Origin of the sequence: Leptolyngbya sp. NK1-12 (assembly GCF_032598965.1) — a bacterium.
Classification (GTDB): Bacteria; Cyanobacteriota; Cyanobacteriia; order Elainellales; family Elainellaceae; genus Elainella.
On sequence record NZ_CP053586.1, the window covers coordinates 4,017,433 to 4,132,775 of the forward strand.

General features: G+C 50.9%; 102 protein-coding genes and 3 tRNA genes (1 of these 105 running past the window's edge). 52 read left to right on the forward strand and 53 right to left on the reverse strand.

Features of this window, described 5'->3' with window-relative positions:
- From HJG54_RS17010 to HJG54_RS17035, 6 genes are all read right to left on the reverse strand, one after another.
- Nucleotides 1-303: the beginning of a glycosyltransferase family 4 protein gene (locus tag HJG54_RS17010; protein WP_316430170.1), read on the reverse strand. Its footprint begins 843 nt before the window's first position; 303 of the gene's 1,146 nt are visible here — the first part of the coding sequence; it begins with the start codon at nucleotides 301-303; its stop codon lies beyond the left edge, outside the window.
- Between the two features lie 5 nt (nucleotides 304-308).
- Nucleotides 309-1,274: a class I SAM-dependent methyltransferase gene (locus tag HJG54_RS17015; protein ID WP_316430171.1), complete on the reverse strand. Its 966-nt coding sequence runs from the start codon at nucleotides 1,272-1,274 to the stop codon at nucleotides 309-311.
- A 5-nt stretch (nucleotides 1,275-1,279) separates the two neighbouring features.
- Nucleotides 1,280-2,725, reverse strand: coding sequence for an oligosaccharide flippase family protein (locus HJG54_RS17020; RefSeq protein WP_316430173.1), 1,446 nt, complete (start codon nucleotides 2,723-2,725; stop codon nucleotides 1,280-1,282).
- 90 nt (nucleotides 2,726-2,815) lie between these two features.
- Nucleotides 2,816-3,835 carry a glycosyltransferase family 2 protein gene (locus HJG54_RS17025; RefSeq protein ID WP_316430174.1) on the reverse strand — a complete coding sequence of 340 codons (1,020 nt, stop codon included), beginning with the start codon at nucleotides 3,833-3,835 and terminating at the stop codon, nucleotides 2,816-2,818.
- Nucleotides 3,836-4,552: 717 nt separating this feature from the next.
- A complete protein-coding gene (locus HJG54_RS17030; RefSeq protein ID WP_316430176.1) occupies nucleotides 4,553-6,229 on the reverse strand; it encodes a choice-of-anchor Q domain-containing protein in 1,677 nt (558 codons plus the stop codon).
- Nucleotides 6,230-6,355: 126 nt separating this feature from the next.
- Nucleotides 6,356-7,147, reverse strand: a complete 792-nt coding sequence (locus HJG54_RS17035) for an alpha/beta hydrolase (protein ID WP_316430178.1) — start codon at nucleotides 7,145-7,147, stop codon at nucleotides 6,356-6,358.
- 480 nt (nucleotides 7,148-7,627) lie between these two features.
- Between HJG54_RS17035 and HJG54_RS17040 the strand changes: the two genes are divergently transcribed.
- The 5 genes from HJG54_RS17040 to HJG54_RS17060 all read left to right on the forward strand — a co-directional run bounded on the left by HJG54_RS17040 (nucleotide 7,628) and on the right by HJG54_RS17060 (nucleotide 16,697).
- Nucleotides 7,628-8,146, forward strand: a complete 519-nt coding sequence (locus tag HJG54_RS17040; protein WP_316430179.1) for a hypothetical protein — start codon at nucleotides 7,628-7,630, stop codon at nucleotides 8,144-8,146.
- A gap of 333 nt (nucleotides 8,147-8,479) precedes the next feature.
- Nucleotides 8,480-8,617, forward strand: a complete 138-nt coding sequence (locus HJG54_RS17045) for a photosystem II reaction center protein K (RefSeq protein ID WP_035996575.1) — start codon at nucleotides 8,480-8,482, stop codon at nucleotides 8,615-8,617.
- 460 nt (nucleotides 8,618-9,077) lie between these two features.
- The gene (locus HJG54_RS17050; protein WP_316430181.1) at nucleotides 9,078-15,200 is read left to right on the forward strand and encodes a HAMP domain-containing protein; all 6,123 of its coding nucleotides are present in this window, start codon (nucleotides 9,078-9,080) and stop codon (nucleotides 15,198-15,200) included.
- Between the two features lie 4 nt (nucleotides 15,201-15,204).
- Nucleotides 15,205-16,050 carry a CheR family methyltransferase gene (locus tag HJG54_RS17055; RefSeq protein WP_316430182.1) on the forward strand — a complete coding sequence of 282 codons (846 nt, stop codon included), beginning with the start codon at nucleotides 15,205-15,207 and terminating at the stop codon, nucleotides 16,048-16,050.
- Entirely contained in the window at nucleotides 16,050-16,697 is a 648-nt protein-coding gene (locus tag HJG54_RS17060; protein WP_316430183.1) for a chemotaxis protein CheB, read from the forward strand. Before HJG54_RS17055 ends, HJG54_RS17060 begins: the two co-directional genes overlap by 1 nt.
- A 196-nt stretch (nucleotides 16,698-16,893) precedes the next feature.
- On the opposite strand, the gene HJG54_RS17065 is transcribed toward HJG54_RS17060, so the two are convergent.
- From HJG54_RS17065 to HJG54_RS17115, 11 genes are all read right to left on the reverse strand, one after another.
- On the reverse strand, nucleotides 16,894-18,327 hold the full coding sequence (locus HJG54_RS17065) for a HAMP domain-containing sensor histidine kinase (protein WP_316430184.1): 1,434 nt from the start codon (nucleotides 18,325-18,327) through the stop codon (nucleotides 16,894-16,896).
- 20 nt (nucleotides 18,328-18,347) lie between these two features.
- Nucleotides 18,348-18,722, reverse strand: a complete 375-nt coding sequence (locus HJG54_RS17070; protein ID WP_036006295.1) for a response regulator transcription factor — start codon at nucleotides 18,720-18,722, stop codon at nucleotides 18,348-18,350.
- A gap of 115 nt (nucleotides 18,723-18,837) precedes the next feature.
- Entirely contained in the window at nucleotides 18,838-19,389 is a 552-nt protein-coding gene (locus HJG54_RS17075) for a glutathione S-transferase family protein (RefSeq protein WP_316430185.1), read from the reverse strand.
- Nucleotides 19,390-19,923: 534 nt separating this feature from the next.
- Entirely contained in the window at nucleotides 19,924-20,388 is a 465-nt protein-coding gene (locus HJG54_RS17080) for a hypothetical protein (protein WP_316430187.1), read from the reverse strand.
- 129 nt (nucleotides 20,389-20,517) lie between these two features.
- Nucleotides 20,518-21,726, reverse strand: a complete 1,209-nt coding sequence (locus HJG54_RS17085) for a glycosyltransferase family 1 protein (RefSeq protein ID WP_316430188.1) — start codon at nucleotides 21,724-21,726, stop codon at nucleotides 20,518-20,520.
- Entirely contained in the window at nucleotides 21,723-23,513 is a 1,791-nt protein-coding gene (locus tag HJG54_RS17090) for a sulfotransferase family 2 domain-containing protein (protein WP_316430190.1), read from the reverse strand. The genes HJG54_RS17085 and HJG54_RS17090 overlap by 4 nt, the downstream gene beginning before the upstream one ends.
- Nucleotides 23,514-23,663: 150 nt before the next feature.
- Nucleotides 23,664-24,443 carry an ABC transporter ATP-binding protein gene (locus HJG54_RS17095; RefSeq protein ID WP_316430191.1) on the reverse strand — a complete coding sequence of 260 codons (780 nt, stop codon included), beginning with the start codon at nucleotides 24,441-24,443 and terminating at the stop codon, nucleotides 23,664-23,666.
- The gene (locus tag HJG54_RS17100) at nucleotides 24,440-25,258 is read right to left on the reverse strand and encodes an ABC transporter permease (protein WP_051924714.1); all 819 of its coding nucleotides are present in this window, start codon (nucleotides 25,256-25,258) and stop codon (nucleotides 24,440-24,442) included. The genes HJG54_RS17095 and HJG54_RS17100 overlap by 4 nt, the downstream gene beginning before the upstream one ends.
- A 357-nt stretch (nucleotides 25,259-25,615) precedes the next feature.
- Nucleotides 25,616-25,768 carry a hypothetical protein gene (locus HJG54_RS17105; RefSeq protein WP_316430193.1) on the reverse strand — a complete coding sequence of 51 codons (153 nt, stop codon included), beginning with the start codon at nucleotides 25,766-25,768 and terminating at the stop codon, nucleotides 25,616-25,618.
- Nucleotides 25,769-26,445: 677 nt separating this feature from the next.
- On the reverse strand, nucleotides 26,446-27,012 hold the full coding sequence (locus tag HJG54_RS17110; protein WP_316430195.1) for a Uma2 family endonuclease: 567 nt from the start codon (nucleotides 27,010-27,012) through the stop codon (nucleotides 26,446-26,448).
- 86 nt (nucleotides 27,013-27,098) lie between these two features.
- Complete coding sequence (locus HJG54_RS17115) at nucleotides 27,099-27,629, reverse strand: hypothetical protein (RefSeq protein ID WP_316430196.1); 531 nt, start codon at nucleotides 27,627-27,629, stop codon at nucleotides 27,099-27,101.
- A gap of 615 nt (nucleotides 27,630-28,244) precedes the next feature.
- On the opposite strand from HJG54_RS17115, the gene HJG54_RS17120 reads away from it, so the two are divergent.
- The 9 genes from HJG54_RS17120 to HJG54_RS35490 all read left to right on the forward strand — a co-directional run bounded on the left by HJG54_RS17120 (nucleotide 28,245) and on the right by HJG54_RS35490 (nucleotide 38,849).
- On the forward strand, nucleotides 28,245-29,324 hold the full coding sequence (locus HJG54_RS17120; protein ID WP_316430199.1) for a glycosyltransferase family 2 protein: 1,080 nt from the start codon (nucleotides 28,245-28,247) through the stop codon (nucleotides 29,322-29,324).
- Nucleotides 29,325-29,510: 186 nt separating this feature from the next.
- Nucleotides 29,511-30,977 carry an NAD(P)/FAD-dependent oxidoreductase gene (locus HJG54_RS17125; protein ID WP_316430200.1) on the forward strand — a complete coding sequence of 489 codons (1,467 nt, stop codon included), beginning with the start codon at nucleotides 29,511-29,513 and terminating at the stop codon, nucleotides 30,975-30,977.
- 52 nt (nucleotides 30,978-31,029) lie between these two features.
- Entirely contained in the window at nucleotides 31,030-32,097 is a 1,068-nt protein-coding gene (locus tag HJG54_RS17130) for a glycosyltransferase family 2 protein (RefSeq protein ID WP_316430201.1), read from the forward strand.
- On the forward strand, nucleotides 32,075-33,310 hold the full coding sequence (locus HJG54_RS17135; RefSeq protein WP_316430202.1) for a glycosyltransferase family 4 protein: 1,236 nt from the start codon (nucleotides 32,075-32,077) through the stop codon (nucleotides 33,308-33,310). The genes HJG54_RS17130 and HJG54_RS17135 overlap by 23 nt, the downstream gene beginning before the upstream one ends.
- An 18-nt stretch (nucleotides 33,311-33,328) precedes the next feature.
- Nucleotides 33,329-34,795, forward strand: a complete 1,467-nt coding sequence (locus HJG54_RS17140; protein ID WP_316430203.1) for a lipopolysaccharide biosynthesis protein — start codon at nucleotides 33,329-33,331, stop codon at nucleotides 34,793-34,795.
- 44 nt (nucleotides 34,796-34,839) lie between these two features.
- Nucleotides 34,840-35,751: a glycosyltransferase family 2 protein gene (locus tag HJG54_RS17145; protein ID WP_316430205.1), complete on the forward strand. Its 912-nt coding sequence runs from the start codon at nucleotides 34,840-34,842 to the stop codon at nucleotides 35,749-35,751.
- 27 nt (nucleotides 35,752-35,778) lie between these two features.
- Nucleotides 35,779-37,470, forward strand: coding sequence for an LIC_10190 family membrane protein (locus tag HJG54_RS17150; protein ID WP_316430207.1), 1,692 nt, complete (start codon nucleotides 35,779-35,781; stop codon nucleotides 37,468-37,470).
- Nucleotides 37,471-37,903: 433 nt separating this feature from the next.
- The gene (locus HJG54_RS17155) at nucleotides 37,904-38,284 is read left to right on the forward strand and encodes a helix-turn-helix domain-containing protein (RefSeq protein ID WP_316430209.1); all 381 of its coding nucleotides are present in this window, start codon (nucleotides 37,904-37,906) and stop codon (nucleotides 38,282-38,284) included.
- Nucleotides 38,285-38,297: 13 nt separating this feature from the next.
- A complete protein-coding gene (locus HJG54_RS35490; protein WP_420717260.1) occupies nucleotides 38,298-38,849 on the forward strand; it encodes an IS630 family transposase in 552 nt (183 codons plus the stop codon).
- Here the strand turns inward: HJG54_RS35490 and HJG54_RS17160 are convergent.
- Nucleotides 38,785-39,108: a hypothetical protein gene (locus HJG54_RS17160; protein ID WP_316430210.1), complete on the reverse strand. Its 324-nt coding sequence runs from the start codon at nucleotides 39,106-39,108 to the stop codon at nucleotides 38,785-38,787. The genes HJG54_RS35490 and HJG54_RS17160 overlap by 65 nt on opposite strands.
- Before the next feature lie 169 nt (nucleotides 39,109-39,277).
- Between HJG54_RS17160 and HJG54_RS17165 the strand changes: the two genes are divergently transcribed.
- On the forward strand, nucleotides 39,278-39,835 hold the full coding sequence (locus HJG54_RS17165; protein WP_316430212.1) for a hypothetical protein: 558 nt from the start codon (nucleotides 39,278-39,280) through the stop codon (nucleotides 39,833-39,835).
- Nucleotides 39,836-40,050: 215 nt separating this feature from the next.
- Here the strand turns inward: HJG54_RS17165 and HJG54_RS17170 are convergent, their stop codons facing one another.
- From HJG54_RS17170 to HJG54_RS17180, 3 genes are all read right to left on the reverse strand, one after another.
- Nucleotides 40,051-40,266, reverse strand: a complete 216-nt coding sequence (locus HJG54_RS17170) for a hypothetical protein (RefSeq protein WP_316430213.1) — start codon at nucleotides 40,264-40,266, stop codon at nucleotides 40,051-40,053.
- A 2-nt stretch (nucleotides 40,267-40,268) separates the two neighbouring features.
- Nucleotides 40,269-40,634 (reverse strand): GIY-YIG nuclease family protein, encoded by a 366-nt coding sequence (locus HJG54_RS17175; protein WP_316430214.1) that lies wholly within the window; start codon nucleotides 40,632-40,634, stop codon nucleotides 40,269-40,271.
- 323 nt (nucleotides 40,635-40,957) lie between these two features.
- A tRNA-Ala gene (locus HJG54_RS17180) sits at nucleotides 40,958-41,030 on the reverse strand.
- Nucleotides 41,031-41,164: 134 nt separating this feature from the next.
- On the opposite strand from HJG54_RS17180, the gene HJG54_RS17185 reads away from it, so the two are divergent.
- Nucleotides 41,165-42,268 (forward strand): RuBisCO accumulation factor 1, encoded by a 1,104-nt coding sequence (locus HJG54_RS17185; protein WP_316430216.1) that lies wholly within the window; start codon nucleotides 41,165-41,167, stop codon nucleotides 42,266-42,268.
- A gap of 236 nt (nucleotides 42,269-42,504) precedes the next feature.
- On the opposite strand, the gene HJG54_RS17190 is transcribed toward HJG54_RS17185, so the two are convergent.
- Both HJG54_RS17190 and HJG54_RS17195 read right to left on the reverse strand, forming a co-directional pair.
- Nucleotides 42,505-43,398, reverse strand: a complete 894-nt coding sequence (locus HJG54_RS17190; RefSeq protein ID WP_316430218.1) for an SDR family NAD(P)-dependent oxidoreductase — start codon at nucleotides 43,396-43,398, stop codon at nucleotides 42,505-42,507.
- Nucleotides 43,399-43,555: 157 nt separating this feature from the next.
- On the reverse strand, nucleotides 43,556-44,443 hold the full coding sequence (locus tag HJG54_RS17195; protein ID WP_316430219.1) for a M23 family metallopeptidase: 888 nt from the start codon (nucleotides 44,441-44,443) through the stop codon (nucleotides 43,556-43,558).
- Between the two features lie 562 nt (nucleotides 44,444-45,005).
- Between HJG54_RS17195 and HJG54_RS17200 the strand changes: the two genes are divergently transcribed.
- Complete coding sequence (locus HJG54_RS17200; protein ID WP_316430220.1) at nucleotides 45,006-46,235, forward strand: HhoA/HhoB/HtrA family serine endopeptidase; 1,230 nt, start codon at nucleotides 45,006-45,008, stop codon at nucleotides 46,233-46,235.
- Between the two features lie 22 nt (nucleotides 46,236-46,257).
- Here the strand turns inward: HJG54_RS17200 and HJG54_RS17205 are convergent, their stop codons facing one another.
- Together HJG54_RS17205 and scpB are read right to left on the reverse strand one after the other, a co-directional pair.
- The gene (locus HJG54_RS17205; RefSeq protein ID WP_035996522.1) at nucleotides 46,258-46,632 is read right to left on the reverse strand and encodes a DUF760 domain-containing protein; all 375 of its coding nucleotides are present in this window, start codon (nucleotides 46,630-46,632) and stop codon (nucleotides 46,258-46,260) included.
- A 112-nt stretch (nucleotides 46,633-46,744) separates the two neighbouring features.
- Nucleotides 46,745-47,326: an SMC-Scp complex subunit ScpB gene (scpB, locus tag HJG54_RS17210; RefSeq protein WP_316430221.1), complete on the reverse strand. Its 582-nt coding sequence runs from the start codon at nucleotides 47,324-47,326 to the stop codon at nucleotides 46,745-46,747.
- Between the two features lie 349 nt (nucleotides 47,327-47,675).
- Between scpB and HJG54_RS17215 the strand changes: the two genes are divergently transcribed.
- From HJG54_RS17215 to dnaA, 4 genes are all read left to right on the forward strand, one after another.
- A complete protein-coding gene (locus HJG54_RS17215; RefSeq protein ID WP_035996516.1) occupies nucleotides 47,676-47,873 on the forward strand; it encodes a DUF2949 domain-containing protein in 198 nt (65 codons plus the stop codon).
- 324 nt (nucleotides 47,874-48,197) lie between these two features.
- Complete coding sequence (gene ftsH4, locus HJG54_RS17220) at nucleotides 48,198-50,078, forward strand: ATP-dependent zinc metalloprotease FtsH4 (RefSeq protein WP_316430223.1); 1,881 nt, start codon at nucleotides 48,198-48,200, stop codon at nucleotides 50,076-50,078.
- 201 nt (nucleotides 50,079-50,279) lie between these two features.
- Nucleotides 50,280-51,206: a ribonuclease HI gene (gene rnhA / locus HJG54_RS17225; RefSeq protein WP_316430224.1), complete on the forward strand. Its 927-nt coding sequence runs from the start codon at nucleotides 50,280-50,282 to the stop codon at nucleotides 51,204-51,206.
- A 445-nt stretch (nucleotides 51,207-51,651) separates the two neighbouring features.
- On the forward strand, nucleotides 51,652-53,046 hold the full coding sequence (gene dnaA / locus HJG54_RS17230) for a chromosomal replication initiator protein DnaA (RefSeq protein WP_316430225.1): 1,395 nt from the start codon (nucleotides 51,652-51,654) through the stop codon (nucleotides 53,044-53,046).
- 15 nt (nucleotides 53,047-53,061) lie between these two features.
- On the opposite strand, the gene HJG54_RS17235 is transcribed toward dnaA, so the two are convergent.
- Complete coding sequence (locus HJG54_RS17235; protein WP_316430226.1) at nucleotides 53,062-53,952, reverse strand: cyanophycinase; 891 nt, start codon at nucleotides 53,950-53,952, stop codon at nucleotides 53,062-53,064.
- A gap of 282 nt (nucleotides 53,953-54,234) precedes the next feature.
- Here HJG54_RS17235 and HJG54_RS17240 point away from each other — a divergent pair, with 282 nt between their 5' ends.
- The 3 genes from HJG54_RS17240 to HJG54_RS17250 all read left to right on the forward strand — a co-directional run bounded on the left by HJG54_RS17240 (nucleotide 54,235) and on the right by HJG54_RS17250 (nucleotide 57,193).
- Nucleotides 54,235-55,461: a DNA double-strand break repair nuclease NurA gene (locus HJG54_RS17240; protein ID WP_316430228.1), complete on the forward strand. Its 1,227-nt coding sequence runs from the start codon at nucleotides 54,235-54,237 to the stop codon at nucleotides 55,459-55,461.
- 105 nt (nucleotides 55,462-55,566) lie between these two features.
- Nucleotides 55,567-56,205, forward strand: a complete 639-nt coding sequence (locus HJG54_RS17245) for a DUF3318 domain-containing protein (protein ID WP_035996506.1) — start codon at nucleotides 55,567-55,569, stop codon at nucleotides 56,203-56,205.
- A gap of 13 nt (nucleotides 56,206-56,218) precedes the next feature.
- Nucleotides 56,219-57,193, forward strand: a complete 975-nt coding sequence (locus HJG54_RS17250; RefSeq protein ID WP_316430229.1) for an o-succinylbenzoate synthase — start codon at nucleotides 56,219-56,221, stop codon at nucleotides 57,191-57,193.
- A 16-nt stretch (nucleotides 57,194-57,209) separates the two neighbouring features.
- On the opposite strand, the gene HJG54_RS17255 is transcribed toward HJG54_RS17250, so the two are convergent.
- Nucleotides 57,210-57,473 (reverse strand): hypothetical protein, encoded by a 264-nt coding sequence (locus HJG54_RS17255; protein WP_316430230.1) that lies wholly within the window; start codon nucleotides 57,471-57,473, stop codon nucleotides 57,210-57,212.
- Between the two features lie 174 nt (nucleotides 57,474-57,647).
- On the reverse strand, nucleotides 57,648-59,516 hold the full coding sequence (locus tag HJG54_RS17260; RefSeq protein WP_316430232.1) for an AAA family ATPase: 1,869 nt from the start codon (nucleotides 59,514-59,516) through the stop codon (nucleotides 57,648-57,650).
- Between the two features lie 472 nt (nucleotides 59,517-59,988).
- On the opposite strand from HJG54_RS17260, the gene HJG54_RS17265 reads away from it, so the two are divergent.
- From HJG54_RS17265 to HJG54_RS17285, 5 genes are all read left to right on the forward strand, one after another.
- Nucleotides 59,989-61,293, forward strand: coding sequence for an N-acetylmuramoyl-L-alanine amidase family protein (locus HJG54_RS17265; RefSeq protein WP_316430234.1), 1,305 nt, complete (start codon nucleotides 59,989-59,991; stop codon nucleotides 61,291-61,293).
- Between the two features lie 65 nt (nucleotides 61,294-61,358).
- Entirely contained in the window at nucleotides 61,359-62,003 is a 645-nt protein-coding gene (locus HJG54_RS17270) for a L,D-transpeptidase (RefSeq protein WP_316430235.1), read from the forward strand.
- A gap of 542 nt (nucleotides 62,004-62,545) precedes the next feature.
- Nucleotides 62,546-63,139, forward strand: a complete 594-nt coding sequence (locus HJG54_RS17275; protein WP_316430236.1) for a helix-turn-helix transcriptional regulator — start codon at nucleotides 62,546-62,548, stop codon at nucleotides 63,137-63,139.
- A gap of 170 nt (nucleotides 63,140-63,309) precedes the next feature.
- Nucleotides 63,310-63,711, forward strand: a complete 402-nt coding sequence (locus tag HJG54_RS17280) for a hypothetical protein (RefSeq protein WP_316430237.1) — start codon at nucleotides 63,310-63,312, stop codon at nucleotides 63,709-63,711.
- A gap of 165 nt (nucleotides 63,712-63,876) precedes the next feature.
- Entirely contained in the window at nucleotides 63,877-65,775 is a 1,899-nt protein-coding gene (locus tag HJG54_RS17285) for a S9 family peptidase (RefSeq protein WP_316430238.1), read from the forward strand.
- A 13-nt stretch (nucleotides 65,776-65,788) separates the two neighbouring features.
- On the opposite strand, the gene HJG54_RS17290 is transcribed toward HJG54_RS17285, so the two are convergent.
- The 13 genes from HJG54_RS17290 to psbD form a co-directional block, all read right to left on the reverse strand.
- Nucleotides 65,789-66,778 carry a hypothetical protein gene (locus tag HJG54_RS17290; RefSeq protein WP_316430240.1) on the reverse strand — a complete coding sequence of 330 codons (990 nt, stop codon included), beginning with the start codon at nucleotides 66,776-66,778 and terminating at the stop codon, nucleotides 65,789-65,791.
- A gap of 217 nt (nucleotides 66,779-66,995) precedes the next feature.
- Nucleotides 66,996-67,292 (reverse strand): hypothetical protein, encoded by a 297-nt coding sequence (locus HJG54_RS17295; RefSeq protein ID WP_316430242.1) that lies wholly within the window; start codon nucleotides 67,290-67,292, stop codon nucleotides 66,996-66,998.
- Between the two features lie 282 nt (nucleotides 67,293-67,574).
- Complete coding sequence (proC, locus tag HJG54_RS17300) at nucleotides 67,575-68,372, reverse strand: pyrroline-5-carboxylate reductase (protein WP_316430243.1); 798 nt, start codon at nucleotides 68,370-68,372, stop codon at nucleotides 67,575-67,577.
- A gap of 89 nt (nucleotides 68,373-68,461) precedes the next feature.
- Complete coding sequence (locus HJG54_RS17305) at nucleotides 68,462-69,019, reverse strand: cell division protein SepF (protein WP_211621586.1); 558 nt, start codon at nucleotides 69,017-69,019, stop codon at nucleotides 68,462-68,464.
- Between the two features lie 1,361 nt (nucleotides 69,020-70,380).
- A complete protein-coding gene (locus HJG54_RS17310; protein ID WP_316430246.1) occupies nucleotides 70,381-71,055 on the reverse strand; it encodes a YggS family pyridoxal phosphate-dependent enzyme in 675 nt (224 codons plus the stop codon).
- A 21-nt stretch (nucleotides 71,056-71,076) separates the two neighbouring features.
- Nucleotides 71,077-71,346 (reverse strand): transcriptional coactivator PipX, encoded by a 270-nt coding sequence (gene pipX / locus HJG54_RS17315; RefSeq protein ID WP_035996468.1) that lies wholly within the window; start codon nucleotides 71,344-71,346, stop codon nucleotides 71,077-71,079.
- A 561-nt stretch (nucleotides 71,347-71,907) separates the two neighbouring features.
- Nucleotides 71,908-72,900 carry an energy-coupling factor transporter transmembrane component T family protein gene (locus HJG54_RS17320; RefSeq protein ID WP_316430247.1) on the reverse strand — a complete coding sequence of 331 codons (993 nt, stop codon included), beginning with the start codon at nucleotides 72,898-72,900 and terminating at the stop codon, nucleotides 71,908-71,910.
- Between the two features lie 127 nt (nucleotides 72,901-73,027).
- The gene (gene der / locus HJG54_RS17325) at nucleotides 73,028-74,389 is read right to left on the reverse strand and encodes a ribosome biogenesis GTPase Der (RefSeq protein WP_316430250.1); all 1,362 of its coding nucleotides are present in this window, start codon (nucleotides 74,387-74,389) and stop codon (nucleotides 73,028-73,030) included.
- A 158-nt stretch (nucleotides 74,390-74,547) separates the two neighbouring features.
- Nucleotides 74,548-75,258, reverse strand: coding sequence for a J domain-containing protein (locus HJG54_RS17330; protein ID WP_316430252.1), 711 nt, complete (start codon nucleotides 75,256-75,258; stop codon nucleotides 74,548-74,550).
- A gap of 65 nt (nucleotides 75,259-75,323) precedes the next feature.
- Nucleotides 75,324-76,286: a cysteine synthase A gene (gene cysK / locus HJG54_RS17335; RefSeq protein ID WP_211622090.1), complete on the reverse strand. Its 963-nt coding sequence runs from the start codon at nucleotides 76,284-76,286 to the stop codon at nucleotides 75,324-75,326.
- 18 nt (nucleotides 76,287-76,304) lie between these two features.
- A complete protein-coding gene (locus HJG54_RS17340; protein WP_316430254.1) occupies nucleotides 76,305-76,742 on the reverse strand; it encodes an RrF2 family transcriptional regulator in 438 nt (145 codons plus the stop codon).
- A gap of 152 nt (nucleotides 76,743-76,894) precedes the next feature.
- On the reverse strand, nucleotides 76,895-78,832 hold the full coding sequence (locus HJG54_RS17345) for an iron uptake porin (protein WP_316430256.1): 1,938 nt from the start codon (nucleotides 78,830-78,832) through the stop codon (nucleotides 76,895-76,897).
- Between the two features lie 684 nt (nucleotides 78,833-79,516).
- A complete protein-coding gene (gene psbD, locus HJG54_RS17350; RefSeq protein WP_211628055.1) occupies nucleotides 79,517-80,575 on the reverse strand; it encodes a photosystem II D2 protein (photosystem q(a) protein) in 1,059 nt (352 codons plus the stop codon).
- A gap of 266 nt (nucleotides 80,576-80,841) precedes the next feature.
- On the opposite strand from psbD, the gene HJG54_RS17355 reads away from it, so the two are divergent.
- The 6 genes from HJG54_RS17355 to HJG54_RS17380 all read left to right on the forward strand — a co-directional run bounded on the left by HJG54_RS17355 (nucleotide 80,842) and on the right by HJG54_RS17380 (nucleotide 86,402).
- On the forward strand, nucleotides 80,842-81,138 hold the full coding sequence (locus tag HJG54_RS17355) for a hypothetical protein (protein WP_316430259.1): 297 nt from the start codon (nucleotides 80,842-80,844) through the stop codon (nucleotides 81,136-81,138).
- Between the two features lie 49 nt (nucleotides 81,139-81,187).
- Nucleotides 81,188-81,856, forward strand: a complete 669-nt coding sequence (locus tag HJG54_RS17360) for an energy-coupling factor ABC transporter ATP-binding protein (RefSeq protein ID WP_316430260.1) — start codon at nucleotides 81,188-81,190, stop codon at nucleotides 81,854-81,856.
- A gap of 129 nt (nucleotides 81,857-81,985) precedes the next feature.
- Nucleotides 81,986-82,699, forward strand: coding sequence for an NYN domain-containing protein (locus HJG54_RS17365; protein ID WP_316430262.1), 714 nt, complete (start codon nucleotides 81,986-81,988; stop codon nucleotides 82,697-82,699).
- A gap of 69 nt (nucleotides 82,700-82,768) precedes the next feature.
- Nucleotides 82,769-82,840: transfer RNA gene (locus HJG54_RS17370), tRNA-Asn, on the forward strand.
- Between the two features lie 114 nt (nucleotides 82,841-82,954).
- Nucleotides 82,955-84,157 (forward strand): aminotransferase class V-fold PLP-dependent enzyme, encoded by a 1,203-nt coding sequence (locus tag HJG54_RS17375; protein WP_316430263.1) that lies wholly within the window; start codon nucleotides 82,955-82,957, stop codon nucleotides 84,155-84,157.
- A gap of 424 nt (nucleotides 84,158-84,581) precedes the next feature.
- Nucleotides 84,582-86,402 carry a glycosyltransferase family 39 protein gene (locus HJG54_RS17380; RefSeq protein WP_316430264.1) on the forward strand — a complete coding sequence of 607 codons (1,821 nt, stop codon included), beginning with the start codon at nucleotides 84,582-84,584 and terminating at the stop codon, nucleotides 86,400-86,402.
- Here HJG54_RS17380 and trxA read toward each other — a convergent pair.
- Nucleotides 86,358-86,675 carry a thioredoxin gene (gene trxA, locus HJG54_RS17385; RefSeq protein ID WP_035996444.1) on the reverse strand — a complete coding sequence of 106 codons (318 nt, stop codon included), beginning with the start codon at nucleotides 86,673-86,675 and terminating at the stop codon, nucleotides 86,358-86,360. The two genes, HJG54_RS17380 and trxA, sit on opposite strands and share 45 nt — an antisense overlap.
- A gap of 225 nt (nucleotides 86,676-86,900) precedes the next feature.
- Here trxA and fabG point away from each other — a divergent pair, with 225 nt between their 5' ends.
- The 7 genes from fabG to HJG54_RS17420 all read left to right on the forward strand — a co-directional run bounded on the left by fabG (nucleotide 86,901) and on the right by HJG54_RS17420 (nucleotide 93,678).
- The gene (gene fabG, locus HJG54_RS17390; RefSeq protein WP_316430266.1) at nucleotides 86,901-87,662 is read left to right on the forward strand and encodes a 3-oxoacyl-[acyl-carrier-protein] reductase; all 762 of its coding nucleotides are present in this window, start codon (nucleotides 86,901-86,903) and stop codon (nucleotides 87,660-87,662) included.
- Between the two features lie 202 nt (nucleotides 87,663-87,864).
- Nucleotides 87,865-88,401, forward strand: coding sequence for a GbsR/MarR family transcriptional regulator (locus tag HJG54_RS17395; protein ID WP_081914608.1), 537 nt, complete (start codon nucleotides 87,865-87,867; stop codon nucleotides 88,399-88,401).
- Between the two features lie 145 nt (nucleotides 88,402-88,546).
- Nucleotides 88,547-89,875 carry an efflux RND transporter periplasmic adaptor subunit gene (locus tag HJG54_RS17400; protein ID WP_316430268.1) on the forward strand — a complete coding sequence of 443 codons (1,329 nt, stop codon included), beginning with the start codon at nucleotides 88,547-88,549 and terminating at the stop codon, nucleotides 89,873-89,875.
- A gap of 8 nt (nucleotides 89,876-89,883) precedes the next feature.
- Nucleotides 89,884-91,101: an ABC transporter permease gene (locus tag HJG54_RS17405; RefSeq protein WP_316430269.1), complete on the forward strand. Its 1,218-nt coding sequence runs from the start codon at nucleotides 89,884-89,886 to the stop codon at nucleotides 91,099-91,101.
- A 271-nt stretch (nucleotides 91,102-91,372) separates the two neighbouring features.
- Nucleotides 91,373-92,089: an ABC transporter ATP-binding protein gene (locus tag HJG54_RS17410; protein WP_035996434.1), complete on the forward strand. Its 717-nt coding sequence runs from the start codon at nucleotides 91,373-91,375 to the stop codon at nucleotides 92,087-92,089.
- Nucleotides 92,090-92,123: 34 nt separating this feature from the next.
- Complete coding sequence (locus tag HJG54_RS17415; RefSeq protein WP_316430270.1) at nucleotides 92,124-92,804, forward strand: SAM-dependent methyltransferase; 681 nt, start codon at nucleotides 92,124-92,126, stop codon at nucleotides 92,802-92,804.
- Nucleotides 92,805-93,048: 244 nt separating this feature from the next.
- Nucleotides 93,049-93,678, forward strand: a complete 630-nt coding sequence (locus tag HJG54_RS17420; RefSeq protein WP_316430271.1) for a hypothetical protein — start codon at nucleotides 93,049-93,051, stop codon at nucleotides 93,676-93,678.
- 159 nt (nucleotides 93,679-93,837) lie between these two features.
- On the opposite strand, the gene gnd is transcribed toward HJG54_RS17420, so the two are convergent.
- Nucleotides 93,838-95,253 (reverse strand): decarboxylating NADP(+)-dependent phosphogluconate dehydrogenase, encoded by a 1,416-nt coding sequence (gene gnd, locus HJG54_RS17425; protein ID WP_316430272.1) that lies wholly within the window; start codon nucleotides 95,251-95,253, stop codon nucleotides 93,838-93,840.
- Nucleotides 95,254-95,796: 543 nt separating this feature from the next.
- Here gnd and HJG54_RS17430 point away from each other — a divergent pair.
- Nucleotides 95,797-96,165 (forward strand): hypothetical protein, encoded by a 369-nt coding sequence (locus HJG54_RS17430; RefSeq protein WP_316430274.1) that lies wholly within the window; start codon nucleotides 95,797-95,799, stop codon nucleotides 96,163-96,165.
- A 343-nt stretch (nucleotides 96,166-96,508) separates the two neighbouring features.
- On the opposite strand, the gene HJG54_RS17435 is transcribed toward HJG54_RS17430, so the two are convergent.
- A complete protein-coding gene (locus HJG54_RS17435) occupies nucleotides 96,509-96,880 on the reverse strand; it encodes a DUF1823 family protein (protein ID WP_316430276.1) in 372 nt (123 codons plus the stop codon).
- Nucleotides 96,881-97,447: 567 nt separating this feature from the next.
- On the opposite strand from HJG54_RS17435, the gene HJG54_RS17440 reads away from it, so the two are divergent.
- Nucleotides 97,448-98,839: an NAD-dependent succinate-semialdehyde dehydrogenase gene (locus HJG54_RS17440; RefSeq protein ID WP_316430277.1), complete on the forward strand. Its 1,392-nt coding sequence runs from the start codon at nucleotides 97,448-97,450 to the stop codon at nucleotides 98,837-98,839.
- A 180-nt stretch (nucleotides 98,840-99,019) separates the two neighbouring features.
- Complete coding sequence (locus HJG54_RS17445; RefSeq protein ID WP_316435643.1) at nucleotides 99,020-100,657, forward strand: acetolactate synthase large subunit; 1,638 nt, start codon at nucleotides 99,020-99,022, stop codon at nucleotides 100,655-100,657.
- A gap of 90 nt (nucleotides 100,658-100,747) precedes the next feature.
- Here HJG54_RS17445 and HJG54_RS17450 read toward each other — a convergent pair whose 3' ends face one another.
- From HJG54_RS17450 to clpS, 4 genes are all read right to left on the reverse strand, one after another.
- Nucleotides 100,748-101,332 (reverse strand): nucleotidyl transferase AbiEii/AbiGii toxin family protein, encoded by a 585-nt coding sequence (locus tag HJG54_RS17450; protein WP_316430278.1) that lies wholly within the window; start codon nucleotides 101,330-101,332, stop codon nucleotides 100,748-100,750.
- Nucleotides 101,333-101,373: 41 nt separating this feature from the next.
- Nucleotides 101,374-101,997 carry a DUF3611 family protein gene (locus HJG54_RS17455; RefSeq protein WP_316430279.1) on the reverse strand — a complete coding sequence of 208 codons (624 nt, stop codon included), beginning with the start codon at nucleotides 101,995-101,997 and terminating at the stop codon, nucleotides 101,374-101,376.
- A 171-nt stretch (nucleotides 101,998-102,168) separates the two neighbouring features.
- Nucleotides 102,169-103,038, reverse strand: a complete 870-nt coding sequence (locus tag HJG54_RS17460) for a type II CAAX endopeptidase family protein (RefSeq protein WP_316430280.1) — start codon at nucleotides 103,036-103,038, stop codon at nucleotides 102,169-102,171.
- Between the two features lie 84 nt (nucleotides 103,039-103,122).
- The gene (gene clpS / locus HJG54_RS17465; protein WP_035996409.1) at nucleotides 103,123-103,404 is read right to left on the reverse strand and encodes an ATP-dependent Clp protease adapter ClpS; all 282 of its coding nucleotides are present in this window, start codon (nucleotides 103,402-103,404) and stop codon (nucleotides 103,123-103,125) included.
- 372 nt (nucleotides 103,405-103,776) lie between these two features.
- Here clpS and HJG54_RS17470 point away from each other — a divergent pair, with 372 nt between their 5' ends.
- Nucleotides 103,777-105,933 (forward strand): calcium-binding protein, encoded by a 2,157-nt coding sequence (locus HJG54_RS17470; protein WP_316430281.1) that lies wholly within the window; start codon nucleotides 103,777-103,779, stop codon nucleotides 105,931-105,933.
- A 23-nt stretch (nucleotides 105,934-105,956) separates the two neighbouring features.
- On the opposite strand, the gene HJG54_RS17475 is transcribed toward HJG54_RS17470, so the two are convergent.
- Nucleotides 105,957-106,355, reverse strand: a complete 399-nt coding sequence (locus tag HJG54_RS17475; protein WP_316430282.1) for a VOC family protein — start codon at nucleotides 106,353-106,355, stop codon at nucleotides 105,957-105,959.
- Nucleotides 106,356-106,494: 139 nt separating this feature from the next.
- On the opposite strand from HJG54_RS17475, the gene HJG54_RS17480 reads away from it, so the two are divergent.
- From HJG54_RS17480 to crtA, 5 genes are all read left to right on the forward strand, one after another.
- Nucleotides 106,495-107,913, forward strand: coding sequence for a folate/biopterin family MFS transporter (locus HJG54_RS17480; protein ID WP_316430283.1), 1,419 nt, complete (start codon nucleotides 106,495-106,497; stop codon nucleotides 107,911-107,913).
- 131 nt (nucleotides 107,914-108,044) lie between these two features.
- Complete coding sequence (locus HJG54_RS17485; RefSeq protein WP_316430285.1) at nucleotides 108,045-109,568, forward strand: carotenoid oxygenase family protein; 1,524 nt, start codon at nucleotides 108,045-108,047, stop codon at nucleotides 109,566-109,568.
- 46 nt (nucleotides 109,569-109,614) lie between these two features.
- The gene (locus HJG54_RS17490) at nucleotides 109,615-110,559 is read left to right on the forward strand and encodes a cobalamin-binding protein (protein ID WP_316430287.1); all 945 of its coding nucleotides are present in this window, start codon (nucleotides 109,615-109,617) and stop codon (nucleotides 110,557-110,559) included.
- Between the two features lie 102 nt (nucleotides 110,560-110,661).
- Nucleotides 110,662-110,805: a chlorophyll a/b-binding protein gene (locus tag HJG54_RS17495; RefSeq protein ID WP_035996397.1), complete on the forward strand. Its 144-nt coding sequence runs from the start codon at nucleotides 110,662-110,664 to the stop codon at nucleotides 110,803-110,805.
- 981 nt (nucleotides 110,806-111,786) lie between these two features.
- Nucleotides 111,787-112,632 carry a cyanoexosortase A gene (gene crtA, locus HJG54_RS17500; RefSeq protein WP_316430289.1) on the forward strand — a complete coding sequence of 282 codons (846 nt, stop codon included), beginning with the start codon at nucleotides 111,787-111,789 and terminating at the stop codon, nucleotides 112,630-112,632.
- A gap of 42 nt (nucleotides 112,633-112,674) precedes the next feature.
- On the opposite strand, the gene HJG54_RS17505 is transcribed toward crtA, so the two are convergent.
- Nucleotides 112,675-113,205: a glycine-rich domain-containing protein gene (locus HJG54_RS17505; RefSeq protein WP_316430291.1), complete on the reverse strand. Its 531-nt coding sequence runs from the start codon at nucleotides 113,203-113,205 to the stop codon at nucleotides 112,675-112,677.
- A gap of 272 nt (nucleotides 113,206-113,477) precedes the next feature.
- Here HJG54_RS17505 and HJG54_RS17510 point away from each other — a divergent pair, with 272 nt between their 5' ends.
- Complete coding sequence (locus tag HJG54_RS17510; RefSeq protein ID WP_035996367.1) at nucleotides 113,478-113,861, forward strand: hypothetical protein; 384 nt, start codon at nucleotides 113,478-113,480, stop codon at nucleotides 113,859-113,861.
- A 160-nt stretch (nucleotides 113,862-114,021) separates the two neighbouring features.
- On the opposite strand, the gene HJG54_RS17515 is transcribed toward HJG54_RS17510, so the two are convergent.
- The 3 genes from HJG54_RS17515 to ribH all read right to left on the reverse strand — a co-directional run bounded on the left by HJG54_RS17515 (nucleotide 114,022) and on the right by ribH (nucleotide 115,317).
- Nucleotides 114,022-114,093 (reverse strand) — tRNA-Gly (locus HJG54_RS17515).
- An 85-nt stretch (nucleotides 114,094-114,178) separates the two neighbouring features.
- Nucleotides 114,179-114,709 (reverse strand): Uma2 family endonuclease, encoded by a 531-nt coding sequence (locus HJG54_RS17520; RefSeq protein WP_316430294.1) that lies wholly within the window; start codon nucleotides 114,707-114,709, stop codon nucleotides 114,179-114,181.
- A 32-nt stretch (nucleotides 114,710-114,741) separates the two neighbouring features.
- Nucleotides 114,742-115,317, reverse strand: a complete 576-nt coding sequence (gene ribH, locus HJG54_RS17525) for a 6,7-dimethyl-8-ribityllumazine synthase (protein WP_316430296.1) — start codon at nucleotides 115,315-115,317, stop codon at nucleotides 114,742-114,744.
- Between the last annotated feature and the right edge of the window lie 26 nt (nucleotides 115,318-115,343).

Below are 115,343 nucleotides of genomic sequence, written 5' to 3' on the forward strand. Positions count from 1 at the left end.
CAATTGACCAAACAGCAGCGATAGGTCATACCAAAAATTGTTGGTTTCCTGCACATGCAATACATCAGGCTGGAGGTCCTGCAGCACCTGTCTGAGCTGCCGCAGCACCAAGAGATTCCGTCCGTCCCGAATGCGAGGTTTCCAGAAGCCAACGGTTTTTATCTTGGCATTCAGGTGGCTGCGATGCAGAGCCGAAAGTTGCTCAGGGTGGATTAGAATTACCTCAGCGAATTCAGTCAAGGCATTGGCTAACTGAACTGTGTAATCTTCAAAGCAAAAATGTAATAAGGCAACTCTGAGCATGGGTCTTATTTCTGGGCAACCAGGAAGATGTTGTCTCGGAACAGTAAGAGCTGCTTCAGGAATTTGCTCAGCGATCGCTGCAGTTTGCGCTGGGGAACCAAGCCCAACACTGCCTCTGTCACTAACAGCAGCTGCAGATAAACCTCACCCACTTTGATCATCTGCGCTTCTTGATGCAGGTGCAGCTTAGCAAATAGCCGCCGAAACTTGAGGGGAATGGAGGCATAGACTTGGCGATAGCCAGCCGCCTGCAATTGCTTCAGTAATTCAGCATAGGTATACTCCTTCAAATGCATGCCCCTGGAGACGTCGTAGTTGAAAACGGAGGAAACATCGTGGGGACCCGTGTAACAGTGGGGCGTCGTGAAAATATAGCGGCCTTGCGGTTTGAGAATCTTGTAACAGCCTTTGAAATGGGCGTTGAGGTCATCTGGGTGGAGATGCTCAATCACCTGACTAGAGATCACCACATCGTAATGGCCATCCGGTTCAAATCGTTCTAAATGAACGCCATCGGATTGGCCCCATTGAATATTGGCAGCCGGATTGTTCAGATGCTTTTGCCCCCGTTCCCTGGTAATTTCGGTCCCTTTACAGTCAAAACCACAGCTGGCCAAATACTGAATCAACTGTCCCTGCCCTGACCCGATTTCATAAACAGTTTGAGGTGGTGCACCAATCGTTTTGGCCCAGGTTTCGTAGTCTTCTGTGGCATCGTTTTGACCTTGGCGAGCCCGATTCAGCCACTCCAGCTCTTGGTAGAGCCGCGTATAGGAATTTTCAAACACCTGCCAGCGGTTTTCTAGCGTTGAGTTGAGCAGTTCTTTGGTCAACTGTTTTTCTAATTCCCAATGGGCCAGCACCATCTGTTCGCTAATGTCAAAATTGTCTGTGATGCTGTAATTCTGCTTATACCGTTCGACTAATTGTTTTCCTCTTGGCTCCATGACAATCTCCGTCGCAAAAGTCATCTGATCTATGATTTCTGGTATTTTGTCAACAGTTTGGCTAACACTATGTTGGGTCCTCCCAGTAAATGGATGCCCATACCAATGATCAACAAACTATAGAGACCGGTGGCCATTGCCGCCTTCAATAAAACATCTTGCTCTAACTGCTGTAGTCCCATAAATACGAGCAACATAAATCCTCCTACGAACAGGGGACGCCGTATCACTGCCCATAAATTGACTTGGAATAGACGAACATGAACCGAATAGGCAAATTGACCCAAGCTGATCGAAGCGGTGATTATGGGTGTCAATGCTGCGCCAATCAGTTGATAGCGGGAAATGAGAACAATGCTGATTATTCCGCCAATCAAGGCATTAACAATGACTTCGCGCAGGTTGATTCGCTCCAGACCACCGGCCACCAACGCCTGACTCAAGGGCGAACACAGCGCAATCACAATCAATGAGATAGCCACCAAGCTCAGAGGAATGCTGGTATCGGCAAACTCACGATTTTGATAGACCAGGGCCAACAGCTCTTTACCGATAAAAAACAAGCCAATTACGTAGGGCACAGCAAGACACAGGGACACCTCCAACAGCTGCTCAACCGGACGCCGCAAGCCGTTTCCACCTGAACTTGCCGCCTTAGAAAGTCTTGGAAAAACGGCATTGAGGACTCCTTGATTGACAATGTCAAATGGCATCATAAATTGCAAAATACCGCCAAACAGCCCCACAAGTGCTTCGCTACCAAATACTGACAAGATCAAAAGCTGTCGCCGAGAGTTGAGCACATCAATCGCAAATAGCGCCAAAAATGTTCGGACTGAGCCTGTTGTCTGACGAATAAACCGCCAGTTAATTCGCCAATTTGGCTGCACCAGTCTCAGCACTAAAACCCACTCGATTAGTAGAATTAGAGTTTCTGAGAGCACAAAGATCAGAGCAATTTGGTTGATTTGAAACCCTAACTCCATCGCCCAAATAATGCTTCCAACTCGCAGGATGTAAATGGGAACAGTGCTGATAGCGATCAGATGCATCTTTTCCTGAGCCTGCATAATTGCTTCAGGAATATTGGAGAGCGAGAAGGGAATAATTGCTAGACCAATAATATAGCAAACTATCGATGTTTCATCACTATAGGGAAACAAAAAAATGGTTATGCATAATAGAATATAACCAATTAAACTGGCGACCAACTGTAAAAGGGTACCACTAACTAAGCAAATAGGAGCATCAGAGGGATTGCGCGAGAGTTCACGAATAAACAGCGTTCTGAACCCCTGAGCGATAATGCTCATGAAAATGAAATAGTAAGTGAATCCAATGAGATATTGCCCTAACGCTTGTGAACCAAGCGATCGAGCAATTGCTGCCGTAATGATGAAGCTAGTTACGCCTTGAGTGAGACGTCCGAGGATTACAGAAAAAGAGTTTCCAATCAGTTGGCGTTGCCCTGGCATATAATGCTGAGCCTGGATAGGCAGGTAGGTAGATAGAGTGGGTGCAGAATGAGATGGCAGTATAGCCAGCTGTGGAGGTATTAGTGATGGTCATGCTTGCATTTTCTGGCGACGTGGCAACATTTCAAATGCCGTCTCATTTTTGAAGACAAAATATTGGATTCTTCGTTCTAGAATGGCAGGCAGTTGATTTAGCAGGTGTGCAAAGCCAGTAGGATTTCTGACTAGAGCAGCCAAGGCTGCTAGCAGGCGACCTTGCTTGAGGGGTTGCACGATGCGGTAATAAGCTCGAATACGCTCAAAATTCGCTAGCTGTTGGGCTAAAGCGTCTACCAGTTCTGGAAATTGCTGGGTTACTTCTTGCTGCATAAAGTCAGCGGTTTTGCGGCAGCACTCATCTAACCAATAAATCCGATCACTCCTCACGGAAGACCCTAGACGAGAACGATAGAAATAGTATGGCTCCGGCACCAAAATAAAGTTTGCGCCATGCATAAAGCATTCCATATCGATCCAAAAATCATAGGCAGAAGTCAGAGTTTCGTCGTACTGGATGCTGTGCTGCAAGAGGAATTCTCGTTTAAATAGGGGCTTGGTTAACCCAAGATGCAGCCCTCGCTGGCCGTAGACATCCGTTTTGACGAAGAAGACAGGATCAATTCGACAGATGTGAGGGATTGTTTCACCGCTTTCGCTCAGCAGCGTACTCCAAGGAGCGGGTTCACCGTCACGAATCAGAAACAGGTCATCTACAATCACATCGGCATTTTGGGCATTAGCAACCTGGACTAACCGCTCTAATCGCTCTGGCGCATACCAATCGTCTGAATCTAAAACAGCAACCCACTTGCCCGATGTGGCTCGAATTGCCCGATTGCTGGAGGCTGTTGCTCCCATGTTCCTGGGATTGGTTATTACTGTCAGCCGCTCATCTTGAATGCGTTTAGCCACTTCAACAGTAGCATCTGTAGAGCAATCATCAACAACAATAACTTCGATGTTTTTAAGCGTCTGCGACAGTGCTGTTTTAATCGCCTTTTCAATATATGCTGCCGTATTGTAGGCAGTTATGATCACGGAAACTTCAGGTTGCACAAAAGTATTCCTCATCTAATTCTGATTATTTGATTGATTAGGCTGCACAAAGCTCACGCCAGATTCCGTATGAACCGGCATGGATCCAAAAACTGTACGAATCTGCTTTGACGCGCAGTACGGAATGCACTGACCGTAACAGAGTCAAACAGAAAACTTGTTGTAAACATCAGCCTCAGCGGAACACTCTCAACCGACTCAGCTCTGAAAGCAGGGACTCAATCACCAAGTTTGCATCAACAGTCCTCAAGTTCTCGTCCATCCAGCCTTGGCCTGATAGCAAATGCTAGAGCCGAAAGCCGGAAACTTGGCCGGAACGTAGAGCAAAACCCCAACCTGCCTCACAGCCGAGTGAAAGTGCAGCGTTGTGTAACACGTAATTTTTCTAACATGTCTCCTGTAACCCGATAGAGGTTCCTGCACGTGCTTCATGATAACTTTATATTAATTGGTTGCAAGTTAGCTAATCTCGGCTGTTATGTGAAGTTCTAATGAAGTAAATGGATACAGGGAGCAGATTGACTCCGTAAATCTGCGGGATAAGCAGTTAAAACCGTGAGTAAATTTACGGGCTACCTTAACTGACCATTTTTGTCTCCGATGCCGTTTGAGTTGAGGTTTGAGGCGAAGTTCAACTCTAGTGAAGCGAGTTCAGGGAACACAGTTCGAGCAACACAGTTCGAGCAACACTAGCTAGTTCAATCCCAGGCAACAGCTCTATCAGCGCCTGAGTCAGATAAAATCAGCCGTTGTGAACTGATTCGGACGAGTATTGAGAATTAGAACAAGGTCCGTTTGGCCAACTTGCAGCAGCGTGTTGCGTCCCTGAGTCCGCACAGTCAAATTACTAAAGCGCAGATCGCCTACGAGATCAATTTTGTCTAAACCGTCTCTAAAGTCTTGAATCACATCGCGTCCATCTCTACGCTTCAGGACAAATATGTCACGCCCTGTGCCGCCAATCAATTGGTCTTTGCCGCCATTGCCAATCAACCGATCATTGCCATTTCCACCAGAGAGCAGATCATTGCCGGAGCCGCCCTGCAGCAGATCATTGCCATCTAGTCCAATCAGCCGATCATCCCCTTCCAATCCGCTGAGGCGATCGTTCTGCGCTGTTCCCGTTAAACTATCAGTACCGCCTGTACCTTTCACTGTTGTTAAGGATGGACTTCCACCCATCGGTCTCTCAATTGCTCCAATATCAACACCATTTCCCTGCGGACGATTGATGCCATAGCGGTCTTTGGCAGCCGTTAGTCCACCTGCCTTATCTAGGGCAGGGCTGCCGCTTTGCAGAGAGAAATCACCAATCAAAGCATTAGCGAACAGCGGATCCTGACCTACGATGTTGTTGTTACCAAGGCTCGTGAAGGTAGTGCTGTTGAAAACTAAATTGTAGTCATAGACAATTTTGGTTGCATTACTAACAATGTTCGCCGGGCGTCCAGTTTTGGTATACATGATGTTGTTGAGAACCCGCACATCGCTGGCTTCAACTACAGTAATTTCTCCGTCTCTTATATCCGGATGCTGCGAGTTCTGAAATGCGGTGTTGTTGATGATATCAACATGATCGCTTTTGTACACATGAATGCCGCGTCCTCCGTTGCTAGACACCACATTGTTCTCGATTAGGGTTCTACCTGTATATGCCCCTCCCGGAACGCCGTTGTCTGAGTTACGACCTGTGTCTACAATGATTCCATTCCCATCGGTAATTTGTCCGACTTTGTACCAGGGCACAAGCTGCTGGTTGCCGTAAACGCTGTTACCTCGAATGATAATTTTGTAGCCAGTCGAGCTATCGGAATTCCAGCCGCCTACCGAGATGCCGCTGCTGCCGTAGGGCGAATACCAGGCATTGTTGTAAACCCTGTTGCCTTCAATCGTCACATAATCGGCACTGTTGGTGTAGAGTCCTGCTCCACCGAATTTGGAGATTTCGTTATTGCGAATAATGATATGATGCGGGTTCTTTCTAGGTCCCTGTCGTGAGGGCCGAATGCCGATGCCATTGCCCGATGTTGCTGGATTACCGAGATTGTTCTTTTGGGAAAGTGCGTATCCAAGTTTGATGTTGTCGTTGTTACCTTCTAGCTTCAGTCCGTCAATAACAATATAGGCTGCTCCCTGCACTTCAATCGCATTCCAGTTATTAGATTTTAGCTTAGGAACATGGCCCGGGTAAGCCCTGTATGTGATCCAAGCATTTGCTGTTCCTGAGTTTCTAATATTCAGAACACTATCAAAGGGATCTGCGTAGGTATACGTGCCATTCATTACATAGACTGTATCGCCGGGTTGAGTCAGATCAGCTGCTTTCTGTAGCGTTCGGAAGGGCGAATTTGAACTCAAACCCGTGCTATTATCGTTCCCTTGTCCTGAGACGTAATATGATTTAGGCATGATTATGGTATATCTCTACAACAGTTCTATCCATTCTTCATGCAACAGGAAACTGATCAGGAATTGTGGAGACAAGCTATGACACAAAACAGGCGATTTGAACTGCTCTAGCCTAATGGCAGGCACCTAATTTGTCAAATCTGGCGATGATACTTCCTCAACCTGATTGATGAAGTTCGTGATGATTGATGCTGCTTCTTTAGGATGCAACAAAACCCATTCGTGAAATCCTTCTGGTATCGTCACAAGTTTGGATTGCTGAATGCGTTCCAGGAGCTGATGGGCAACCATAATTGGCGTTGTCAAATCCTGCTCTGTCCATAAAATTAGGCAGGGGGCTTGAATCAAGGAGAGTAAGGTCTTTAAGTCTTTCTGAATAACGAGATTGAAAGAATGAAGCAGATGATGGGGGTTAAATAGAAGATTGTGGAGTAAGACCTGAGGAACGGTGATGAGTTGCAGCTTCAACTTACTAATTGAGAACTGCATCAGAATTTCAAGTATGCGTCGCACTAGCATTTCCCAGAGCGGATCAGCTGGCCTCACCGTGCTATTTGCCAAAACCAGGCTTCTAACTCTGTTAGGGGCAAGTGCTGCCATCATAATTGCAATGCCACCGCCCAACGAATGACCAATCACGTGAGCTTTCTCAATGTTCAGTGCGTCTAGCAGTAGCAACAGAGCCTTGGCATAACTCTGATAATCTTCTAGCGGCTGAGCGCTTTTCGAGTCGGCAGTTCCTGGCAAATCTGGTGCAATTAAAACATGGTGCTGAGCCAACTGATCCAAAATCTCTTGATAGGGTTCAGTTGAAACTCCCCAACCGTGAATAAACAGCAGCGGAGTTGAGTCAAGCCCGTTCCCTCCGTGCTTGTACGAAATCAGATAGTCGCCTAAGTTAATTTGCCTGGATACCAACAAATATGGTTAGCCTCGACTTGCAATCAATGCTGTGACCAAGCTAATTGCTTTTTCAATCTTTGTCCAGTACCGTAGGGTAGACTCCATGCTGTTCACAGACTTAATTGTCAGTAAGCTCAATCGTTATTCTAGTTGGCTGAATTCGCAGTTTAATTGCAATGAGCACTAGTACGGTTTGAGAATGCTAGAGTCAATTAGTAAATTCCTGCTCACGACTCAGTTTTGATTTCTTTTTTGATTTCTTTTTGGTGCAATCAATCACCTTATCCGACAGCTATTTCTTTCCTATTTTTTCCTATGATTTTTCTCTGGTCAGGCTACAGACTAACGCTCTAACTGCTGGTAACAAAAGTTTGGTGAATCAATTAAATTTGGACTAAGCCTGGTAGCAGATCACCAAACTTGAGCGGCAAAAAGAGTAGTATCCAGATTAGGCAATAGCCTCTGAATCATCAGGTTGAAAAGGAGTTCCGTCCCTTGAAATTCGCACAGCCAAACGTTCAGCCAAGCTTCGGTCAACTAAAGTCTACACCGCAGGTTAATTTATCGGCCCTATCGTCCCCGATCCTATCACTGCTGTCGCTACTGGCTAGCATTGTGCTGTGGGGGCAAGTCGCTGTTGCCCAATCGGAAATCCGGCATGGGGTTTTACCGCTGACTCGTCTATCAGACTGGGAAAGCCAAACGGATATTACCCTCTCGACTGGGACTTTAGCCGAACTGGAAGTGGATCCTAACTTCGAGGGTGATTTTCGCTTGATCTATGACACAGCAACTCAAATTCTGGAGGGGTATCAAGTTGTAGAACGAGCTGGCTACTTCCCCGAAAATGCCGGAATTCCACGAGACCAGCAGCTTGCCCGTGCCCAAGCTGTCTATCGCTTTTACTTGTTGCCCAACAGCAATGGCTTGATTCTGTATCGCTCTCCGTCCGAAGATACAGCTCGCTACATGATCCGCAAACCGGGCGTAGGATTCCTGTTGCCCCAGCCGTGATTTGAGAAGTTTTGAGTTTTAAGTTTTAAGTTTTGAGTTTTGTTAGCGGAGCCTGCCGTTAGGCACAGCGTATAGTTTTGAGTTTTGAGTTCGCTTCTGCAAAGCAGTGCTAAATTTAGGTGGCATGACCTGCCGTTATACTATGCCTCTCTAGTTAAGCTACAGATTGCCTTGCTCAACTGGAGCATCACGCAAGTTCCGCTACACTGCTACTGCCTCCAGCAACGCGCGAAAGCAAACTCAAAACTCAAAACTTAGAACTCAAAACTGATACAACAACGTGTTAAGATCTGTGGCAATTATGAAATTCGTGTTGGAGAGGTAGATTGATTCATGGAAGTGGCACTTTTGCTAGCGAAATTACCTGAAGCCTATTCGATCTTTGACCCCCTGGTTGACGTGCTGCCGGTAATTCCCGTGTTTTTCCTGCTTCTGGCGTTTGTGTGGCAAGCCTCGGTTGGTTTTAGATAATCTACAAAAAATTTCTGTTGACAAGATAAGTTTCAGCAAGCATCGATCGTAGTAGGGCACTGGTTCAAGGTGCCCTTTTTGCTGGGCGGTTTAAGCTTGACCCCTTTTATAAATAGACCAACCCCTTCTCCAGATCTGGAAAGCCTGCCTCCTGCCTTCTGACTCTTGCCTCCCCAAGTATCTAATCCCACATCTATCTTTCGGTAGGGGAAAGCGCAACGCCATACATCTTAAGGTAGAAGGCGGGTATGTCTGCTCTTGGACAAGGATAGAGCGGGTACAACTTTTGGAGTCCAACCAGTCCAGAGTTTTATCTTTATCTGCCGCCACGTAGAACTGCATACCTGAGTCACTTACTACACATCGCTATTTGTCATTCACAGTGTTCGCTCTGAAATTGGTGCAGAGCAAGCACTGTTTGTCTAATTTCTTGTCTCACTTCTCTGCAAGGAATCGATCTATGCCCACTGCACAAGCACCCAGCGATACCGATAGCCTCGACCTCAAACAGCTTCTCAGGACATTGACCGAGGTTAAAAAAGGAAACTTCTCTGTTCGCATGCCGATTGATCAGACGGGAATAGCTGGCAAAATCGCTGATGCCCTGAATGACATCATTGAGATGAACGAACGGATGACCGATGAACTGGAACGCATCAGTACGGTCGTTGGCAAGGAAGGCAAAATCAATGAGCGGGCTTCCCTAGGCAGTGCGCGGGGTTCCTGGCGAGCTTCGGTGGATTCGATCAACACGCTGATTACCGATCTAGTGCAGCCAACCGCAGAAACGGCGCGGGTGATTCGAGCAGTGGCGCATGGCGACCTGACTCAAGCGATCGCCACCGAAATTGAAGGCAGACCCCTGCAAGGCGAGTTTCTACAAACGGCCTATGTCGTCAACACAATGGTGGGCCAGCTGAATTCCTTTGCCTCGGAAGTGACGCGGGTGGCGCGGGAAGTGGGTACGGAAGGTAAGCTGGGCGTGCAGGCTCAGGTTCCTGGGGTGGGGGGCACCTGGAAGGACTTGACCGATTCGGTAAACCTGATGGCCGGCAACCTGACAGCGCAGGTGCGCAACATCGCGGAAGTGACCACAGCGGTGGCGAATGGCGACCTCTCCAAGAAAATCACTGTGGACGTGAAGGGCGAAATCCTGGAGCTGAAGGACACGATCAACGTGATGGTGGACCAGCTTAACTCGTTTGCCTCGGAGGTGACAAGGGTCGCCCGTGAGGTGGGAACGGAAGGCAAGCTGGGCGTGCAGGCTCAGGTCTCTGGGGTGGCGGGTACCTGGAAAGACCTGACCGACTCGGTCAACTCGATGGCGGGCAACCTCACAGCCCAGGTGCGAAACATTGCGGAAGTGACGACTGCCGTAGCGAATGGGGATCTGTCCAAGAAAATCACCGTCGATGTGAAGGGCGAGATTCTGGAGCTGAAAAACACCGTCAACACCATGGTGGACCAGCTCAACTCCTTTGCCTCGGAAGTAACGCGGGTGGCGCGGGAAGTGGGTGCGGAGGGTAAGCTGGGTGGACAGGCGGAAGTGCGGGGCGTGGCCGGCACCTGGAAAGACCTGACCGACTCGGTGAACTTCATGGCTGGCTCGCTCACGGCTCAGGTACGGAATATTGCCGAAGTCACAACGGCTGTAGCCAACGGCGACCTCTCGAAGAAAATCACCGTCGATGTGAAGGGTGAAATCCTGGAGCTGAAAAACACGATCAACATCATGGTGGACCAGCTCAACTCGTTTGCGTCCGAAGTAACGCGGGTGGCGCGGGAAGTGGGCACCGAAGGCAAGTTGGGCGTGCAGGCAGAAGTCCGGGGTGTGGCGGGCACCTGGAAAGACCTGACTGATTCGGTCAACTCAATGGCAGGCAACCTCACGGCGCAGGTGCGCAACATCGCAGAAGTCACAACCGCTGTAGCGAACGGCGACCTCTCGAAGAAGATCACCGTGGATGTGAAGGGCGAGATCCTGGAGCTGAAAAATACAATTAACACCATGGTGGACCAGCTCAGTTCCTTTGCCTCAGAGGTGACGCGGGTCGCCCGTGAGGTGGGCACCGAAGGCAAGTTGGGCGTGCAGGCAGAAGTCCGGGGTGTGGCGGGCACCTGGAAAGACCTCACCGACAACGTCAACTCGATGGCCAGCAACCTGACCGGACAGGTGCGGAATATTGCTGAGGTGGCAACGGCAATCGCCAACGGCGACCTCTCGAAGAAAATTACTGTGCAGGTGAAAGGCGAAATCCTGGAGCTGAAAAACACGATCAACATCATGGTGGACCAGCTCAGTGCCTTTGCCTCAGAGGTGACTAAAGTAGCGCGAGAAGTGGGTTCGGAAGGCAAGTTAGGCGTGCAGGCCGATGTGCGAGGTGTGGCGGGCACCTGGAAAGACCTCACCGATTCCGTGAACTTCATGGCGGGTAGTTTGACTGCTCAAGTGCGCAACATCGCGGCGGTGACGACGGCAGTAGCGAACGGCGACCTCTCCAAGAAAATCACCGTGGACGTGAAGGGCGAAATCCTGGAGCTGAAGGACACGATCAACACCATGGTGGACCAGCTCAATTCCTTCGCCTCAGAAGTAACACGGGTGGCGCGGGAAGTGGGCACCGAGGGCAAACTCGGCGTGCAGGCCCAAGTCCCTGGGGTGGCGGGCACCTGGAAGGACCTGACTGATTCGGTGAACTCGATGGCAGGCTCGCTCACGGCCCAGGTGCGCAACATTGCGGAAGTCACAACGGCGGTAGCGAACGGCGACCTCTCCAAGAAAATCACCGTGGACGTGAAGGGCGAAATCCTGGAGCTGAAGAACACGATCAACACGATGGTGGACCAGCTCAGCTCCTTTGCGTCCGAAGTAACGCGGGTGGCGCGGGAAGTGGGCACCGAAGGCAAGCTGGGCGTACAAGCCTATGTGCGGGGTGTGGCCGGCACCTGGAAAGACCTCACCGACAACGTCAACTCGATGGCCAGCAACCTGACCGGGCAGGTGCGCAACATTGCCGAAGTCACAAAAGCCGTGGCGAATGGCGACCTCTCGAAGCAAATCACGGTGGATGTGAAGGGTGAGATCCTTGACCTGAAGAACACGATCAACACGATGGTGGACCAGCTCAACTCCTTTGCCTCGGAGGTAACGCGGGTGGCCCGTGAGGTGGGCACTGAAGGCAAACTGGGCGGTCAGGCCAATGTGATGGGGGTGGCTGGCGTCTGGAAGGACCTCACGGATAACGTCAACTTCATGGCTAGCAACCTGACGGCCCAAGTGCGCGGCATCGCCAAAGTCGTGACTGCCGTAGCCAACGGCGACTTGAAGCGCAAACTAATGCTAGAAGCCAAGGGCGAAATCGAAACCCTGGCGGACACCATCAACGAGATGATCGACACGCTGGCGACCTTTGCCGATCAGGTGACAACAGTGGCCCGCGAGGTGGGCATCGAAGGCAAACTCGGCGGGCAGGCGAAGGTGCCCGGTGCGGCTGGAACCTGGCGACACTTGACCGACAACGTGAACGAACTGGCGGCCACCCTGACGACGCAGCTCCGGGCGATCGCTGAAGTAGCCACCGCCGTGACCAAGGGCGACCTGACCCGCTCAATTGCAGTCGAGGCCGAAGGGGAAGTTGCCGTCCTGAAGGACAACATCAACCAGATGATTGCCAACCTGCGCGAAACTACCCAGAAGAACACCGAGCAAGACTGGCTCAAGACCAACTTGGCCAAGTTCACCCGCATGCTGCAAGGGCAGCGCGACCTAGAAACCGTGTCCAAGCTCATCCTCTCCGAACTGGCTCCTCTGGTTTCGGCCCAGCATGGTGTGTTCTACCTGATGGAGTCCAGCGAAATACATCAGCCCTACCTGAAGCTGCTCAGCACCTATGCCTACCGAGAACGCAAGCATCTGGCCAATCGCTTCCATTTGGGCGAAGGGCTGGTGGGTCAGTGCGCCCTAGAGAAAGAGCGAATTCTGCTCACCGAGGTGCCCGACGATTACATCAAGATCAGTTCTGGCCTGGGCGAAGCTACTCCCTTAAATGCGGTGGTTCTACCCGTCCTGTTTGAGGGTCAGGTGACAGCGGTGATTGAACTGGCCTCCTTCCGCCGCTTCAGCGAAATTCACCTCACTTTCTTTGACCAGTTGACCGAGAGTATCGCCATCGTGCTGAATACGATTGCCGCCAGCATGCGCACCGAGGAACTGCTGAAACAGTCCCAGTCCCTGGCCGAAGAACTGCAAACCCAGCAGAAAGAGCTAACCGAAACCAACAAGCGCCTAGAGCAGCAAGCCCAATCGCTGAAGGCGTCCGAAGAACTGCTGAAGAGTCAGCAAGAGCAACTCCAGCAAACCAACGAAGAGCTAGAAGAAAAAGCCGAACTGCTGGCTTTGCAAAACCGCGAGGTGGAGCGCAAGAACCAAGAAATCGAGCAGGCACGCCAGTCGCTAGAAGAAAAAGCCGAACAGTTGGCCCTGACTTCTAAATACAAATCTCAATTCCTGGCCAATATGTCCCACGAACTGCGGACGCCGCTGAATAGCCTGCTGATTCTGGCACGGCTGCTGAGCGAAAACGGGGATGGCAACCTGACGGCCAAGCAGATCGAGCATGCCCGCACCATCTACTCGGCTGGTAACGATTTGCTGGAGCTGATTAACGACATTCTCGACCTGGCTAAGATCGAGTCTGGCACTATGTCGGTCGAGATCGATCAAACGCCCTTCACCGATCTGCAAACCTATCTGGAGCGCACCTTCCGGCAGGTGGCAATCGACAAGAAACTCGACTTTTCGATCAACGTTGCGGACAATCTGCCGCGCGCCATCTACACTGACCCAAAACGCTTGCAGCAAGTGCTGAAGAACCTGCTGGCCAATGCCTTTAAGTTCACCGAGCAGGGCGGCGTCAGCCTCAGCGTCAGCGTCGCCACCCAGGGCTGGAGTTCTCACCAGGAAACGTTGAATCGGGCGGATACGGTGATTGCTTTTGCCGTTAGCGATACCGGCATTGGCATTGCTCCCGACAAGCAGCAGGTGATTTTTGAAGCCTTCCAGCAGGCCGATGGCACCACCTCGCGCAAGTATGGCGGCACCGGACTGGGGCTATCGATCAGCCGCGAAATTGCCCAGCTTTTGGGTGGCGAGATTCGGCTCACCAGTACACCGGGTCAGGGCAGCACCTTTACCCTTTACTTACCCCAGGCTTACATTCCTGCCGGCAGTCCCCGCGCCAGAGACGGTTTGTTGACCTCCAAACCCGCCCCAGACTCCACGCCAGCCCAACCTGGTCTTTCATCCCAGATGCAAACCACCGTGACGCTGCTGATGGAGAACGAGCTAGAAGACGATCGGGAAATCATTCAGCCCGGCGATCGTGCCCTGCTGATTATCGAAGATGACACCAACTTCGCCCGCATTCTGCTCGACATGGTGCGGCAACAGGGCTTCAAGGGACTAGTGGCAACTCGCGGCGATGCCGGACTGGCAATGGCGAAGGAGTTTCAGCCCGCTGCCATCATTCTCGATATCCGACTGCCGATTCTAGATGGCTGGATGGTGCTGGATCGCCTCAAGCATGACCCCAACACGCGCCACATTCCGGTGCATGTGATGTCGGTAGAAGAAGGACTACAGCGCAGTTTGCAGCAGGGGGCAATCGCCTATCAGCAAAAGCCGATCAGCGCCGAGGTGCTGGCCCAGGCCCTCAACACGATCAAGCAATTCATCGAACGTCCGGTGAAAAACCTGCTGATCATCGAAGACGACGAGATCCAGCGGCAGAGCATCGTGGAACTGATCGGCAATAGTGATGTCGCCAGTACCGCTGTCGGTTCGGGAGCAGAAGCCCTAGAAGCGCTGCGAACCAACCGCTTCGACTGTATTGTGCTGGATCTGGGACTGCCCGACATGAGCGGCTTTGAGCTAATCGAGCAAATTCGGCGCGTTGGATCTCCAGTAGCGGCCTCAGCTGAGCCAAACGCAGGCACCATCCCGATTCCAATCATCGTCTACACCGGCAAGGAATTAACAGCGCAGGAAGAAACCCAACTGCGTCGCCTCGCCGATACCGTGATCATCAAGGACGTGCGCTCGCCCGAACGCCTGCTCGACGAAACCGCCCTATTCCTGCATCGCATTCAGGCCAACCTGCCCGCCCCCAAACGGCAAATGCTGGAACGGCTTCAGCAAACCGACCCGATCCTGGCCGGCAAAAAGGTGCTGATTGTGGATGATGATGTCCGCAATATCTTCGCCCTCACCAGTTTGTTAGAGCGCTATCAGATGCAGGTGCTCTATGCTGAAAATGGCAACGACGGCATCTCCATGCTGCAAACCCACCCGGACATCAACATTGTGCTGATGGACGTGATGATGCCCGAAATGGACGGCTACCAGACCATGCAGGCCATTCGCCAGATGGAGCAGTTTGCCTCGCTGCCGATGATTGCCCTCACCGCCAAAGCGATGAAAGGCGATCGGGAAAAATGCATCGAAGCCGGAGCCTCTGACTACATCACCAAACCCGTAGACACCGAGCAACTGCTATCGTTGCTAAGAGTCTGGCTTTATCGGTAAGCACATGTCGCTTCAGCCGCCAAAAACCTACCCGAATGAACTGGAAGAGATCGAGATCCAGCTCTTGCTAGAGGGGGTGTATCGCTACTACGGATTTGATTTCCGCGACTATGCGATCGCCTCCCTACGCCGCCGGATCTGGAACGCGGTGCGGGCTGAAAAACTAGCCACCATCTCGGCTCTGCAAGAAAAGGTGCTGCATGACCCCGAATGCATGGAGCGCTTTTTGATGGGGCTTTCGGTGAGTGTCACGGCCATGTTCCGCGACCCTGGCTTTTATGTTGCCTTCAGGGAAAAAGCCGTGCCCCTGCTGCGCACCTACCCATTCATCCGCATCTGGCATGCAGGCTGCTCTACCGGCGAGGAGGTGTACTCGATGGCAATTCTGTTAGCCGAAGAAGGGCTGTATGACCGTTGCCGCATCTACGCCACCGACATGAACGAAGCTGTCGTCCGGCAGGCCAAGGCCGGAATTTTTCCGCTCGACTTGATGCAGGAATACACCCAACTCTATCTCCAGGCCGGAGGAAAGTCTGCCTTTTCCAACTACTACACGGCCGCCTACAACAATGCAATTTTCCGTTCGTCCCTCAAAGCCAACATTGTTTTCTCCCACCACAATCTGGTCACCGATGCATCCTTTAATGAGTTCAACGTCATCCTCTGCCGCAATGTCTTGATTTACTTCAACCAAGTTTTGCAAGAGCAGGTGCATAAGCTGCTGTATGAAAGCCTGCGCATGTTTGGGGTGTTGGGCTTGGGCCGACAGGAAACCCTGAAGCTGACTCCGTTTGAGCATTGTTATGAAGAGCTGGACGCCCAGGAAAAGCTCTACCGGAGGATGGCCTGATGCGCTCCCAGCCCGACAGGGTGAGGCCAGACTCAAGCCAGGAAACCTCAGACCGGCATGAGTTGGTCAATCGCACCCCAGCAACCGCCGCCTTTGACCTGATCGTGATTGGCGCGTCCTTGGGCGGACTACGGGCACTAGAGGTAATTTTGTCAGGCTTACAGCCAAACTGTCCTGCCGCGATTGCCATCGCCCAGCACCGTCACCGCCACCAAGATGCCAATCTGGCCGCCTTTCTGCAACACGAGAGTCCCCTGCCCCTGGTTGAAGCCGAAGACAAACAGGCGATTGTGGCTGGGCATATCTACCTGGCTCCCGCCGACTACCATCTGCTGATTGAACCTGGTCATTTTGCCCTTTCCACCGAAGCTCCCGTTACCTACGCCCGCCCTTCCATCGATGTTTTGTTTGAGTCTGCCGCCAATGCCTACGCCAAGCGCGTGATTGGTGTGATCCTAACTGGAGCCAGTGCCGATGGTGCCCAGGGTTTAGCCAAAATCGAAGCTTACGGAGGGCTAGCTGTCGTTCAGGACCCCAGCACCGCCGAAAACCGCACCATGCCCAATGCTGCCATCGCCGCCACCCGTGCCGCCAAAATTCTGCCCCTGCCGATGATTGCGCCCTTTCTTGTTAGTTGTTTTTGCTAGCAGGAGTGAGTGGAGGGGTAGGGGGTAGGGGGTGAGGGGTGAGTTTTGCAGTTTTGGGTTGTGACTCCCCTACCTACTCATACCATTTCCCTTTGATTGAGCTACCGATCACCAAGCTCAACAGGCTACATTGTGCAGGTTCCATAACTTAAAACTCAAAACTCAAAACTCAAAACTAAGAACTGGTATCCCCCATTCACTCCATCGGCAACCGAATCGTAAACCTAGCTCCCTGCCCCACTTCGCTGCTGGCGGTAATCAGGCCACCGTGGGCTTCTACAATTCGTTGCGCAATCGCTAAGCCTAATCCGGTGCTGCTGCCTTTACGTGAAGGGTCAGCGGTGTAGAATTGCTCGAAAATGCGGGGCAGAACGTTCTGAGCAATTCCAGGACCCTGATCCTGAATCGTAATCACCGCTTGTTTTCCTTCCCGATAGGCCAAAATTTGCACCTGCGAGTCTGATTTGGAATGTTTGATCGCATTATCCAGAATATTCAGCAGGGCTTGCAGCAGCCGTTCTGGATCGCCCTGAAGCTGAATGTCGGCAATGTTTGCTTGAATCCCTAAGCCTTTTGCCTGCATGCGCGACTCCACAGCCCGAATCGCCCGATCAATCAAATTACGCAAAACAACGGTTTGCCGTTCTAGCAGCGTCACTCCAGCCTCCAGTCGTCCCAGATCTAATAAATCGTGAATTAATCGGGATAAACGGCGGGTTTCATCCTCAATGTTTTGAAAAAAACGGTCGCGCAGTTCGGGTTCTTCATTGGCTCCGCTGCGCAGGGCCTCAACCGTTACCTGGACATTACTGATGGGTGTGCGCAACTCGTGGGAGACATTGGCTAGAAAGGCACGCCGTTCCTGATCCAACGAAGCCAACCGTTCGCTCATGCGGTTTAGCTCTAGCGCTAGCTGGTCCAACTCGTTGCTTTGCCGGATCGTGAGCTTGTCGCCAAAGTGACCGCTGCCCATGCGGATCGCAAAGTTGCGCATGATTTCAATTGGTTTAGCCAGCCCGTGCGCAAAGCGATCGCTAATAATGGCACACAACAGAACGGTCAGCAACAGCGCTCCCAAGACTGTCCAAACCAGGTAGGCAAACTGGCGCTGAAACTGTTGCAGGGTAATCGACATCCGCAGCGCACCCAGCATCTGCCCCTGATAGAGAATCGGACGATTAATATAGAGCCGGTCGTCATTCGACAAAACCCCCTTGGCCACGCCCCTCGTGGTCTGATTCTGCAAGGCTTCCTTCACCCCAGGCACGGTCAGCCAATCTGTCACTTGGACATCGTTGGGATTGGACGTTGCTAGCAGTTGGCCCTCAGGGGTAAAAACTCGCAGTATTACGGTTTCGGGTGCTCCATACCGTTGCACCAGCAGCCTGACGCGCTCAACGTTTTGTTCAGCCAGCGAGTCAGCCACACTCTCACTCAGGGCCGCAGTCCAGTTTTCTAAATCCGTTTGCCGGGTGCGCATGTGGTAGGCATGAAAGGACCACAGCAGATAGCCCGCCATCAGTGTCGTACCCAGCCCGGTCAGCAACAGATAGGACACAAACAGCTTGGCCTGAAAGGAGTTTCGCTTAATCCAGACGGGAAACCGCGCCTTTTGCAGCAATGCGCCCATACCGATTTCAGCCCACCGATTTAGGATTGGCTAGCATTATGGCGACGCAAAACGGTTTTGATGCGGGCCATCAGTTCGCGGGTGTTGAACGGTTTGGTAATGTAATCGTCGGCTCCGGCCTCCAGCCCCCGCACCTTATCAAAATCCTGATCCTTCGCGGTCAGCATCACAATGGGAATGTTGGAAAAGGCGCGAATCCGCCAACACAGCTCCATGCCATCCACTTCTGGCAGCATTAGATCGAGCAGAATAATGTCCGGCACCTGCTTGTGAAACTGCTTCAGCGCCGTCAATCCATCCGCTGCTGTAGTCACCTCATACCCTTCCCGTTGTAATGCGTAGGAAAGGCTATCGCGCAGGGCAGCTTCATCATCGACTAATAAAACGTGAGGCATTTTTCGTCACCATTCAATCGTCCATGAGCGTACCGACGATGTTAAATGAAGCACATCTTTCTTGAGAAGTAAATTGCTCACGGTTCCCCCATTCGCGCCCCCTTATCGCGCCCCCTTATCGCGCCCCAATCGTTTTCTGGAACGCCGGACGTTCGGTTAGGCGCTTGACGTAGGCTTGCAGAGCTGGGTAGCCTTCAAAATTGATTTGCAACATCAAGGGCATGTAGGCCAACATTGAGCCAACGGCGACATCCACCACGGTGAACTCGTTTCCTTGCAGGTAAGGCTGCTGCTGCAAGCGTTCGTTCAGCGGCCCAAACAGGCGGGGCATCTCTTTTTCGCGGCTGGCTTCGACAAAAATGCCGGGACCGAGGGTGGCATTGGCAAACAAAATCCACTGATTCGCCTCGGCGCGTTGTTCCAGCGTCATCGGTGTGCCATACTTTTCCGCCAGGTACAGCAAAATCGCCCCCGACTCCCAGAGGCGAAAATCGCCGTCCACAATCGCAGGCACCTTGCCCATCGGGTTGATTGCCAGATACTCTGGCTGCCGATGTTCTCCTGCTGCCATGTCCAGCACCACATACTCGTAGGGAATTCCCAGTTCTTCCAAATACCAGCGCACAATCGAAGCGCGGCTGCGGGCACCGCCGTAAAGTTTCAACATAGTGAAGACAGGTTTGTTAGTTTTGAGTTTTGAGTTTTGAGTTTTGAGTTGGGGGGGTTTTGAGGTTTGAGGTTTGAGGTTTGAGTTTTGAGTTGGGGGGGTTTTGAGGTTTGAGGTTTGAGGTTTGAGGTTTGAGGTTTGAGGTTTGAGGTTTGAGGTTTGAGGTTTGAGGTGGGGGAGTGGAATTGGGGTTCGAGGTTTAAGGTTTGAGGTTTGAGTTAGAGCGTGTTTTAGAGGTCCTAAATGCTACTTGAATAGCCGCTACTCTTGAGGAATCTGGTTTGAGAGTTCCCCAACCTGTAGCCTTAACGGGCATACCAGAAAGGGGATGTAGGGGGCTTTTCAAACACCCCTCAAACCCCAAAACTCAAAACTCAAAACTCCCCAAAGCGATATTGCATTCAACCTTCTTGAAACACTGCTGCACAAAAGCAAGCTTCAAAACTCAAAACTCAAAACTCAAAACTCAAAACTTAAACCTCAACCCTCCCCCAACTCAAAACTCAAAACTCAAAACTCAAAACTTCCTAATTGTTAAAGGACCTGATGGGTGTAGGCGTGCTGCTTGACGTTGTCTTCGGTTTTGACGATGCGGTCCGAGTTGAGGACGCGCTTGCGCTCGGTGGAATAGTTGAAGTCGGTTTTGTGAGTGCCTAGAGGAACGTGGGTTTGGGCTTCGGGACGGCTCTTGTAGGTGCGGGCGGCGGCAATGGCTCGGTAGGCAAAGTCATCGCAGAATTGGGTTTCCGGCGGAAAATCAGCAGGGAGCTGCGGCTCTTCTGCGGGTAAAACGGCTCCCAGGGTAGTGGCAACCGCCAGTTCATAGGAGGTGGGAATGCCTTTGACGAGAGCTTCCAGCGCTGCCGAAGGAATCGGCTCCGCAATTTTGACCTGGCAGACTTCACCGTCGGCTTTGATAAAGCAGGTGGCCAGACCAATCAGAACATAATCGTCTGCCGACACATCGGGCGCGTTGGGGTAGGTTGCAGCGGTTGTCATAGGGCAATCTCAAATCGTCAAAAATTATGGCTCTCTGAATTTTAAATCCTTCTGTTGCTCTGCTTGCTGCTTCTCGACCCAGATAGACTTAAATATTCATGTAACGCTTCGTGGATTCATCTTGTGAATTCATCCTAGAAATTGCCTCAGCACCGTGCTAGTAGCCTGTCCCGTTTTAGTCCAGCTAAACTGACTGGCTCTGGCTAAACCGGCGGTTTGCAGTTGGGTTCGGGTCTGGGGATCGCTAGCCACTTGGTGCATTGCTGTGGTCAGAGCGGCTTCGCTGTAGGGATCAACCAGCATCGCCGCATCGCCAACCACTTCCGGCAGGGACGACAGATTAGACGTAATTACAGGCGCACCGCAGGCCATTGCCTCCAGCACCGGAAAGCCAAAGCCCTCCCAGAGACTGGGATACACCATTGCCAAAGCCCGACTCAGCAGCACGGGCAGTTGGTCATAGGCGACGTAATCCAAAAACCGCACCCGTTCGGCAAGGCCCAATTCTCTGGCTCTGGTCTGCAAGCTGGGGGTAAAGCGCGGATCGGCGGATCCGGCGATCCAGAGTTCGTGGTCCTGACCCTGGGGCAGCGCCGCAAAGGCATTGATTAAGCGATGCAGGTTCTTGTACGGATCATGCCGTCCCACGTAGAAGAAATAGGGCCGTTCAGGGTCTGGTTCAGGATTGGGTTCGCCTGCACCCACCGGACGAAAATGAGCGCTGTCGTGGGCTAAGGGAATTGGCGTAATCTTACTGACCGGCACACCATAGAAATCGATCAAGTCCTGCGCCGTAGCTTGCGAGTTGCAGAGAATATGGCGGGCTTGCTGCAACACCAGCGGCACATAATAGCGGAAATAATGGGTCAGGGGCGAGGTGAAGCGAGGAAACCGGAGCGGAATCACATCATGCACCATGACTACCGCCGGACAGCGCAGCCCCAGCGGAATTTCGGGTACGGGCGAAAACAGCAGCCCCGCCTGCAATTTCCGGCAAATCGGCGGTACGGCAAACTGGGTCCAGGCCATGCGGCGAAAATGACCGAGTTTGCCCTGCTCGTAGGTGAGGTTGGCGGGGACTTCGTAGTAGGTGAGGCTGGAGGTGGGGGAGATGCGGCTCGTGAGCCTCGCCGAACGAGGGGAGATGGGGGGAGTGAGCTGTTGCAGGCGCGGTAGAAAACTGGCTGAGGCCAAGAGGGTGAGGGCTGTTTCCTGGAGGTGAGGAATTAAGTTGATGGCATAGGTGGCTAAGCCGGTTGGTTTTTGGCCGACAAAGGCTAAATTCACCACTAGCGGTTGACTAGAACCCATACCGGCCTCTTCGATTGCAGTCGTCACTTCGCGTTCAGTTTCGGCTGGGCTTTGGTCTGACCCTGATTTTTCTGACCAGAGGACACGACCCGCCGCCAAATCGGTTTGGTCACTTTTGCTAACTGGCGTTTCAGGTAGTCCACATAGAGTGGCTTGACATGGGGACTGGTATAGGGAAGTTTGGGCAAATGCCGATGGGTGGAAAAGATCACAAACACCTCATTGGCATAGACCGGCGCAAACCCCTGCCCGATCAGCTTAAACAGCACAGTATCAACTGTCTCCACCATGCCCTTGTGCAGAATCAGCCAGGGAAAGCCGCCCTTCTTGAGAAACGTCTTGTAGTCCGTAATCGGGTTGGGCAGTTGGATCCTAAACACAGTAGGCGCTACAACTGGTTCCTCCGGCGGGGCTTGTTGCCGCATAAACGCCACTGTTTCCTGCCAGGGGGCAAACCGGAATTGCGGTGCGACAATGCTGAGTTCGGTCACTTTAGCGGCTGGCAAAAGCTGCACCACGTTGAAGGCCAACCCCACCAAGCGAGTATCGGGATTCAGCGGGTTGATCGAATTCAGCGAAATGGTGCGGCTGACCTCAAACTGAATATTGGTAAAGGGCCGCTGGCTTTGCAAGACAGACTGGGGCACATAGGCCCGCAAAATCTGTCGCCCCTCGTTGCTAAACAGCAAATCATAGGGCAGCGGCTGCTGATTCACCTCCAGCTTCAGGGTTTTAATCAGCTCTGGCAGCGTCACCGTTAGACCCACCATCTGAAATTCCAGATAGGCATCGGTGCTGGTATCGAAGGGAATATCGAGCGTGGCTGAGGGGGTAGGACCAATCCAGCGATAGGCCAGCGGATCCTGGTTAAAATACTCTCGCCGTTGCCAACCCGTGCCCCGCAGCGGCTGACAAAAATCGTAGAGGGCAACCTTGGGTGGCTTGGGATGCAGCTCCCGATAGCGTTGGTCATAGTGTTTTTCCAGCAGGGTGGCTAGCTGCTCAGACGAGAGTTGCGGGTCCGGCTGGTCCACCAATTCCGGCACCACCTCAGCTCCAAAGCGGTCAATCAAATCGCGCTGCATCGCCGCGAACCGGACCTCAAAAATTTCCTTGGCATGCCGGTAGAGCACATCATCCAATCGCGTATTGGCCTGAATCACCTCTAGAGTGCTGGCCGGAATCTCCTGGACCACCTTCTGCTTGCCCGCCGCGTTCTCCTTCCGGCTGTTGAAAATCGGCTTCCAGCCAAAGATGTAGGACAGCAAAAACAGCGAATCCTGAAACCGCTCCACCAGGCCGACAAAGGCAAAGTCATCCAAACTCGCCTTCGCCAAATCCAGCGTTTCCTGCGGCGACAGACTCTCCAGACTAAACTGGGCCGTTTTCGCCACATGGTAGGTCTGGATATTCTTACCCACCTTGCCTGCCGTCAGCTTTTGGGCAAACTCCTCCAGCGTCATGTCCTTCACCGCTTCGTAGTGGGGGTCCCCCGGCATGCGGCGAATGTATTCGTAATGGGAAATCACCCGCGCCACCGGCTCCCGCAGCACCGTGACATTGATCACCTGTTTCCCTGGCAGCAACTCCGGCAGGTTAATAAAGCCGAGGTGTCCTCGAAACAGCCGGTAGGACTGGATCTCCTCTGGTGACATTTTGGCCAACTGGGCATTCAGCGTCGCCGGACAGACATCACTGCAATGAAACTGATCTTCCACAATTGTGCGGAAGGTCATGCCTGCTGTCTTGGGAATATGGCAAAAATACAGAACGTCGTCGGCTTGCAGATTGTACTGGGTGGGAAAGTTTCTCATAGAAGTTTTAAGTGTTGAGTTTTGAGTTTTGAGTTGAATCAGCTAAATTCAAAACTCGATTCGATACTGAAGTTTCAAGTGTTGAGTTCTAAGCTGAGTAGCCCAAACCGACTCTTAACTCAAACCTTAAAACTCAAACCTCAAAACTATTTAAAGCGCGGCTTTGTTGACGGCATTGGTGTTGATTGGGACGTTGGAGGCGGCGCAGTAAGCTTCGACCACTTCTGCCGGGTCGCCCATCATCCGCACCTGATGGTTATCGATCCACATGGCGCGGTCGCAGATGTTCATGACGCTGGCGACCGAATGGGTCACAAGCACCATAGTGACGCCGCCGTCCTTGAAGCTCATCATCTTGTCGAGGCATTTCTTCTGGAAGCGAATATCACCAACGCCCAGCACCTCATCGATCAGCAGAATTTCGGGATCCAGGTGGGCCACCACCGAAAAGCCCAACCGCGCCAGCATGCCGCTGGAATAAACCCGCACCGGACGGTTAACAAAATCGCCCAGCTCCGAAAACTCAATAATTTCGTCCATTTTGCGGCGGATTTCCTTGCGAGTCAGCCCCAGCAGCACGCCATTCAGCTCCACATTTTCGCGCCCGGTCAGTTCAGCATGGAAGCCCGCTCCCAACGCCAACAATGGCGAAACTCGACGCCGCACCACCACCCGGCCTTTGTTCGGCTTCAAGACGCCTGCAATCAGCCCTAGGGTTGTGCTTTTCCCGGCTCCGTTGTTGCCGATAATGCCGAAATTTTCGCCTTCGTAGACCTCAAACGAGATATTCGACAGCGCCTCAAATCGTTCCTGCCGCATCGAGGTCAGACTCTTGGGAAAGTTAAACAAAAAGTTTTTGATCCCGCGAATATGGCCGTAGAGCGGATAGGACTTACTGACGTTGTAGAAACTAATGACCGGTTCTCTCATAGCACTTCTGCAAATTTCCAGGACAGGCGTCGGTAAATCACCATACCAATCGCAAAAAACAGCGCCGCATAACCCGCACTCACGGCCAGAAACAACCACTCGACTCTGCCATCGAGCAGCAGCTCGCGCCAACCAGCAATCAGGGGGGCTGCCGGATTCAAGAACATATAGTGACGCACATGCTCTGGAATTAGGTCGAGGGGGTACAGTACCGGAGTCAGGTAAAACGCGAAGTTGAGCACAATGCTCATCAGCCGTTCCAAATCCCGGAAGAACAAATTAATCGACGCTAGACCTAGAGCAATGCCGTAGACCATAAAGAAGTGCACCACTAGCCATAGAGGAATTCCATAGAGCCAAGTTAGGCTAGGCACCCGCTGATAAAACAGCAGGAACAGGACGATCACCGGAATCGACATGATGAAGTGGATCATGTGATTCGTCACCATACAGAGCGGCACAATGTTGCGGGGAAAGTTCACCTTCTTAATAATCGAAGCATTGCCGACAAACACATTCGACGCCGACCCCACCGCGTTGGTAAACCATTGCCAGGGGAACACGCCCGTTAGCAAAATCAACTGGTAGTCCGGCACGCGCAGCCGCATCAAAATCTGAAACGCCACAAAGTAAACCACCGCTGCCGCCAACGGATTGGCAATCGACCACAGATAGCCCAGCAGCTTGTTGTTATACCGCACCTTCAGCTCTTTTTGCAGCAGAACAATCAGGATGTCCCGATAGTTCTCCCAGTTGCGGTTGTTACCTAATAGATTAACTTTGCCCTTCCTGCGAATTCGCTGACTTACACTCACACTCCCCACCTTCCTAACTGCGTCGCTTGGCTTACCTAACTGACAGTGATTCTAACTGACAGTGATTCTACGTCCTTAGTGCCCTCAATTCAGTACTTCCAATGATCAAATGTTCCTACTATAAGGACTAGTGCTATTGCCTACCTCCCCTAACTGGTCAAAACGAGAGCCAATTTCTAAATGTTACCTTGTCTTAACAAACACTCCAAAGCAAGATAATACCCCACTCTGAGCAGACAAAAAACAGCGGCTGCTTTTCTTGTGGCACAACATCGTAGAAGTCTATGCTCTGCTGAGACCTCGACGGAACTCTTTAGCCGCTTCTCATCTAGAGGTTTGGGCCAACAAAACACCGATTCAGCAAGGTAAATCCAATTCTGCGAACTCAGGAAACTCGCTATGCTCGATGCGCTCGTAGGCATCTGCCCGTAGAATCAGCTTGAACTGGTCCCAAGTGCGTCCATGGTAAACGATGTGTTGATCAGTCGTTCTGTCAAGCAGTTGAGCCATCCGTCATTGCTTTGCTGTCAACAAAATGTACTCATGGGCTAGTGGTTTGCATCAATGGTAATCAACTGTAATCAACGATCATTGCAACTACTCAGGCTCCTCACCTAAAAACTTGATGTTGCTGCCTTCCAACGCATCTGCTTTGTGGCAATTTTTGCATGGTTATAGAATTTTTGCATCTTATCAGGCTGTGCTCTTTCGGGATACAGCTTGCAGCGTCTGTTGAAGTGATAAATTCCTTTTTCATTCCATGCTCTGAACCGACCCCCTTTGAGTGGCTCACCTGCAACAGGTTTCAATAGAATTTGGACCTTTTTCAGTATTTTTAACCTAGGGTGCTCTGCAATTTCTGCTTCTAAATCACTTAGTAGTGCCTCAATAACTGTGTTGATGGAGAGAGGAACGTTGAAGATGAGTACTTAACAAGCCAATTGATTCGCTTGACAAAGCTAAATTTAATTTTGGAGTTTCCTTAACTTCGTCTATCCGAGCCTTTATAAAAACTTTGATCTGAGTCCAGTAAGGCAAAATTAGTATCATTATGATTAGCAACTAATTTTCTAATTATTGTGTCAGCGTCAATATATTTTGAATCATCCCTCTCATTCAAGCTTTTGTTGCTCAAGATCCTGTTTGGGACTGAGCGAGTGAACGAGCGTAACTTGGCGAGTCAGGATTCATCCGGTGCTCCGACCCAACAGTCGATCAATGGAAATGCTTAGATCCGGAAAGGCAAGCGGGGCAATTGTTCCAGTTTCAAGGGTGATACTAGATTGATAGTTGCCGTCAACAGGTGAACGAAACACAATCAGCTTCATGATTCTTAGGTTGATCACCCAGTATTCTCTAATTCCAGCAGCAGCATAGATCCGGCTCTTTTCTTCCAGGTCTTTGCTAAGGCTAGAATCGGAAAACTCAATCAGCCAAAAAATATCATCTGGGTAAGGATGATGCTGGAGGTAAACTTCGATTGGATGGAGAGCCACGATGGCGATATCAGGTTCCGGCTCAGAAGCGCTATTCAATAAGGTAATCGGTTTGGCTTCACGCACTTTGGCACGACGGCCCAAAATTGAGCGCAAATAATCTCCAGCTTCTTGAGAATAGGCAGCATGAGGTGTGCCTTCGGGAGCCATTTCGATGATTTCTCCATTCAAAAGCTCGACTTGCCGGTTTGCTAAAATGCCTGCCGCGATCATCCGATGGTAATCCTCGATTGTCCATTTTGCGGTTACGACTGCCATAGCAATCTGGGTTTGCGAATTGAGATTGTGTAATTGCTTCAGTTTAAGTTTAGCGGCAATTACCGGACAACCGATTCGCATCAACCTCATCTATTCTCGATCCGTTGCCGCAGTCCCAAACTATAGCGGGTCGAACGAATGTTAGTGAGAAAATGAAACGGACGCACAGATGTATTACGAAAACCAGGCGCACGCAGGAAAATTACATGACCAGGAGTGGTATTAAGTAAAACAGCATTTGTTCCCTGGCGGTCATCACAGCGATAAAATTCGGCTTGCCCACTCAGGTTAACTAGGGCAATCAGATTAATCGCCCTCAGACTGTCTCGATGGGGAGTGATGCCGAGCTGACCAGGGGCATACCGTTGCAGCACCAGTTCCGTGAATTGCAAGGGGGTCCTGAACGGATAGTCATCTAGCCGAGCGCACGCCTGATCGATCAAGCTCTGAAATGCCTGCTTAAACTCAGCATACAGCCCAGCTTCGGGAAATTGGTTGAAGACACTATAGTCAGTTCTGACAATGCGGTCGCCAGTGCCAATGGTTTTTACCTCTGGTTCGTAGTCAAAGCCCTCTGCTGCTTGCTGAAGCGCCTGCCTCGCTGATTCGGTCAACAAGGGAATAGATACCGCGCCTTCAGTTGCTAAGACATGAATCAGGGAATGAATATCAAGCGGAGTGATGAAGAAGGAAGTACCTCCGAATTCTATACCTCCAGCATAGCGTCAGCGAGGGATATTAATTGGCGAGAGTGCTGCCCGCGACCAACAGGTTGAGCTGCGCGAACAACAGCGAAGAGCGTGAACAGGGTTGGTTCGAACATGCGGCCGATCAAGTTTGGTGATGATGTAGTTGAGCTTAATCAATTAGATCCTTTGCAAAGCGAGGCCGAAACAGAACAATTTCTGGTTGTCTATAAACAAGCTCTTAAGATTAAATAAAACAACTATCTAAAGATAGAAATTTGTAGTATTAATCACAAGCACTAATCACAAATTGATGACATAGCTACTGCAAAACTAGATTTCGAAACTTTTTTAAAGAATCTATAAAGATGAAAAGTTTCTCATGACCGTCATAAAGGTCTGTTTGTAAATTGAGGATGTTCGCTGAACTTAATAAATTTCCCTTGATGTTTCGATACTTCAGTATCCCATCTGAAGTAATTTCAACTGGAGTAAGAGTAAGCATTACTATCTTCTAAATTGCTGCTGTGCAGAGTAGGTACGTTCATGAATTTGACGGATCAAGCTTTAGCTCACACCAACTCCATAACCGCAGATTCCATCGTAGATCCCACTGTTTCAATTGTAATTCCAGTTCACAATGGCGGTGAGAATTTTCATCGCTGTTTGTCGAGCCTGAAACAGTTCATTCCTGCTGCTGTGGAAATCATCGTTGTTGTCGATGGCAGCACCGATCACTCTGAGCAATTGGCTCAAGAATTTGGAGCCAAAGTTCTCAAATTTCCCACACCCGGAGGACCAGCACGGGCGCGCAATTTAGGGGCAAGTGTGGCTAAGGGCGATATTCTGTTTTTTCTAGATGCAGATGTCACCGTCCATGCCGATACGCTGGAGCAAGTGGTTGCTGTTTTTCGCAATCAACCTGATTTGGCGGCGTTAATTGGTTCCTATGATGATGCCCCAGGAGAAACTAATTTCTTGTCCCAGTATAAGAACTTGTTTCACCACTACACACATCAAACATCGAGCGAAACGGCATCTACGTTTTGGGGCGCCTGCGGCGCAATTCGACGCGATATCTTTTTGAAGGTGGGCGGATTCGATCAAAGGTACCGCTATCCTTCGGTAGAAGACATCGAGTTGGGATATCGGCTGAAGCGAGCAGGGTATCAAATCCGGCTGTGTAAAAACGTGCAGGTCAAGCATTTGAAGTGTTGGCGGCCTAGTTCACTCTTGAAAGCCGAGTTCTTCTATCGAGCTTTGCCCTGGACAGAGCTGCTTTGGCGCGATCGACAGTTTGTCAACGACTTAAACTTAAAGGTTTCTAGTCGCGTCAGCTTGTTGTTAACCTATGGCCTATTGATTGCCATTATTGCCGTATTCTGGTGGAGAGCCGCGATTTGGATTGCTATTGGGTTGGGCTGCATTCTTTTCGCTATCAACTTTCCTGTATACCAATTCTTCCAACAGAAACGAGGTGTCTGGTTTGCTTGCCAAACGATTGTCTGGCACTGGCTCTATTTCTTATACAGCGGGCTGGCTTTCGCAATCGGCACAATTCGCTATCACGGATTTGTCAAACATAGAATCTCAAAACCTAAACTGATGCATATTTCTGAGCCTTAGATTAATAGCTAGTAGACTGATAGCTCAGTAGATTGATAGCTCAGTAGATTGACAGTTCAGTCAAAATCGACCGCAATCCAATGAAATCGATCAGTGGATTCAATCAATTCGATCAGTTCTAACGAACACGAGTTGACTTCGATAATGTTGTTGATTTTTCGCCATCTTAAAGGAGATTTTGGAATAGTGCGTTACCCTGTCGCAATTATCGGTGCAGGTCCAGCCGGATTAACCGCTGGCTATGAGCTTGTTAAACGCGGTGTTCTGCCAATTGTTTTGGAAAAAGCTAATCTGGTGGGAGGCATTTCCCGTACCGAAACCTACAAAGGCTATCGGTTCGACATTGGTGGACATCGCTTTTTTACTAAAGTGCCGCAGGTACAGCAATTTTGGTATGAGATTCTGCAAGATGAATTTATTCAGGTGCCTCGTTTATCTCGTATCTATTATCAAGGTAAGTTCTACAGCTATCCTCTTTCCTTATTTAATGCATTATCTAATTTAGGAGCAGTCAATAGCGTTTTGATTCTTCTGAGTTACCTCAAAGCCAAAATTAGGGACAAATTAAACCTAACTCCAGAGCCGGAAACCTTTGAAGACTGGGTAATTGACTGCTTTGGTGAACGCCTTTACCGCATATTTTTCAAAACCTATACGGAGAAGGTATGGGGCATTCCCTGCAACAAAATTCAGGCCGATTGGGCTGCTCAACGAATCCAGGGTATGTCGCTGAAGCGGGCCGTACTGAATGCCGTATTTGGCAGCCAAACTGCCAAGAGCTTGATCAAGGAATTCGATTATCCGGTGCTGGGTCCAGGAATGATGTGGGAGCGGTGCAAGGAATTAATTGAACAACAAGGCGGCACAGTTCAACTGGATACATCGATTACGCGCATTGAGCGGCAAGGGAATCGAGTTAAAAGCATTACGGCTCAACAGGGTGATCAAACAACAGAGATTTTTGCAGATCACTTTATTTCTAGTATGCCAATCACGGCTTTGCTGAACTGCCTTGATCCGCTACCACCGCCCGACGTTTTGCAAGCAGCGCGTGGCCTGAAATATCGTGATTTCCTAATCGTGGCTATAGTAGTCAAGCGGGAGCATCTTTTCCCAGATAATTGGATTTACATCCATAGTCCAAAGTTTAAAGTAGGACGTATTCAGAACTTTAAGAACTGGAGCATGGCGATGGTACCTGATCCGAGCAAAACCTGCCTGGGGATGGAATATTTTTGCAGCGAAGGCGACGAACTGTGGCAAAAATCGGATGCCGAGTTGATCGAGATGGCAACCCAAGAGGCGATCAGCTTAAAGCTGGGCATTCAGCCCGGAGACGTGGAAGATGGAGTGGTGATTCGGCAACATAAAGCCTATCCGGTCTATGACGGTGAATATCGCCAGCATCTTCAGGTGATTCAAGATTACCTATCAACCTTTGAGAATTTGCAAACGGTGGGACGGAATGGGATGCACCGCTATAATAACCAAGACCATTCGATGCTAACCGCTATGCTGGCCGTCCAGAATATCTTAGGTGAAAAGCATGATCTATGGGCAGTAAATACAGAGCGCTCGTATCACGAAGAGTTTACTAAAGAGCAATGGACAACTGTTAAACAACAGCTCGCTGAAAGCCAGGTTGCAGTTTAAAGACAAAAATCCTCCAGCCCACACCCAAACTAGTTGTACCTGAGCCAAGATTATGACAACGCCGCAAGTCACCATTGTCGTTACGCCCCGTGAGCGATTCAGTTATACTCAAGAATCGTTAGAGAGCATCTTTGCCTACACCACAATGCCATATAAGCTAGTGTACATCGATGGCAACTCACCGTCTAACGTGCAGCAATATTTACAGCAAAAGGCAGCAGCAAAAGGATTTGAACTGATTCGCACTGATTATTACCTCACGCCCAATCGGTCCAGAAACCTCGGCCTAGCCAAAGTAGACACCAAATATGTCGTATTCATCGACAATGATGTGGTGGTGACACCAGGCTGGTTAGAAGCGCTGGTCAACTGTGCCGAAGAAACTGACGCGACCGTGGTAGGGCCGCTGATGTGTCAGCATTTGCCACTACACGAAATCATTCACTTTGCCGGTGGCGAAGCGCGCATTATCCGAGATGTTAAAGGCAGAAACCGGCTGCGAGAAAAGATGTATCGCCAGGGTCAACAGGTAGCAGCGGTACGGTCTCAGCTTCAGCGCACTCAAACCGAACTATCGGAATTTCACTGTACCTTAGTGCGCAGAGAAATTTTTGACAAGCTAGGTCCGTTCGATGAGGTCATGCTGAACACGAAGGAACATGTGGACTTTTGCATGAGCGTTGCGGCAGCAGGCGGTACGGTATATTTTGAGCCGGACTGTCTCGCCACCTATGTGCCAACCTCGCCGTTAGCGTGGAGTGATTTGCACTTCTATATGCTGCGTTGGAGCGATGCTTGGGAATTAGCCAGCCTAGACCGGCTGCGGCAAAAATGGAATCTGACCGAGGACAGCAGCTACTTCAAGCAAAAATATAAGGCGCTGGGATGGCGACGGCGGCATACGATCTTGATGCCGATTGTGCGGGCACTCACTTTGGGCATCCGCAATGTTTGGCTAGAAAAAGCGATTATGTACGGTCTCCTCGCTCCGATCGAGAAACGGCTCAATCGCTACTTGACGGACCAATACGCTAAACGGCATCTGGCTTCCCCAGAGACGATTCAGTGGCAGGGCATTTCGTCACCACAGGAGGGGCATGAGAATTCTGCTGCTGCATGACTATGGAACAGCAACGGGTGGGGCTGAGCTGCAAATGCTCTCATTGCGCCGAGGCTTGCGTGAGCGGGGCCATGAGGTGAGGCTGCTGACGAGTCGGGCACAAATGGTGGCCAACAGTCCGCTTTTGGCCGATTATGATTGCTTCGGCACCACCGGAAAACTGCAAGTGCTTTCCCAAACAATCAATCCTTCAGCCTATTGGGTGCTGCGGCAGGCACTAGAGGAGTTTCAGCCCGATGTAGTGCATGTGCGCATGTTCATGTGGCAATTATCGCCCTTGATCCTGCCGCTGTTAAAAACTATTCCCTGTCTGTATCAAACTGCCGTGTACAAAGCGATTTGTCCGTTGGGTACCAAGGTGTTGCCCGATGGTCAAGCCTGTTCGTTCACGGCAGGACCAGCCTGTTTGCAGATGGGCTGTTTGACACCCCAATCCTGGCTACCGCTGATGCTGCAACGGCACCTTTGGCAGCGCTGGAAGTCGGTGTTTGATTTGGTAGTAGCCTTGAGCTACGGCATGAAAGCCAAGCTAGAAGCCGAAGGAATTCAGCCGATTGAAGTGGTTCACAATGGTGTGCCTGAACGTTCAATTCGTCCTGCTTTATCCGATCCGCCAACGGTGGTATTTGCCGGACGGCTGGTGCCCGAAAAGGGAGTCGAGGTGCTGCTGCGAGCGTTTGCCCAGGCTCACGTTCCTCAGGCGCAGTTGTTGATTGCCGGACAGGGCAGCGAGGCAGCGGCTCTCCAAACATTGGCCGCCGAACTGGGAATTGCCGATTGCGTCACTTGGCTGGGGCATTTGCCGGTGGCTGAAATGGAGCGTCGGTTTGAGACCGCTTGGGTGCAGGTGGTGCCGTCGTTGTGGGAGGAGCCGTTTGGCAATGTTTCGACCGAGGCGATGATGCGTGGTACGGCAGTCATTGCCAGTGCGGTGGGTGGGCAGCCCGAAATCGTTGATGCTGGCGTGACGGGTTTCTTGGTGCCGCCGGGTGATATAGCCGCATTGTCAAATGCGTTACGACAGCTTCTGCTGAACCGCGATTTGGCAGAACAAATGGGGCAGGCTGGTCGGCAGCGAGCCTTGACGCACTTTAGCGAAACCCAACGCACCGAACGCTTTATCGAGATTTATCAACGGTTGCGTTCGCGCTATCCTCAAGCAACCGAGATTGAACCAGCCAAAGCATTGGCAGCAGGAATCAAGCAGAGATGAGCCAGAGATGAGCCAGAGATGAGCATCCGGGAGAAGGCGATTCAGGGCGTTCTGTGGTCGGCACTGCAAAACTGGGGCAGCCAGGTCGGATCACTGCTGGTTTTCTTTTTGTTGGCTCGCCTGCTGACTCCGGAAGCGTTTGGGCTGGTGGCAATGGCTAATATTTTTCTAGCCTTCATGCAGATTTTTTTACAGCAGGGCTTCGCCCAAAGCTTGATTCAGCGCCAGGATTTGCAGCCAGACCACATTGACACTGCCTTTTGGACGAATTTGGCAATCGGAGCCTGTCTGACAGCATTTGGCTTAACAGCGGCTGGATGGGTGGCGGCCCAGTTTCAACAGCCCCAGCTCACCCCCATTCTGCAAGTTTTGTCGTTGCTGTTTCTGATCACCGCCTGCGGTAATGTGCAGCAAGCTCTATTGGAACGAGCTTTTAACTTCAGAGCGACGGCTACTCGCGCCTTAGCAGCCACCTTGGTAGGAGGAGCCGCAGGAATCGGGCTGGCGCTGACTGGGTTTGGGGTTTGGAGTTTGGTCGGTCAGCAGGTAATTCAGGAATTAACTGGTGTTTTAGTCCTGTGGCAAGCTAGCGATTGGCGACCGCGGTTCAGAGTTTCGTTGCCCCATTTCTGGCAGCTCTTTCGCTTCGGTATGCCAATTCTGGGCTTCAACTTTCTGAATTTTCTCAACAGCCGCGCTGATGATTTGCTGATTGGCTATTTTTTAGGCCCAGTGCCGCTGGGCTATTACTCGATTGCCTACCGAATTTTGGGCGTGATGCAGCAGTTGTTAGTACAAACCAGTCAACAAATTGCCCTGCCAACTTTTTCCCGGTTGCAAGGTGATCTAGAGCAATTTCGGCAAGCATTCTACACGGCCACCCAGTTGACTAGTTTAATCGCCTTTCCTGTGTTCCTGGGCGTGCTGGTGTTAGCACCCGAACTGGTGGTGATGCTATTTGGTGAGCAATGGACACCTTCGATTCCAGTCTTGCAGGTGCTGGCGCTGGCCGGGATCTTTCAATCGATTAGTTTCTTCAAAAGTTCGGTGTTCATGGCGATGGGCAAACCAAGCTGGAGTTTATGGCTATCGCTCCTGACCGTAATATTGAATTTAATTGGCTTCTCAATTGCAGTGCGCTGGGGAATCGTTGCAGTAGCTGCGGCTTTTGTGATTCGAGGATATGTAGTTTTTCCGATTGGGCAATGGGCGGTTAGTCGATTGATTCATATACCTGTTCTAGTCTACGTGAAACAATTCACGGCACCATTGCTAAGCGCGATGATGATGGCAGGATTTCTATTTTTACTTAGAAACTGGCTACTAGGGCTTACATCTCTGTACGTTCTAGTTGTCCCGGTAAGCGCCCTACTGGCAGCACTGTTTTATATTGGACTGATTCGCTTTTTCTCTCCTACCTTGTTTCATAAACTTTCAACTATACTGTACTCACCCTTTACTAAAAAAGTAAAAACGCCCAGTTGAATACCGAATCAAGATCCATTCGTGATTGATGTGTTCTACAGCCTATGTCATCCCTGCAATTTTCTATCATTATTCCTACCTATAATCGTCCTGACCGGCTGCATAACTGCCTGCAAGCCCTGACCCAGCTTGATTACCCACAGGAGCGCTTTGAGGTAATTGTAGTGGATGATGGCAGTGAGATGCCGCTCGACTCAGTGGTCATGCCCTTTCAAGCCATACTCAATCTAACGCTGCTGCGACAAGCAAATGCCGGACCCGCTAGCGCTCGCAACGCCGGGGCTGCCATTGCCAAAGGTCAGTTTCTGGTGTTCACCGATGATGATTGCATCCCAACTGCGAATTGGCTCACCGCTTTAGCCGAGCAATTCCAAGCAGCACCCAATGCCCTGATTGGTGGACAAACGCTCAACGCTCTGCCAGAAAATTTGTACTCCACAGCCAGCCAAATTTTGATTGACTATCTCTACGAATATTACAACCGCAAAGAGGATGATCAGAGCACGGCTCAATTTTTTGCCTCTAATAACTTCGCCTTACCTGCTGATCTGTTTCGTGCAATGAACGGGTTTGATACCAGCTTTCCACTAGCGGCTGGCGAAGATCGGGAATTTTGCGATCGCTGGTTTGCTCAAGGTTACCCAATGCGATACGCGCCAAATGTGCAGATCTATCATGCCCATCACCTAACATTGAAACGCTTTTGGCGTCAGCATTTCAACTACGGACGGGGAGCGTTCTGTTTTCATCAAGTGCGTGCCCAACGTAGTCACGCCTCTATCAAAGTAGAACCATTTTCTTTCTATATCAACTTGCTTACCTATCCATTCCGGAGAACACCTCCCCAATCTGCTATTTTTTTGAGTCTGCTGTTGTTCCTATCGCAGGTTGCCAACGTCCTTGGCTTCTTTTGGGAACGGCAACAATCTCCCTCTGAAGTTCCCAATCTCGCCTAAGTGTAATTTGCCATTGCAGGAAACCAAATGCTTTACTCTATCTCGATTTGGACAATAGTACTGATTGGATGCTATGGGATTGGCCTGGGGTTACTCAATGGCCTGCGAGCATATCCCGTGGCACGATTGGGTGATCGGGCAGTGATTGCGGTTTGGTTAGGCATTTTGGCGCTTGCCTTGGCTCTGCTAACCACGGGCTTATTCCTGCCTCTGTCTCCTTGGGTGGGAGGCGGATTCTTCTTAGGCTTTTTGCTGCTGGCATTCCGATCAAAATCAACTCGTTCGGAAGTGGCAACCTTCTATCGCCAAATCTCTGCCTGGCAAATTGTGATTTACTTTGGTGTCGCACTAGCGATTGCCGCCTTTGTATCCCAACCCGTTATCTGGGAAGATACAGGACTTTATCACTATAGCGTAATTCGTTGGCTAGCAGAGTTTGGCACCGTGCCAGGAATTGCCCTGTTATTTGCTAACTTTGGTTTCACGTCTGCTTGGTTTGCCTTTGCCGCGCCTTTGAATCCAGACATTCTTGCGGCTCGCGCCAGTACAATTGCCAATGGCTTAATTTTTCTATTGGCGGTTTTGCAGTTTGGTCTCAGTTTATCTCGAATTTGGCATAAACAGGCCCAATTAACTGACGGCTGGATTGTAGTTTGCTATGGCTGCATTTTGCCGATTATTTTGGCAACTGATTTTATGTCAATTATTTTGATTTCTGCTTCTCCAGATATTCCTGCGCTGTTTCTGGTCATTGCGACTGCATGGACTATATTACTGACTGAAACTGCTGCTAACGAAACCCAAGAATACACGAAAAATAATCAAACCGTTTCCTTATTTCTAGCAATAGGAGCCTTCAGTATCAAACTGACGGCCTTACCGCTTTTGTTTGTAACTGGATTATGGTTCCTCTTCAGATACAGCCTAAACCCATTTAATCATCGGTGGTTGCTGCACCAAATGGCCCTAGCTGCTTTATTTGGTCTATTGCTAGTTCCCTTTTTCCTGTCTGGTATTATTACCTCTGGCTGTCCACTGTATCCCTCTGGAGCGTTTTGTCTCGATCTGCCTTGGTCTCCCGATCAGGAAACGTCTGAATCCATCGCCAAATCTACTCACGGCTGGATTAGCTGGTACGGTACACCGCCGGAAGGTGTTAGCCCTCTAAGGTGGGCGCTGGGGCATTGGTTCAAAGAGTTTGGCAATAAAGTGATGGTGTCGTTGATTGTAAGCACCATTGCCGCGGCCATCTATCTGCTTGTGGGTAAGAATCGGCATCGCGTTGTGTCGCGTTGGTTAATTGCTCTAGCCGTGACAGAAATTGTCTTTTTTCTATTTACGGCTCCGTTTAACCGGTTTGTTCTTCCCTATCTATTTATCGTTCCGGCCTTGGCTATTTCAACCTATCTACAATCTTTTAAGGCAAGCGAGCTTTTAGGCCGCCTGAAGATTTCCGTACCATTCTTCGCAACCGGGCTAGTCACCGCGGCAGTCCTGTTTAGCATCCTCAGTGTACAGAAAGATTACACCAGATTTATTGTGCCACCGCCGCTGATGCAGATTGATGCAGTCCAAAAACAAGTCAACGATGTGCGCTATTTTTCGCCTCCCGGAAAAGAACTGTGTTGGGCAGTTGAGCTGCCCTGCGCCTACACAGCAAAAGGAGTAAAACTGCGCGATCCAGCCCAAGGCATCCAAGCAGGTTTTGTCAGAGATTAAATTTGTAAAGGACTAGAAGGGACTCAAATCTGATTGTAAATTAAGGAGCTTGACAGTCATTTAGTGCATAAACCACCAATACGTGGAACAACAATCTTTAAGTAGCAATTTTGACAAGCTCTGTTTGTCTCAGTGGTCAAACAGTAGCAGCAACGCCGACAGTCTACCTGTTGAATTTGAGATTTTAACCCGTCGGGAATGTAAGCAGACACAAGCACTCAGGAGTTGGGTACGTGATGTCCTCGCCAGTGGAGGAGAGCGGCGGCTTGCGCTTTGCGGAGCATAAAGCGGTCAGCCTGCAATCACAGTTCGCTTAACTCTAATCCCTCTGCTTTCGATAAGGTTTTGTCCTGGTTGCGATCGAGTAGTTCATCATACAGCGTTTTGCACAACAATTTGGCACAATAGTGAGAGCCTTTAACTTTGGATAGCCATGAAGCCCTACTCCCTCGACTTACGTGAGAAGATTGTCAGCACCTATGAGGCAGGCAATACGTCGATTCGTCAGGTGGCAAAGAGATTCCAGGTCAGCAAAAATACGGTTCAGTCGTTGCTCAAGCGCAAGCAAGCTACAGGAGCGCTGAAGCCTGCCCCGGCAACAGGCGGTAAGGCAAGCCAACTGACGGGCTATGAGCAGGAAATCGCAGAGATGGTTGAGACGCATCAAGACTATACATTGGCAGAGTATTGCGAGTATTGGCAGGACAAGACCGGAGTCAGGGTAAGTGAAAGTACGATGTGCCGATTCCTGCAAAAACAGCAGTTGACGGTTAAAAAAAACGTTTCGCAGCGCTCAAGCCGCACAAGCAGATAAACAAACGCAACGAGTGGCTTACTGGCAGACGATTAGTATGGTTGTGCCGGAAAATCTGGTCTTCCTCGACGAGATGGGAGTGCTTCAGGGGATGAGCAGACCCAGGGGAAGAAGCCGTAGGGGACAACGGGTGTACGACATCAAGCCCTTTTACCGAGGTCGCCGGGTGACTGTAGTCGGGGCAATGAGCCAAAGTGCAATCCTAGCAATGCAAACTTTGGGCAAATCGATGAAAGGAGAAGACTTCAAACAGTGTGTGTCCGAACACCTCGTCCCGCAGTTGTGGCAAGGGGCGGTGGTGGTGATGGATAACCTCAAAGCCCATAAAGTCGAAGGGATAGAGCAGATGATAGAAGCGGTCGGAGCCAAGGTTGTTTACTTATCGCCGTACTCGCCTGAGTTCAACCCAATTGAACACCTGTGGTGGCAACTGAAGGCATTTGTCAGACGGTTTGTCCCGAAGAGCGTAGAGGCAATCACAAAGTTGTTAGAACTAGGACTCAGTCTCTGTTCAAGTAGGGAATTGCGGAACTACTTTGCTCACTGCTGTTACTGTACCAATTAGTCCCGCAACACGCTGTATCGCGATATCGCGTCATCTCTTCCAACGTTTTTTGGGCTGTGGCAATTTTCCATAATGCTTCGTCTTCAAGACGATCTAATGCTGCCAAGTCAGCCTTAAATTCGTCTGGTACGTTATCCCAATCTGGCGGACTGCCAACTTTGAGCGCATGAAGCATGACTTCTTCGAGCGATCGCCCCGTCGCATTAGCTGTATTGACTAATCGTTGATAGATTGGGTCTGGAATTTGTAGTGTGAGCATGACGGGGATTATGCACAATCCAAAGTGGATTTGTCCGAATCACTGCTGCTGACCACTGATCACTTATTTTCCTGTAATTCACGTTAGTAGCTTAATTGAGGAGTATGTCAGCAAAATTAAAGCAGCTCCAATTCTCCTATCTAAATCATGTATTGCTCTAGGCGGCATCGTGCCAAATTTATTGCGTGCCCCTAAAGCAATGTCTCATCAAAAGATTCTGGATATCCTTCTCCATGCCCGTGACGAGCTTAAAGAGCAGAACGAGAGCTTAAAGTTTCATGTGTTTGGTATGGGAGGTACTTCAACATTACATATTGCAGCACTTCTAGGCTTTGATTCAGTAGATTCAAGCGGTTGGCGAAATCGTGCTGCTCGTGGCATTATTCAGCTTCCAGGAACTGGAGAGCGCATAGTAGCTGACTTAGGAAGTTGGAGAGGTCGCAGTTTAAGCGAAGAAGAACTAGAAAAGTTAGAGAAGTGCAAATGTCCAGCTTGTCAAAGATATGGAATTAAAGGGCTAAAGCTAAGCAAATCAGAAATCAAAGGAACTGGTGGACAAGGTTTCTGTAATCGCGCAACTCACAATCTATATGTTCTCTTAAAGGAAGAAAAAGATATTCACTATCACTTAGATAAGAAGCAAGATTATAAGACTTGGTACAAGAAACATTTAGATAACACAATCTATCGTCCACTGATCGATCAATTAGCGGAAGGATTACCTTAAATAAGAGCAGTAACAGAAGAAAACCCTTCCAATGATGAGTACATCCTAAAATCGTCGAACCGTGCGACTTTACTTAAATGTTGGACAACGAGATAACCCAAATATTGGACAACTGTAGGACTGAAACCTTGGTTATTCCGTTAACCCTCAAGCCCTATTCTTTGCAGTTCTGTCCTCAATTTTTGGACAAATATCTCAATTTCAGCTAGGGTGAATCAATATCGGGGCTTACAATCACTGAAGCTGAGGGCTTCGCTATCGAGAAAACTGGCAAGTGCCATCTCCAACACTGCCTCGATCGGATAGTCAATCTCAGCCGCTCGTCTTTCAAATGCCTCTCGAATGGAAGCAGGCAATGCTGCTAGCATCATTCGAGCCGCAACTGGATTCAGGTGCTCTATAATTTCCGGTTCAAGCGTTGGTTGCTGCATGGCTATTCTCTCGTAGGAATCCGGGCATTAAAGGGCGGTTCTGTGATCTGAAGAATGATTCGCTCTAGTTCTGATGATAACGCTCGCCATCGCATGAAATCGAGGGGATAGGTTGCGATTGCCACATCTCTATGATCGTAGTCAGCTAACCAGGACCAAGTAAGGGCTTTATGCCCACCTCGGAAGCGTTCCCTCATATCTTGAGCCTTTCCCACATACAGTAACCCTTCAGCCGAATGACGCACTGCATAAATCCCAGGTTTTGTCGTCAAATTTTCAAAGCTTCTGGTGATGGGGACGCACTCGGAAAAGGGAACTTCTATCAGAGCGTTGAGAATCAGTTGAGCTTGTGATTCTGTCTCGGTCATGCCTTGCCAATTGACTATTCTAGGAAGAGGATTAGATCTAATAGGGCAACATATCCTCATACACCATACGCTCTAACACCATTAAGGATACTCCTGCTAGGTCAGCAAGAACGATTAAAACCTGCGTTCAGCCGCCTAGCAAAAATTGGCGGAAGCAAATGTTGGACAAGTTGTCCAACACTCAGGTGCAGTCACAAACCGCTGAACAAGGAGTAGGACAAGCATTAACTGACTAGAGACAATTACAAGCATTAAATGTCATTTGACGACACTTAATGCTTGTTGTCCCAAAACAATTAGCTAAAGCTATCTCTTCTAAAAAATGGAGCTAAGCGGATTCGAACCGCTGGCCTTCTCAATGCCATTGAGACGCGCTACCAACTGCGCTATAGCCCCTTGTGCATTTACCATGATGCCGCGAACGAGGTGATTCGTCAACTAGGTTGGAAAAATTTTGTGGCAAAACGGCTCACTCGCTGCTGCCATTGCTTCTAAAATGAGGGATCGTACCGTGCAGCAAACTTCGTCCTATGGCTTCTATCCCTCCCTCCAATCCCAACCCGTTGCCCATTAGTGATCCCCTGAGCGAGGAAGCGACCAAAGCCTTGCTGCAATCGCTGCGGCGGAAGGAGGGCAACTGGGTAGCTTGGGGGCAAGCCTGTCAGCAATTGCAGAAAGCGGGGCTGAGCCAGCAGCAAATTTTTGAAGAAACTGGGTTTGAGCCGAGTCAGCAAAATCAGGTGATAGTAGCGGCCCAGGTGTATGCTTCGCTAGTGAGTGGCAATGCAGCGGCAGCGGTACTGGAGCGGTTTGAGCAGACGGGCAGTGATTCGCTGTACGAATTGCGGATTTTGACCCAATCAGAGCGGGTAGCCGCCGCCACGCTGTTGGTGGAGAAAGGCATCGATTCCGAAGGTGCCCATGAGGTTGCCAAGGCCCTAAAGGAATATAGCCGCCTGTCTCGCCCGCCCAAGGCATTTGCCGACTATCCCGATGATGCGGTAGCCCATTTCTATTGGAAGCTAGCCCGCCAGCAGGCCGACTTGCAGGCTCGCTCGCGCCTGATTGCCCAAGCTCTGAGATTTGCCAAAAGCGAAACCGCCCGCCAGCAAGTTGAGCAGTTGTTGACGGACTTCAGCATTAGCCGCAGTCGTTCTGCGCCCCGGTTGCCCTTCTACCGGCTAGAGTCGGCCAGCGATCAGGGGCGGATTATCCCCGTAGTGGGAAAGCTGCCGCTGACAACGGCAGATCTACAGGCAGTGCCAATCGTGGAACCCGAAGGTCGGTTTCATATCGTCAAGTTTGCTGGCACAGGGGCTTGGGCTGCCCTACCTGGATGGCAGGTGGTCTTGACAGCAGAAGACCCGATCTTGCTCTTGGCCGAAAGTGAGCAACTTCCGGGAGCCGATCTGGACGACAGTGAAAGTGAAGAAGTGCTGCTGTTGGTCGATCGCGCTCAACGGGACTGGAATCCAGAGAGCTATTTTATTGTGGATGAGGCTGGACAAATTCAACTGGATTGGTTTGAAGAGGCACCGTCACAGCCAATTCTGGGTAAGTTAACGCTGGTATTACGCCCGCAGAAAGTACTCGATGAAGGCTACAACAAAGAGCTGTGGCAGATTGATGAGTAGGCAACCCATCGTCCTAGTTGATGATTGATGTCATGTAAGCAGGAAAAGCTTTGCTGATAGCTGGAATAAAACTTTGAATCATCCACTTGCTCAGGAATAATTTTTTATTGAAGGCAGCCTCTTATTCTTGCTTGGATGCTTTTATCACATTACCGAGAATTTAGGGATGAACAGCGTCGGGATGCCCACATATTTCTCCTAGAGCTATTAATCCAAAATCAGCATGAACAAAGTTCCTAAGCCCGCTGCTGCCATGCTTTCTTGATCAAGTGAACGCCGTAAAAGCGCTGCCAGAAGAGGTCTACGGCTTTAGTAGGCAGGACCTTAGTCATCAGCCAGAGTAGAATACTGCCTCCGGTTGCGGCAATATAGCGCGGTTTGGGATAGTTTGCCTGCAATGCTTTGATAATTACATCTGCTACCTGTTCCGGACTCCAGGCTTGACGAGTCAGGCGTTGATTCAGCGAGTCTAAGTTTTGCACTGCCGCTCCGTAGGGAGTTTCGGCTAAGTTGGCAATTGATTTTTCGAGCTGCCGATTGGCTGCTTCAAAAAATTCGGTCGCGACCGGACCCGGTTCGATCACGCTCACCTTGATGTTGAACGGCTCCAGCTCCATCCGCAGGGCGTCACTCAGTCCTTCTAGGGCAAATTTGGAAGCGCTGTAGAGACCACCCAGGGGAAAGGCAACTCGTCCACCCAACGAACTAACCGTAATAATCCGACCACCGCCCTGTTGCCGCATCACCGGAATCACCGCCTGAATTAGCGTAATCGCGCCCAGCAGATTCACCTTAAACTGCTGCTCGACTGCTGCGGTCGGGACAAGTTCAATCGGTCCCATTTGGCCATAGCCAGCATTACTCACCAAGGCATCAACGCGGCCAAATTGCTGGAGTACCTTAGCAGCGAGCGCTTTCACCTGCTCCGGTTGAGCCATGTCGGTCGGCACGACACAAACCTCGGCTCCGGCTTGGCGACAGGTGGCCGCTACTGCCTCTAAGCGCTCCAGGCTGCGGGCGGCCAATCCCAGCCGAATTCCCGGATACCGCGACGCCAACAGAACTGCCAGAGCGGCACCAATTCCGGTCGATGCGCCTGTAATCAAAATGACCTGCTGTTCTAATTGCACAACTTTACTCCAAAGAATGGGGGAAGGAGCCTTCCCGGTACTGACTTACGGCCAGAAAAATCAGCCATCCTCTAAGCTAGCAAAACCTGAGCGGCAAAAAGACTCCCTTGAGGTAGAAGGATTAGCGCTGGCTGCCATTGCCGCCTTGACTGCGTCTTTACCGCCTAATCGAGCGGCCCACCCTTAGTTCCTGGATATAGGCTCCCGGATCTTGGGCCACCCAGCCGAGGCGAGAGTTGGAGCGCACCTCAAACTGGAGGTAGGGTTGGCTTGAATTGGGATTGGAAGCAACAGTGCCGATTTGGGTGCCGGCCTGCACCTGCTGTCCTACCCTGACGCTGAGGGAATCCAGCCGAGCATAGCGGGTCTGCAACCCCTGGGCGTGATTGATTACCACCAAATTGCCGTTACCACCCTGCTCTCCCGCAAAGGCAACCGTACCAGAACCTACTGCAAACACGGGCGTGCCGACGTCGGCAGCCAAACTGACACCGCTATGGAAGACGAGTGAACCCGTAGGACCAACCTGCCAACCATAGGCCCGCAAAATCGAAGCAACTTCTGGCAGCGGATAGCGCTCGATTGGGCTGGAGGGCACCGCGGCGGTTGGAGTGGGCACCGGCGACCAGTTGACCCCCGGCACGAATACAACCGATGGCGCATCCTGACAACCATTAACTTCATAGAGCACATCGGCCCGCACGCCGTACTGTTTGGCGATATCGCGCCAGGAGCTACCTGACGGCACAGTCACCCGGATGCCGTTGTAGGGCGGAATCACCAGTTGGGTGCCTACGGGAGCGGACCCTTGCCGCAGGACGGGATTGAACCCCATCAGGGTTGTAGGCAGCAAATTATACTGCTGGGCGATGCTCTCTAGCGTTTCACCAGCGGCAACTCGATGACGCGATAGGCGCGACAGGGCGGGTTCGGGGCAGGCCGATTGCTGCTTGGGCTGGGGCAGAATGGGAGGAGCGGTGGCTAGGGACAAGAGTCCTCCTAGCACGATCAATCCCGCTACACTAGAGCTATACAGAGAAATCATGGTGTCAGCCTACTCCTCAGAACCTAGCCTCAAACAATAGCCTCAAACAATAGCCAGCTTGCCAATCCTGCCGAGGGCGCTGCTGGTATCCGCTGCCTATGTGCTCCGCATTGCTAACGCGACCGACGTGATGATTTCTGAGTTTGTTGCAGTCCATGAAGTAATTGACGCGATAGAACAATAAAAATCGATACAGTAATCTTGAACCGTAATGCTTGCAGCCTTAGCGTTGGTTATGCGCTTGGCCGCAGGCAGAGACAAACTTCTTCGAAAAATGTCAGAAAAATCAAAAGAGATCAAATCTGTACAGCCGTTATAAATGAATCATCGCTTTAACCAATTGCTCTTACCATTATGCTCTTACAATTATCGCGGGATTGGTTTTGCCAGATTGGCTTGCATTTGAGTTAGGGCAACATCTTTCTCTGCTCCTTTGGCTAGGCAGTAGCAGCTAGAACAGCCTCCTTAATCAGAGCAATGGGTTCCCAAGCTTCAGCCTCCTACCTAGAGACAAATCATACATAAACTTCTTCAAGCGTGGCTTTTGGATCGATTTACCGTTATGAAACAAGGAACTATGGTCTCAAGTAGACAGATTGTTCTCTACGCAACGCTGTTAGCGATTGGCGGCGGGGCAGGGTGGGCAGGCAGCCGCTACTTGGCCCAAACCCAGTCTAATTCCCCAGCCAATTCGGATACGGCTGAGTCTCCGGCTCCCGTGATCTATCAGGCCAGCCAGCCGCCGATGGTGGAGCGACGGACTGAACCTGTGAACCAGAATTTTATTGCCGCCGCGGTGGAAAAGGTGGGTCCAGCGGTGGTGCGGATCGATGCCTCGCGTAAGGTTTCCCGCTCGCTGGATTCGCTGAACAATCCCCTGTTCCGCCGTTTCTTTGGCGAAGAGGAACTGCCATTGCCGGAGGACCGAGTGGAGCAGGGCACCGGCTCTGGCTTCATTGTCAGTCGGGATGGTCATGTGATCACCAATGCCCATGTGGTGGAGGGGGCCGATACGGTGAAGGTGACGCTCAAGGATGGGCGGAGTTTGGATGGCCGGGTGGTTGGCATCGACCGGGTTACGGATGTGGCGGCGATTAAGATTGAGGCGGCGGATTTACCCACGGTAACGCTGGGCAGCTCCAAAAATCTGGTACCCGGACAGTGGGCGATTGCGATTGGTAACCCGCTCGGCCTCGACAATACTGTGACTGCTGGAATTATCAGCGCCATTGACCGATCCAGCTCCCAGGTGGGCATTCCCGATCGCCGGGTGCAGTTTATTCAAACCGATGCGGCGATTAACCCAGGCAACTCTGGCGGGCCGCTGCTGAACGACCGGGGGGAAGTGATTGGTATCAATACGGCGATTCGAGCTAACGCCCAAGGCTTGGGATTCGCCATTCCAATTGAGACCGGCTGGAAAATTGCTCAGCAGTTGTTTGAGAAGGGTAAGGCCGAGCATCCCTATCTGGGTGTGCAGATGGTGGACCTGACGCCAGCCCTAAAAGAGCGGATCAATAGCGATCCAGATACAGGCTTGAAGCTGACCACTGATCAGGGAGTTCTAATCATTCAAGTGATGGAGGATGCGCCTGCCGCTGCTGCTGGCCTGAAGCCCGGAGATATTATTGTTAAGATCAACGGCACACCGGTTGCCACCGCGTCCGAAGTACAGCAGCAAATCGAGCTAGTGAAGGTGGGTGATCCACTCTCAATCGAAATTCGCCGTCAGGATGAAGTCAAGACAGTGCAGCTCCGACCGATTGCCTTTCCAGCGGAGAGAATTAGGTAAGTTGTAGAGAAGTTTGCCAGCGTCAGTTCTCAGGTGACACGGTTTCGCCTTCGCCAAAGTCTGCACTGAAGGAAACCGAGCCTTTAATCGTTGCTTCTAGCTCCATCCGCTGCTCCATCCGACTGAGAAAATAGCCAGTCATCATGGCAGAGGCCAACAGCCCAGCTAAATTTTCTCGGTCCGTCGTAATTTGCACGTTGAAGGCTTCCGACGGCAGTACACCGACCAAGCCCTGTACGTTCTGCGAGATAATTTGCTTGATTTCGGGGCTAACAGATTTGGCGACTCGTGCCAATACTTCAGGGGATTGGTGTTGCAGGTACTTCAGCAATTGATTTGCCTGACCCTCCTCAGTGTCACCACCGAAGAAATCAAAACTGTCAGGGTTAAAAACCATAGTCACCTTAAAAAGCTAAAGGTTTGCATGAGCTACTTTTATCTATTTTGACACTTATATTTGCCAGTGTGACTATTTAGCTGATGCGAGTCCGGTAAACGACTGATAAAACTCATAAATTAGACGGCTCTAATTCAGCCAATTCGGCGGGTTCGGCGTCCAATTCTGGTTCTGATTCGGATGGAAATTCCTCAGGGGCAAAAGCGGTTGGAGCGGCTGTGGCTGTGGGTTGGGGCAGTTGTTCAACCTGGAAATACTGATAAAACTTTTCGGTGACTTGCAGCCAATAGGAGCGGCCATCGGCCTGTCTGCGTTTCTTGACAAATCCCAAGCCGACCAGCTCCTGCACATGCTGATAGGCACCGGAGCCGCGTAATTCTACTAACTTGGTTTGGCTAATCGACCCTTTGAGGGCAATGGCAGCCAGCGTCCGTAGGGCACCCACTCCCAAATCGACCGGAATCAGCTGCTGGATCAAATCATGGAAGGCTTCGCGGAGCTGAAGGCAGTAGCCGTTCGGAGTTTCCACCACCTCTAGGGCACCGTCGCGGTGGGCATAATCGGCCATTAGCTCTAGCAGTCCTGCTTCTGCCTCAGATCGTTCACAGTCGGCATATTCGGCAATTTTGGCAATCGATAGCGGCTGGGCTTTGAGGTAGAGAATCGCCTCGATTTTGCTCGATAGGCTTGTCATGGCTGAGGTCCGCCCGAAACGGCAAGAAACCAGATCAACGAAACGACAGTAGAGTATAGCGGAGTTTCCGCAGAATTAACTGAATATCCAGCGGCTTCTCAGATTGTTCTCATTTAAGTTGGGGAAAATGGCAGCCAGAGTTGCTTCTTATCTTCACCTTATCTATTTCCGGTTTAATGGTGGTCAAATCCTGCTCAAGCCGGCTGATTACAACCGCCAAATTCGCTCAACTCTTTCTCAGGATCCATGTTCCACCTGGAGCAAATCTCGCTATAATTAGCTTCAATAATTCTGAATTTATTTCATAAAACTTAACATAAATGTTACATTTGTTAATGGGAGTTGTGCGATGACTTCTAATCCCGCTACTCAGGCCCGATTGATTACCTTTTTGCAAGAGGAGTTGGCGATTCCGTCTTCGGCAATTGCCCTAGCCTTGCGCCATCCAGAGTCGGAGACCAACTGGCTGCCGATCATTCTGTGGCAATACGGATTGATTAATCTTCAACAACTGAACCAGGTGTTTGAGTGGATGGAGACGGCGTGAGGAGGTGGGAGGTCTCCTCTGCTAGTCGGCTATCCCTATCTCGACTGGCGTAGAATCTCGCCGGAACTCTACCAGAAGACCAGTCTGAGACGCGAGTCAACAACTTAAAATTAGTGTGTAGCTTTGCAAAGAAGTTAACCAACTGGAACTGGCGAGCGCTGCGCCATTGCAATGTGAAGAGCGGGAATAGTCAAGTCTTAAAAATTGAGTTGATAGGTTCGATGCAAACCTGAAATCCCGAAACTGAACACTCATAGAATGCTTGGAGTGTCCGATTAGTCTTCGCTACGCCCAAACGACGTTTAGAAAATCGCGTTGAGATTTATGGCAATTAAAGACCAACCTCAGCCCCCTCGTTCGCGGCAGATTGGCAATATTCTGCTGCTGATTTCTGGGCTGTTTTTACTTGTTAATTTGTTTTTGCCCAACCTATTTGGTCCATCAATTCCGCGAGTGCCCTACAGTCTGTTTATTCACCAGGTGCAGGATCAGGAAGTGACGCGAGTTTCGGTGGGGCAGAACGAAATTCGCTACCAGCTCAAGGGCGAAGCCGATCAGCCTGGACAGGTGCTGTCCACGACGCCAATTTTTGACCTGGAGCTGCCCAAGCTGCTTGAGGCAAATGGTGTCGAGTTTGCCGCGGCTCCACCTCCCAAAAACGGCTGGTTTACCAATGTTCTGGGCTGGGTGATTCCGCCGCTGATTTTTGTGGCCATCTGGCAGTTTTTCATTAATCGGGGTGGTGGCCCGCAGGGTGCTCTATCGATTGGAAAAAGTAAGGCCAAGGTCTATGTTGAGAGCGATTCGGGCCGAGTCACCTTTGCGGATGTGGCTGGTGTGGAAGAAGCCAAGACCGAACTGGTTGAAATCGTTGACTTTTTGAAAAATCCGCAGCGCTTCACTCAGATTGGAGCCAGAATCCCCAGAGGTGTGCTGCTGGTAGGTCCGCCGGGTACTGGTAAAACCCTGCTGGCGCGAGCAGTGGCGGGCGAAGCTGGAGTGCCCTTCTTCAGCATTTCGGGTTCGGAATTTGTGGAGCTGTTTGTGGGCGTCGGCTCATCGCGGGTGCGGGATTTGTTTGAGCAGGCCAAGAAGCAGGCTCCCTGCATCATCTTTATTGATGAGCTGGATGCAATTGGTAAATCCCGTGCTACCGGCGGTTTCTATGGCGGCAACGACGAGCGGGAACAAACCCTGAACCAGCTCCTCACCGAAATGGATGGATTTGGCGCGGGCGATCAAACCGTGATTGTGCTGGCGGCCACCAACCGGCCTGAAAGCCTGGACCCGGCTCTGCTGCGTCCCGGTCGATTTGACCGTCAGGTATTGGTTGATCGGCCCGACCTCAGCGGCAGATTGGCGATTCTGGAGGTGCATGCCAAAGGCGTCAAATTGGGCCAAGATGTAGACCTGAAGGCCATTGCTACCCGCACACCGGGCTTTGCTGGAGCCGATCTGGCCAACCTGGTCAACGAAGCGGCACTGCTGGCGGCCCGCAACAACCGCACTACTGTGGCTCAGGCTGATTTCAATGAGGCCATCGAGCGGGTAGTGGCCGGTTTAGAGAAAAAGAGCCGCGTTCTGAACGATAAAGAAAAGAAAATCGTCGCCTATCACGAAGTTGGTCATGCGCTGGTGGGTGCCCTGATGCCCGGTGGCAGCAAAGTCGAGAAAATTTCGATTGTGCCTCGCGGGATGGCGGCGCTGGGCTATACGCTGCAACTGCCGACCGAAGATCGGTTTTTGTTGAGCGAAGCGGAACTGCAAGGCCAAATTGCTACCTTATTGGGCGGGCGTTCGGCTGAAGAGATTGTGTTTGGCAGCATCACCACGGGTGCCTCAAATGACCTACAGCGGGCCACAGACTTGGCCGAACGGATGGTAACGACCTACGGCATGAGCAAGGTGCTGGGTCCTCTGGCCTATCAGCAGGGGCAGCCAAACAACTTCCTCGGTGCTGATGGGATGAATCCGCGCCGGATGGTGAGTCCGGAAACGGCAGAGGCGATCGACCGGGAAGTGAAGGGCATTGTCGAGAAGGCCCACCAGCAGGCACTGGACATTCTGAAGCACAACCGAGACTTGCTGGAAACGATTGCCACCAAGTTGCTAGACACCGAGGTGATCGAAGGCGAAGAGTTGCATCAACTGCTTGGTCAGGTGCAGCCAGTTCCCGCTTCCGAGCCAGAACCCGCTACCGTATAGGTGGAGTAGCAGCAAGTTAGCGAAACTAAACGAATAGAAACCCAATCAACGGTTTCCTTGTCTACCTCCAGGTTGTCTGGGGGTAGTTTGCTATTTGGCTACTCTGCAACTTATCTACAAATAAATTGCAACTTAATTGATTTGATTGTGCTTTTGCTGCTTTGAACCTATACTGCTATCCGCAAAACCTAAAGAAACTGCATGGCTGCAACCAAAACGATTCAAAGCATTTACACCGACGGAGCCTGTTCGGGCAATCCGGGTCCGGGCGGTTGGGCCACGGTGGTCTACTTCAGCGATGGCTCGGTACACGAAATGGGCGGAGCCGCCTCGCAAACCACCAATAACCGAATGGAAATGCAGGCTGCGATTGAGGCGCTGGAGTTTCTCCTAGCCGCTGCCCCCAGCGACAGTATTGCCCTCTACACCGACAGCGAATATGTCAAAAACGGCGTCACTCAATGGCTGAAGGGTTGGAAACAAAAGGGTTGGAAGACGGCTACCGGCAAGCCTGTGCTGAATCAGGACCTGTGGCGCGTGCTGGATGCGCTGCAAGAAAAGCTAGCCCAGCAGGGAACTGACGTGCAGTGGCGCTATGTCAAGGGTCATTCGGGTGATCGGGGTAATGACCGTTGTGACGAAATTGCCCGCGCCTTTGCCCTGGGAAATTCACCCAGCCTCCAGCAAGGATGGTCCCCCAATTCGGTTGAGGCAATGCCTATGGTAGCTAGTGGGGAAAGCAGCGAATTTGACACTCCAATTACTCACGCGGATGCGTCAGAGACGCTACAATCCAGTCACAAACTCTCTGCCTCTGCTGTAGACGCTAACCCAGATATGGTCGATTCCACGATTCCAGATGGTACTGACTTGCAGTCAGAGAAATCCGAAGTACCGCGTGAGGTCAAAGTTGCGCAACTGCGAAATGTGGTAGACACGCTGCACATGGCCGACGAAATCGCGCGGCAGGGGTACCTGATCACCAGCTCTGAGTTGGCCGATTTGATGGATGTCAACGCCAGTGCAGTCACCAGTCGGGGTGACAATTGGGTTTGGCGCAACTGGGTAATTTCTCGCGTCCGGCGGGAGGGCAATCAAATTTTGTGGCAGCTAGAGCGCGTAGATTAGCCGCAACGATAGGGGAATTTCAGGGTTCTCTTACCCATTTTTGCAAAATACTATCCCCAGATTTGGATTTTTATGGCATTCTATACGCAACATCTAGCAGTGTTGTCGGCTTGATCACGCTACCGGCATGTCTGGGTGCCTGTCTAGATTGGTCTAGATTGGTCTAGATCAGTCTCTAGCACCGAGGCAAACCATCACCCGTTCCACCCATGAGAGCTGCTTAGATGGAGGCTCCTTACCGAAAATTCGGCTGATTCATTATTTGAGAGAAGCTTAAGAAAAAGTAAAGAATTGTTGAGATTACTGAGAGACAAGTATACGGTTATGTCGCTTTCGTCCGGTTGAGCGCATAGGAGTCCCCAGCCTGATTGATTGTCCTCTGGACGGTGCGGAGCACCACCGATTAAATCGCCTAATCATGTGACAACTAGGGTCGAGGTGAGTAGTGGAAACTAGCCTGGAAAATTTATGGAATCAGGTTTTGGAGCGGTTACAGCTCCAACTCAGTCGCCCCACGTTTGAAACTTGGATCAAACCGGCCACCGTGGAGCGCTTAGACGAGCAGTGCTTGGTGATCTGCACGCCGAATCCGTTTGCCCGCAATTGGCTGCAAAAGTACTATGTCAAAACGATTGGCGATGTGGTGCAGGACCTGTTGGGCCATCCGGTAGAGATCCAAATCACGGTGAAAGCCAGTAGCGAGGCCGAAAGCTCCGTCGCCACCGAAGTGCTGTGGCCCCTGCCGAGCGAAACTCCGCCTGTCGGTCCAGCTTCTAACCAGCGCCTGCGGCAAACCGAGCTGAACCCGAAATATGTATTTTCCCGATTTGTGGTCGGGGCAAATAATCGCATGGCCCATGCTGCTTCGTTAGCTGTGGCCGAATCTCCCGGACGTGAGTTCAATCCCCTATTTCTCTGTGGCGGAGTCGGATTGGGCAAAACTCACCTGATGCAGGCGATCGGCCATTATCGGCTCGAAATCAATCCTAGCGCCCGGATTTTCTATGTCTCGACCGAAAAATTTACCAACGATCTGATCTCGGCCATTCGCAAGGACAGTATGCAGAGTTTCCGCGAGCACTACCGCGATGTGGATGTGCTGCTAGTAGATGATATTCAATTCATCGAAGGCAAGGAATACACCCAGGAGGAGTTCTTCCACACCTTCAACACCCTGCACGAAGCCGGAAAGCAGGTGGTGCTCGCCTCAGACCGTCCGCCCAACCACATTCCTCGCCTACAGGAACGGCTCTGCTCGCGCTTCTCGATGGGTCTGATTGCCGACATTCAGCCGCCCGATCTAGAAACCCGAATGGCAATTTTGCAAAAGAAAGCTGAATACGAAAATATGCGCCTGCCGCGCGAGGTGATTGAATACATCGCCTCCAGCTACACTTCCAACATCCGAGAGCTAGAAGGAGCGCTGATTCGAGCCGTGGCCTATGTGTCGATCTCTGGCCTACCGATGACGGTAGATTCAATCGCTCCGGTGCTCAATCCGCCCAGCAATCAGGTGGAAGCCTCGCCGGAAACCGTGATGAATGCCGTAGCCGAAACCTATGGCGTCTCGATTGAAGACCTGAAAAGTGCCTCCCGTCGCCGCGAAATCAGCGTAGCCCGCCAGATCTGCATGTATCTGATGCGCCAGCACACCGACCTCAGCCTGCCCAAAATCGGCGAAGTCTTCGGTGGTAAGGACCATACGACCGTACTCTATAGCTGCGAAAAAATTGCTCAACAAAAAGAAGCCGACCCAGAACTGGCTCGCAACCTGCGTCAACTGAGCGACCGGATCAGCCTCTCCAATTCCGTGCAAAGCCCACCCCGAAAGTCGGGCTAGTTGGAGTTAGTCGAGTCACTCAGCCGCCGAGGGTTGGCGCGTTTTCAGGTTGAATCGACAGCCTTCAGCCAAAATATGCAGCTTGATGTCAAATACGGACATGACCTGATTGGGGCCAGTTGCAACTTGCTGGGAGTGACGATGCCAGCCTGCAACTGCCCCTACAGGGCCAGAAAAATCGGCACTTTTGTAGGTCAGCTCGGATTCGTCCACAATTGTGACGGCTCCTTCGCCCAACACCTCAAACTCATCGCCCTTCACAATTAAAGCCGTATTTTCGTCTACGCCAACGCCAATGATGCTGGGCTGGAGCACGAGGGCCGTTAACAGGCGTCCCAAGCGGCCCCGTTGGGCAAAGTGCTGGTCCACGACCATGCCGGAGACAAACCCCATCCCAGCTCCCAGCATAACGGCATCATTGCGGGGGCTGGTTTCCGACTCACCTCGCACAATCATTACTTCGGGCATAATCGCAGCTCCGGCACTGGTACCAGCAATCACGGCTCCTTCGGAGTGGCGTTTTTGAATCGCATCCTCGAGAATCGTGCCCTTGATGCGCTCGACAATCCGGGCCTGATCGCCGCCGGTAAAAAAAATCCCGCTTGCTTGCCGAATCGCCCACACGGCCTCAAACTGATTGGCGTCATCCGGATCGCGGGTATCTACGACCCACACCGTTTTAGCTCCCAGTCGCTTAAACACTTCAATATAGGTTTCACCCGCCTCGATCGGTTCGCTGGTGGCTGCGGTCAACACCACAATCTGAGCGCTTCTGCCGCCTGCTAGCTGGATAAACGCTCGCAAAATTTTGGCCTCTCCGTCGCGTTCTTCTGCCCCACCAATGATCACAAGGGGACCTTTGGGACGCGGCAAGGGACTTACTTCAGGCGTGAGCGGTTCTGTCATTGGGACTGCACATTGGGACTGCAAGAAATTTATCCAAGAAATCTACTCGTAACTAGTTTGGCTGATGCCAAGCCTTTCAGTTTACCCCTAGAGTCAAGCAGCAATTTGTCTCGCTGCTAGCAACTTCCAATGTTGCAATGTTGCAGCTAGATGATGTGGCAGCTAGATATAGTGTTGCAGCTAGATCCAAAGTACATCTGTTCGATGTAAGGTATGAATCACAGCCTCTTGCAAACTCGGTAAGCTGCTCTCGCCATAATTTCCTTCGCCGCCGCGTTACCTATGCTAGATCTGATGAAACTAGCCCGCCAAATGCAGGGCATTGGTCAACACCTAACCGAAGAAGCCGCCGCCACCCGGCAACGGTTAGAGCTAGCCCAGCGAATTTTAGCTCAAGCCGCCGAGCGACAGACCGACTTGGTGACAATGCAGCAACTCTGGCGCGAGCGCTTAGGATTTACGGCTGCCGAACCACTCGAACTACTCGACACTCAAATTGAATTGGCCACCGCTCCCGCGATTCACACGGTTTTTGCCACCGATGGCTCGCAAATCGCCCCCAGCCACCACGAAATTGCCTACTGCTATCTAATCAATGTCGGCAGAGTGGTGTTGCACTACGGCCAGAACCGCCATCCCTTGCTCGATAGCGTCCCAGAGGTATTCTACCGACCCGAAGATCTCTATATTTCGCGGCAGTGGGGCATCCGCACCGAGGAGTGGATGGGCTATCGGCGCACAGTTTCTGAGGCGGTGGTGTTGGCGGAGTTGGGTGAAGTGGTGGCGAGATGGGGAGATGGGGAAGGTGGGGCGCAAGACTCACAAAACTCTCCCCTTACCCCTTTTCCTCGCTTGGCAATGGTAGATGGTTCGCTGATTCATTGGTTTTTGGAGGCTTTGCCAACGGAGGCGCGGGAGCAGATTTTGCCGCCCATTTTGGCGGCTTGGCAGCGGTTGCGGGCGGCGAGAATTCCGTTGGTGGGCTACCTGAGTGCGGCTCGCAGTGGCGAATCGATGAATTTTTTGCGGCTCCAGAGCTGTCCCTATCTGGCTCCAGATTGTCAAACCCATTGCCCAGGACAGATCGAACAGGCTCCCTGTCAGGTATTCTCGCCACTACGGGATACGGCCCTCTGGGGGCTGGTGCTGGAACCCGGTCAGCGGGGGGCGATTTGGCGCAGTTCGGCCAAAATCCTGGAAGGCTATGGCGACCACCATGTTTATTTCTGCTATGTCCATATGGGAGCGGAAATTGCCCGCGTCGAATTTCCGGCTTGGGTGGCGGAGGATGTCGAACTGCTCGATACCGCCCTGAGTTTGACCCTCACCCAGGTGCAGAAAGGGTATGGCTATCCGGTGGCGCTGGCCGAGGCGCATAATCAGGCTGTGGTACGAGGAGCTGATCGAGCTAGGTTTTTTGCTTTGCTAGAGCAGCAGATGATTCGGGCTGGCTTGAGAAATATTGGCACATCCTATAAGGAGGCTCGCAAGCGGGGCAGCATTGCTTAGTCAGGAAGATTAATTTTGCCCCCGTTGCGGTAGGCGATCCGCTAGAATCGCTATACTTCATGTAACGGTATCTTTTTTATTTATTCATCTATTGCCTGAGTGTCTATGACCTCCTACGCCACTACTGCCCGCGCCGACTTAAGCGAACTGCGGCGACTCAAAAGTCTCCTTCCGCCTGAATTGAAGAGCTGGGTCACGATTGAAGCATCCACAGCTGTGAACCCACCCCTGATTACCTGCGAAGAAATTGGCCGCGATCAGGTTGAAGTTCAGGTGGATCTAGCCAAATGGGACCAGTTGGCCCTCGACCAGCGGAATCTGCTGTTTTGGCATGAGGTTGGCCGGATTCAGCTCGATACGATTCCCCGCGACGGTTGGGAGATGGCGGCGCTGGCCATTGGTCTGGGTGGCGCTGTGGGCGAGTTGTGGGTGCAGGATGGGCTGCTGCTGCTGTTGGCCCTACTGCTCTGCGGTGTGTCAGGCTGGCGGCTGTATCAGCGCAACAACGGAGAGAAAACCCTGCGCGAGGCAATCGAGGCCGATGAAAAGGCGATTGCTCTGGCGACTCGGTTTGGCTATACCTTGCCCAATGCCTACAAGAGTTTGGGCAGTGCCCTGAAGGTGCTGATCGAGCAGACGCCGAAGAAAAAGCAGCGCCGCAAGTACGAAGCTCGTCTGGATGCGCTAAAGAAGAGTGCTGCCAAAGCAAAAGAGCAAATGAAGACCAACCGCTCGGAAATTTAGGGACCCGAAATCCTTGTTTGACCGCGTTCGGTTTGAGTTTCGTCCCTATGCTCGTCGGTTTAAACGCCCGTTGCAGACCCATCACGGTGAGTGGGCAGTGCGACAGGGCGTTATTTTGCGTCTAGAGGGAGCGGACCGGGTGAGCTGGGGCGAGATTGTGCCGATCGAATGGTTTGGCAGCGAGAGTTGCTTAGATGCACTCCGCTTTTGTCAGGCACTTCCTGGCGAAATCACCCATGCCCAGATCCAGCAAATTCCTGCTTCATTGCCCGCTTGCCGGTTTGGGTTTGAATCTGCCTGGGAGGGGCTAGTCCTGCCGCCGCCAAATTCAGTTCCGCAGCTATCAATCAGCATGCTGTTGCCAACAGGGGCTGAAGCACTCCATGCTCCTCAACTCTTTACAGCATCATCCGGCAGTACGTTTAAGTGGAAAATCGGCGTTGCAGTAATTCAAGACGAGTTAGAACTGTTTGAGGAGTTGATTAGCCTGTTGCCCAATCAAGCCCATCTGCGACTCGACGCCAACGGTGGCCTCACCTGGCAACAAGCTTGTCAATGGCTGCAACTCTGCGACGGTTACGGCATCGAGTTAATCGAGCAACCCCTGCCGCCAACCCAGTTGGATCAGATGCTAAAACTGAGCCAGCGTTACAGCACTCCCCTTGCCCTAGATGAATCGGTGACGACTCTGGAGCAGCTTCAGACCTGCTATCACCAAGGTTGGCGTGGCCTATTCGTAATCAAGGCTCCGCTGGCCGGTTCTCCAGTTCAGCTACGTCACTTCTGCCAAACGCATCAACTCGATATCGTTTGGTCTTCAGTCTTTGAAACAGCGATCGCGCGACGCTACATCGAAAATTATTTAATTGCGGCCTTGCCATCTAGCAATCGGGCAACTGGGTTTGGTGTCGAGCATTGGTTCGACGATGGTTGGGAACAACGCAGTCCCGAACAGATTTGGCAGCGGTTAGAGCCTTCGAATTCGTGACACTAATAGGCGTCGATCAATCATCTTTCACCCGACATTCAAATTCGATCCGCGTTTCTTCTAATCGCGCTACCGCTTCGGTGTAAATCGGTTGATGATTTTGTTTCAACCAGCTCAACAGGTTGAGCAATTGGGCATTGCGCAGTTCTAGATCAGTTTGAAAAATCGCAGCCGTTGCCATATATTGGGCATATTCTACCGGATGCCCCTGAGCCACAAAACTAGTCAACAAAGCCTTTAGCGCTTCCCGTCTTACTGTATCTAGATTCTGTGTACTCATATCAAACTCCTAAATTAACTAAACTGTATTCTGATAGCCATTTTGGTTTCACCTTCAAGTGGCCAATATCTATTTTCAGATTGCATACTTCAATGATTAAATTCTGATTCTTAGCCATTCCCAACTAAATAACCAACCACTGCCCATAATTTTTGATTCCTGACTCCTGGCTCCTCAACCAATACCACCCCGTTGATTCATCAGCATCTGATAGGCCGCCATAAAATCAGCCGTAGTAATTTGAATCGCACTCGGAGTATCTCCCGCCTGAGCACGATATCGCCGAATCGCTTCCAAGGCCGCCTGATTGCTGAGCAGCGCCAGATCCGCACCATTCCAACCATCGGTTTGCGCCGCCCAGTCTGCTAGATTCACGTCCGCTAAAGGTCGATCGGCATTGTGGACTTGCAGAATCGCCAACCGGCTAGGCTGGTCTGGCAAATCGATTTTGAGCTGGAGATCGAGCCGACCGGCCCGCAGCAGCGCCGCATCAAGGGCATCGGGACGATTGGTGGCTCCGATCAGCAACACATTCGGGCAGCCCTGTAGGCCATCCAGTTCCGTCAAAAGCTGGCCTACCACCCGATCGCTGACGCCAGAATCACCCTGAAAGCGGCCCCGTGCTGGCGCAAGGGTGTCAATCTCGTCGATGAATACGACACAAGGAGACGCCTGTCTCGCTTTAGCAAACAGTTCCCGCACCGCCTGTTCTGCAGCTCCGACCCAACGGCTGAGCAATTCCGGACCGTTGACCGCAATAAAGTTCGCACGAGCTTGGGCTGCAACCGCTTTTGCCAACAGGGTTTTGCCGGTTCCTGGCGGCCCCCACAGCAGAATACCTCGCGGTGCCTTGGCTTTGGTCTGCTGATACAGATCCGGATACAGCAACGCCCCCTCAACCGACTCTTGCAGCGTTTGCTTCACCGATTCCAGTCCGCCAATCTCTTCCCATCTCACCTGAGGTGATTCAATTTCCACCGAACGCAACACCGAGGGCTTTACATCCTTGAGCGCCTGCAAAAAGTCTGCCTGGGTCAGGGTGAGGGTGTCTGGAACCGTTTGCAAGTCGGGCACTTGCCGTCGCAGCGCTAAATAAGCCGCTTTCTGACAAACTGCTTTCAGATCTGCACCGACCATTCCCACGGCCAAATCGGCAACCACGGCCAAATCTACCGACTCATCCAATGGCATCGCGCGAGTCTGGATCTGAAGGATTTCTAATCGTCCATCCCGTTCAGGCACTCGAAACTGCACTTCCCGATCCAACCGGCCCGGACGCCGCAAGGCTGGATCAAGATGATCGGGACGATTGGTAGCCGCCAGCACAATCACCCCCTGCATTTGGGCAAAACCATCCATGAGGCTAAGCAACTGAGCGACCAGCCGCTTTTCCACTTCGCCCTCCACTTTGGCCCGATCCGGTGCCAAACTATCAATCTCATCGATGAAGATCAGGCAGGGAGCCGAGCGGGCGGCTTTCTCAAAAATGCTGCGCAGTCGGGCTTCGGCCTCGCCGTAATACTTGCCCATCACTTCCGGACCAACCAAGGCAATGTAGTTGATGCCCAGTTCTGCTGCCAAAGCACGGGCCGTCAGGGTTTTGCCAGTTCCAGGTGGCCCCACCAGCAGGATGCCACGGGGCGGCTCCAGTCCCAGTTTTGCCAGTAATTCTGGGCGCTTGAGCGGAATTTCCACCAGTTCCCGCAGTTCCTTCAACATGCCGGCCAGCCCACCGACATCTTGAAGCGAAACATTGGAGCCAGTTTCTGAATTCGTCTGATCTGAAGCTTGAGCATTTTCCTTAGCAACAGGCGGCTGCCCTGGATCAGGCGGAATGTTGGAGCGACCTACATTAGAGCGACCTACATTGTCACCAGAACCGGCCCTGCTTGCACCACGGGGAATGTTACCTTGGCGAGGAATGCTGCTGAGGGGACGAGTATTGATCTGCACATCGGCTTTGATTTCGCCTTGTTCCAGTTTGTCTTCCAGCGCTTTGGCTAGCTCTAACAATTGCTCAAATCCTCGAAATAGCTCGCTCATGAATTCCTACAGTTGCTACAGGCATTAGACCGTCACCAAACCCTAGTTATCCCAACTTTTGATCCAATCGCTCAGGCAATCTGGGATAATGAATCCGGTTTGACAGCAGAAAAATGAGTTGGGTGTTGTCTACTGGTCGCAATTGCTGATTGCAGCCACTAAAAGAATCAGGGTATGAGCAGGTATCGTTTTAAGCAAACCTAGCTGGAAAATAGCTGAAATTCGCAGGTTTACACAGAACGGAAACTAGAGTTGAAAATCTAGGATTGAGTTTCGATTGAAGTTTACATGTGGAAATGAATATATAGATACGAACATACTAATAGCTCCACTTTGGATAATTCCGACTGTTATTCCGACTGTTAAACTCCTCACGGCACTTGTGGGAACTAACTGGGAACCAATTGGGAACAAAGTGGAACCCAACTCAGACAAATACTGACAGACTCTTTTCTAGGGAATGAGATAGAACATGCCTCGTGTGTCGGCTTTGATGATGATGACGGCTGTGCTGGTTGACTGTTTGGCCCTGATGCCTGTGGCTCAAGCAATTGAGACAAACCAGGCTCCAAAACCAGCAGCTCATCAAACGGCGCTCGCTTCACCAGTCGCCCAAGCCCCTTTGCGTCCTCCGATTACTCGACCCAATCGCTCTAACTCTGGCAATCGTCGTCCTGCGTCTAGCTCAAGCCAGGAGGAGTTTCGCTATCGCCTAGTGATTGAAGGCAGCAGTGACAGCCTGTTACGCCAGGTTCGTCGTGTGGTACCCGATGCCTTTCGCGCTTGGGTAGACGGTCGCCGTGTCATTCAAGCTGGCCTCTTTGTGACGCGGGCAGAAGCGGAAGCGATCCAGCAGCAGATCGAAGAAATTAATCTAGAAGCCGCGATTTGGGATCTTGAGCAAACCGTCACTCGGCCTTCTGTGCGGTCATCTAGTTCATCGTTTCCCGCCAGATTAACTTCCGGTTCCAACCGAACAGACTATAATTACCGCCTCATCGTTCAGGGCAGCAGCGATAGCTTATTGCGGCAGGTTCGGGCTGTTGTGCCTGACGCCTTTCGGACGACGATTGCCGGTGAGCGCGTGATTCAGGCTGGGTTATTTGTAGACCGAGCAGAAGCAGAAGCGATCCAGCAGCAGCTCAGCCGGATTCGGGCCACAACCAATATTTTTGATGTTGGCTATGGGGTCGCTCAGGCATCGGCTCCAGTCCAGTTGCCTCGCGTTCAGTCGGGTCGGGTCGTAGTGATCGTCGATCCGGGGCATGGCGGACGCGATCCGGGCGCGGTTGGGATTGGCGGGATTCATGAAGCAGACATTGTGCTCGATATCAGCCAACAGGTTGCCTCGCTGCTAGAAGACCAAGGTGTGCAAGCCGTTCTAACTCGCCAAGATGACCGAGAAATCGATCTAGCGCCGCGAGTCAACTTAGCCGAATCGGTCAATGCCGATCTGTTTGTCAGCATCCATGCCAACGCTATTTCGATGAGCCGTCCGGATGTGAATGGCATCGAAACCTACTATTACGATACGGGAGCAGCCCTAGCCGCCTCGATTCACAACAGTTTGGTCAACGCGACAGGGATGAACGACCGAGGTGTGCGGCAAGCGCGGTTTTACGTCCTGACCCGGACCTCAATGCCCGCTGTTCTAGTCGAAGTGGGGTTTGTTACCGGCCAGGAGGATGCCGCCAAATTGAATAGCGCCGCTACTCGCAGCCAAATTGCCGCCGGGATTGCCCAAGGGATCTTGCGCTACATCCAGCAAAGGCTTTAGAACAGATAGGGTGACTGAATTGCTGCCAGCAGAGAGTATTACCACCCAACCTGACTATGTTCCCTATGACTGAACGTTGCGCTCGTCTGCCTGATTATTTACCCCTGTCGTTGTGCCTGTCTGCTCTTAGTTCGTTTGTGGCCTTGGGATTAAGCCAACCGGCATTTGGTCAAACCCCAGCTTATGGTCAAACCCCGCCATTGGAATTGCCGTCTGCCCCTGCATGGCCGCCAGCCCCTCAGCCGCGCATTGTTGCTCCTAACCCAGTGATTCCCACCCTGCCTGGATTGGGTGACTTTTCTCGCTATGAGCCACAGGACCAGACCGTGTATGTGGTGCTGAGATTGGGACAGCGCAAAGTCTACGTCTATCAAGGTCAGAAAGTAGTTGCCAGCTACCCGGTAGCAATTGGACGGCCAGAATTTCCGACTCCGACCGGCGAGTTTAAGGTATTCGAGATGATTGTCAACCCGGCTTGGCAAAGCCCTTGGACTGGCGAAATTGAACCACCCGGCATCGATGGGTCCTTAGGGTTGCGCTGGATTGGGTTTGCCGAAATGTCGAACGGCGTGATTGGCTTCCACGGTACACCCAATGTTGCCTCGATTGGTCGAGCTGCCTCGCATGGCTGCGTCCGCATGCGCAACGAAGATATTGTCAAAATGTATGAACTGATCAAGGTAGGAACATTAGTGCGGGTCGAACCCTAAGCCCTACTTCGTTGATGATTTGATGAGATTTTTGATGAAATTCTCCAGGCTCCCATTTATCTATCTATCCTAAGCTCTCTTTCTCGATCAAATTGTCCTGATTCCCTAACCTCAAGCGCGGAGAAGATGATTACGGAAACAGACAGACAATCACATTCAATTCTTGCAAGACTTGAAAAGTAATCTCCCCCAGCAGAAGAAACCTGGATTAGTGCGTAAATCGACTGTAGTTTAGTTTTACCGTTCTGGAACGGGTCGCACAGAGGATGAACTCAGCCAATCGGCGTAGATTTCTACCGAAATTCCCCCCTCTGTGACTGTAGTGGCTTATATCAGTATCCACGGCATCTACGACTCAATCCTGACCGTTTTATGCAGATAATGCAATTTTATGCAGCAATCGCCTTTGTTGGTGAACTGATTAAATCGAACTAATTGGATCATGGTGTGAGGAAAGCTAAAACGAAATCAACTTGATTGCTTGATTTAATTAAATAGATTCGCCTTCTGAGGCAGTGTCAAGTTCATTTACAGCCCCCAAAATGATGAACACTGTAACCTATCCTGATCGCAGATCGACTGCGAAACCTTCAACCTTACTATCCCCTAGCCAACTCTTTCAAGTATTGGTGGAAAGCCAGATCGATGGTGCCATGATTCTCACCGATACAGGAGAGCTAGTGGTTTCCAACACCAATGCCAGCCAGATTTGCCATCAGTTAACCCATCAACTGACGCAAACCTTATCTAAGGTGCCGCAACAAATTTGGCGCTGTTGCCAAACGCTCATCGAAGACCAGCTTAAACTCATCGAAGACGAAATCAAAATCGATGAGGCTGGCGTGATCCGGATTCGCGCTTGGTGGTTAGCATCGGGTTATGGCGATCAGCCCCATTTGTTCGTGACGCTAGAAGATCAGCACCAATCGGCTGAGCACCGCGCTAGAGCAGAAGCTCGCAAGTACGGCTTGACTGACCGAGAAACTCAAGTCTGGTTGCTGAAACGAGCTGGCTATTCTTATAAAGCAATTGCGGCTGAGCTACATATTGCCGAAGATACGGTTAAAAAACACATTAAAAGCATCCATGCTAAACGGGATGCCAGTGAATGGGTAAATCATGAATTGAATAACTAAAATCAAATAAATTTAAAACCAATTCAAGCTTCAATAAATATCAGGGTGTATATAAAACGTCTTTATCTGTTGCCACTATTTAGACGGTGAGAACGTATTGAAAAATCAGCAACGAAACAAGACGATACGGCAAAAGATATCGCAACTAGCACCACAAAGAGGTATAGAGCATGATGCATGAAGACGGGCTGGAAGGTCTACCAATGGGCATTTTGATCTTAAATGTAGAAGGTGCTCTAATTCTAGCCAACAGCGTTGCACAGCAGATCTGTGAGCAGCTTTTAGCCATCGATGCAGATGATGCAAAACCGTCCTCGCCAGTGAACCCATTCCCCCAGCCAATTCACCGCATTGTTGAAGCCGTGCTAGAAAGCCGAGAACTATTTCCTGACCAAGCGGTAATCATTGAAGATGCGGTTTCTTTAACCGCAACGACTACAATTCACCTGCGTAGCCGCTGGCTCGATCTAGAGATCGAATCCTACATCTTGGTAATGCTAGAAGCCCAGTCTCAACCCGAAAACAATCCAGAGCCTGTAGCAGCACCTGGCTGGCACCGCACTCAACGGTAAGCCATTTGATCGCCATCAGCCGCCAGCATTTGGAATTTTGTTAGTTCATCACAATCAAAATTGGTTTGTTTGAAACTGGTTCGCTTGAAACTGGTTCGCTTGAAACTGGTTCGCTTGAAACTTGTTAGCTTTATAAAAGTGACATTCGATAGCGAACAGTTGATCATGCAAACCACTACGGACCCCCTCACCGCCCAACTCCCACCCCTAATTCCACGGGAAACGCTGTTTGGAAATCCAGAACGCGCCCGCCCTCGCCTATCGCCGGATGGCAAATATTTGGCTTACATCGCTCCAGACGACAAAAATGTCTTGCAGGTCTGGCTGCGTACTGTTGGAGAAACAGACGATCGCCAGCTTACGGCAGATAAAAAGCGAGGTATTCGTGCCTATTTCTGGACCTATGATGGCAACCAGTTGATCTATATGCAGGATGCAGACGGAGACGAAAATTTCCACTGCTATGCCGTCAGTATCCATTCGAATATCGTTCGCGATCTGACGCCCTTCCAGGGTGTCAAAGCTGAACCCATCGAGCTAGATCCGGATCATCCCGATCAGATTTTGGTCGGCATGAACCTGAGCGATCCGCAAATTTTTGATGTGTATCGGGTGAACCTCAGCAATGGAGCCGTCGAGTTTGACACTCAGAATCCGGGCAATATCATCAATTGGATGGCTGATCCTGAGTTGCAAATTCGCGTCGCGGTGGCAGCTACCCCGGATGGCGGTTCGGATTTGCTCTACCGAGCTACGGTGGATCAAGAGTGGGAACTGTTGCGCCACTGGAGTGCGGATGATGAAGGCTACCCGGTTGGCTTTTCGGCGGATGGCAAAACGCTCTATCTGGTTGGCAGCCACGATGCCAATGCCCAACGGTTACTGGCGCTCGATTTAGCTACCCGGCAAGAAACCGTGATTGCCGCAGATGAACAGTACGACGTGGGTGGTGTCGTGACCCATCCGACCAACCATACCTTACAAGCCGTTGCCTTTTACCGCGACAAACTCAACTGGCAAATTCTAGACAACAGCATTGCCGCTGACTTTGAAGCCATTGCCCAGGTTCGTCCCGGTGAGTTCAGCATTGGCAGCCGCACCCTAGCTGACGATCGTTGGTTGGTCAGCTACACCGCTGATGATGGCCCGGTTTACTACTACATTTATGACCGCAATTCTAAAACCAGCACGTTTCTATTCAGCAATCAGCCGGAACTAGAGCAACTGGCGCTGGCCTCGATGCAGCCAATTTCCTACTCGGCTCGCGATGGCCTGACGGTTCATGGCTACCTGACCACACCTGCGGGGATTCCAGCGCAAAACCTACCTGCTGTACTGCTGGTGCATGGCGGCCCTTGGGCACGCGACACCTGGGGATACGATCCGGAAGCGCAGTGGCTCGCCAATCGGGGGTACGCGGTATTGCAGGTCAACTTCCGTGGCTCAACCGGCTACGGCAAAGCGTTTTTGAATGCGGGCAATCGGGAATGGGCGGCCAAGATGCACGACGATTTGCTCGATGCTGTGAGTTGGTTAGTCGATCAAGGCATCGCCAATCGCCATAAGGTTGCGATAATGGGTGGCTCTTACGGCGGCTATGCTACCTTGGTTGGCCTCACCTTTACGCCAGAGGTGTTTGCGGCTGGAGTCGATATTGTCGGACCAAGTAATATCCTCACTTTGCTGCAGAGTATTCCGCCCTACTGGGAGCCAATCAAAGCTCAGATGTATCACCGCATTGGCAATATGGAAACCGAAGCCGACTTCCTCAAGTCGCGTTCGCCGCTGTTTTTCATTGACCGGATTCAAAAGCCTCTATTGATCGGTCAAGGAGCCAACGATCCGCGAGTCAAGCAGGCCGAGAGCGATCAGATTGTAGAAGCGATGCGGCAAGCCGGAAAACCTGTTGAATATGTGCTTTACCCGGATGAAGGCCACGGCTTTGCCCGTCCCGAAAATCGGCTCCACTTCTATGCGATTGCCGAAGAGTTTCTCGCTAAATATTTGGGAGGTCGCTGCGAGCCAGTGGGCGAAATTCCCGGCCATTCGGGTCTGCTGAAGTAGGGCGGGCAGATTCTCAACTCCTCCCTGAGCCTGCTCCTACTAGCGCCGGCTGGCGAACCGGGGAGAGGGCATAGGGGGATGGATCGGGATGCAGTCTGGAATACTTGGTATCGTAATGCCTCACCTCTAGGAAATTTAAGTTCATAGGGTGAGGCTTATAGAGTCTGAAGCATTCTAGTAAACAAAACGTAGCTGCCGACTCCAGGGGGCCAACCATCAAGTTCTGATACTTCCATCTGCGTCCTGACCGGACCCAAGCTTGCAGTTGGGCTTGCGACAGACAGTAAAGCGCCGAATGGGGATTGGTACACTCTCCGTATTTCACCCCCTCGATCTCAACCTGGGACAGCTTGTTCCAGGCAATCCTAGTATCAATAGTCAAATCAATATAGCGTTTTGTGCCTTCCCAAATTTCATAGCGATTGGGTAGCAGCACAGCATTTGAATAGCCGCAGCGCTGGTTGAATTGCTCTAGCTTCTCCAGGAAAAAACTGTCGTGAAGCACGATGTCATCTTCGAGAAACAAAAACCAGTCAAAGTGATCGAGCCGCTGGACCAACTCGTCCTGTGCCCTAAAGCCCACATAGAGCGGGTCACAATCTGTAACTTCCAGCACCTGAACGCATTTTTTTTGGTATTCCGGCAAATGGGCTGTAACATGCCGACCGGGAACTGTACTGATTAGAATGGTTAATTCGCAATGAGCAAAGCTTGTCAGCAGGCCATCAATCGTGTGGCCTAGCTTCTCAATTTTTGCCGTTGCTCGGTGGCGGTCTCGCGCTTCAGCTGGTGAAGCAATATGGGGAATGACAGCCAAGACTTTGGGTCGTTTGAGCGGATGGGGCTGGGGGTCTTGCAATTGCGCAATCACATTGCGTCTCAGGTATAAAAACATCAACCTGATTTTTCTGAAGAAGGCAAAGCTTGCTTGGCCTGCAATTGCCCAGATCAAAATAGTGGCATGAAAAAGTTGCTGCTTTAGGGTTGTTGAGTTGGCACTCATTGCTTTCTCCCTAGTGAACCTGAGTACTAGTAAACTTGAGTTGCTGATCTGTAACCCTCTCCAAGCCTGCTCTCGGAAACACAAGTTGGAAAACAAATTGGAAACACATTGAGTTATCTAAGCACACACATGATTGCTTCGTCCCTCTCAATTGGCTCTTCTCCCAGAGTCTACAGAAATGACGACAAAAAACGGGTGTATGTTGCTACACAGCCAATCAACTTCCGTATCGCGCCCATCGCATGAATGCTGTCACAACATAGAGAATGATGGCGCAACCAATCACTGCGGGAACGATCAACACACCTTGGACTTGCCAGTATAAAACAGCCCAACTCAGGCCAAATTCCCGCTTGAGCAGCGCAAAGCCCCATTCCCCTAGCCAGATGCCGGCCAGTCCAATCAGAATTAACCCGGTGATGCCACCAGGAACGCGACGTGGTATCAGTACATCAGCTAGTGCAGCACAAAACAGCGCGATCAAAAGCTTGATCAGCAGTTGAGGTATGTCCATCCCAATGCTTTGACCGTTAAGGAAAGAACAAGGCACCCCGACTTTGATTGAATATTCTGCAATTAATCTTGCCTGAAGCTTGACAAAAACGTCAAACTTGAATCACCAACGACCCCGATCTTCAACTCATTCTACTCAGTGTCAAGCAAAACCGCCACCTCTCAGCACAATTTCGACCCAACCAGTTCGGGTCTAATTGGGTTCAGGTCTATTTAACTGACCAACCATAATTGCAGTATCAAAGGCTGCCAATCATCTCGAAGCGGGCCAAGCTAACCCAAGCTACTGACCAAGTTCCTGCGAACGACGGGAAGCTGCCTTAACCGCCTCGATCAGAGCGGAGCGAAACCCTGCCTGCTCCAGACAAGCAATGCCCGCGATTGTGGTTCCTCCTGGACTGGTGACCTGATCCTTAAGCTGAGCCGGATGGATGCCTTGAGTGTGTATCAGTTCTGCCGTACCGCGCACGGTTTGAATCGCGAGCTGAGTCGCAATGGCTCTCGGCAATCCAGCTGCGACTCCTCCATCAATTAAGGCCTCAATCATCACAGCAACATAGCCTGGTCCCGAACCCGATAGCCCCGTTACGGCATCTAGCAAGGATTCTGGCACCTCTACTACTTCACCTACAGCCGCAAAAATTTGCTGAGCAAGCTGGATATGGCTGGGCTGAGCAAACTGACCTGGGGCAATTGCTGTCATTCCGGCTCCCACCGTAGCAGGTGTATTGGGCATTGAGCGGACGATGGGTTGGCCTGGGAAGGCAGTCTGCAACCGCTGTAGTGTCACCCCCGCCATGATGGACAAAACAAGCTGACTTGGATTTCTTGACTCAAGCTGATTCACAACCGCATCAAATACCTGAGGCTTGATTGCGAGCAGCAGGATCGGCGCGGCTATCAAGTCTTGATTCTCAGCTGTCACCTGTATGCCGTATTGCTGGGCCAAAACAGCACGACGCTGTGCTTGCGGTTCGCTTACCAGTACAGCCTCAGGTGAATAGGCCTTGTTGCTCAAAAGGCGGGATAAGAGAGCTTCTCCCATTACCCCGCCGCCAATAATTCCCAATTGAATGGACAACTGAATGAATACTCCTTAATCAGATCTCGTCTTATAGAGCTTTGAGCGCTCAACTTTTTCTGATGACGAATTGATTAGGTGGACATAACCTAAGCCATCCGAACCTGGTCTGTCATCCAGGCAGAGTTGGCGTTGACAGGACGGCGCATCGTTGGTTGTTGAGTGGCGTTGAGATCGTTGCCATTGCCAAGTTGAGTGCTCACCTGTACACAGTTGGGCGTGAATAGGAAAATGCTTTCGCCAATGCGCTCTTGGTGACCATCGATAGCATAAGTACCGCCTGCCACAAAGTCTACAGCCCGCTGAGCCTGGTCTGGGTCCATAATCGTCAGATTCAGCACTACCGATTTCCGCTCACGTAGCGCTCGAATCGCTTGAGGCATCTCTTCAAAGGTTCGAGGTTCCATCACCACAACTTCAGACATTCCGTTCACCGCGCCTGGCATTCCAATTACATTACTCATAGATGAACCTATACCCATATTAGTAGTAGTAGAGTCACTAGAAAGCATCGTTCTCTCCCGCATCCGCCGCCGCCGCGGTTCTTCTTCTGGGGCAACTTGGGGATGCTCTTCCTGATAGAGATTCTGGTACTCTTCTCCATCTACTTCTTCGTAATCATATTCGTAGTCTACAGGTTCAGTCATGCCTACAAAATCCCTCAACTTTGAAAAGATACTATTCACTGTTCACGCTCCATCACAACTAAGGTTAACTAGAAAAACCTCAGATTAGCCCAAGCAACATCCTCTAGCCGTGCATATGGTTCATACCGAAGATAACGAACTGGAGGTACTTTTAAGGCTACTCCTTTACCTCAACTCTCAGGTAATGCCTTAAGCGCAACTCATTAAACCACAGGTTCAACTCATTGAGCATTTTTTAGTCCTGTATTTAATTTATTTTGCTTGTTTCGCTTCAACCGATTCAGAATTGAGTCAACAGTATACAACCAAATCCCCGAAATCAATAACCAAACCAAAATTTAACAAAAGTAGTCAAACAGAACCGTTAAAACTATAGTTACGAGCACCAAGGACGCCAAAAATTCCGGCTACAAAACCACTTCAAAATTCATCGAAGCAATTCAGTAATCCGTATATTATCTAGCTTCAAGCAAATTAATAGAGTTAAAAACCATCGAGCCTGCACTGTTCAATAGTATGATATTCGGCTCCAATATTAAATCCATTGAACCTAAAGTAATCCTTAAGATCAATCGATCAATCGAGAAAAGCATTAGGCCGGTATATATACAGTTTATCTAAGCGGGAATAAGCCAAATAACAGGCCCGGAGAAACCAGAATAACGAAAAATAAAGCTAATTTCAGCTACTTTTTCGCTTGCCTCTCCCTTTGCCCCTAGTAGTGTACCCCAACATTTTGGATCATACAAGAAAAATTTCAGATTTACCACATGTAGCGCGACAAACTCAGAACAGGGGGTTAAGCACCCTACAGGCAGAGCCACCCAACTGAGGCCTCGATGCATGCAGAGCTATTACTATATATCAAAACCATCAATTCCAACATAGGGTTCCATTCGCTTTTAACCAATTGCTAGAAAATGACAAATAAAAGTAACACTGTATCAATCACGAAATATGGGTAATTAGCAAAGGCAAAGCTGTCAAAAGATCCTGGTGCTGATTGCAGCTAAGTCTCTGAAGCAAGCCGTTGATGAAACAGTAATTCCCCAAGACGGGAAACTCGACCAATCCTCTGTGTTTAGGCCAGCTTAAAACTGTCCAATTGACATCAAACCAACTGTCAAGCTGACTGAACGGATTCTTCAAAGACTGTTACATCGATTTAAGCTCTTTTACTTCCTCTGTATAGTGTTTGCCAGAAGAGATAGGACATTCTTGGGGCAACGGCTATAGCTTCAGAGCGCATACACTGCTTGCAGGGGTGAGCGACTTAAACGCACAGTGTTAGAACAACAAAGCGTTTTTAGAGTCACAAAAATTGGCCACAGGTTGTAACAGGGTGAACATGGAGGCAGATGTTAAGTTCTTTTGCCAAACAGGGTGCTGCCAAGCCGAACCATGGTTGCACCTGCTTGTACTGCTAGCTGGTAGTCGTTCGACATCCCCATCGATAGCTCCTGAATCGGCAGGCTGGATTGCTGGCGAATTTGCTCGGCTAGTTGGCGCGCTTGCTGGAAAATGGCTAGTGTTTCTGCGTCAGGCAGGCCGTAGGGAGGAATCGTCATCAGGCCCACAATATCGAGGTGCTGGCACTGGCTTAGCTCTGGTAGAGCGGCTAATAGTTCTGGAACAGTCCAGCCATATTTGTTGGGATCAGGAACGATTTTTACCTGAAGACAGAGTTTGGGTTTTATAGGCAGACTTGCCGCTAATTGATCCAGTCGTTGCGCCAATTTAAGGCTATCAAGTGAATGGATCCATTGAAACTGATCTAACGCTTTAGCGGCCTTATTGGTTTGCAGATGCCCAATCAAATGCCAGGTAATGTCTTGCAAATGCTGTAACTGCTCTTGTTTTACCACTGCTTCCTGAATCCGACTTTCGCCAAAATCGCGCAGACCTAGTTGATAGGCTGCCTGAATTGCTTCTACTGGCACTTGCTTTGTCACCGCAATTAACTTGACTGTCCCCGGTAACGTCAGGCGAACTTGTTCTAACCGTTCAGCCAATTGCTCAATTGAAACCGTACTCATGCCAAACTACTCATGCCAAACTCATGCAAAGGTCTGTTTGTGAATCGCTTGAAGTTGGTTATACGCTTGCACCTGTCCCGTGCGACGCAGCTCTCTTAGTCGCCCTTCTACCAATAGACGAGCATCTGTACGACCAATGGGTTCGAATCGAATTCCTGCTGTTTCAGTAATAACCAGGAAAAACAGGCGTTGGGCATATAGGGTGGCAAAGAGTTCACGATTCTCTTCCAGCAGACAGATTCTGAACAGCAAGCCCAGGGTCGGATGATTTAGGTAAGTTTCGATAGTCATTCGATTTTAGGCTGCATCAGGAAGAACAAGGATGGAAGCGATTGAACACTGAATTGGTGAGATGCATAGCAATGCCGAACCTGGGTCAACCCTAACCGAAAGAAAAAATAAACAGACTCCGGTGGAGTACGGAACATACGCAATTGAGTTCAAAAATAACGGTTGGAATGACTGGAATGACTGGAATGACTAAAATTACAATCTACTTGCTTCATGGACTGCTCAAAGCATGATCTCGCAATTTAGGGATCAGCAAAAATTTGACTGCTCCACCAGTGCAATCAGAGCTTGAATGACGCTGCATTGCTTAGAATCTCGATTTGGATCAGTTGAAGCTAGCCGTTTTTGCTTCAGCCGCCTATCACAGTAGAAGTTGTTCAACACTGCCCATAAACTCAAAATAAGAAAGTTTCTATAGTTTTCATTCCCTACTGTATGGGAAAATGTGCCGCATTGCTACAAAAAGCCCAATTGTTGGTTAAATAGTTGGTTTCAACTTGATTAGATTGGCTCGAGTTAGAGCGATCGAGTTGATGCCAGTTAATCGCTCAGGAGGTTAATCTAGTTGCCTCCCCAGAGAAACCGGGCTATCCAGAACAAAACAATTCCTGAAAGCGCTAACCAATCCCACACACGTAAGCGAAACCGATGCCAGCGAACCTGATGCTGATCCGGCGTAGTAAAACCCCGCACCTGCATGGCGCTTGCAATCTGCTCCGCTCTCACCAATAGATTATCTACCAGTCGTTCGGCAACCGTTGCCCAAACCTGGGTGCTGCCTTGGAAACCCAATTTCTTCCAGTTAATGGCACGAGTGCGGACTGAGCGCACGAGATTCTGCACCTCCTCTAATACGAGGGGAATAAACCGTAGCGACAAGGTCAGCGTCAAAACCGTTTCTGTAATTGGCAGATTGAACCGCCGTAGGGGATGCAGCAAATTCTCGATTCCAGCAGTGATTTCCTCAGGAGCCGTTGTCAGCAAGTAAAGATTCGTGCTGTAGATGAGTGTGAACATCAAGGTGCCAACTCGAGTTGCGAGTTCCAATGACCGACGGGTAATCTGAATAACGCCATGATCCACTAGAACGTATTGATAGTCTGTAGGTTGGGGCAATGAAGCTGTTGCAGCGCTTGTAGCGGGGTTCGTAGCAGAGCCAATTGCAGGACTAACAGTAGGATTTGTCGTGGGGCTTGTAGCGGAACTTGCAGTTGGGGCAATAGGTTGCGATAGTGCAAATTCGTTTTCGGGCAATCGGGGTTGATTGGGTACCTTGATGCCATCGGGAGCCAGCATCGTAATCAGGAACAGCAGCAGGCTAAATATCAACACCAATCCCATCTGCTGTCGCCAAACCCGAAAGGGCAGCATCGTCAGTACGGTAAGCAGTAAGAGCCAACCAACCAGAGACAACCGCCAAGCAGGATTAGCCGCAATCGGAGTCAACATAAAGCTGATGAGCCAACCCAGTTTGACACGGGCATCAATGCGATGCAGCCAAGTTACCGGCTGTTCCAAGTAAAGTCCAATCGGGAGCGATCGCAGTAAATCCATGATTTATCTTAGTTCGGTCTCTAGTTTTGAGCGCTGGCTGAAACGATTGAGTTCAATTGAGTTCAATGCTCATCAACGTTCGCAACTCAAGTTTTCTCCACCTGCGGCTGAATGGCTATTTTGCCAGCTATTTCACTTTGGTGGCACGGTTAGCGCTCTGCTCTAATTCTCGAACTTTTTTGCCTCTCCAGAATAGGCGAATCGGTGTTCCCTGAAAGCCGAGTTGCTCCCGAAACTGACGCTCCATATAGCGCCGATAGTTCTCGTTGAACAGCTTGGGATCGTTGACAAATAGCGTGATCGTGGGCGGTTGGCTGGCGACTTGGGTGCCGTAGTAAATTTTTCCTTGCCGGCCTTGTCGAGTAGTGGGCGGAGTGTGCCATTTCAAGGCTTCTGCTAAAGCTTCGTTGATGACCGAAGTGCTGACACGCCGGCGGTGTTGCTCAGCGGCGCTGTCCACCAAATCTAAAATTTTCTCGACTCGCTGGCCGGTGTGGGCGCTAACAAAAATGGTTTCAGCCCAATCTGTGAAATGTAGCCGTTCTTTCAACAGCCGCTCATAGTCGTAGATGGTATGGGAGTCTTTCTCGATTGCATCCCACTTGTTTACTACCAGCACACAGGCACGGCCATCATCTGCCACTCGTCCGGCTAGCTTCTGGTCTTGCTCGGTGACACCATCTAACGCATCCAGTACGAGCAGCACCACATCGGCTCGCCGGATCGCCTTAAAGGAACGGTTAATGCCAAAGAATTCTGGACCGTATTCCACCTGCTTTTTCTTGCGAATCCCAGCCGTGTCAATCAATCGATAGCGCCGGTCCTGCCGTTGAACGATCATATCGATAGTGTCACGGGTGGTGCCTGAAATTGGGCTAACGATGGCCCGTTGCTCACCAACGAAGGCATTCAGCAAGCTAGATTTGCCGACGTTCGGACGGCCGACAATAGCGACGCGGATTTCTTCGGTGTCTTCCAGCGCATCGGTTGGCGGTAGGTAATTGATCACTTCGTCGAGCAAATCGCCGGTGCCGCTACCGTGAATACCTGAAACCGGATAGGGTTCGCCTAAGCCCAATTGCCAAAACTCGGCAGCCTGAGTCAATCCCTGGTCTGGCGATTCACATTTGTTGACGGCTAGCAGGACGGGTACGGGCTGCTGTCTCAACCAAGTCGCAATCGTTTCATCGGCGGTCGTTAAGCCTGTTTGACCATCCACGACCATCACCGCTACGCTGGCCTCTGCCAATGCCAACATCACCTGCTCTCGAATCAGCGGCAGAAATTCTGTGTTGTCATCAAAGACTAGACCGCCCGTATCAACAACCAAAAAATCTCGGTCGCGCCAGAAGGCCGGACGGTAGGTGCGATCTCGTGTCACTCCTGGCTCGTCATGAACAATAGCATCCATAATGCCAGAAAGACGATTTACTAGGGTCGATTTCCCTACGTTAGGGCGTCCTACAATGGCGACAACTGGTAAAGGCATAAAGCAGAAGAGTAGATGATGGGTAAGACAAAATAACCCGGCGGATTTAGTCCTTAACCATTGTGGCGCAAAAACTCTGGGAACGACCTTAACGAGATGGCGATGAAACGAGAAATTGGGACGAGAAATAATATTTTGTGGCCGGCTTTCAGTGATTTCTACTGAATGTCTTTCATCGCAGCTTGGGCTTCTCGTCGTAGACCGTAAGCAATCCGAAACAGTTCTTGTCCAGTGTGGAGATAATGTTCGTCGTAGCTCGTGGTGAAGCGCTCTAGTTCGTCGATCCCATCGCCTACCTGATTTAAGCAGTAGTAAAGATGGGCGGCTACGCCTGCTACGTTTGACGGATTGGGCATCGAGCGGAAGGATTGCTGTGCTCGTTGCAGATAGTCGCGGCAGTCTTCCAGATAGATCAAGAATTCTTCTAATAGTTCGTCATCAAATGGATCTGCTGCCAACTCATCGATTTGATCCTGTAGCGGACTCAAAATTTGACCGAGCATCCGATTCACCGGCTGATACACTTGATGCAACCATCGCTGCAATTGCTCATCGCTGTCTCGCCCGGTTTGTCGGTGTTGATAGTTCTTTTGGGCGACTCTAGCCCGCTGCTGACGGTTGGCTACATTCTCAGTGGCCTGAAATCTTGCCCAATTACCGTAGGTGAGCCGCTGATCATAAGACTGCCGCTGACTGGGATCACTCAACACTTCGTAGGCGGCGTTAATGCGAGTGATCCGTTCGTGACCGTCAACGGCTCGATTGGTATCAGGATGAAATCGTTTCGCTAAACGGCGGTAAGCTTGCTTAATTTCAGCTTGACTCGCCGTTGGGTGAATTTCTAGCGTATCGTAGTGATTCTCTGCCATATGCCTATTTTATCGGCATCGGGCCTGGAGGCTGGAGGCTGTTCTTTTGACAAGTTTGACCTGTTTTAACCTACCGTCATCGGAGCTACTAGCTCGGGGTCTTGAAACAGCGGTGTACTCAGGTACCGTTCGCCAAAGCTCGGCTGAATCATCACAATCAGCTTACCTGCATTCTCAGGACGACGCCCAACCCGGATGGCGGCTGCCATAGCTGCTCCGCTGGAAATACCGGAGAGCAATCCTTCCTCACGGGCTAGCCGCCGACCGTAGGTAATGGCTTCGTCATCTGGAATCGTGATCACTTCGTCAATCAAGTCCACCCGCAGCACCTGGGGCACAAAACCAGCGCCAATCCCTTGAATTTTGTGAGGGCCAGGTCTGCCACCCGAAAGCACAGGACTGTTTGCCGGTTCTACGGCAATGGCTTTGAATTCAGGCTTCTTCGCCTTAATCACTTCTGCGACGCCCGTGATGGTACCACCTGTACCTACGCCAGCAATCAAAATATCGGCCTGACCATCGGTGTCTTCCCAGATTTCGATTGCCGTGGTGCGGCGGTGAATCTCTGGGTTGGCCGGATTGTTGAACTGTTGCAGCATATAGGCATCCGGTAGCGTATTCACGATCTGCTGTGCTCGCTGGATACAACCTGCCATGCCCTCAATGCCAGGGGTCAGTTCGAGTTGCGCACCATAGGCCCGCAGCATGGCTCGCCGTTCTGAACTCATAGTTTCTGGCATGGTCAAAATCAGGCGATAGCCCTTGGCAGCGGCTGCCATCGCCAATGCAATGCCGGTATTTCCAGAGGTTGGTTCGACCAATACCGTTTTCCCAGGCGTGATTAATCCAGCTTGTTCTGCCGCCTCAATCATGCTGATCCCAATCCGATCCTTAACCGAAGCAGACGGGTTCATGCTCTCTAACTTGGCGACGATTCGAGCCACACAACCTTCAGCTTGCGGAATCCGATTCAGTTGAACAAGCGGGGTATGACCAATTAGTTGAGTAATGTTTTGGGCAATGCGCATAGTCTTAAAACGCTAAATCTAGATATAGTACATCAGATCAAGCTGTTGGCGACTGTTTCGCTTTTCAGCTAGATCTTGCAGCGTATATTTTTGCAGTACGGCATCTGCAGCCCGTCCAGCCTCATGCCAAACTTCACGAATCACTAAGCCTTCAAGCGATTTGGCTTCTCGATCTAGCTCAGATGGCTGCATATCAGTTCCTTCAATACTACTCACCACTTCGAAAAGGGTAATTTTCCAGGGTTCGCGGGCTAATATATAGCCTCCTCTCGCTCCTCGTTGACTGCGCACCAACCCCGAACGCCGTAGGGTTGCTAACAGTTGTTCAAGATAGCGATCGGGAATGCTTTGTTCAGCAGCAATTTGACGAATTTGAAGAGGTTCATGCTCGCTGTAGTGGTCAGCTAGTTCTAACAGAGCGAGTAGGGCATATTCGCTTTTACAGGAAAGTTCCACGGGTCAGAAAAGATGGACTGCTTCTCCAGTATATCCCGGTTCTCCACCGGAGTTTGCTGGTTTAAGCAAGAAAGTTTAGATCAAAACAGAAAGGCCCCAACTCACAAAAGTTGGGGCCTTACAGCTCAACTGAATGAGCTTAATGAACTGAATTAGAAGGTGAAGGTGGTACGAATTGCGCCCACAAAGGTGTCTTGACGACCGTTGTCATTACCCGGGTCGTTGAGGAAGATTACACCTGGCGTAATTGAGATGTTGTCATTCACTCGGAAGCGATAGAAAGCTTCTGCCAAGAAGGAGGCATCCTGACGGGTATTACCCGGTACGCCACCCAGCTGACCGAACAGACCACCGCCACTACCGATACCGGCAATCCGAGGAGGTACACCAAACACGAATCCTAGCATGTTGCCATCGCCACCCAGGTCAGGGAAGGCCAAAGTACCGTGGTAGCTCCAAACATCGTAGTCACCACGACCTAGCACACGCACCGGCATGTACATGACGCCACCACCAACTTCCACGCCGCCGAACTTGAAGTTGAGCTGACCGGCGTAGATGTTAGCAACTTCGGGACGAGTGTCATCACCGTCAGAGACACCGTCATAGGTACCTAGGTTGAAGCCACCATCATCCCCAAAGCCATCTCGAGAGTAGCTGTTGGAGTAGGTGAAGGCTGCATCCAAGAAGTCGCTTAAGAAGCTCAATTGAGCAATCAGACCATAGTCACCGTTGAACAAGCCATTTCCAGGGCTGGGATCACCAGCATTACCGGCAGCGTAACCAATATCGATGCTGAAGTTATCGCCTAAGCCGAAGATGGCACCAATACCCGTACCGCCAGGAATGAAGTTGTACTGCGGAGGTGTACCCAGACCATTCGTGAGCGAGCCTTGGCCGCCGCTGTCAAAGGGGCTAACCGTGGTAGCCACAAAGTCAGAATCCCCAATGCTGTTTGCACCGATGATGATTTGAGCGGTATCACCCAGTGGGAAGGTGTACAACAAGTCATCGAGTCTAACAGTGTCATCACCAGCCGAGCTGCTCCACTGCCAGCTAGTATTGTCACCAAACGAGTCAAAGTCGCCGAAGTCACGTGCTTGCAGACGTGCTCTCAACAAGTCTTCGCCAGTGAAGCTAGTGTCGAAGTTCAGACGAACCCGATAACCAGCGATCACCTGGTCATTCTCGATAACATCGCGATCGTCATCATCGCGGAACTCGTTTTCCGAGAACGGAACACCAACTGCAAAAATCGTCTCACCATTCAGCTTGGTGGTGGTAGAGAATTGGTTGGCTTCTAGCTCAGAGGTCCGAGCTTCCAGGGCATCTACCCGACCGCGTAGAGCCGCCAGTTCAGCCGCGAATTCCTCTTGCAGACGCTGCAGGGTAGCCAGGTCTTCCTTGGTAGCCAAGTCCGCGGTGCTGGCTGCGATCAGTTCGCTAATCCGATCCAAGCAAGCATTCATACCAGCAGCGAACTCGAAACGGGTCATAGCCCGTTGACCGCGATAGGTCCCATCGGGGTAACCTGCAATACAGCCATAGCGCTCAACCAGAGACTGGAGGGCCTGATAGGCCCAGTCGGTGGGTTGAACGTCGGAAAGCTGGGTAATGGAAGTAACCTGAGACTGAGAGTTGCCGCCTTCGCTACCATACTGCATGATCTGGTCGAGCGAAGAGACAGAGGTATTGGCTTCAGGAGCAGCTTGAGCCACTTGCACCGGAGCCGGAGTTACAACAGCCGGAGCAGCGGGAGCCAGAGCCTCAATAGGCTGCGCTTCTGCCACCTGATTAGTTGCCTCGACAGGCTGTTCAGCTACCTGAGTTGCAGAGGGTAGCTCTGTAATCAGAGACGCAGAAGCAGGAACCTCAGCCGAAGCAATTTCGGTTGCTGCGGGTGCCGCAGGAGCCTCAACTTTGAGCGCATCAGCTGAAATCTGCACTTCAGATAGCAGAGCATCAGCTTCATTAACAGACTGGCCAACAGATTGGGTCTCTGCTGCCATTGCAGAAGAAGAAACAATTAAAGCTGCACCTACAAGAGCAGGCGTAGCTAACACAGAGTTCCACAGAACTTTGGATAGCATTTTAGAGTCCTCACACCTAACTTCAAGGGACTTAGAAGTCTACAGTAGCATTCTAAGCATGAGGGTTTTGAATAATCAAGGAAGGTTAACAAAAATCTCATGCAAACTACTGCTTCAATCTTCAATCTTGATACGTGATTAGTTTTCCCAAACATTCCTAAAACTATCCGCTCCCGCTAGGAGTGATTCAGGTTAACCTTGCACACTTTAGGAAGCGAGAGCGGTCTAGTAGGGTCTTCAGGTTGAAACTAGACTGCCGGAAGGATCTCTAGCTGAATCTAGCCTCTCTAACAAGCAAAGCTTACAAAGGGACAGCTCAACAGTTAGAGAACAGCTCCGGCACACAGCCAGCTTACTTCAACCTGATGACCCACGCATTTACTACTGTCTTGCATGGGCATCACCTCCTTGTTGCCTGAAAGGACACATTCTCAAGGGTTTGAAGTTAGACAAATCGCGCTGTGGCGACTGCTTCATTTAGAGTAACATACTGCTCCTGATTCGGGTAGCAGAATTATCAAGAGAAATCAGAATGCTGAGTATCAGCAATTGATGCAATTGATGTTTCAGTAAAAAAGCCCCTGCTGATGCAGGGGCTTTAAAATGAAATGAATTGCCATCAGATCAATACCCAGCCAAGTTAGCGACTAGCGACCTGGAATAACAATTACACCGAAGTAACAATTACAGCGCATTACCACGAGGTAGAACTTCCTCAGGGAATACAAAACGTTCATGAGGCTGATCTTGAGGAGCCATCCACGCCCGGATGCCCTCGTTCAGCAAGATATTCTTCGTGTAGAAGGTCTCAAACTCCGGGTCCTCCGCTGCACGAATCTCCTGCGACACAAAGTCATACGCTCGCAGGTTCAGCGCTAACCCCACAATCCCAATGCTCGCCATCCACAAGCCCGTCACCGGCACAAACAACATGAAGAAGTGCAGCCACCGCTTGTTGGAAAAGGCAATCCCAAAGATCTGCGACCAGAACCGGTTGGCCGTCACCATCGAGTAGGTCTCTTCACTCTGGGTCGGGTTGAAGGCGCGGAAGGTGTTGGCCTTGTCCCCATCCTCATACAGCGTGTTCTCCACCGTCGCTCCATGAATCGCACACAGCAAGGCACCACCGAGAATGCCAGCGACCCCCATCATGTGGAACGGATTGAGCGTGAAGTTGTGGAACCCTTGGATGAACAAGATGAAGCGGAAAATTGCCGCTACGCCGAAGCTGGGTGCAAAGAACCACCCCGACTGCCCCAACGGGTACATCAGGAACACGCTGACAAACACCGCAATCGGACCCGAGAAGGCCAAGGCGTTGTAGGGGCGGATGCCCACAAGCCGAGCGATCTCGAACTGCCGCAGCATGAAGCCGATTAAGCCAAACGCGCCATGCAGGGCCACAAAGGTCCACAAGCCGCCGAGTTGGCACCAGCGGGTGAAGTCCCACTGGGCTTCGGGTCCCCACAGAAACAGCAGCGAGTGGCCGAGTGAGTTAGCAGGAGTCGAGACGGCGGCGGTCAGGAAGTTGCAGCCTTCCAAGTAGGAGGAGGCGATGCCGTGGGTGTACCAGGAGGTGACAAAGGTGGTGCCGGTCAGCCAGCCGCCGAGCGCGAGGTAGGCGCAGGGAAACAGCAGGATGCCGGACCAGCCGACGAAGACGAAACGGTCGCGCTTGAGCCAGTCGTCGAGGACGTCGAACCATCCTCGCTCTGCTCGCGCTCTCCCCATTGCTATGGTCATAGCTTGATCTCCAAACCGTTATGAATTTAGAAAATGTAGGAAATGAGTTCCGCTGTTCTGATCCTTGCATCTACCGTTGCAGTAGCACCACAAATAGGTAGAAAACGCAATGGAATGTGAACAGTGTTTACTTTTCTTTACTGTCTCCTCATTATACTGAGGGTCTTCTGATTTTTCATCCTAGAACTTTACAAAAGCTTCGGAGGTTGGGTTGGTCTCACTTTCACCCACGGTTGGTGCAGGGAAAGCGTACATTGGTATAGGTAATGGATTTAAACACTGGACTCGATATGTTTGTAATTGATCTAACCCTGAAGAATTCGCCCATCACGCTCTCGGTGCAGCGCAAAGCAGAAGCAGATGCGAAAGCTGTATATCAGCAAGTTTTGGATGCAGTGCGGACGGGAAATCCAGTGACTTTGGAGTTAACCTGTGAGCAGCAGGCGGGTAAAGCAATTGGGGTATTGGTGAGTGAAATTGCTGCTGTGCAAATGGCAGAAAAAACAGCAACGGCAACGGCATCAGGTAAGCCGCCCGGATTTTTCACGACGCTCGCACAGTAGGCGCAGAGTAGCGGTAGAGTGAGTCACCCCTGCATAGTTGGATGCAAAGATGGCAAATGCGGCAATTGTGGTTCAGGACGTACAGTTTCGCTGGTCAAAGGAGACTGCGGTTTTAGAGAACTGTAGTTTGGAAGTTCCTAAAGGCGAATTCTGGATGCTGCTGGGAACCAATGGCAGTGGCAAATCAACATTGCTGCGAGTGTTGGCAGGTCTGCTGTCTCCTCAGGCAGGGCAGATTGAGGTCAGGGATCCAGTTGGCTTTGTATTTCAAAATCCAGATCATCAGCTGGTGATGCCAACAGTTGGAGCTGATGTTGCCTTTGGACTAGTAGCTGAACAGTTGTCGTTTGACCAGATTCAGCAGCGGGTTGAGGAAGCGCTTAGAGCTGTTAACTTGAGTCACCTGCAGCGGCGTCCAATCTACGCACTCAGCGGTGGGCAAAAACAGCGAGTGGCTATTGCAGGAGCCATTGCTCGGCATTGTGAAGTACTGTTGCTGGATGAGCCTACAGCATTACTCGATGCCGATAGTCAGCTTAGCTTGGTGGCGCAAGTTAGACAGCTTGTCATACAACGGGGGATTACTGCTCTGTGGGTCACTCATCGCTTAGAAGAGTTGGACTATTGCGATGGCGCATTCTTGTTAGAGGCTGGACGGGTGGTTGACCGAGGAGAGCCAACCCGCTTAAAGCAACGGTTGATGCAGCAAGTGGGGTGAAGCTAGCAGCGAAATTCACATAAGATTTACATAATGCAACAAAGAAGGGCAATAATTAAGAAGAAGCAATCTTTTTAACTAATAGATTTTGCCTAATCGATTTGGTTCGTAAATCCAATGTGCTAGATCATGCCATCTTCAACCCCCCAAGCCCTTTTACTCGTGGACGGCTATAACGTTATTGGTGCCTGGCAGCATCTGACTCGCCTGCGCGAGCAACAAGGGTTGGAAACGGCCCGACGAGAATTGATCGAGGTGTTGCTGAGCTATAGCGCTGCGCAGGATTACGAAACCCAAGTTGTGTTTGATTCCCAATTGCGCGACTCTCCGGGTAATCGTGAGATTGTAACTAGCTATCTTTCGATCTGCTATACCGATTACCGCCAAACTGCGGATACGTTTATTGAAAAAGCCTGTGCGGCCTATCGTAAAGATCTGCGCAAATACTCGCAAAGACTAATTGTGGCGACGTCGGATCGTGCTCAGCAGCTGACGGTTATGGGCTATGGGGCAGAATGGATCTCAGCTCAGCGTCTCTGGGTAGAGGTAGAATTAGCAACCCAACGAGTCCGACGCAAACAGCAAAGCTTGCGCAAGCAGAAACATGCATCCCGCCGGTTTTTGGCAAATACGATAGATCCGTCGGCTCAGGCTCAACTAGCCAAGCTGCGTTTGGGCAAAACCGATCGCTCTCCGGGCGGTGCGGAGCACCATCGCTCTCCGGGCGGTGCGGAGCACCATCGCTCTCCGGGCGGTGCGGAGCACCATCGCTCTCCGGGCGGTGCGGAGCACCATCGCTCTCCGGGCGGTGCGGAGCACCATCGCCCTGAAATGGGGAGCTGAAAAAGTTGGCAAAAGATAGACAAAACTCTTGCCAAAATCAAACATTTTTAGCTACTATAAGATTCGCGTTCCTCAGTAGCTCAGTGGTAGAGCGGTCGGCTGTTAACCGATTGGTCGCTGGTTCGAATCCAGCCTGGGGAGTTTTAAAGAAACTTTGAGTTTTGAGTTCTAGGTTTAGGATTCAGGGTTTTGGGTTGCTTGGGCTAGCAACTAGAATGTAGCTTGCCGGGTAGTTTTAGCCGTGCGAGCAGTACTGTGACCTCCGAAACTCAAAACTTAGAACTTCACACTCAAAACTTCTCTTTCCACTGGTGCCTCGACCCTCAGATTAATTTCTTAAATCATGGGTCCTATGGAGCCTGCCCACGGCCAGTACTAGAGCAGCAGCAGGCTTATCGAACCAGGCTGGAGCAGGAGCCGGTACGATTTCTGGGGTTGGAATTAGAAGCCTTACTCGACGCGGCTCGGCAAGAGTTGGCTGCCTTTATGGGAGCTAACAGCGATCAACTGGTCTTTGTTCCCAATGCCACAACGGGAGTGAATACAGTTTTGCGGTCGCTGTCTTTTCGCCCCGGAGACGAGTTGCTAACTACCAACCATGAATACAACGCTTCCTGCAATGCCTTGAAATTTACGGCCGCACAAACTGGAGCGACGGTGGTGATTGCCGAGATCCCGTTTCCGCTAGAGTCGATTGAGCAAATTACCGAAGCTGTGTTGTCTAGAGTGTCGGAACGCACAAAATTAGTGCTTTTGGATCACATCACTAGCCAAACCGCCCTGATTTTCCCGATTCGGCAGTTGATACGACAGTTGACCGCCCAAGGTATCGAGGTTCTGATAGATGGTGCCCATGCGCCGGGGATGGTGCCTCTGAACCTGCAAGAACTTGGGGTTGCCTATTACACAGGCAATTGCCACAAGTGGCTCTGTGCGCCCAAAGGGGCTGCATTTCTCTATGTGCGGCAGGATAAGCAGGACGGGATTCGACCCCTTGTGATCAGTCATGGTGCCAATTCGCCTCGAACTGACCGTAGTCGCTTTCATCTGGAATTTGACTGGGTAGGAACTGCTGACCCGACTCCCTATCTTTGTGTACCAACCGCGATCCAATGCTTAAATGCAATGCTTCCCGGCGGCTGGCCTGCTTTAATCAGCCGGAATCGAGCCATGACTCTATCTGTGAGACAATTACTTTGCCAGCAATTACAAGTGGCGCTTCCTTGTCCAGACGAACTGATTGGTTCAATGGCTACCATCCCTCTGCCCGCAGGTTCGGCCACAGCAGCAAGCTGGCAAACCGCTTTATTCGAGCGGTTCATGATTGAAATTCCGGTGATTCCCTGGCGGAACGAGCGGCTAATTCGGATCTCCGTTCAGCTCTACAACAATCTGGCTGACTATGAACGTCTAGTTGAGGCTCTCAAGATTCTGCACGCAGAAGAGCAGCGTTTTTAGTCAGGTTTATAAGTAGTTTGTAGGCATAAAAATCTTGGCGTTGGAAATTCCTGTCTATGGGGTGACATCTCGCCCCTTTGTCTGGCAGACTGGACTGGATCTATGGCTAACGCTGCAATGGTCCCACCAGAACTATTGAGATGGGCCAATGAGATGGGCCAAATTGATGGGTCAAATTAATAGGCCAAACTGATTAGGTTAGTACCTTGCTCACTTGAGCTTGATAGTCAAACTGCATAGCCGATGATTGGAGTAGGTACACTTGCTAATGCTGAAGTCGAGTATCACTTCCGATGATTGAAGCGAATGTTCAGGGTTTAGCTATCTGGATTCGACTCTGCCCAATCCCAGTAACAGAATTGTTGAGCCAAGGCTTTTGGTACAGCCCCCGATTCTGGCTTCAGTTATGGGGAGGAACTGTGGGGTGAAAACTGCTCCTACTTGGTTGCATGTTCTGCTGGTGCTCTTCTGGACACTGCTCGGCTTAAGCTTGCGCTTTGCCAATTTAACAGGCAAACCTCTGTGGACCGATGAGTTCTCAACGATTGCGTTTAGCTTAGGCAATGGATTTTCCGATATTCCGCTTGATCAGGTGATTACAACGGAAAACCTGTTGCAGCCTTTGAGACCTACTCCCGGCAATGGAGTGAAAGATGTGATCTCACAGTTGTTTCGTGAGAGTAATCATCCACCGCTATACTTTGTGCTCAGCCATTTTTGGCTCAGCCTGTTTCCAACCAACTCAGACGGAATAATTTCCACGTGGGGAATTCGTTCCCTAGCCGCCCTGATCGGTACGATTACGATTCCAGCAACTTTTTGCTTGAGCTGGTTAGCCTTCCGGTCACGGGTGGTGGCGCAAACGGCTACGGCATTAATGGCGGTTTCTCCGTTTGGGATCTATCTAGCTCAAGAAGCGAGGCACTATACGCTGCCCATTTTGGTGATTCTGCTCTCGCTATGCTGCTTAGTAATCGCGGCTCGTAAGTTACGGGACCGAGTCATTCTCCCCATTTGGCTGTGCTTGAGCTGGATTGTGATCAATGGGTTAGGCATTGCGACCCATTATTTCTTTGCCTTCACGTTGGGGGCAGAGGCAATTGTGATTCTCTGTCTGGGACTGGTGCAGAGTTGGCGTGAAGGGGGAATTTGGCATCCTTCAGTGCATTGGCGCCGCATGTGGATTGTGGCTGCTGGTACTGCCGCTGCCGGTCTGATTTGGTGGCCAATTTTGCAGAATTTGCAAGAAGGTGAGTTGACTCGTTGGATTTACCAGGGCGATCGGGCTGGCTGGGCTTGGCTGGATCCAGTGGGGCAAGCGCTGGCAGGCTGGATCACGATGCTATATCTATTGCCTATTCAGACGGAATCCCAGTGGCTGGAGGCTCTGTTTGGAGTCGCTCTGGTACTGCTGATGCTCTGGACGGTTCCCAAGCTCTACCGGGGGTTACAGGTCCAGTATTTGCAACGTGAACCTCGGCTGGGGGTGCTGGTTTTAAGCGTGTTTGTCGTCGGGGCGATTGTGCTGTTCTTCAGCATCACCTATTTCTTTGAGGCCGATTTGACTAGCGCGTTTCGCTACAATTTTGTCTTTTTCCCAGGGGCTGTGGTATTGCTTGGAGCAGGGTTGGCCAGCAGTTGGGATGTTGCCGTTCGCATTGCTCAGTCCCCGGCGGTGAGTGTGCCTCCAGCCTTATTGAACCTATTGCGGGTCAGCAATCGCAAAACGGTCGTGGTGATCTGGTTGCTGAGCTTGCTCGGAGCATTGACGGTATTGGCAAATCTAGGCTATCAAAAAACCCACCGTCCGGATGTGGTAGCTGCCACGATTCGCGATCAAACCGAGTATCCGGCGTTAGTTGCCATTCCACACCGAACCCACGGTCAAACCGGACGAATGATGGGAATTGCGCTAGAGCTACAGCAACAGCCGCCCCCGAACCCAGTCCTGTTTTTACTGGCCCATCAGACTCAAAATCCGGACTCGGTCATCACACCTCTAGAACAGGCCCTCAGCCAACTATCGCGTCCCCTAGACTTATGGCTGCTCAATTTTCAAGAGATTCCGGAAGAACCTCTAGACAAAGTGCTCAAGGCGCAAGCCTGTACTGCAGTATCCAAATCTCGTGCCGTTGATGGCTATCGTTATCGCCTGTATCGTTGCCGAAAACTGGCAGCTACAAAGCAGCCCCCCACCAAATCAGGTATAGGAGCGGAGCTTCTGCAAGAGTCTTTCGACCGGTAAAACCCCTTCAATCCGCAGGGCTGGTTCTCCCTCTTTAAACAGGACTAGAGTAGGCAGCGCAGTCACCTGATACTGAGACGCCAATTGCGGGTAATTCTCAGTGTTGATTTTGACGATCCGCAGGTGCTGCTTCATCTGTGCGTTCACCTGCTCTAGGATGCCGCTCATCATTTGGCATGGCCCACACCAAGGGGCATAAAAATCGACTAACAGCGGCATGTCTGACTTGGTTAGCAACTCTTGAAAACTGCCAAACTGCTTTTTAGTTGTCATAAACCTTTACTCGCACGTGGTCTAGGTTGAGTTTTCACCTCATTCTACAGAAGCTATTCAATTTCAGCGCTCCAAGAACCGATCCGATGGGGTGCGGCTAACCCATCTTGGCTGGATTTGCTCTCTGTCCCCTTCTGCTGTAGCTTGGATCATGCCAGAGCGCGATGGAGGAGACCATCAACTGGCGAGTAGATTGTTGGCTGATGCGATTCAGAGGTAGGGTTCATGGCAGCATCTTCAGAAGCTCGGTTACAGGGACAGGTCGCTGTAGTGACAGGTGCTTCACGGGGCATCGGTCGAGCTGCCGCAATTGCTTTGGCCGCCGAAGGCGCTACCGTAATTGTCAACTATGCCAGCTCCAGTCAAGCAGCAGATGCGGTTGTAGCAGAAATCACGGGCGCAGGCGGTCAGGCCATGGCGCTGCAAGCTGATGTAGGACAGACAGACCAAGTCGATAGCTTGGTGAATACCGTCATGGAGAAATATGGCCGTGTGGATGTGTTGGTCAACAATGCTGGGATTGCCCGCGATACGCTGCTGCTGCGCATGAAGCTAGAAGATTGGCAAGCCGTCATTGACCTCAACCTGACTGGCGTTTTTCTCTGCACTCGTGCGATTAGCAAAATCATGCTGAAACAGCGTGCTGGTCGGATTATTAATATCACTTCTGTAGTAGGCGAAATGGGCAATCCAGGACAGGCCAACTACAGTGCTGCTAAAGCCGGCGTGATTGGGTTCACTAAAACTGTGGCTAAAGAGTTGGCTAGTCGGGGCATCACGGTTAACGCAGTAGCGCCCGGATTCATTGCTACCGACATGACGGCTGATATCAAAGCTGCCGAGGAAATTTTGAAGCTGATTCCCTTAGGGCGCTACGGCCAACCCGAGGAGGTGGCCGGTTTGATTCGGTTCCTAGCTGCCGACGCCGCAGCCGCCTACATCACAGGGCAAGTGATCAACATCGACGGTGGCATGGTAATGGCTTAGCTATTCAGCTGCAAGGACCACCCTAGGAAACTCCTACGACTGAATCGACCAATCGGACGAGGTTGATTCAGTTTGCTTTGCCTACTCTTGAGATAGAGCAGCCTTGTGAGCCAAAGAGATTAAAAATGTTGCCGTGCCGTCTCTATCTAGAAATCTCTATTTTTTTGTTCGGTTTGTTCAATGTTTACTGAACATTTAGAATATGTTAGCTTTAGAGTTAAGTAATGTTACAGATTCTTCGGAAGAGTTGAACCAGAAGCAGCCGTTTGAACAAATGCACTTTGTGGAAGAAGTGGGCCTGATGTTTGAACTTGTTGGGCTGCCACGGATGTCAGGGCGCATTTTTGGTTGGCTGCTGATTTCTAACCCACCCCAGCAGTCGCATGGGGAACTGGCAGAAGTGCTGCAAGCCAGTAAAGGTTCAATTAGCACCATGACCCGCTTGCTGATTCAGATTGGTCTAATTGAGCGGGTCAGTCTACCAGGAGAACGGCGTGATTATTTTCAAATCAAGCCGAATGCCTGGTCGCAGATGACCAAGCAGCGGATGGCTCAGATTATTGCATTTCGCCAGTTGGCTGAAAAAGGCTTAGACCTAATCAAGGACATGCCTTCTCCGTTGCAACAGCGCCTGCAAGAAATGCGCGATATCCACGCCTTTCTGGAGCGAGAACTGCCCCTACTCGATGAGCGCTGGGAGTTAGAACAAAAGCAGTCTATGCTGCACAAATCCCATTAGTTGCTTCTGTTGAAATCTCTGTTTTGAAATCTCTTTCAATCGAATTGCCAGTACTGCCCCAAGTGGTGCGGCTAAATTTCTGGATGAATTCTTCACCTGTTGCCTGCTTCCTTCTTCGATTTTCTTTGCTTCTGCAACCATGACCATGCAACTTCCCTTAATCGGTAAAATTCGACAGCCCAATCCTTGGCTGCTTGGACTCGCAGCAGCAGGTTTAATTGGCACAGGCGCAGTCACCTATGGTGTGATCCAACGTCGCTCCACTCCGGTTGACCTAGCCACCATGACCGTACCCGTAGAATCGCAAGCGCTTCAGGTGCGCATCACCGCCAGCGGCACTGTGCAGCCGGTTCAGACCGTCAACCTCAGTCCTAAGAACCCAGGCATTTTGGCTGAATTGTCTGTTCAGCAGGGAGACCGGGTTAAAAAAGGCCAGCTAATTGGTCGGATGGAAAATGACGAAATCGAAGCTCAGTTGCTGCAAGCGCGAGCTAGAGTGGCACGGGCAGAGGCAAAACTCCAGCAGGTGAGGGCTGGTAACCGCTCAGAAGAAATTGCCCAGGCTGAAGCTCGAGTCCAGCAGGCCCAAGCGCGAGTCACAGAATCTCAGGCAAGACTGGCTCTAGCCGAACAACGGGTTGAACGCAATCAAAGTTTGGCTGATCAAGGCGCAATCTCCCGCGATCAGCTCGATGAAATTCTCAGTGAAGCCGAGACCGCCAGAGCTACAGTTCAACAACTTCAGGCCACGCTTCAGGAAGCGCAGCGCAACCTCGACTACTGGCGTAGCGGTAGCCGTCCTGAAGACATTGCCGCAGCCCAAGCTGACCTGAGAGAAGCAGAAGGCAACTTAAAGGCTGTAGAGGTGCAAAAGCAGGACACGTTCCTCTATGCGCCTTTCGATGGGATTATTACCCAGAAGTTTGCGGATGAAGGAGCCTTCGTGACGCCAACCACGTCGGCCTCGGAAGTTACCTCTGCTACGTCTACCGCGATTGTCGCGATTGCCCAGGGGCTAGAAATTTTGGCTGAAGTGCCCGAAGTCGATATTTACCAGTTGCGGGTAGGGCAGCCGGTTGAAATTAGAGCCGATTCCTTTCCAAATCAGACTTTTCGGGGCCGGGTACGACTGATTGCGCCAGAAGCGGTAGTGAAACAAAACGTGACCTCCTTCCAGGTACGGATTGGTTTAGAAACCGGCCAGGACAAGCTCTTGTCTGGCATGAATGCAGACGTCACTTTCTTGGGAGATGAACTGGCGAATGCAGTAGTGGTGCCGACCGTGGCGATTGTCACCAAGGATGGTGAGACCGGCGTGCTAGTGCCCGATAGCGAAAACCAACCCGAATTTCGGCCCGTGACGCTCGGTACAGCCGTGAATAATCAAACTCAAATCTTAGAGGGCTTGGAGCCTGGAGAGCGAGTTTTTACCGATATCCCCAAAGGCTCTGAGTGGGGCAAACCGCAAGAGTAACTTGAACTATGAATATTGTTGAAAGCACCAAAATGGCAGTAAAAACTCTAACTGCCAACAAATTACGAAGTGCGCTGACCATGTTGGGGATCATCATTGGTAATGCGTCTGTTATTACGATGGTAGGAGTGGGCCAGGGTGCACAGCGCTATGCTTCGGAACAATTTGAGTCGCTTGGGCCAAATGTCTTGTTTATCATTCCAGGCAGCGAAGAAGCGCAAAACCGCACCCTGGATTTGCCGCGAACTCTAACGTTAGAAGACGCCAAAGCCATTTCTTCCCAGGTGCCAACCGTGAGTGCGGTAGCTCCTCAACTGCAAACCCAACAAACGCTGACCTACAGCAATAGACGCAGTACCTCGCTCGTGATGGGCACGACGCCTGACTTCCTCACCGTGCGAGACTTTGATGTGGAGCGAGGTCGCTTTTTCAGCGAGTTGGATGTGCAGCGCAACACCCAGGTGGTGGCATTGGGGTCGGATGTTGCCAGAAAATTTTTTGGAGACGCTGAACCGATTGGGCGGCAGATCCGGATCAGAAACCTCAGCTTTCAGGTAATTGGCGTCATGGAATCGAAGGGCGCGTTTCTGGGCAATAACCAGGATGATGCGGTTTATATTCCGATTACAACGATGTCCAGCCGGATTACGGGCAACACCTCGCCCTACGGCACCGAAGTGAGTTTCATTTCCGTAGCGGCCAGAGACGAAGCCTCGGTCAGTGCAGCTGAATTCCAACTGCGCAACCTGCTGCGACTCCGACACAAAGTTACGGATGAAGATGACTTTACTGTGCGTTCCCAAAAAGATGCCCTGGAAATTGTGGGTAACGTCACGGGTGCCCTGACTCTCATGCTGGCAGCTATCGCGGCAATCTCGCTATTTGTAGGCGGCATCGGCATTATGAACATTATGTTGGTGTCGGTACGAGAGCGGACCCACGAAATTGGCTTACGCAAAGCGATTGGAGCCTCTCAGCAAGACATCTTGGTGCAGTTTATGATCGAAGCAATTATTCTATCGGCCATTGGTGGCATCATTGGTACCGCCATTGGCGCTGGAGGTGTCATGCTGGTTGGGGCAACTACTCCTTTGAAGGCGGGTGTTTCTACGGCTGCCATTGTGTTGGCTGTGGGTGTTTCCGGTGGTATTGGCTTGTTCTTTGGTGTGTTCCCAGCTCGTCAGGCTGCCAAACTTGACCCGATTGTGGCCTTGAGAAGCGCTTAATTTAGTGTTGAATGTTGAATTCTAAGTTTTGAATTAAGAGGGTGTTTTAAAAGTCGCCGATGCAACCCGAACCGCCCCCTACATCCCCCATTCTGTTCGTTGCCGCGCTCGAAGCCCCCTAAATCCCCCATCAATGGGGGACTTTGAACCAAAAATACGGGATTGGAAGTCCCCCAATAGTGAGGGGTTGGGGGGCAATGCAACACGTTTGATACTTTTCAAACATCCTCTAAGAACTCAACACTTAAACCCTAAAACTCAAACCTTTCCTATGCAACCTGTTATTCGGCTCGAACATATTCATAAAACCTATGGAACTGGCGATACAGAAGTTCATGCCCTCAATGATGTCAATCTGACCGTTGAGAAGGGTGAATACTGCGCCATTATGGGACCTTCTGGTTCGGGTAAATCCACGGCCATGAATGTAATTGGCTGCCTGGATCGACCGACATCTGGCAGCTATTACTTGGACGGAGTTGATGTTGCCGGTTTATCCGATCCGGAACTAGCCCATACCCGCAATCGCAAGCTGGGGTTTGTCTTCCAACAGTTCCATCTGCTACCGCAGCTCTCGGCGATGGAAAATGTGATGCTGCCAATGGTCTACGCTGGAATTCCCACTCAGGAACGGAGGGAACGAGCGGCTGAAGCCCTAACACGAGTTGGGTTGGCAAATCGGTTAAACAATCGTCCAAACCAACTTTCCGGTGGGCAGCAGCAGCGGGTAGCGATTGCTAGAGCGATCGTGAATCGTCCGGTTTTGTTATTAGCTGATGAACCAACGGGCGCATTGGATTCCCAAACCACTCAGGAAGTTCTCAACATCTTTTCGGAACTGAACGCCAGCGGCATTACGGTGGTGATGGTAACGCATGAACCCGAAGTAGCCCGCCAGACTCGTCGAATTGTTTGGTTCCGCGACGGAGCGATTGTGCACGATCATCTACGACCCGAAGATATGGCCCAAATGACCGTTACGGCTTAGGCTACAACTATCAGTTGAGGGAGCAAGCACTCCTATGGCAATGATTTTGGAGAAGGTCGTTCCATTCGGGCGGTCCTGGGATGAATATGTCAAAATGTTTAATCTGGCTCCCACGGATTTGAATGGAACGGTGATTGGGATTGGTGATGGGCCAGCCAGCTTTAATGCAGAGGCAACTCAACAGGGCTACGATGTCGTTTCGGTTGATCCAATCTATACCTTTTCAGGACCAGAAATTCAGGCTCGCTTCAACGCCGTTGTAGATGACATCATCAACCAAGTCAAAGCTACGCCAGACGATTGGGTATGGACGTACCATCAATCACCAGAAGCATTGCGCACGAATCGAATTCAAGTATTGCATAGATTTTTGCAAGATTACGATAGCGGTAAGGCTGTGGGACGCTACCAAATCGGAGAGCTACCAACGCTGCCCTTTCCGTCTGGTTCTTTTTCTTTAGCTCTCTGCTCTCACTTGTTGTTTCTCTATTCAGATCAGTTGAGCTATGAGTTTCACTTGCGCTCGATTCGGGAAATGCTGCGGTTAGCTCCCGAAGTCCGCATTTTTCCTCTGCTGACGCTGATGCTCAAGCCTTCGCCCCACCTTGCCCCAGTTATGCAGGCATTGAGTAGTTCCGGATATGTCGTTGCAATTGAAACCGTTGCCTATGAGTTGCAAAAAGGCGGCAATCAGATGCTGGTGATCAGAACTTAACTCAGGCGAATTCTAACCTGGCAATCCAAATTATTAATCTTTTGTTAACCCTTCAGAAGTAAGCAACTTTCAGCTTGCTTCTGTTTGTCTAATTGAGATTACTTGTCATCGCTCTCCGGATGGTTGCTAAGCAACGGAGGAGCTTTAACCATAGGTTAACTTAGTATTAACTTTTACATGCCAGGTGCTCATGAAGATCTCATTGCCGACTCTTCTGAAACTCTATCTGCCCATAATTGGGTTTATGACCGTAACTGCTTGGATTGGCCAATTGGTAGGATTTACGATATTTGAACTCGTATCCGATCCGGCAGAAATTAGTGGTCAATCTGCTTTTATTGGCTTCTTCTCTCAGATTGGCAATTTGCTCTGGTGTGCAACCGCTGCGATTTGCTTCTTTTCTGCCTCGATTATTCGAGCTGGCGGTTCAAAGCCCGCCGATTCCCAAACGGTTGCGTTTTTGATTTTCTCTGGTTTGTTGTCGGCTCAGTTTCTGCTCGACGATCAGTTTCGTCTTCACGAGCGGTTTAGCAGAGTGTTGTATGGCCCTGATGCTGTAGTTCCACGAGCAGTTCAAAATCTTACCGAGCTGCTGGTCTTTATGGTTTACGCATTGGTGTTTGTGGCATTTGTGACGGTCTTTAGAAAGCTGATTTTACACTCTCAGCCGGTGTTCCTTTGTTTGGCCGTTGCTTTTCTTGGCCTCTCTACTATCGTTGATCAAACACCAGAAACAATGTTTGGCCATTACGAGCTAGAAGAGGGCTGTAAGCTACTCGGAATTTTTAGCTGGCTCATGTATTTCTGCCAGTTTTCCGCTCACAAGATTCAGATGGTCTTTGCGCCTACTCCAAAAAACGCGCTGCTCGACTGAAGCCGACTGGATCTGAGTCATTACCTGAACGATTAATTCTTGGCATAAACAACCCCCTCCTTGGTGAAGGAACGTTCGACTGAACAGCCGATCACCATAGGAGAGGGAAGCCCAGTAGCAACTGGAAATTTAGTTGAAGTTGAGCGAATGCCCTAGGCGTTAGAACCAGGCGGCATGGAAGAATTCGCCTCTGGGCTTGTCGGTGCGCTCATAGGTGTGGGCACCAAAGTAGTCGCGCTGAGCTTGAGTCAGGTTTTGTGGCAAACGATCGCGACGATAGCTGTCAAAGTAGTCGAGGGAGGCGCTAAAGGCCGGCACTGGAATGCCCAGTTTGGCTGCCGTCATCAACACTTCTCGCCAAGCGTCCTGACGATCGAGGATGGTTTGCTTAAACTCTGGAGCCAGCAGCAGGTTAGGCAGAGTAGGATTTTCGTCAAACGCATGCTTGATTCGACCTAAGAAGGCAGCTCGAATAATACAGCCCCCCTTCCAGATGCGCGCACATTCGCCGAGATCAATTTGGGAGTTGAACAGGGCAGACGAAGCCTTGCCAATTAGCGCCATACCTTGAGCGTAGGAGCAAATCTTAGAACAATAGAGAGCATCGCGTACTTTGGTGATAAAAGCTTGCGTATCGCCATCGTATTTACCTGAAGGGCCAGAGAGCACCTTAGAGGCTGCGACTCGCTCTTCCTTGATCGAAGACATAATCCGGGCATTCACTGCGGCAATAATGGTGGGGATGCTGATGCCCAGATCTAGGGCAGTTTCTACCGTCCAGCGGCCTGTTCCCTTTTGCCCTGCCGCATCAAGGATGACATCGACCAGTGGCAAGTCGGTTTCATCATCCATTTTGGTAAAGATATTGGCAGTAATTTCAATCAAGAACGAGTCGAGTTCAGGGGTTGTGTTCCACTCAGAAAATACTTCATGCAGTTGGGTATGGTTCAAGCCCAGAGCGTTCTTGAGCAAATCGTAGGCTTCCGCAATCAACTGCATGTCACCATATTCAATGCCGTTGTGCACCATCTTGACATAGTGTCCTGAACCGCCCGGACCAATGTAGGTGACGCAAGGCCCATCATCCACTTGAGCTGCAATTTTGGTGACGATTGGTTCAATTTCTCTGTAGGCCGCCTCGGTCCCCCCTGGCATCAGACTGGGACCATTCAGTGCTCCTTCTTCACCACCGCTGACGCCCATGCCAATAAACCGGAGGCTCTGCGCTTCCATATCTTTGACGCGCCGCTCGGTATCGGTATAGAGCGAGTTGCCGCCATCGATGATCATGTCGCCTTCTTCGAGCAGAGGTTTGAGTTGATCCATGACTGCATCAACGGGGGCACCCGCCTTCACCATGATCAGGATTCGACGCGGACGTTCTAGTGATTGCACAAACTCTTCAAGCGAAAAAGTAGGTTTGATGTTTTTCCCTTGCGCTCGTTCTTCAATAAACTTCTTCGTGGTTGCAGCGGTGCGATTGTAAACCGAGATCGGGAAGCCATTGCGCTCGACATTTAGCGCTAAGTTTTCCCCCATCACTGCCAGACCGATCAGACCAAAACTTTGTGCCATAACGACTCCGCTTTTCTCCGCATACTCTGGACAAGGTTCCGAACCCAAAAGGATTCTTGATTGGGGTCTATACCTGGGTAGCTTACATAGCTGTTATCAGGTTCGCACCTACCAGAGTAGACAATTGTTCCAGGGATCCCCCTGAGTAAAAGATTTTCTTTATCCTCAAGAGCGAAAACCATTGATAAATGGGCAAAAGTGGTTAGCTGCTATACCAAACCGGGCAGAGGGTGGCCTGAGATGTAACGGGGTGGGAATCTCCTAACTTGTAGTTCAAATGAAACGAATGTGAAGCAAAAAGGTATCGAACTTAACGAAATCAGGGTCACTTACTTCAGCACCTAAGAAATTTGTCGGCAAGAGGTTTGGTCGGCACCCATGTCATTTGCTGCTTTCAAAATTCGATGCGAACTGAGATGAAGCGGTAGCCAATCGATTCTTGTAACCTTTCTTCATATAAAAGCAAATACTCACAATTGAAGACTCATTGCTTAGCATTCAGACGTATCCTAGAGGACAAGCCGTTTGAAGAGCCATTTTTAAATGTTTGATATCCACCCGTTGTTTGAATTTTCCCGCAGCCACTGTATTGCCATCTGTGCCGCATTGGTGCCTGCGAATCTGCTCGCCACCTCGCAAACTATGCTGCTTGTAGGGTTCCGTCGGCCTGCCTCTCAAGTACATCTGATGGCTGCGGTTGCTAGCGTGTATGCTCTGGCGGTACTGCTGCATGTGTTTAGCTGGTTTGCGATTGGCGTGGTGATGGCTCCCACCTTCATCCTGACGTTTCTGGGCAGTCTTTGCTTAGTTATCAATTTTTGTGCAGTTTTATACCGAATACGGCTGGGTGATTTCATACAGCACCTCCGCTATCCAGCTTCAGTCTCTTCAGTCAGTTCTACCTTGCGGTGACTAGCGCTGAGGGCGGATTGTTAGAGCAAATTGTTAGAGCAAATTGTTGGAGCAAATTGTTAGAGCAAACAGGCGAGTAGGCAGTTCAACGAAGCCGGTAGAATTGTCTAAACCTTCGTTTTCAGACAGTTTCGGTTCAACTTGTTGGATTCAACTTGTTGGATTCAACTTGTTGGATTCAACTTGTTCAGTCCAACTGGGCTGCAACATAAAAGCCCCACAACTGGGTTGCAGGGCAGGGACAGTTAAACGCTTACCTCAAGTGTGTTCAACCCAACCTGTAAGAGCGACAAGAGGTGTGACGATTTTTGCGGTGTCCCCTAAAACGGTCTGCTGTGAGGGCTTACTGAAGTTGCAGATTAGATTTGCGGTAGCTAAGCAGCCAGTTAACCATTGTGGCTCGGCGAGTTTTACGGGGAATCAGCTCATCCACTTTGTAGCCGCTAAAGCCTAACTCCTCTTTCAAAAGCTGCTTGTTCTCTGGGGGAATCGAGCGGGTCAGCTTGACTGTGGCTGGGCGGCTCTCGACAAAATCAGGCGGTATCGGGTAGTCTTGCCGCCAATCTGTTGCTACAGCAGTATTGTCCCAGCCTGTCTCAGGATTGTAACGATAGCCCAAACATTGCCAGACGAGCTGATTGACTGTCGCGTTGTCGATCTCATCCCGCAGGATGGCCCAAAAGGTCTCGTTGGTCAGAGGAGGCAGGTCAGGCATAGGACAATCTCAACTTGGCAATTTAACCCGCGAAGGCGAGTTTTGTTTGGGTGGGCGCGGTTCCCCTGAGAGAGGCCATGGAGCCATTCAGAGAAGCCATTTCAGGTGAGAACCGCTAGCATCTGGAGTGTCTCCACCAGTTGGGATCGGAACACCAGATCGCTCCATCACAATCAAATTAACAACCTAAGCAGAGCGCTTGTCAAATGCTTACCTGCTTACCTGCTTACTTGTGTGACTGAGCCTTGAGGAGACTTTGGCGGCTGCTTGAAGCCATCTTGAAGCCATCTGAATTCAGAATATTTCCAGATGTGTCTAAATTCACCTGACCCACCTATGGCGACACTAGAATGGGGGAGCAGGGTAGCCCACACAATCAGAATTATGGGCTTTGGCTGACCCACAGGAGTTTTGCGTCTGAGAGCATCGATCCCTCTGGTTGAAGCTCTGCATGACATAGCGAGATAGCTGCTAACCCATTTGGTAAACGCTGCTGCCCTGCGGTTGGAATCAGGCATTGGGTGAATTGTGTCTGATTTCCGTATTGTTTCAGCAGGAGAATTCCGTATGGCTATTGCAACCGTTAACCCGTCAACCGGAGAAACGGTAAAAGTGTTTGAAGCGTTGACGGATGAAGCAATCGATTCTAAGCTGACGCTGGCCCAGCAGGCATTTGAGCAGCATCGTCATACCTCATTTGCACAACGAACTGAATGGCTGCACCGGGCTGCTCAACTTTTGGTTGATGAAAAAGAGCGCTTCGGCAAAATCATGACCCTGGAAATGGGCAAACCCATCGCCGCTGCGATTGCAGAAGTGGAGAAATCGGCCTGGGTGTGCCGCTACTACGCTGATCAGGCCGAATCCATTCTGGCGGACGTACCGATCGAAACGGATGCCAGTCGTAGCTTTGTCCGCTACCAACCCCTGGGTGTGATCCTAGCCGTCATGCCCTGGAACTTCCCTTTTTGGCAGGTGTTTCGGTTTGCCGCTCCAGCCCTGATGGCGGGAAATGTGGGTGTGCTTAAACATGCCTCTAACGTACCCCAGTCGGCTCTAGCGATTGAAGAAATTTTCCGGCGGGCGGGCTTCCCAGAAGGCGTGTTTCAGACTTTGCTGATTAGGGCGGATCAAGTGCCGCAAATTGTTGCCGATGAGCGGGTCAAAGCTGCCACCTTGACTGGAAGCGAAGCTGCAGGCGCGAGTTTGGGTAGTGCCGCCGGCAAGCAAATCAAGAAAACTGTCCTGGAACTGGGCGGCAGCGACCCGTTTATCGTCATGGCAAGTGCCGATCTAGAGACTGCGGTCAAAACTGCCGTCACTGCTCGCATGATCAACAATGGTCAATCCTGCATCGCCGCTAAACGGTTTATTGTCCACGACGCGATCGCCGATGAATTTGCTGAACGGCTGGTGCACCAGTACGCTGCCTTAAAACTGGGGGACCCGCTCGATCCACAAACCGACATTGGCCCCCTAGCTACCTCCACAATCCTGAACGAGCTACATCAACAGGTACAAGCTTGCATTGCGTCTGGAGCCAAACTCCTAACTGGCGGCGATCCAGATACCGTCCCCACCAGATCTATACCCTCACTTCAGCATGGCACCTTCTACCCGCCCACAATTTTGACTGACCTGCCCTCCGATAGTCCGGCTCGCCAAGAAGAGTTCTTTGGTCCGGTGGCGTTGTTATTCCGTGTTCCCGACCTAGACAGCGCGATTCAGCTAGCCAACAGCACTCCCTTCGGTCTCGGTGCCAGCGCCTGGACCCAAATTGAAACTGAGCGCGAGCGCCTGATCAACGAGATCGAAGCAGGCTCCGTGTTCATCAACGGCATGGTCAAATCCGATCCCCGGCTTCCCTTTGGCGGCATCAAACGGTCGGGCTATGGGCGCGAATTGGGAGCCGAAGGAATTCGCGAATTCGTCAATATCAAAACCGTGTGGATCAAATAAAAGTTCTCAGTTTTGAGTTTTAAGTTTTGAGTTTTAAGTTTTGAGTGATCTAGCTTTGAATTCTGCAACCAAAACTCTGTCTCGATCATTCAAAACTCAAAATTTCCCCTTTTTCTCCCAACTAAAAACTCAAAACTCAAAACTTAAAACTTAATGAAGTAGGAGCGTTACATGACTGAAATGAATACAGCCGAACTACTTGTGCGCTGTTTGGAAAACGAAGGCGTCGAGTATGTCTTTGGCTTGCCTGGAGAGGAAAATTTGCATGTGCTGCAAGCCTTAAAGCACTCGTCCATCAAGTTCATTACGACTCGCCACGAGCAGGGCGCTGCTTTTATGGCTGATGTGTATGGACGGCTCACCGGAAAGGCAGGTGTTTGCTTATCAACCCTGGGACCGGGCGCTACAAACTTGATGACTGGTGTAGCCGATGCTAACCTCGACCGGGCATCCTTGGTGGCAATTACCGGACAGGTGGGGACCGACCGGATGCATATCGAATCGCACCAATACCTGGATCTGGTCGCAATGTTTGCGCCAGTCACCAAATGGAGTACTCAAATTGTGCGGCCTAGCAACACGCCAGAAATTGTGCGTCGGGCGTTTAAGCTGGCTCAGATTGAAAAGCCGGGAGCTGTGCATATTGATTTGCCGGAAAACATCGCCGCGATGTCGGTGGTGGGCAAGCCGCTGCGGATTGATCAACGCGAAAAGGTCTACGCTTCGTTTCAAAGCATTAGTCGGGCGGCTGAGGCGATTTCTCAAGCGGCCAATCCGATCATTTTGGTGGGCAATGGCGCGATTCGCGCTCAGGCGAGTGACGCATTAACAAAATTTGCTCGCACTTTGGATATTCCGGTGGCAAATACCTTCATGGGCAAGGGTGTGATTCCCTACACCGATCGATTAGCGCTGTGGTCGGTGGGACTGCAACAGCGGGATCACATTAGCTGCGGCTTTGACCATACCGATCTGGTGATTGCGGTCGGTTACGACCTGATCGAGTATTCCCCCAAGCGCTGGAACCCGGATGGGACAACGCCAATTATCCACATCGATCAAACTCCTGCCGAAGTAGACAGCAGCTATATTCCGCTAGCCGAAGTAGTAGGCGATATTGCCGATTCGCTAGAGGAAATCCTCAAACGAGCTGACCGGACTGGCAAATCCGATCCCTATGCGATTCACCTGCGCGATGAAATCTGGACAGATTACGAAGAATATGCCCATGATGACGGCACGCCAATTAAACCGCAGAAGCTGATCTACGATTTGCGGCAGGTGATGGGACCGGAAGATATTGTGATTTCGGATGTTGGCGCGCACAAAATGTGGATGGCACGCCACTACCATTGCGATCGGCCCAATACCTGTCTGATCTCGAATGGTTTCGCCGCGATGGGAATTGCCTTGCCGGGAGCAATTGCCGCCAAGCTGGTGCATCCGAACCGTAGGGTTGTGGCTGTCACCGGTGATGGAGGGTTTATGATGAATGCGCAAGAGCTGGAAACGGCACTGCGAGTCGGAACTCCTTTTGTCACGATCATCTTCAACGATGGTGGCTATGGATTAATCGAATGGAAGCAGCATAATCACTTTGGTGAATCCAATTTTGTTCACTTTAGCAATCCCGATTTCGTCAAATTTGCTGAAAGTATGGGATTGAAAGGCTATCGGGTAGAATCCACACTCGATTTCATCCCCACGTTGAAGGAAGCCTTGGCCCAGGAGGTACCTGCGGTAATCGATTGTCCAGTTGATTATCAGGAAAACCTGCGGTTTAGTCAGAAAGCAGGCGATCTGAATTGTTCAATCTAGGTTGATCGGGCGTAAAACTTAATGTCTGTTAGAAGGTGTGGTAATCATTGCTGCACCTCTGTCAGCGTTCACTGTTTTTTCAATCTTGTTCTACGCATACAAATCATCCCAAAGTTCTACATAGTGTTCACGCACTGAAGCATCAAGCGATTCTGCCAGTTCTACAGGTAATGTAAACGCGCGAATTAAATCTTGTACATCGGCTAGATCTCTTAAGCGCCCTCGACCAGAAATTCCTGAAGCCAATTTCAGCTCAATCAACCGCGTCAGGTCAATTACCTTGATGCCGTTATAGTCTACTGCCACAGCCACTGGGTCAGGAAAGGCAACAGGCTTAGGCTTGCCATCACCTGGAAAGCTGCCAGAGGTGAGAATTTCGATTTCCACACCCGTTTGAGCATCCCTAAACTTACGGGTTGCACCTGGAAATGCTGCCACGAAGCCTCTACCAACCAACTGCTGTTGAAATGCTGCCAATCCCTCTGGTGTTAGCAAAATATCTATGTCTTCAGTGGGGCGCACAAACCCATGCACCGCCATCGCCATGCCGCCTACAATCACATAGCTGATACCTGCTCGATCCAAACTTTGAGCCAACCGAGTCAATGTTTGAAAAATCTTACCTTCGGCCATAAAAAAAGCATCAATTTCCTGCCACTGAGTGAGATTAAGCATAAGCTCCTCAACGCTTGGCTTATGAAGATATTTCTATGCTTCTACTGCCGATTCACCGAACGCAGAATCCACAGCGTTGCTAACAGACCGACAAAATGCCCCATGATGGTGTTCGTGTTGGCCTGCACCAGAAAAATATCTAAGGGATTGATAAAGCGCTGAAAGTTGCCGGTAAAGATGCCTACCCCTTGCGCAAAAGATTTGGCGACTAGGGAACCCACAATCGCCTGTGCCCCCAGAATCGTCAGCAGCATTCCTGCCAAATTAATCAACAGCCCCAGCCGGAGTGCCCGGATCGCATCGCCCCGCTTCAGCCGCTCCTCTGGTCGGGCCGCTCTCAGTTTGCGGGAAAGCCGCGTGTAGCGAAAGGCCCAGTAAGCTCCGCCAAACAGCGCCAGCAGGCCCAACACGGCTAAAAGCAAACCCGCTCCTCTCCCCGGATCAACTGCACCCGTGGGAACAGTTGTGGGTATTCCTCCCGGACCGATGGTTGTCGTCTGTGAAGCAGCAGCACCAAAACTGCCTGCCGCAAAAATCAAAATTACGCCAGAAACCACTCCCAGTACAATCTGTGTCCAAAAGCTGATCCAGCCCACGAGGCGAAATGCCGTAGCAACTTGTTGAACAACGGGCGGAAGCGAATAGGAATCAGATCGGTTTGCCATAGGTTTTACGATGGAAGCAAGCAGCCGGAAACTGCATTTTCCTCTAGACTACTTCAAGAAAGTAAATCTGTGGTTACGATACCAGAGCTGAGGCTGCTCAGAACAGACTGCAATGCATCGCAACATTATTCTCACCACAGTCTCAATTCTCACCACAGTCTCACCGCTTCCCTATGCCCAACTCTTGGCTGATCGCCGCCGCCAATAGATTGCTAGGCTCGCCAAAAACAGCAGTCCCACCAGCCCAGCTAGGGGATTTTCGTCGATGCCGGTTACCCAGGCTGGAACCCGATTGGTTAGCGTTACTAACCCGCCGACTTTCAGCAGGTAATAGCCCCAAACCAGACCGGCATGAAAACCAATCGGCAGGCCCAAACGTCCATTGTGAGTGATTAGTTTAACAGCAGTGCGTTGTTGCGACCGGGTAGAGCGCTTCATCCAGACCAAAATAGCGCCGAGTAGCACCAGACCGGGAAATTGGGGAAAGGTGCGGATAATTTCTGGCAGCGGTTTGATGAAATGCAGCGCCGCGAACACCCCACTATTGGCCCAGAGCGCCACCCCAGGACTATAGTCTCGCTGCAGTTCGTCCAAAATCCAGCCGCGAAACACCAACTCCTCGGCCAAACCCACACCCAGAGCCACCAGCAAGCCCTCCAGAATAATTTGCCCAAAGGACACCTGCGGCGGACGCCAACTCACCCAGCCAGCCAAACTCTGCACCAGAAACAGCAGCAGCAGACTTGCGGTTCCCCAGCCCAATCCTTGCAGCCCTTCTACTAAACTAATTCGGTTCAGGGTGAGACCATAGGTTTGGAAAACCTGCCGCTCATGATGAATCTGTCGCCCCCACCAACGCACCAGCAGCAGGAACTCAACAAACAGCACCAGCATGGCCCAAATCGTGGTCTGATTTGGATCGCGGCTCCACAGGGCAATCGGGATCGCAAACGGCAGCCAAATTATTCCCAACAGCAGCAGAAACGCCACAATCCGCAGCGGTGCTGGAAAATTCCTGAGCTGGTCTAATGGCGGTTTCAAGATGCGGTAAAGAGTCCCGACTGAATGATCTGATTTGGCTTTTGGCTGAAGTCTTTAGCCTTTTGGCTACATGCTTGGGTAGCCCTATTCGTCTGGCTCGATCGTGCTGGTTAAACTGTGATTTTTCAGGGTTTCACAATAAAACTCAGCATGCTCTTGGGCGCAGGTAATGACCAAGGCAATCCCGTTGGTGTGGGCTTCCATCATGATGTTGACGGCCTGAGGTATGGTCAGGCTTGGTACCGTCTTCATCAGCACCTGCACCACGTACTCCATCGAGTTGAAATCATCGTTATGCAGCAAAACCCGATAGCGAGGAGCAAGCTTTCGGGCTGTAGAACGTTGTTCAATCGTTTCGACTGCCACGGATCGTCCTCTCAGTAAACAACTCTGTTTTTACGTTTAGTTAAAAAATCTCACTTTAACTTATAACATCCCGGCTCGATTTTGGTCAGGCCAGAAAAGGACATTTAACAGGAAAAAGTTTAACTAGTCAGGTTTGCGGCGTTACCTTGAACCTTTGCTAAACCAATGGAAACTTTGGGGCCGCTGAGTTAAGCAAATTTCGCAATCCAATTCTGCGAAACCCCACCTGTACTGAAAACCACAGAGGCACACTATAAAATCTGGACCTGTTATTCTAGTTACCCTACATCTAGGCCAAAATATTACTTAACAAAGCGGTTCAACTCTAGATATGGCATCTATCATGGTGCTGCACCCGCATCGAGAAAGACTATGAGCGCTAACTCATCCAGCTCCGACTTTCGCGTCAATACCTATGTCAGCGGCAATCAAGAAAAGCCCGACATTGCTATTGGTTCCCTCGGTAATTTTGTCGTCACTTGGCAAAGTCAGGATCAAGATGGGGACGGTACCGGCATTTTTGCCCGTGCCTACAATGCTTCTGGCAGGCCGATTAGCAGCGAATTTCAAGTCAACACCGCCACGGCTGATGATCAAACCGATCCAGCAGTTGCCATGACCCTCGATAACAGCTTTGTCGTGGTTTGGGCTAGCGAGCAGTCGTTTGGCGGCAGCGGGCAGGATGTATTTGCTCAGCGGTTCGATGCCAGAGGTCAGCGCTTGGGGTCAGAGTTTCGGGTGAATCGCAGCACGCTCCAGGATCAAAACAACCCGGATGTAGCTATCGATGGTAGCGGCAATTTTGTCGTAGTTTATCAAAGCGACGATCAGGACAATAACACGACTGGACGCGATGATGACGGCACGGGCATTGTAGGACAGCGGTTTGACCGCAGCGGCGCACTGATTGGCAACGAGTTTCGCATCAACACCCGCACCGAAAACGACCAAACCGCACCGGTCGTCGCCATGAATGCGCAGGGGGATTTTGTCGTCATCTGGGTTAGCGAACGGCAGGATGGCAGCGGTACCGGCATCTTTGGTCAGCGTTATAACAACATTGGCAATCCAGTTGGGATTGAGTTTCAGGTCAACACCGAGACAGATGGTAACCAGCTCAACCCATCTGTAGCAATCGATGACAACGGGGATTTCGTCGTGGCATGGCAGAGCGACAGCCGCAGTTCTGACCAGGATGGCTATGGCATCTATGCCCAACGCTATAGCGCCAGCGGCAATCCGTTAGGCCATGAGTTTCGCGTCAACCAAACCACTCGCGGCGATCAGACCACGCCAGCCGTCGGGGTCGATGCAGGCGGCAACTTCACCGTCGTGTGGGCCAGCGAAAATCAAGACGGAGATGGGGCTGGCATTTTTGGGCAGCGGTTTGCCGAAAACGGTAGGCGGCTCGGCGGCGAATTTCAGGTCAACCGGGAAGAGGCCAATGATCAATCTCTCCCGGCCATTGCAGTTGCACCCACAGCGGACTATGTCGTGGCGTGGCAGGACGATTCCCTCTCAAGGAACAACCAGGACATTCAGGCCCGCTTCACTGCCTCTCGACGCACAATTCGCGGCGATCGGTTCGACAACACGCTACGGGGCAACAGCGGCAATGATCGACTCCTGGGACTACGCGGCAACGATTTGCTCAAAGGCTTTCGGGGCAATGACATCTTGGAAGGCGGCTTGGGCGATGATGTGCTGGAAGGCGGCGGCGATAACGACATCCTGCTGGGTGGGGCTAATAGAGATACGCTGGATGGGGGCAACGGCAACGATCGGCTGACGGGTGGTCGGGGTGCCGATACCTTTGTGCTGCGGATTAAACCGGGCAGTACCCTGATCACCGACTTTGAAGATGGGGTAGATGTGCTCGGTTTATCGGCTGGGATCGAACCGCAACACCTGCGCATCGTCCAAGAAGGCAGCAATACGGTCGTTTCCTGGAAAGGCATTGAGTTGGCGGTCTTATTGGGGATTGAGGCGAGAACGATTTCCTATCCGGCAGATTTTGTCTCCGCATCTCGCTCCGGCAAGGAAATTCGCGGCACCAATCGAGATGATCGACTAGATGGCACCGGCGGCAGCGACGAGATTACCGGCTTGCGAGGCAACGACGTTTTATCGGGCCGAGCGGGCAACGATTTGCTGCAGGGCGGCAACGGTAACGATCGGCTGTTTGGCGAAGCAGATGCTGACTATCTAGAAGGCGGCGAGGGCAACGACAAGCTGGATGGTGGCAAAGGCGACGATTTTCTGGTCGCAGGCAACGGCAATGATCAGCTCACGGGTGGCCCCGGTGCCGATATTTTCTTTCTGCAATTCAAGAGCGGCACAACCGTAATCAAGGATTTCCAGGACGGTATTGACTTGCTTTCTTTGGATAGCAATATTGACCCCAATTCGCTGCAATTCCAACAGCAGGGCTTAGATACGGTCATCACATCGGGTAGTCAGCCGCTCGCTGTGCTCAAAAACGTGCTGGCTAGCCAGATTACCTATACGCCTAGTGATTTTATTACTTGATTGGGCAGTGCCTGCAACCGCTTCTATTCCAGACCGATCGAGCTGCAAAGTTCGACCAGAATTCCGTCTAGATCTCGCACATAGGCAACTGTTTGCCCCCAGGGTTTAACTTTTGGTTCGGCAACAGCGACTGCGCCAGCCTCAACTGCCTGAGCAAACGCACTGGGTACATCCGCTGTGACAAATCCCACCTCGATTCCAGCCGGTGGCTGAGACAAACTATTCTCGACAAACCCTTGCGGCAGATTAGACTTGGCTAGGTCGTTAGTCGCAAAGGCAAGGGTCGTATCACCTGTTTCCAGCTCCGCATACTGCCCACTCTCATGCACAAACCGCGCCTGCAACCCAAACGCTTTGTGGTAAAACGCAACAGCTTGGGGGACATCCTTGACATAGAGAATGGTGTAAGCAAACTGAACCATAGCGACGCCTCACCGCAATCATTGAAATAAGACTAGTACATTTGCTCGGAATCAGCAATCCAGAATCAGGCCAACCTAGACAGAAAAACCGAGAAGGCTATCATAGAAGGCAGTTGATATTTCTTAACATCTCATCTAGATGATCAGTGGACTTCCCGGTTACACGAAAGCCAAACATCTTCTAAGCGAGAAGCTCTTGTTTGGGCATGAACTCAGTCCAGAGTTGGCCGCCATTTTGCTGGTTTACTTTGTTCAAGGCATTTTGGGGCTGGCACGGCTGGCCGTGAGCTTTTTCCTCAAGGATGAGTTGGGGCTGAGTCCAGCTCAAGTGTCGGCCTTTATGGGCATCGCAGCTTTACCCTGGATGATCAAGCCCTTATTTGGGTTCATCTCCGATGGCTTGCCGATTCTGGGCTACCGCAGGCGTCCCTACCTGATTTTGTCTGGGCTGCTCGGCACCTTGGCCTGGGTGATGCTAGCGACGGTTGTGCATACGGCCTGGGCCGCAACCATTGCGATTGCGCTCGGCTCCTTGTCGGTAGCCTTTAGCGATGTGATTGTGGATTCGCTAGTGGTCGAGCGTGCCCGTCAGGAATCGGTGCAGGAAGCCGGTTCCCTCCAATCCATTTGTTGGGGCGCTACAGCGCTGGGCGGATTAATCACGGCCTACTTCAGTGGCTTTTTGCTCGAACATTTCAGCAACCGCACCGTGTTTGGCATTACGGCCACCTTTCCGCTGATCATTTCTCTGGTGGCCTGGTGGATTAGTGAGTCGCGGGTTGAGGCGAGCAGCGAATGGTCAGTAATTTGGCAGCAGGTGAAACAACTGCGCACGGCTATTACCCAAAAATCGATTTGGCTACCCACGGCGTTTCTGTTTCTCTGGCAGGCCACTCCCACCGCAGATGCGGCCTTTTTCTTCTTCACCACTAACGAACTGGGCTTTCAGCCGGAATTCTTGGGCCGAGTGCGCTTGGTGACGAGCGTGGCCTCGTTGCTGGGTATTTGGCTATTTCAGCGCTTCTTTCGGGCCATGCCACTGCGGGTGTTCTTCGGCTGGACAACGGTAATCTCGACCGTATTGGGCATGACGATGCTGCTATTGGTGACGCACACAAACCGCGCCCTGGGTATTGACGATCACTGGTTTAGCTTAGGAGACAGCCTGATTTTGACCGTGATGGGGCAAATTGCCTACATGCCGGTGCTGGTTTTGGCTGCAAGACTCTGTCCGCCGGGGGTGGAAGCAACGCTGTTTGCTTTGTTAATGTCAGTAACAAACCTGGCAGGACTCCTGTCCTATGGCTCCGGAGCACTGTTGATGCAGTGGCTGGGAATCACGGAAACCAACTTTTCCCAGCTCTGGCTGCTGGTCGTGATTACCAACTTGAGTACGCTGCTGCCGTTGCCGTTTCTAGGCTGGCTGCCCAGTAGCGAGGAAAGTCAACTACCGAGTTTAGACGAAGAATCCTCTCCCGTTTTGCCGCCTGCTGCGATCCCCTCTGTAGAGCCGCTTTCCACCGCCGATCATGAGCTGGTGCCTGAATTTCGTCGCTAGCAGTGTCTGCTTTGGTTAGGCAAAGCTTGCCTGGTCCAGCCTTTGGTATGGCTGGGATTTTCTCTGGTGCTGGGTTTCTCAAATTCTTGTTTCCTTCGTATATCCAACAGAGTTCTAGATTGAGATTGATTATGCAAAGTTTTCAGTTAGGGGAACGCAGCACGCTCCCAACGGCCGAACAAGTTGATCAAAGTCCGGCTATGTCCTACACGCTTCAGGACTGGCAGAAGGGCTATCGCTCCCTGACGCAGGAGTCCGACTACTGGATCGATGACATCGAAGGTCAGATTCCCCCCGACTTAGAGGGTACCCTATTCCGCAATGGCCCCGGTCTGCTCGACATCAACGGCCAGCGCGTGCATCATCCCTTCGATGGGGATGGCATGATTTCAGCCTTTACCTTCACCAACGGGCGTGCCCATTTCCGCAATCGCTATGTGCGCACTCAGGCGTTTTTAGAAGAACAGGAAGCGGGTCGGTTTCTCTACCGGGGGGTGTTCGGGACGCAAAAACCAGGCGGCTGGTTAGCGAATGCCTTCGATCTGCGGCTGAAAAATATTGCCAATACGCACGTGATCTACTGGGGCAATCGGCTCTTAGCTCTGTGGGAAGCGGCTGAACCGCATCGGCTCGATCCGGCCACGCTTGACACAATCGGAATTGATTACCTCGACGGTGTGTTGCAGCCCGGTAATGCCTTTGCTGCCCACCCTCGCATCGATCCCGCCTGTGAAATGGATGGCGGTGCTCCCTGTTTAGTCAACTTCTCGGTCAAGACCGGACTTTCCAGCACAATCACGATCTACGAATTTGCCCCATCGGGTCAGCTCTTGCGGCAACATGCCCATGCCGTACCCGGATTCGCCTTCATGCACGACTTTGCAATCACGCCCAATTACTGCGTTTTCTTCCAGGCACCAATGGCGTTTAACCCCTTGCCCTATCTGCTGGGCTTCAAAGGGGCCGGACAATGCCTGCAACCTCGGCTACACCAACCCACGCAAGTGATTGTGATTCCCCGTAATGGTCGTGATCCGGTCCAGCGTATTCCGGTCGAAGCGGGGTTTGTGTTTCACCACGCCAATGCTTTTGAGCAAGATGGATATCTTTACGTCGATTCGATCTGCTACGCCTCGTTGCCTACGATCGACGCTGACGAAGACTATCAGCAAGTCCGGTTTGAAAAACTCGATCCGGGTCAGCTTTGGCGGTTTCAGTTCAACCTGCAAACCGAGACCGTAGAGCGGCAGTTGCTGGAATCGCGCTGCTGCGAGTTTCCCACCCTGCATCCTGACAAAGTAGGCCGTTCCTATCGCTATGTTTATCTCGGTGCGGCCCATGATCCAACCGGCAATGCCCCCCTACAGGCCGTGATTAAGGTTGACCTGGAAACTGGCGAGCGTCAGCTCTGGAGTGCAGCTCCGCGTGGCTTTGGCGGCGAACCCGTGTTTGTTCCTCGATCCTCTAGCCCCAATGCAGCGGAAGATGAGGGCTGGCTGCTGCTGCTGACCTTTAACGCGGCACGGGAATGCTCGGAACTGGTAATTCTAGATGCGCAAGATCTGAGTCAGCCGGTTGCAATTCTGCGCCTCAAGCACCATATTCCCTATGGACTACACGGTAGCTTCACCAATCAGGTGTTTCTGCCCAGCTAGACAAATCAAGCGAGAATGGGGGTGTGCTTTGAGCCAATATAATGCCATGACATTCACCCCCCGCATCGTTTCCCTAATTCCCAGCGCCACAGAAATTATTGCCCTACTCGGCCTCACCGATGCCCTGGTAGGACGCTCCCATGAATGTGACTATCCAATCGAGGTGCAGTCGCGTCCGGTCTGTACCGAGCCAAAGTTTGACCCCGAAGGTACGAGCAGCCAAATTCACGACCGGGTAAGCGACTTATTACAGTCAGCCCTCAGCGTTTACCGTGTCAAAACCGATGTGCTGGAGGAATTACAACCAACGCACATTCTGACCCAAGCTCAATGCGAAGTTTGTGCCGTTAGTCTAGCCGATGTGGAACAGGCCGTAGCGACGCTGACCCACTCGCAGCCGCAAGTTATTTCCCTCCAGCCCAATACCCTAGCCGAAGTCTGGGCTGACATTGAACGAGTTGCCAATGCCTTAGACATTGACCCAAATCCGGCCTTAACTGCGCTCAAGCAGCGCGTCAATCATTGCAGCCAGACCGCTCAATCCTTACCTGCCGACCAGCGATCGACGGTGGCCTGCATTGAATGGGCCAATCCCCTGATGGGAGCCGGAAACTGGATTCCAGAACTCGTAGAGCTAGCGGGTGGCACTCCTCTATTTGGCAAGGTAGGACAGCATTCGGCTTGGCTGCAATGGTCCGATTTGATCGAGGCAGATCCAGATGTTTTGGTGATCATGCCCTGTGGGTTTGGTTTGGAGCGAACCCGCCAGGATGCCACTGAACTGGCGCAGCACCCCGATTGGGCCAAGCTAAAGGCGGTTCAAACCGGGCGCATTTACATTACCGATGGCAATCACTACTTCAATCGCCCTGGTCCCCGTTTGGTCGATTCTTTGGAAATTCTGGCTGAACTGCTGCATCCTGACCTGTTTCAGTTTGGCTATCGAGCTAAAGGCTGGGATGTGGCAGCACATACTTCAACTAATGCATGACTCGTCTCTATGCCTACGATTAATTTACAAATCGTTGCAAAACTTTAAAAAGTTATGTTAAGTTAGTAGCAACAAGGTTGATATTAACGAGGTCTAGCAGTCATGGAAAATCAAGCACCCAAATTCGGTTTTACCCAGTTTGCTGAAACATGGAACGGTCGTTTGGCAATGTTGGGTTTTGTAATTGGTTTGGCTACTGAGCTTTTGACTGGTCAAGGCATTCTGTCCCAGCTCGGTCTGATGTAAGCTTCGTTACCTATCAGTAGTCTGTTCATTGCGAGGGGGAGCATTCCTGCTCCCCTTTTTTGTCAGCGATTGTAGACGTAAAGCGGTAAAGCGGTTTCGTTGGCAGCACTCACAACTAAAAAACAACTACACTTTGCCGCATTCAGGTTCATCGCCTATTGCATATCAGCTATTAGGTGGGTCAATCCAATGATTTGGTGATCCTGTAGCACGGATGCCTATCAGCAGTTAGAAGCTGTTTGAGAAGCTCCCTACATCCCCATTCTGGGGAACTTTCCCGAACCGTCGCTGTTCAAAGTTCCCCGCTGGTACGGGATATAGCCCTATGGCCATCCCAGAAAAGGGAGCGGATCCAGACGACAAGATCCTTTTCAATCAGCTCAATCAGCTCAATCAGCTCAATCAGCTTTAATCAACTTCTTCGAAGACTCTCAAGTTTTACATATTCTTTGCTTACACATAAGTGTGGATTTTTCGTGTAATTATATTTGCGTTATCTCATTGTCTGTTTTTGTTAAATAACTATTGTTGAAAACATATTTTGTTGAAAATATATTTAGATTCTGATTCTAGTTCCAGAAATTTGTTGTTTTGAAATTATTTTTTGGGTAAAAATCTTTAGAATCAAGCATCTCATCTTCAAATAATTCCTGTATTTAAATTTCGTATTTAGCTTTGGTCTTCAAATATTCGCATTATTCTGGCATTTATTAATCAAGTCTTCTCTCATTAACCCCTCGTTAACAGCCATCAATCTCCGGTGCTAAGAAATTCCAAGCGTTATCTTAAAGCTATCAGAACTTCATTGTAAAAATACAATTTGTTGCATTGACTTCACCCGTCTTTTACGTGTTTTTTCGTAGAAAAGGGGGAGATGGTATGAAAGGGATGAGGACCCGTGAGCTGTCTAACCCGGCAACGTAGTTTACTTCAGTTCTGCTGGCGCAGCTAATAGTGCAGCCGAAAAATTAAAAACATCCTATGACAGATTTTAACCTCACACAGCTATTCAAGCATCCTCAATACGGCTTGTTGGCCCTGATTGCTTGCTTATTTGGTATCTATCTAGCCGTTGTCTGGCGCACTGGAGACATTGCTTACTTCGGTATGAGCATTTTGTTTCTGCTAGCGGCTGCCACACTGCTTTGGGAAAATCATCCAAACTTCATTTACCAGCACAATTTGCTGGCTAGCTTTACCGGAACTGGGCTAATCGGCTGGCTGGTTTGGCGGAGTGTCATCCCTTCGAGTAATCAGCAGCTAGAGTTACGTCTGTTTCCTTTGGTCTCAGCTCTAGCTGTAGCCCTAATTGCTTCTGGATTTCGAGGGTTATGGCAATACCGACGTGAGCTAGCCATCATGTTTTTCTTGGGCGTTCCTGGTATTTTGCTGAACTTGGTTGATATTGCTCCCTTGACGGCAAAGTTTGCCACCTTACTCCTGTCCTACAGCGGCTTCACAGCTTCTCATCAGGATGTTTGGATCACAACTTCTGCGGGCACGATCGAAGTTTACGACAACTGCTCTGGTCTAGAAGGCTCAATCTACCTGGTAGGAATGGCCGTGATCTGCCTGACGCTTTATCCAGTTCGTCGAGCTAAGCAAGTCGTAGCGTTCCTCGCCGCCGCTTTAATAGGGTTTAGCGTGAATGGTATACGGATAGCGATCATGGCCACTCTAGCAAGTCCCAAGGACCAGCCAGCTTTTCTCTATTGGCATGAAGGAGAGGGTTTACTGCTGTTCGGAGTCTTAGCCGTTGTTTTATTTGCTGGCGTTTACTGGATGCTCTATCGCTTGGAATTGTGGCAGCGCAAAAGGGCCATTTAGCAGAACAGCAAGGGTGAGCTAGGAACTACCTTGCTTGTCCCCTCAGGTTGAATAGTTCATCAGGTTCAATACTTCATCCGGCAGACGGTTCACGGTGGCTTGAACTGCTGAGCGGTTTTGGGAAGTATTATCTACCCACGATTCGCAGTCGGCTGGAATTGACCCAATTGTGCGGCCAAAATAATGCCGATATAGTGCCTGCGTTAGAGTAAAAGCCTGCAACTGCGCCAGACGTTCTTCCTCGCTGTAGGTGCCAACATAGGTAGCGTGGTGAATAAATTTGCCAAACAGCAACTGGCAATCTCCTGCATACTTGCGAGTATCAAGAATGTGATGATGCCAAACTTCATCGACTTCAACTGTCGGAACCAGCTGCAGGTGAGGATGGCGATCAACAAGGTACAGAAACTCAAGATAATCGGCAATGGCTCGGACAATGCTTTGAGGAGCACGTTGGGGCTGAGCTTGTATGAGCTGAGACGCAATCGGTCTTAGATCAAGCAAACGAACTTTCTGTAAAAACCGTTGAAATTCGAGCGATACATCCTGGTTTAATTGGGGCCTGGCTGTCATTGGTGTACTTCCTGGGGTAAGGTAGGGCCAGCGTTGCTAGCAGCTTCTCATTCATTCAATCTTCTTCCATCTAATCAGAGTTGCCAAAATCGAAAGTCAGGTCCTGTCACCCGAAAGTCAGGTAGAAAGTCACCATTTGGCTAGATAGTACAATTGAACTAAATAACGCTTTGGACAGACGGCGAAGCTAGGCATAGTTTTTATAACAGTTCTAGGACCGTTGCACTAGGCCGTTGAAGTAAACACCAATTCAGCAATATAGCAATACCGTTATGTCAATCGAAGCGTTACGCAAAAGCAGTATGATGGCCCACCTGCTGGATGCACTAGAGGCAGGCCAGGATATTGGTCACTATGGGCGGCTGACCTTTGCCATGATCGCCCGTCACTTCATCAGCGAAGCGGAACTGATTGAGTATCTGCAAAAAGATTCCGACTTTAGCGAAACTGAGGCGAAAGCGCTCGTGCAGCAGGTGCAGGGAAAGGACTACAACCCACCCAAGCGCGACCGGATTCTAGAATGGCAAAGCCAACAAGAGTTTCCGATCTGCCCCAATCCAGACGATCCGGATGCCTGCAATGTCTACCGGGATCTACAGTTTCCAGATGAGGTGTACGAGCATATCTCCAGCTATCACGAGCAGAAAGCTGGGTAGATAGCTATGCCCTACTTGACCCCAACTTCTTTTGTATTGCTTGGGGCCGGTCTAACTAGAGGGCAGGATTAGTAGGGCTGTGATCAGAAACGCTTGACTGCAAACAAGAAAGCTTTCTAAGTAAAAACCTTCTAGGGTAAGCTGGGAAATCCTGTTTGGAAGCGGGTGATGGGATTCGAACCCACGACATCAACCTTGGCAAGGTTGCGCTCTACCACTGAGCTACACCCGCGTGTTTGTGACCTTTACTAGTATCCCGATTTCTGTCAAATCTGTCAAGAGTTCTGTGGCAGTTTTGGGGTTTGAGCCAGCATTGTCTAAGCAATCAGTTCACTCACCGCTATAGTAAAACCGGGCAAGGCTTGCTGTGTCGTCGCTGTCTGCTCAGGACCGTAGAGAATTTGCTGATTGGCCGTAATCACCAGCACCCACTGGCTTTCTGGCATCACTAACCAAACCTCAGCACCGCCTGAAGCGAGATATTCTCTAACTTTGGTAAATACCTCTTCGGCTTCGTCGCTGGGGGAAACTACTTCAGCAATCAGCGAAAAACTCTGAGGCAAAACCCTAAAGTCGCCATGCTGGGCTACCAGATCCGGCATTAAATACGCCACATCTGGACAGCGGACTCGACCTGTCGTGCGACAGGGGGTTTCGACATAAACTTCGCCGCCTAATTTGTTGGCATCCTTATAGTTGCCCCAGAATCGCGCCAATTTTGCTTGAATTCTTCCGGTTTTTGCGGTCACACCCTTTTTTTCAATTAGCTGCCCATCGACCCACTCGGTATGGTCCGGAGGCCGTTGGATGAAGGCATCAAGAGACATGGTTGGAGCGGTTGTCAGCATCGCAGTTTCTCCAATCGAGAGCTATCTCTAGGTTAACCTTCTAGCTCTGGAGGATTCGCTTGCTTCATGGCAGCCGGTAGAGATTGGGGAGTAGTTCCCGAAAGGTTATTCCCATTCACCTCAGGATTAATTGCCTTGATTTGCCGCATTAGGCTAGCTAGCTCAATTGCGCTCATAGCATACTCCCAGCCCTTGTTGCTCTTAATGCCAGCCCGCTCTAGGGCCTGTTGCATTGTATCGGTCGTCAGCACGCCAAAGATGATGGGGACGCCGGTCTGTAGCCCAACTGCAGCAATGCCTTTCGACACTTCTGCCGATACATAGTCAAAATGGGGGGTAGAACCCCGGATCACTGCACCCAGGCAAATAATCGCATCGTATCGATGGGTTAGCGCCAGTTGCCGCGCCAGTAGAGGAATTTCAAAGCTACCAGGAACCCAGACATAATCAACCTGAGTACCCTGGGGGTCAGGGTTAATCCCATGACGCTTGAGACAATCTTGACACCCTTCCAGCAGTTTGCCAGTCACCAAATCGTTAAACCGACCAATGACAATGCCAAACCGCAAGGAACCAGTGTCAGTAAAAGTACCCTCAAAAACAGTCATATTATTAAATCTCTACTTTGCCGAGC

Bases quoted from the DNA above. Each gene is read 5' to 3' on its own strand.
- HJG54_RS17015 (WP_316430171.1), bottom strand. From the start codon at position 1,274: ATGACTTTTGCGACGGAGATTGTCATGGAGCCAAGAGGAAAACAATTA.
- HJG54_RS17020 (WP_316430173.1), bottom strand. From the start codon at position 2,725: ATGCCAGGGCAACGCCAACTGATTGGAAACTCTTTTTCTGTAATCCTC.
- HJG54_RS17025 (WP_316430174.1), bottom strand. From the start codon at position 3,835: ATGAGGAATACTTTTGTGCAACCTGAAGTTTCCGTGATCATAACTGCC.
- HJG54_RS17030 (WP_316430176.1), bottom strand. From the start codon at position 6,229: ATGCCTAAATCATATTACGTCTCAGGACAAGGGAACGATAATAGCACG.
- HJG54_RS17045 (WP_035996575.1), top strand. From the start codon at position 8,480: ATGGAAGTGGCACTTTTGCTAGCGAAATTACCTGAAGCCTATTCGATC.
- HJG54_RS17050 (WP_316430181.1), top strand. From the start codon at position 9,078: ATGCCCACTGCACAAGCACCCAGCGATACCGATAGCCTCGACCTCAAA.
- HJG54_RS17055 (WP_316430182.1), top strand. From the start codon at position 15,205: ATGTCGCTTCAGCCGCCAAAAACCTACCCGAATGAACTGGAAGAGATC.
- HJG54_RS17060 (WP_316430183.1), top strand. From the start codon at position 16,050: ATGCGCTCCCAGCCCGACAGGGTGAGGCCAGACTCAAGCCAGGAAACC.
- HJG54_RS17065 (WP_316430184.1), bottom strand. From the start codon at position 18,327: ATGGGCGCATTGCTGCAAAAGGCGCGGTTTCCCGTCTGGATTAAGCGA.
- HJG54_RS17070 (WP_036006295.1), bottom strand. From the start codon at position 18,722: ATGCCTCACGTTTTATTAGTCGATGATGAAGCTGCCCTGCGCGATAGC.
- HJG54_RS17075 (WP_316430185.1), bottom strand. From the start codon at position 19,389: ATGTTGAAACTTTACGGCGGTGCCCGCAGCCGCGCTTCGATTGTGCGC.
- HJG54_RS17080 (WP_316430187.1), bottom strand. From the start codon at position 20,388: ATGACAACCGCTGCAACCTACCCCAACGCGCCCGATGTGTCGGCAGAC.
- HJG54_RS17090 (WP_316430190.1), bottom strand. From the start codon at position 23,513: ATGAGAAACTTTCCCACCCAGTACAATCTGCAAGCCGACGACGTTCTG.
- HJG54_RS17095 (WP_316430191.1), bottom strand. From the start codon at position 24,443: ATGAGAGAACCGGTCATTAGTTTCTACAACGTCAGTAAGTCCTATCCG.
- HJG54_RS17105 (WP_316430193.1), bottom strand. From the start codon at position 25,768: ATGGCTCAACTGCTTGACAGAACGACTGATCAACACATCGTTTACCAT.
- HJG54_RS17110 (WP_316430195.1), bottom strand. From the start codon at position 27,012: ATGGCAGTCGTAACCGCAAAATGGACAATCGAGGATTACCATCGGATG.
- HJG54_RS17120 (WP_316430199.1), top strand. From the start codon at position 28,245: ATGAATTTGACGGATCAAGCTTTAGCTCACACCAACTCCATAACCGCA.
- HJG54_RS17130 (WP_316430201.1), top strand. From the start codon at position 31,030: ATGACAACGCCGCAAGTCACCATTGTCGTTACGCCCCGTGAGCGATTC.
- HJG54_RS17135 (WP_316430202.1), top strand. From the start codon at position 32,075: ATGAGAATTCTGCTGCTGCATGACTATGGAACAGCAACGGGTGGGGCT.
- HJG54_RS17140 (WP_316430203.1), top strand. From the start codon at position 33,329: ATGAGCATCCGGGAGAAGGCGATTCAGGGCGTTCTGTGGTCGGCACTG.
- HJG54_RS17145 (WP_316430205.1), top strand. From the start codon at position 34,840: ATGTCATCCCTGCAATTTTCTATCATTATTCCTACCTATAATCGTCCT.
- HJG54_RS17150 (WP_316430207.1), top strand. From the start codon at position 35,779: ATGCTTTACTCTATCTCGATTTGGACAATAGTACTGATTGGATGCTAT.
- HJG54_RS17155 (WP_316430209.1), top strand. From the start codon at position 37,904: ATGAAGCCCTACTCCCTCGACTTACGTGAGAAGATTGTCAGCACCTAT.
- HJG54_RS17160 (WP_316430210.1), bottom strand. From the start codon at position 39,108: ATGCTCACACTACAAATTCCAGACCCAATCTATCAACGATTAGTCAAT.
- HJG54_RS17170 (WP_316430213.1), bottom strand. From the start codon at position 40,266: ATGCAGCAACCAACGCTTGAACCGGAAATTATAGAGCACCTGAATCCA.
- HJG54_RS17175 (WP_316430214.1), bottom strand. From the start codon at position 40,634: ATGACCGAGACAGAATCACAAGCTCAACTGATTCTCAACGCTCTGATA.
- HJG54_RS17185 (WP_316430216.1), top strand. From the start codon at position 41,165: ATGGCTTCTATCCCTCCCTCCAATCCCAACCCGTTGCCCATTAGTGAT.
- HJG54_RS17195 (WP_316430219.1), bottom strand. From the start codon at position 44,443: ATGATTTCTCTGTATAGCTCTAGTGTAGCGGGATTGATCGTGCTAGGA.
- HJG54_RS17200 (WP_316430220.1), top strand. From the start codon at position 45,006: ATGAAACAAGGAACTATGGTCTCAAGTAGACAGATTGTTCTCTACGCA.
- HJG54_RS17205 (WP_035996522.1), bottom strand. From the start codon at position 46,632: ATGGTTTTTAACCCTGACAGTTTTGATTTCTTCGGTGGTGACACTGAG.
- scpB (WP_316430221.1), bottom strand. From the start codon at position 47,326: ATGACAAGCCTATCGAGCAAAATCGAGGCGATTCTCTACCTCAAAGCC.
- HJG54_RS17215 (WP_035996516.1), top strand. From the start codon at position 47,676: ATGACTTCTAATCCCGCTACTCAGGCCCGATTGATTACCTTTTTGCAA.
- ftsH4 (WP_316430223.1), top strand. From the start codon at position 48,198: ATGGCAATTAAAGACCAACCTCAGCCCCCTCGTTCGCGGCAGATTGGC.
- rnhA (WP_316430224.1), top strand. From the start codon at position 50,280: ATGGCTGCAACCAAAACGATTCAAAGCATTTACACCGACGGAGCCTGT.
- HJG54_RS17235 (WP_316430226.1), bottom strand. From the start codon at position 53,952: ATGACAGAACCGCTCACGCCTGAAGTAAGTCCCTTGCCGCGTCCCAAA.
- HJG54_RS17240 (WP_316430228.1), top strand. From the start codon at position 54,235: ATGCTAGATCTGATGAAACTAGCCCGCCAAATGCAGGGCATTGGTCAA.
- HJG54_RS17245 (WP_035996506.1), top strand. From the start codon at position 55,567: ATGACCTCCTACGCCACTACTGCCCGCGCCGACTTAAGCGAACTGCGG.
- HJG54_RS17255 (WP_316430230.1), bottom strand. From the start codon at position 57,473: ATGAGTACACAGAATCTAGATACAGTAAGACGGGAAGCGCTAAAGGCT.
- HJG54_RS17260 (WP_316430232.1), bottom strand. From the start codon at position 59,516: ATGAGCGAGCTATTTCGAGGATTTGAGCAATTGTTAGAGCTAGCCAAA.
- HJG54_RS17265 (WP_316430234.1), top strand. From the start codon at position 59,989: ATGCCTCGTGTGTCGGCTTTGATGATGATGACGGCTGTGCTGGTTGAC.
- HJG54_RS17270 (WP_316430235.1), top strand. From the start codon at position 61,359: ATGACTGAACGTTGCGCTCGTCTGCCTGATTATTTACCCCTGTCGTTG.
- HJG54_RS17275 (WP_316430236.1), top strand. From the start codon at position 62,546: ATGATGAACACTGTAACCTATCCTGATCGCAGATCGACTGCGAAACCT.
- HJG54_RS17280 (WP_316430237.1), top strand. From the start codon at position 63,310: ATGATGCATGAAGACGGGCTGGAAGGTCTACCAATGGGCATTTTGATC.
- HJG54_RS17285 (WP_316430238.1), top strand. From the start codon at position 63,877: ATGCAAACCACTACGGACCCCCTCACCGCCCAACTCCCACCCCTAATT.
- HJG54_RS17290 (WP_316430240.1), bottom strand. From the start codon at position 66,778: ATGAGTGCCAACTCAACAACCCTAAAGCAGCAACTTTTTCATGCCACT.
- HJG54_RS17295 (WP_316430242.1), bottom strand. From the start codon at position 67,292: ATGGACATACCTCAACTGCTGATCAAGCTTTTGATCGCGCTGTTTTGT.
- HJG54_RS17305 (WP_211621586.1), bottom strand. From the start codon at position 69,019: ATGACTGAACCTGTAGACTACGAATATGATTACGAAGAAGTAGATGGA.
- HJG54_RS17310 (WP_316430246.1), bottom strand. From the start codon at position 71,055: ATGAGTACGGTTTCAATTGAGCAATTGGCTGAACGGTTAGAACAAGTT.
- pipX (WP_035996468.1), bottom strand. From the start codon at position 71,346: ATGACTATCGAAACTTACCTAAATCATCCGACCCTGGGCTTGCTGTTC.
- HJG54_RS17320 (WP_316430247.1), bottom strand. From the start codon at position 72,900: ATGGATTTACTGCGATCGCTCCCGATTGGACTTTACTTGGAACAGCCG.
- der (WP_316430250.1), bottom strand. From the start codon at position 74,389: ATGCCTTTACCAGTTGTCGCCATTGTAGGACGCCCTAACGTAGGGAAA.
- HJG54_RS17330 (WP_316430252.1), bottom strand. From the start codon at position 75,258: ATGGCAGAGAATCACTACGATACGCTAGAAATTCACCCAACGGCGAGT.
- cysK (WP_211622090.1), bottom strand. From the start codon at position 76,286: ATGCGCATTGCCCAAAACATTACTCAACTAATTGGTCATACCCCGCTT.
- HJG54_RS17345 (WP_316430256.1), bottom strand. From the start codon at position 78,832: ATGCTATCCAAAGTTCTGTGGAACTCTGTGTTAGCTACGCCTGCTCTT.
- psbD (WP_211628055.1), bottom strand. From the start codon at position 80,575: ATGACCATAGCAATGGGGAGAGCGCGAGCAGAGCGAGGATGGTTCGAC.
- HJG54_RS17355 (WP_316430259.1), top strand. From the start codon at position 80,842: ATGGATTTAAACACTGGACTCGATATGTTTGTAATTGATCTAACCCTG.
- HJG54_RS17360 (WP_316430260.1), top strand. From the start codon at position 81,188: ATGGCAAATGCGGCAATTGTGGTTCAGGACGTACAGTTTCGCTGGTCA.
- HJG54_RS17365 (WP_316430262.1), top strand. From the start codon at position 81,986: ATGCCATCTTCAACCCCCCAAGCCCTTTTACTCGTGGACGGCTATAAC.
- trxA (WP_035996444.1), bottom strand. From the start codon at position 86,675: ATGACAACTAAAAAGCAGTTTGGCAGTTTTCAAGAGTTGCTAACCAAG.
- fabG (WP_316430266.1), top strand. From the start codon at position 86,901: ATGGCAGCATCTTCAGAAGCTCGGTTACAGGGACAGGTCGCTGTAGTG.
- HJG54_RS17395 (WP_081914608.1), top strand. From the start codon at position 87,865: ATGTTAGCTTTAGAGTTAAGTAATGTTACAGATTCTTCGGAAGAGTTG.
- HJG54_RS17400 (WP_316430268.1), top strand. From the start codon at position 88,547: ATGCAACTTCCCTTAATCGGTAAAATTCGACAGCCCAATCCTTGGCTG.
- HJG54_RS17405 (WP_316430269.1), top strand. From the start codon at position 89,884: ATGAATATTGTTGAAAGCACCAAAATGGCAGTAAAAACTCTAACTGCC.
- HJG54_RS17410 (WP_035996434.1), top strand. From the start codon at position 91,373: ATGCAACCTGTTATTCGGCTCGAACATATTCATAAAACCTATGGAACT.
- HJG54_RS17415 (WP_316430270.1), top strand. From the start codon at position 92,124: ATGGCAATGATTTTGGAGAAGGTCGTTCCATTCGGGCGGTCCTGGGAT.
- HJG54_RS17420 (WP_316430271.1), top strand. From the start codon at position 93,049: ATGACCGTAACTGCTTGGATTGGCCAATTGGTAGGATTTACGATATTT.
- gnd (WP_316430272.1), bottom strand. From the start codon at position 95,253: ATGGCACAAAGTTTTGGTCTGATCGGTCTGGCAGTGATGGGGGAAAAC.
- HJG54_RS17430 (WP_316430274.1), top strand. From the start codon at position 95,797: ATGTTTGATATCCACCCGTTGTTTGAATTTTCCCGCAGCCACTGTATT.
- HJG54_RS17435 (WP_316430276.1), bottom strand. From the start codon at position 96,880: ATGCCTGACCTGCCTCCTCTGACCAACGAGACCTTTTGGGCCATCCTG.
- HJG54_RS17440 (WP_316430277.1), top strand. From the start codon at position 97,448: ATGGCTATTGCAACCGTTAACCCGTCAACCGGAGAAACGGTAAAAGTG.
- HJG54_RS17445 (WP_316435643.1), top strand. From the start codon at position 99,020: ATGAATACAGCCGAACTACTTGTGCGCTGTTTGGAAAACGAAGGCGTC.
- HJG54_RS17450 (WP_316430278.1), bottom strand. From the start codon at position 101,332: ATGCTTAATCTCACTCAGTGGCAGGAAATTGATGCTTTTTTTATGGCC.
- HJG54_RS17455 (WP_316430279.1), bottom strand. From the start codon at position 101,997: ATGGCAAACCGATCTGATTCCTATTCGCTTCCGCCCGTTGTTCAACAA.
- HJG54_RS17470 (WP_316430281.1), top strand. From the start codon at position 103,777: ATGAGCGCTAACTCATCCAGCTCCGACTTTCGCGTCAATACCTATGTC.
- HJG54_RS17475 (WP_316430282.1), bottom strand. From the start codon at position 106,355: ATGGTTCAGTTTGCTTACACCATTCTCTATGTCAAGGATGTCCCCCAA.
- HJG54_RS17480 (WP_316430283.1), top strand. From the start codon at position 106,495: ATGATCAGTGGACTTCCCGGTTACACGAAAGCCAAACATCTTCTAAGC.
- HJG54_RS17485 (WP_316430285.1), top strand. From the start codon at position 108,045: ATGCAAAGTTTTCAGTTAGGGGAACGCAGCACGCTCCCAACGGCCGAA.
- HJG54_RS17490 (WP_316430287.1), top strand. From the start codon at position 109,615: ATGACATTCACCCCCCGCATCGTTTCCCTAATTCCCAGCGCCACAGAA.
- HJG54_RS17495 (WP_035996397.1), top strand. From the start codon at position 110,662: ATGGAAAATCAAGCACCCAAATTCGGTTTTACCCAGTTTGCTGAAACA.
- crtA (WP_316430289.1), top strand. From the start codon at position 111,787: ATGACAGATTTTAACCTCACACAGCTATTCAAGCATCCTCAATACGGC.
- HJG54_RS17505 (WP_316430291.1), bottom strand. From the start codon at position 113,205: ATGACAGCCAGGCCCCAATTAAACCAGGATGTATCGCTCGAATTTCAA.
- HJG54_RS17510 (WP_035996367.1), top strand. From the start codon at position 113,478: ATGTCAATCGAAGCGTTACGCAAAAGCAGTATGATGGCCCACCTGCTG.
- HJG54_RS17520 (WP_316430294.1), bottom strand. From the start codon at position 114,709: ATGCTGACAACCGCTCCAACCATGTCTCTTGATGCCTTCATCCAACGG.
- ribH (WP_316430296.1), bottom strand. From the start codon at position 115,317: ATGACTGTTTTTGAGGGTACTTTTACTGACACTGGTTCCTTGCGGTTT.